Raw genomic sequence first — 115343 nt, 5'->3', positions numbered from 1 at the left:
TGAAGCCGGTTTTGTAAAAGCTAACCCTAAAAAACGCCGACTACCTTCAATCAGTTCTGAGTCATGATCTAACTCAACATTCAGTGCCGGAAACTGTTCACTATCTTTGAGTGCTGCGGTGACAATTGGTGCAAAGCTAGTAGGGGTAAGAGAAATCTGATTAACTTTATCTAAAGCAGAACGTTGTGTAGAGGGGTCAAATTCCCGAATTTGTTCGATGTCATCCCCAAACCATTCCAACCGCACTGGTAACTCAGAAGAAACGGGAAACACATCCACAATATCCCCCCGTCTACTCCATTGTCCTTCAGTTTCCACCAAAGGAACCCGTTCATAGCCCAGAGTTGTGATTTTTTCGCTGAACTCATCTAAATCGTATTCCATCCCCTTTTTTAAAGAGAGACAAAAAGATTTAAATACCTCTGGGGGAGGTAAATGTGGTTGTAGCGCCCCTACAGTAGCGATAACTGCTGTATTTTTCTGAGGTGACTGACCATTGATCAAATCGGCCAAAACCTGCATTTGACCCCAATTTAATTCGGTTTCGGGGTCAAAAGGTTCGTAGGGGGAAGCTTCCGAGGTGGGGTAAAAATGCACAGTTTTCCATCCCATCGCTTCCATTTGGGCATAAACCCGTCCGGCTTCTTCCAGAGTGGCACAGATCACGCACAAATCCCTACCCTCATTGTTGGCCAAAGCCGAAGCTATCAAACCCTTGGGTAAGCGGGAAATGCCATTTAACCGCAATTCTTGGTGTTTGTTGAGTTTGGTGTTGAGTTCTGCGGTGAGTGGCGATCGCGCCAAGGCACGTACAATAGAAGAAAAAGCCATAATTGTTACTAGAGTGAGAAGTCTTAAAAAGTGTGAAAATTTAGATTGTAGTTATATGTAAACTATTTTAGGTGCATTGGGCATTGGGCATGGGGCATTGGGAAAACATCCTATCCTCTATCCTGCCTCCTGCGTCCTGCGTCCTGCCTCCTGCGTCCTGCCTCCTGAATAAAATGTCCTCCATTACAGTTGAAATTTTCATCATTTTGGTGCTAATTCTGGCCAACGGTGTATTTTCCATGTCCGAGATGGCCATAGTTTCGGCACGAAAAGTCAGGTTACAGCAGTTAGCCAACCAAGGCAGCCTCAACGCCCAGGCTGCTTTAGAACTAGCAGAGTCTCCCAATCATTTCTTGTCTATTGTCCAGGTAGGGATTACACTCATCAATATTCTTAATGGTGTCTTTGGTGGTGCGACCCTTGCCCAAAGACTAGAAAAGTATGTTCAGCTAGTTCCGTTTTTGGCCAATTATAGCCAACCCATTGCTTTTAGTATCGTAGTTTTAGCGATCACCTATTTATCATTGATTGTTGGTGAACTTGTACCCAAGCGGTTAGCATTAAACAACCCAGAACGAATTGCTTCATCTGTGGCTGTTCCCATGCGGGCTTTAGCTGCTTTAGCTTCCCCAGTGGTACATCTTTTAAGTCTTTCGACAGAAACAGTCTTGCGACTTTTGGGAATTACACCTTCCGATGAACCCCAAGTTACAGAAGAAGAAATTAAAATTTTAATAGAACAAGGAACGGAAGCGGGAACTTTTGAAGAAGCAGAACAGGATATGGTAGAAAGGGTTTTTCGTTTAGGCGATCGCCCTGTTAGTTCCTTAATGACACCCCGCCCTGATATTGTTTGGTTAGACTTAGACGACTCTCCAGAAGAAAACCGCCAGAAAATGTCTGCAAGTGGTTATTCTCGTTATCCCGTATGTCAAGAGGGACTTGATAATGTTTTGGGTGTCATCCCTGTCACCGCTTTATTAGCCAGAAGTTTGCGTCATGAACCTTTTGATTTAACAATAGGATTACGTCAACCGATATTTGTACCAGAAAGTACCAGGGGTTTAAAAGTTTTAGAGTTATTCAAACAAACTATCACTCATATTGCGTTAGTAGTCGATGAATACGGAGTAATTCAAGGATTAGTAACTCTGAATGATATTATGAGTGAAATTGTTGGTGATGTTCCCGCAGAACCAGGACAGGAAGAACCCCAAGCCGTACAACGGGAAGATGGTTCTTGGTTAGTGGATGGAATGTTACCAGTAGAAGAGTTTTTGGAACTTTTTGCTATAGAAGAATTAGAAACCGAAGAAAGAGGTAACTATCAAACTTTGGGTGGTTTAGTCATTACCCATTTAGGACGTATTCCCTCAGCAGCAGATCATTTTGAATGGCAAGGTATGAGAATTGAAGTCATGGATATGGATGGTAATCGTGTTGATAAGGTGTTAGTTGTTCCCAGGTTAATTAATCATGGGTAATTAGGAATATTATTCTCGTTCTTATCTCTCGTTCCCATACTCTGTATGGGAATGAATTATAAAAGTTTCTGACTTCAATAATATTTGAGGCAGAGCCTCTATTATAGCATTTCCAGTCTGAGACTGGTAACGAGGTATTTTTGATTTTTTAATTTTTAATTTTTAATTTCTCAACCTTAAATTCCCCATTCACAGTAATAACTAAAGCTTGAATTAAAGCTTCTGCTTTTAACAACATTTCTGATAGTTCAGCTTCAGGGTTTGATAAAGCAACAATTCCCCCTCCTACCCCGATAGAAGTTTGTTTAGGAGTGAGTATAGCTGTGCGAATCACAATGTTTAAATCAGCTGCACCATTAAAAGCTAAAAAACCAATTGATCCTGAATATATACCTCTCGCTTTTGGTTCTAGTCGATCTATAATTTGCATAGTTCTGATTTTTGGCGCACCTGTCATTGAACCACCAGGAAAAGCCATTTTAATGCAGTCGGTAGCATCCATATCTGGACGTAATAAACCCCTAATTGTGGTTACTAATTGATGGACTGTACTATAGGTTTCTACATCCATTAATTTGGAAACATGAACGCTACCAATTTGACAAACTCTTCCTAAGTCATTACGTAATAAATCCACTATCATTAAATTTTCAGAACGGTCTTTTTCACTGTTGCGTAAACTTTCTTTTAAAATTACATCTTCTGCTGGTGTTTTTCCTCTTGCTAATGTTCCTTTAATGGGTTTTGTTTCTACCCAACCTTGAGTATCTATCCGCAAAAATCTTTCGGGGGAAGAACAAGCGATCGCAAAATCAGCAAATCTCAAAAAAGCTGAATAGGGTGCAGGATTAATTTTGCGTAATGTACAGTAAAATGCTAAAGCTTGAGGAGTTGTATCAGTATATAATTTATTGGTTAAACAAACTTGATAAGTTTCACCTTCATATATTTCTTTTAAAGATGTTTGAATATCATCCAAATAATCTTGATGTGACTGTTGTAAATGGAAAATTACAGGGTTTTGATTTGGGCAAGGGATAACTGGTAAAATGGGTGATAATGTTTGCAATTTTGACTCTACAGAGAAAAACCATTCTTCTGCTGTTGAGGTTTCTTCTGGAGTGGTCAAACATAATAAATAAGTGAGTTTTTCCTGATGATCAAAAGCTATAATTCTGTCAGCTAAGATAAAAACCGCATCTGGTAAATTGGAAGTATGTACTAACTCAGCACCACATTCAGCTTTTAATTCATAACCAAAATAACCCACAAAACCACAGTTAAAATCAAAGGGTAAATCATCATTTACACAATATCTATCTTTAATTTTTCGTTGTAAATAATCAAAGATACTTTCTTGATGATGAGTAATTTTACCTGATTGAGTAATTGTAATTTCTTGATTTTCTGTCCGATATTCAACTAATAAACTATGAACACCGCTATTATCTCCCATAAATGAAAAGCGAGATAACCCAGGTTCATATCTACTACTGTCTAACCAAAAGGTATTAACTTTGTCACCAAAAAGTTGGCTAAATACCTGTTCTGCATCAGGATATATATCTAGTTTTTTACTACAAACTTGATATTTTTGATGTTGATAATTTTGGCGTTTTTTCGGTAAAAATTTTATTCGATGATCTACATTTTCCCTAACTTGATAATTATAAAATCTGGCAGTTATATTTCTGAAATTTTCTAAAATCTGTCTACCATATTCAGTAGAAATTGATTCAGGATGAAACTGTACACCCCAAAAAGGTAAATGTCGATGACGTAAACCCATGACTACACCTTCTGGAGTCCAAGCAATTTTTTCTAAACAGTCGGGTATATCATCAGCGACAATTAAAGAATTATAACAAACAGCTAAAAAGGATTTGGGTAAACCTTGAAATAATTGACAATTATGATGATAAACTTCACTTAATCTACCATGTTTAATTTCTGGTGCATGGATAATTTTTCCCCCATAGAAATAACCTAATCCTTGATGTCCAAGACATACACCCAAAACAGGAACATTGATATTTTCTAAGACTTGACGACAAATACCAAAATCTTCTGGTTTTTCTGGTCTACCTGGGCCTGGAGAAATTACCACATTATCAAAATCAATCTTGGTCAATTCTTCCCATTCAACTTCATTATTACGGATAACAATGGGAATTTCTCCATTTACTTCCGCAATGATTTGATATAAATTAAAGGTGTAAGAATCATAATTATCTATAATTAGAGTTTTCACGATTTCTTTGCTTAACTTTGAGATAACCGTTTCACATCTTCAGCCTTTAACATTGCATTAGCTTTGGCTAACATTTGTGGTATTTTATCAGCATGAGGACTATTAACAAGACATTCTCTCAAATCTAATTCATCTAATTTATCGGCTCTATTACCAGGAAACCAGTGATTACCATTACCTAATAAATTGTAGCGCATTTTTCCATATTCCACCATGTCATAAGCCAAGGCTAAATTCAACAACCATAAAACTACTTTAATATTTATCTGTCCTGGTGTTTCTTCCCAAGTAGGTAAATTGTGTTCCCAGGTTTTTACCCAATTTTCACCTAAAGTTTCTATAGCTGCTTTTTCTAATCTTTCAATAATTGGAGGTAAGATTTCATCGGCATTATCTAATAATTTTAGTGTTTTTAAATGTTCATCAAAATCACTTGGTTTTGCAGCACCAATACTCAAAGTATGTACTTGGGGATGACTCAAACAAAATAAATCATTAAACACCATTGGACTCAATGGTTGACAAAGATTTACTAACTTTTCTGAAGGTTGATATAATAAACCGCCTTTATTAGCAGGACTGATAATAAAGACACCCATATCTAATTTATTAGCTGCTTCTATTGCTGACCAATTCCATTGATTTATATAGTACCAATGCAAGTTTACATAATCAAATTGATTTGTATTAATTGCCTGTACAATGATCTCCGTTGGGGCATGGGTGGAAAAACCAATAAATCTGACTTTTCCCTCAGCTTGTAGTTGCTTGGCTACTTCTAAACAACCACCTTCACAAATGCTATAATCTAAAATTTCAGCAGTATTAATACCATGCAAACCTAATAAATCAACATAATCTAACTGAAGATATGCCAAAGATTTTTCAAATGTCTGCCGAAACTCTTTTGCATCTGCTACAGGAGAAACTTTAGTCTGTACAATTAACTTTTCACGAGGAAACTTAGGTAATATTCTTCCTAACTGCATTTCCGAAGTTCCATAACCACGGGCAGTTTCAATATGATTAATACCTAACTCAACTGCACGATGAATAGTAGCTTCTAAATTTTCCTGATTATCTTGAGGAATTTCCGCTGGTGGAACATCCTGCCATTTAAATTGATAACGCATTCCCCCGCAGGAAAAAAAGGGCATTTGTAATTCTGTACGTCCAAATCTTCTATATAGCATCACGAAATTTTAGATTTTAGATTTTGGATGACGATAATGGAGGTTGAAAAATACAATTTCTTTGCGTCTTTGCGCCTTTGCGTGAGGTTATGAATAGGGTGAGCATTACCCACCTATTCATGTTAACGTAAACATTCAGTCAACAACCGAGAGAAGTCAGATTTTGAAGGCTTTTCATCAAACGGACTGTTTGATAAATTAGTCAATTATCAAACATTCTGACTCCTGACTCCTGACTCCTGAATTCTTACATTTTAACTACATTTGACGGACAACAGGTTTACCATCAATAACTTCACCAATCAAAACCAAATCAACACAGTTAACGAAGATGCCATTTTCCAAAACACCGGGAATATTATTCAGTGTTTTTTCTAAATTTACAGGATCGTCAATATTATCAAATGTAACATCTAGCACCATGTTACCTTGGTCAGTAATAACTGGTCCAGCTTTTTTAACACCCATCCGAAGTTCCGGTTGACCACCGAGTTTCTTAATCGCATTAATAACGGGGGTGATAGCCATAGGGATAACTTCCACTGGTACAGCAAAACTAGAACCCAAGCGGGTTACTAACTTACCACCATCAACCACAACTATAAATTGCTCTGCTAGGTAATCTACAACTTTTTCGCGGGTATGTGCTGCACCACCACCTTTAATCAAGTTTTTGTGGGGGTCAACTTCATCAGCACCATCAATAGCGATGTCGATGTGGTCAATAGCGTCTAAAGTGGTGAGAGGAACGCCGTACTGTTTTGCTAACACTTCTGACTGAAACGAGGTGGGGATACCGACAATATCTTTGAGTTCACCAGACTTGAGGCGATCGCCCAAAAACTGAATGGTGTAAGCTGTAGTTGACCCCGTACCCAACCCGACAATAGAACCTGATTTTACCAGGGCGGCGGCGGCTTTGCCAACTTCTTGCTTCATCAACTTCACGGGGTCTGCTGATACGGACATTCCTAAACTCCTGAAAATTTCATAAAATGGAATACTCTCTCTCAGCAGACTATACTACAAAATTGGTAATGGATAATTGGTAATGGGTAAGATATGAAATATAAAAATTTCCCAATTCCATCCTCAAAAAATACTAATAATTAATAACCTAGAAAATCAGCAACTTTAATAATTAAACCACCGTCACTACAACCGAACAACCAAGGCTGTTTGAAAATGATCATAGATATGAAAGAATTACTAGTACACAGCGGCGGAAATAGGTATCCAGTTAAAAAAAATGCCAAAAATCATCCAAAAACCTTTCTTTCCTTGTGCCTGCTGGCAATAGGTACATTAACTTCAGTAACCCTGCTAACAACTTACCCAGTCTTTGCCCAGGAACAAGCTACAGAAAAGCTACCTGTGACTAATTCCGATTATATCCAAAAAGTGTTAGAAGCCAAATTAATGGATAACTTACCCGATGGAAATTTTTACCCAGAAAGGTTAATTAGTCGGGCAGAATTAGCATCAATTTTAGTGAAAGCTTTTTACTTAGATAAACGCCAAGCTGCTAAACAGGAAAAAGCCATAGTTGTACCAGATGTCCCTAATTATTATTGGGCGTATCAAGATATTCAGACAGTGCTGAAAACCGATATTATGAAAGGTTATCGGGGGAATATGTTTTTTCCCAATCAAAAAGTTACCAGGGCAGAAGGTTTAGCTATTTTTGCCCAAGCTTATGGAGTTTTTCAGTTTCCTGATCAAACAATCAAAGAAATTTTAACACCCTACCCAGATGTAGCATATATACCTAATTGGGCTAGAAGAGCGATCGCTACAGTCATCAGTGAAGGATTTATCAACACAGATACTAACGGTAATATTAACCCATTAAGCCCCATGACCCGTGGTGATATGGCTTATTTGTTAAGTAAATATTTGCAACGTCAGCAAAAACAGGCAGAAACACCCATAGTTCCCACTATCCTGCAATTTTAACGGGGAGATGGGGAGAAAATTATTTACCAGTCCCCCAGTCCCCAGTCCCCAGTCCCCAGTCCCCAGTCACCTATTCTCATCTATTAACTGGTTTCACTGTGATGAATGACAATAGATAGCAATATTTGTCTATATATTGGGCGAAGTTTTACAATACAACAACATTAATCACAGTTAGATTTTTGTAGTCCCCTCAAGTGGGAAAATCAAATAATGCCAAAAAGTAGAGTTAGAGAGGAAAACCTTATAATATGCATCTGAGTGAAATCACCCATCCTAACCAGTTGCACGGTTTGTCTATTCGGCAGTTACAACAAATTGCCCATCAAATTCGAGATAAGCACTTACAAACCGTAGCAGCAACTGGAGGGCATTTGGGTCCTGGTTTGGGAGTTGTCGAATTAACCCTTGCACTTTACCAGACACTAGACTTGGATCGGGATAAAGTAATTTGGGATGTAGGACACCAAGCTTATCCCCATAAACTAATTACAGGACGTTACCACGACTTCCACACCCTCAGACAAAAAGACGGAGTTGCCGGTTATCTCAAACGCTGTGAAAACAAGTTTGATCACTTTGGCGCAGGACACGCTTCTACAAGTATTTCCGCAGCTTTGGGTATGGCTTTAGCCCGCGACTTGAAAGGGGAAAAATTCAAAGCTGTTGCTGTTATCGGCGATGGTGCTTTAACTGGAGGTATGGCCTTAGAAGCCATCAACCATGCTGGACACCTACCCAAAACTAACCTACTGGTGGTTCTCAATGACAATGAGATGTCCATCTCTCCCAACGTTGGGGCTATTCCCCGCTATCTGAACAAAATGCGCCTCAGCCCACCGGTGCAATTTCTCGCAGATAACTTTGAAGAACAGTTTAAGCATATTCCCTTTGTGGGTGAATCCCTTTCACCTGAACTGGAACGCATTAAAGAAGGAATGAAGCGGTTAGCGGTTTCTAAACTTGGTGCAGTTTTTGAAGAACTGGGTTTTACCTACATGGGTCCAGTTGATGGACATAATTTAGAAGAATTAATTGCCACTTTCCAACAAGCACATCAAATTACAGGTCCTGTGCTGGTTCATGTAGCCACCGTCAAGGGTAAAGGCTATGAAATGGCTGAAAAAGACCAAGTAGGCTATCATGCCCAAAACCCCTTTAATGTGACCACTGGTAAGGCTATTCCTTCCAGTAAACCCAAACCCCCTGCTTATGCGAAGGTCTTTTCTCACACCTTAGTAAAACTTGCAGAACAAAACCCGAAAATTGTCGGTATTACCGCAGCTATGGCCACGGGTACAGGTTTAGATAAACTACAAGCTAAATTACCAAATCAATATATTGATGTAGGTATTGCTGAACAACACGCTGTTACTGTGGCTGCGGGTTTAGCTTGTGAAGGTATGCGCCCCGTCGCTGCAATTTATTCTACCTTCTTACAACGTGCCTACGACCAAATTATCCATGATGTCTGCATTCAAAACCTGCCTGTCTTCTTCTGTTTAGATCGGGCGGGTATTGTTGGTGCTGACGGTCCAACTCACCAAGGTATGTATGATATTGCTTACCTGCGTTGTATTCCTAACATGGTGGTGATGGCTCCTAAGGACGAAGCGGAATTGCAACGGATGGTAGTGACTGGTATTGAATATACTGATGGACCTATTTCCATGCGTTTCCCCCGTGGTAATGGTCACGGTGTACCTTTGATGGAGGAAGGTTGGGAACCTTTGGAAATTGGTAAAGGGGAAATTCTCCGCCAAGGTGATGATGTGTTAATTCTGGGCTATGGTACGATGGTTTACCCAGGTATGCAAGCCGCAGAAATTCTCAGTGAACACGGCATTGAAGCTACTGTAATTAATGCCCGGTTTGTTAAACCTTTGGATACTGATTTAATATTACCTTTGGCGCAACAAATCGGCCGGGTTGTTACTTTGGAAGAAGGCTGTTTAATGGGTGGCTTTGGTTCTGCGGTAGCTGAGGCTTTACTTGATGCTGATATTGTTGTACCTGTGAAACGGATCGGTGTTCCTGATATTTTGGTAGATCATGCCACACCAGATCAATCTAAGGCTAGTTTAGGTTTAACCAGTCAGCAAATTGCAGATAATATTTTGCAAGCTTTCTTCAAAAAACAAGCCGCTGCTGTAGTTTAGTTAATTTTCTCGTTCCCATACTCTGTATGGGAATGGTCATTTTTGTCAGCATCAGAATATCCAGGATTTAAGGATTTACAGGATGAAATTGTCAAATCTCTCTAAAACCTCTTTCCTTCGTTTCTTCGTGTTCTTCGTGGTTCATTCTTTCATATCTTGTGCGTAACCAACCATCATTAAATAACATCCTGTAAATCCTCAAATCTTGGACATCCTGATTCTGACAAAAAAAATTTTAACTTTTGAATTTTGAATTCCCGCAGAGGCTGTCCTGATTTTGGCAAAATGCTATCATAAAGTAACATATTTACACCATAAATTATGAACGTCCAACTTGTTGATTATCTAGTAGAAATTGTTGCTAAACTCACACCGGAAGAACAACAGCTTTTTCAAGAAAAGTTAAATAGTCAGGATTATACCTTATACAATAAAAAGCCTTTACCAAACCAAGAAAAATTAAAAATTTGGCAAGAATGGATAGAAAAAGCTCCTGTACAAAACCCAAAAAAGCGGAAAGTTGATATTAATGCTGTGCGTAATATCTGTAATCAAATTAGAAATTTACCTATGCTTGATCCCAGAACACCTGATGAAATTATTGGTTATAACGAGTTTGGGATTTTTGAGTAATGGTGATTGACACTTCTGCTATCATGGCTATTATTTATGGTGAAACTGAAGAATTGATATTTATGGAACTTATTAGCGATACTGAAGAATGTTTACTTTCTTCACCCAGCTATGTTGAAGCATCTATAGTTTTAGGAACTAAACATGGACAACAGGGCATAGAAAATTTGAATTTATTAATTGCAGCATTGTCTATAACTATTGTACCTTTTACTGTAGAACAGGCACAATTGGCTAGTGAAGCGTTTTTGAAGTTTGGAAAAGGTCGTCATCCAGCAAAATTGAATATGGGTGATTGTTTTTCCTATGCTTTAGCAAAATCTACAAATCAACCTTTATTATTCAAAGGAAATGACTTTATTTATACGGATGTTGCTCAGGTTAGTTATTGATTAATGATGACAACACTATCAAAATTTGGCGGTTGGAATAGTCTGAATCAGGATGTCCAGGATTTTAGGATGTACAGGATATCTTCTTTGCGACTTTGCTTCTTTGTGCCTTTGCGCGAAATAGAGTTTTGTCAGAATCAGGATAACCAGGATTTTAGGATGTACAGGATGAAATTGTCAAATCTCTCTAAAACCTCTTTCCTTCGTTTCTTCGTGTTCTTCGTGGTTCATTCTTTCATATCTTGTGCGTAACCAACCATCATTAAATAACATCTTGTAAATCCTCAAATCTTGGACATCCCGATTCAGACAAAATCCCTATGCCCCCATTTCTTATTCTTCCACTCGATATCCTAACTCTGCTAATCTCACTCGTGAATGTCGCCATTTTGGTTGCACTTTCACAAATAATTCTAAATAAACTTTACCCGCAATTAGTTTTTGGATTTGTTCACGCGCAGCACTACCAATAGCTTTGAGCATTGTCCCACCTTTACCAATCAAAATCCCTTTTTGGGAATCTCTCTCCACGTGGATAGTTGCGAGTACACGGGTAATGCTTGGGGTTTCTTCTACTAAATCAATGGCGATCGCTACTGAATGAGGTACTTCTTCACGGGTTAACAACAAAATCTGTTCCCGAATTAATTCCCCCATAATAAACCGTTCTGGTTGATCAGTGACTAAATCTGGTGGATAGTAAAACGGACCTGTTTCTAAATGTTCAATTAATAATTCTTGCAGTTCTACTAATCCTACCCCAGTTACGGCAGAAAATTTAACAGTTTGCCATTGCTGTTCTTTAGCTAACTGAATATAACTATCATCTAACTTTTGAGCATCTGATGGTTGTTCATCAATCTTATTAATGCCCAAAATCACTGGTGTTTCACTACGACTGAGTAACTCAGCAATAAAGCGATCGCCTCCACCACAAGCCGCTGTTCCATCAACCACAAACAAAATTACATCTACCGACTCAATCGCAATTCGGGCATTTTTGACCAGCACTTCCCCCAATTGATGATGAGGTTTATGAATTCCTGGTGTATCTACAAAAATCAACTGAGCTTCTTCTGTAGTTAAAATACCCCGTAAGCGATTTCTTGTAGTTTGCGCTATCGGTGATGTAATAGCAATTTTTTGTCCTATTAATTGATTCATTAAAGTAGATTTACCGACATTGGGACGGCCAATAATGCCGATAAAACCAGATTTAAATTCAGGAGGAGCTTGGGGAATTCTTACTTCTTCTGACAACGAGAAGCTATAATTATCACTAATACTCACCTTTGGCTCCACCTTCATATTTTACAGTTGGGATAAATTTGTTTTTTCTCAAATCAAAAACAGACATAAAATCACCCTGATCTATGCGGGGATGTCCTTGTTTTTATTTTAATCCATTACTGAAACTATTTTCCTAATTCATAATTCTCAGATCCCCGACTTCTCCAAGCAGTAGGGGATCTCATTGTTCTATGTTCCTGGTAAATTTCGCAATCTCCCATCCAAATGACTCCGGTCTGCTAAAGTTTGCAGCATTGGACCATGTTCAGTAAATTCAATAATACTCACAGAACCAACTGGACAGCCCCAACGATAACGAAAGCGTCCGACATCAATTCCTAACAAACTACAAAGAATAATTCTGATAGTTGCTTTATGGGTGACAACTAAAACATTACCACTGCTGTAAAGCTGCTTAATTTCTTCAACTACCCGCATAGCACGAGAAGCAATTGTTACTGCTAATTCTCCACCATTGGGCGCATACCAAGCCGGGTCAGCAGACCAGCGGATATAATCATCATGATATTCACGGCTGATCACCTCCGGGGTTTTTCCTTCCCATGCACCATAGTTAATTTCCCTTAAACCATCCCGCAATTCTGGTTGCATTCCTATTGTCGTACACAAGGGTTTTGCTGTCTCCATAGTTCGACGCATAGGACTAGAAAAAATCGCTTGCCAAGGGGTAGAACAGTATGCAGCCGCAAAAGCCTTGGCCATTTCCACACCCTCAGCCGTCAATTCTGAATCTATCGCCCCACAAAAGGCGTGATTTCGACTGCATTCTGTTTCTCCATGACGGAGTAGGTAAAGAGTTAGGCTCATAACAATTTTAGATTTTAGATTTTGGATTTTCGAGTATGGCTATATTAGAGAGAGTACCTTCATAAAACTCAACAATAACAATGATAACAACCGTAGTAAATCCCTATTTAGATGGCAATTTTGCCCCAGTCCGCCAAGAAATCACCACAAACACCCTCAAAGTCATTGGTGAACTACCCCCCGACCTTTCCGGGATGTTTGTCCGCAATGGACCTAACCCCCAGCATCAACCCATCGGTCAGTATCACTGGTTTGATGGTGATGGAATGTTGCATGGTGTAGAAATTAGCAGCAAAAAAGCCACTTATCGCAACCGTTACGTCCGTACCAGAGGCTGGAACATCGAAAACGAAGTGGGTAAAGCTGTTTGGAGTGGACTTTTAGAACCACCGCAAATGGACAACCCCTATGGACCAGGTAAAAACACCGCCAATACTGCCCTAGTCTGGCACGCTGGACAATTTTTGGCATTGTGGGAAGGAGGTACGCCCCACAATATCCAACTTCCCGAATTAGAAACTACTAGTGAATACACTTACAACAATAAACTAACTTCCCCCTTTACTGCCCATCCGAAAGTAGACCCAGTTACCGGGGAAATGATGTTCTTTGGCTATTCGTTTGCACCCCCATACCTGCAATATGGCGTAGTTTCCCCCCAAGGTGAAATATTGCGGACAGTACCCATTGAACTACCAATGGGGGTAATGATGCACGATTTCGCCATTACCGAAAATTACACCATTTTTATGGATTTACCCCTCACATTCAGCCCAGAACGGATGCAAAGGGGAGAACCTATGATCATGTTTGAGAGTCAACGTCCCAGTCGTTTTGGTATTGTCCCCCGTCACGGAGACAACAGCAATATCCGCTGGTTTGAAAGTCCTTCCTGCTACGTCTTCCACACCCTTAACGCCTACGAAGCAGGAGACGAAATCATACTTATTGCTTGTCGCATGAGTTCTACCACTGTATTAGAGAGTGGGTCATCAACAGACCCCACAGCAAATATACCCCTATTACATCGTTGGCGGTTTAATCTCAGCACAGGTGCAGTCACAGAAGAAATGTTAGACGATGTACCAGCAGAATTTCCCCGCGTTAACGAAAACCTGCTGGGGAGAAAAACCCAATATGGCTACGCTGGCAAAATGGCCAATAGTCCTGAACCTTTATTTGAGGGGGTAATTAAGTATAATTTCCGTGATGGCAAATCCCAAACTCATGAATTTGGACAGGGACGCTATGGTGGTGAAGCCGTATTTGCACCTCGTCTAAATGCAACAGCAGAAGATGATGGCTGGTTGATCACTTTTGTTCATGATCAAAATTTAGAAACTTCCGAATTAGTAGTCATAAATGCTCAAGATGTTACCAGTGAACCAGTCGCACGAGTAATTATTCCCCAACGAGTACCTTATGGTTTCCACGGTGCTTGGGTAACAGCAGCGCAATTAAAGAATTCAATCTAAAATCAATTTTGTAGTAGAGACGTTGTATACAACTTCTCTACTCCATGATAAGTAATTAGCCACTCATGATATTATTTGTGGTTGGTGATTAGTAATTGCTGATTTGACATCTTGAATTTTCTCCATCAAAGTAGGGTGGAAAATGCCAACCAGCAGTATCCTATACACGAATAGTTATACCTCTGAAGATAGATTAAATTTATTTAATAGAATTACGTAGTAGAAAAATAGTAAAATAAAATATCAATTCACTAGATACACAAAATAATAGTAATTACTCACATCTCCATTAAGATATCTTGTAAACCTTAACCTTACTTACCTTTTCCATGCCTAGAAAAACCAAGTCTGCATCACCAACATCCCCAAGTCCAACACTAGCACTTTCTGATCTGCATATACATTTAGCGGCTTTAGAAAAAGAACACCAATCATTACTCAAACAGATTAAGAGAAAGCGGACAGAAATAAATAATTTCGTCGAACAAATGCGTTATTTAGCAACAGAAATATTTCAGAAAGCCAGTCCTTGCTTCAAAAAAATGGCAGACTTAGATCAGCAAATTCATGCGTTGTTTAAGGAAATTCTGACTACGAGAAAGTTTGGCAAACAAACCCAAAAAAATATAGAATACCTTTATATGAATCTGCAAATCTCAGGAATAATCACCCCAAAGTCTGGTAGCGATGAAGAAGAAGATCCAGAACTAGATGAATTGTTTGAAAAACCAGAAACAGAAGATAATCACAGTCGTCAAAACCGTCATCAATATTGGGATTCACAACAGGAAGTAGAATCAAGTTCGGCTAGTAGAACAGACGAATCCAGAAAAATTAGGCAGACATTTTTAAAATTAGCAGAAATCTTTCATCCAGATAAAGTAAAGGACAGTGAAACCCAAATGTCCCATACAGAAATCATGAAAGAAATCAATAAAGCCTACCAAGAAGGAGATTTAGCGCGACTTTTAGAAATTGAAATGCAACATCAGTTAGGAGAAACTATTGATAATAATAGCGAAGATGATTTAACCCGCAGATGTAAAAATCTAGAACAGCAAAATGAGATTCTTAAAACTCAATATGATAAATTAAAACAGGAGCTACGTCTAGCTAAAAATACTCCCGAAGGAGCAATGGTTTCTGATTCTCGTAAAGCTGCTAAACACGGAATAGATTCTATGGGGTTGATGTTGAAACAACTAGAGTCTCAAATTGATATTATTGTTGATATTCGTAATTTTCTTCAGGACTTTAGAGAAAAGAGAATTACAATCAAAGAATTTCTTCAAGGTCCCCCCAGTTTGCGTTCTCTCAGAGCAGAAATGATGGAAGAACTCCTCGAAGAAATGATGGAAGAATTAGAAGGAAGAATTGTTTTTTAATTGTAGGGTGCGTAACGAGGTTAAGATCCCCGACTTCTTGCTTTAACTTTCTCAACAATTTATGAATCATCATCAGAAGTCGGGAATCTGAATAAATGTTTCTCTCGTTTCTCTCGTTCCCATACTCTGTATGGGGATGAATTATAGAAGGCTCTGCCTTTAGTAAAAAGAGGTAGAACCTCTGTGATGGCATTCCCAGTCAGAGACTGGGAACGAGATAATCATATATTTAGGGGGATAAGTTTTTTGATACTAAATCAGCAAACTCGTGCAAAGTTTGACCATACTTTTCTCCCGCAACGTCGAAAAAATCATTATGATTTGCTGTTTCTAACCATAAATAACGCTTAGGTGTAGTTGCAGCAGCAAACAGCTTTTCACCATGCTCAAAAGGGATAACTTCATCTAACTTACCGTGCATCACCAAGACAGGAGATTTGACTTTTTTGATTTTATCAAAATTAGTAAATTTATCAAAAGGTAAAATCGGAAAAGGCACAACTACCCGAAAAGCAGAAGTAAATGTACTTTCAATAATTAAACCAGCTATCGGTTTTCGTGCTGCTAAATCTACTGCTGAACCTCCCCCTACTGAACGTCCAAAAACAATAATTTTATCGGGTTTAATTTTTAAATCTTCAGTTAAATAATTGTAAGCAGTATCAATATCTTCATAAGCAGAATTTTCGGTAGGTGTTCCCTCACTCGTACCATAACCTCGATAGTCGTAAGCAAAGACGCTAAAACCCAAATCGCGAATTTTTGCTAATATTTCCTGAATATCTCCCAAATCTTCCGCATTACCGTGAATATAAAGAATGGTGTACTTAGCTGTAGGATTAGGCAAATAAACTGCGGAAATTTGCTGATTTTCTCTAATTTTAAGCTTGAGAGTGTCTTTTGTATCTTCATAGCTAGAGGGTTGGGGCATAAAAATCATACTATCTGCCCGAAAATATACATAGACAGCAAACAAAGTGTAGATAAAAACTAAAGATTTGAGCATCCGTTTCCAAGTAAAATCGCCAATTAATAGTTTTCTGAGACGTTGTTTATCCATGATCTACAATAGGAAGGTTGTACTCAAATAGAAATTTGGAGATATTTAATGTCCCGTCGTTGTGAACTCACCGGTAAAAAAGCCAATAATGCAATGGCAGTTTCCCACTCCCATCGTCGCACCAAGCGTCTACAACAAGCTAATCTGCAAAGCAAGCGAGTTTGGTGGCCTGGTGGTAATCGTTGGGTAAAACTGAAACTCTCTACCAAAGCCATCAAAACCCTAGATAGCAAAGGTTTAGAAGCAATGGCTAAAGAAGCTGGTATCAATTTAAACCATTACTAATCTTTTGTATTTAAAGGAGGTATCGTTAGTTACCTCCTTTGTTAGTATATACTGTTTCCAACTGCCTCTGCATTGCACGCAAATTTAACAAAATATTTCATCTATCAGCAGACTTATTTAAGTAAAAATTCACAGAAAAAACATATCATAAAGTTTATTCTTTAAAAAATAAAAAAGCAATTAAAGAGGCAGAAAATAACTTTAACTGGATCGCAAATATAAGCATGGCAGGCAATACAGCCTTACTAAGCCCACAATTCTCTTGAATTTGCGTATTTCTTTCGAGGTAGAATCAATAATTTATTCTGTAAATTTTTCATGAAGTTGGGTCTTTTTCATGACTACATATTCCCAATTAGGTCTTTATTGTTTATACTGATGCTTGAATCGACAATTTTTAGTAGTTGTACGGACGCAAAAGCATAGTGCTAAGTGATTAAAATAATACTGATGCTAATCAAGTATGTCCAAATCACAGCGCATCCGTTGAACGAAAAGAACCCAACCATATAACCAAAAAGGATTCAGATGACTACATTAAAGAAGTTAGGTCAATTTTTCTCTCAAAAAGCTTTACGTTCTTTGAGTGCTGGTGTGGCGGTAAGTAGCATTATGTTGGGATTGGGTGCTTTTGCTAAACCAGCAAGTGCTGTCAACATAGCAGGGTATGATTTTAATGACGAAGACTTTGCCAATACCTTAGTAAACTTTGCTGGCAATTTCACTACACCAGGTGGATCTATACAAACTGTTCTAACAGATCAAGATTTGACTACCTATGCGTTCTCCTTTACTCCTGGCGCATTTGTTCAATTAGGATTTAATACTCCAGTAATAAATCTTTCAGGAAACGACTTAGCTTTTTTTGATCTAGGGATTCCTGATACATTTCAAGTAAGCATTGACGGAAACAATTACTTGCCTTATGACAGCTTATTTACTGGATTTTCTACTAGTAATCCAACCTTCAATGTCAATGTAGCTACCATAGACCTAAATGACTTTGGAGTTGCTTTAAACGATAGCATCAGTGAAATATACATTAAACTGGATACTTTGAGCGGAGACGATACCGTTCCCTCTCTTGCTTTAGTAGCAGCTATCAGGACTACTCCCGAACCTTCAGCTATGTTTGGTTTATTGGCAACTGTTGGGTTTTTAGCTTGCCAGCGCAAATTTAAAATGTTAAAAAAAGCATAAACTCATCACTTCAGATCATGGCTGAAAGATGACAACCAATGGATAGTTAGTATCACATTGTGGAAAAACAAAAGATATTTTCTTCTAAAAAACAGTAGAACATCCATTTTGCGTTCTACTGCTTTTTTGTGTACAGATGATCAAATGACATCAATTAACACATTTATTGCATTTGAACATATCCCACAATCTTCTAGTTGCTCCGTTTCAATACAAGATAGATGAACACAGTAAAACTATTTAACCCATCTCTTTACTAAAACTTTAATAATCCAGTACAGTTACTGAAACAAGTAACAATATAATAGAGTATGCTAGGAATAAATCAACACCTGCGCTTTGGTCTTATGATCACAGCTTTGTGTAGTCTGGAATCACTACAACTTTCTAAAAGACTGTCATAAGATGTTTTATGAAGCAATCAACCATCTTTAGTGGTCGTATTGAATCAGTATAAAAACATAGGCTAATTTATCAACAATCGGTCACTATTATCTATCTTTATCGGCAAATAATTAACCATACCCGGAAAAAATTATGAATACCAGATTAAAAATGGCTTTGCTACTCCACTCTGGCGAATCAGGATTCGCTATTGTCATTGCTGTATCACTAGGGTTAATTATGATCTTAGTGGGATTAACCATGACGATGAGATCCCAAGGAGACCAAATAGTGGCCTCAACCCAAAAAGCAACAGAACGATCCCTAGCAGTCGCCGAAAAAGGTGTTAGTTATTATCATCAATTTCTCAACACCAATCGATTATTAGCCACATATCCAGATTGTGCTAATAAAACGCGCACCGCTGTCAATGAATCTTGTGGCGATCCAACAACTACCACTAACACTGGTCAGATGAGTTGGTCTAATGCAAACGAAACAGGTGTAAAAATTCCAGGACTTGTAGCAGGTTGTAGCAGTGGTACAAGTACAAGTGATATACAAACCACATTTGCCAGCACAGACTGGAAACCAGTAGATTCAACTGACAGCACAAAGGGAGAATTTAGACTGGTTAGCTACAAATATACTGGTGATCCAGGAGGTTTTTCCGCTGACCCCAGTCTACAGGTGTTAGGAAGAGGTATCTTAACTGTTGAGGGGAGGATCACTAATCCATCAGCAAACAACGCCGCTAGTAAATCAATTAGCAGATTACAAGTAAATATTCCTGTTAGAAAACCTGATGTGAACAATATTCCCATACCGGGAGTGTGGGTTGGTGGTTCTTCTGCAGATGATCCTAGTGCTACAGGTGGCAACACAATTCAAGGTAATGTATTAGTCAATAATTGTGATATTAATCTTACTACAGTAAACGTCACTACTGGTTACACAAAGAACAAGACAGAAATGCAGATGCCAGGTGTACCATCAAGACCACCAACAGGTGTAATTAACTTACAAACAATAAATAGTTCAACACCAGGTGCAACTTCAGCACCTGGTGGTGCCACTCTTACTCTTCCACGTACATCCGGCGCAACAATTGATGCTACTACAAGTTTCAACGGCGCAACTTATGTATATTCAGTTGATGCTATTGCTCAGAATACAAAATTGAATATTACACCAGGGCAGAAAGTAGTTATATTTCTAACAGGCAGTATAAATGCCAATAATGTGACTATTACACACAACTGTACAGGAGTAACAGGTTGTAAAGCGACAAATTTTCAAATTTTTGGAGAAGCGACGACAGGAAACCCCAAAATATGTCTAAATGGCGGTAATTATTTTGATGCTTTTATCTTAGCACCTGAATATATGGTAGGCGTACAGGGTGGCGCTGGTGGTGCAGGAGGAGTCAATGGAGCAGTTTGGACAAAGGTATGGGGAAATCAAGGTAATAGCGCAAACGTAGCTACTGGTCAGGATGGGGGGGCTGGTTGTGGCTCCAACAGTAGTAATGTAGTCGTCAAACAAACTGGTGACTGGGATCAATTAGGCGGTTTAGCACCAAAATACATGAAACCCACACTTGATCCTATTAGTGGATGGCAACGCAAAACCATCAATTAAATCAATACCAAATTAATTATGAAAAAACCAAAATGCGATCCAGATGCAGGCTTTAGCTTACTCGAAGTTTTAGTTGCCATTTTAATTGTAACTTTTTTTACCGCAGTGGCAATGCAAATGGTAGTAATTTCTGCTGCTTTTAAAGCTAAGGCTAAAGTGTACACTACAGCAACTAATTTGATTCAGAAAGACCTAGAAAACATCAGGAATTTAGCTATTCAATATAAATTTCCGACACTATCTTCTGTTCCCAGTGCAGGAACCATAACCCTATCATCCACTGAAGGATTGCTAAATGGCGAAAAAATCCAATTTCAGGGAACACCTGATGTTTATACTCTAACTATTTCAGGTGCAACCACTACAATATCACCTGTTATTAACAAAGTACCAGCCTCTAATGCTACAACTGTAAGCAATACATCATGCAGTGCCACATCTGCAAATTCAGATAAAGGACTGGCTAACAGGTTAATGACTAGTCCCTCTTTAGTGGCTACTGTCAGCGGTTCGGCAACAACTATTTCTGGTATTGCTTATAAACCTGTGTTAGGTGCAAATCCTTACGTCATACCGACTACCCAGAAAAAACTGTGGCTAATGCGAAATGATAGTTATAACTTTACTGGTTCTGTTGCTCCTTATGATGTTTTGAGGGTAAATTATTTAGTTGTTAAAGATAACAACGGTTCTCCATCTACTAACATTATAGCCAAACTCTCTAGCGAGGTCATACCTTATGCGTCATTCCAATGTATTAAATGATCAGGGATTCACAATTCTAGAATTATTGGTAATAGTAGTCATGGTTGGTATACTGGCGGCTTTTTCTGCTCCCGGTTACTTAGCATGGTCTCAGAGAAAAAAAGTAGATTCTGCAATCACCAGCATCGAAGGAGCGATGAAAGAAGCTCAAAGACAAGCAATGGCTAAGTCACAAACCTGTAATGTGACATTGAATACAGCTACAAAAACAATTACAAGCTCGACCACCAGCAGTTGTCTTTTGACAGGCGATCGCACATTAAGCAATGTATCTTTGACAGCATCAGCTACATCTGTAAATTTTGATAATTTAGGAAATAGCTCAAGTGAGATCACAGTTGTTGTCACTCCTTCTACAAATCCTAACTTCAAAAAATGTTTAGTGTTATCTACACCACTAGGCTTAATTAGAAATGGCAAATACAGCGGTGCTGGTGCCAGTTCTGCTAACTGTCAATAGCAATATATTTTAGCAATAATTTATCTATTTTGCAGGTGAAAAAAAATGAACTTTTACATAAAAAATATCAAGTTTAATGATGATGTTAACAAAGGATTTACTTTAATAGAAGTCTTAGTAGCAACCATAATCATGGCAATTGTTGTTGCTCTAGCGGGAACAGCATTTGTAGGAATACTGAAACAAAACCGCAAAGCAGAATTGGAAAGTGAACGCCGTAGCAACTTAAATCGTGCCTTAAATTATGTAGCTAACGAAATTAGAATGGCAAAAACAGTGGTAGCCGCAGATTCTACTGCATCTCCACCCACAACCACAACTATAACTTCAGGTACAGGAGTTATGAGGTTAATAATTCCGGTTCCCAATCCCGCAAGTGGTGTAGATGCATCTGGTACTAAATTCTATAATAATAGATCATATACTGTTGTTTACTACACCTCTGGTAGCTGGACTGGCTGGGATTCGCCCAATTCAATTTGGCGTTATTCAAACGCTAGAAATCCTCTTCCTGATGCTACTGGTACTAATAATCCTAATCCTAGTAGTTCTTCGGCCGCTCTTACAGTTCCTTCCCCTAGTCCTACTTCTGGTACTGATGTTGATCATAACTTTTTAGTTGACGGGATTCAGGATCCAAGTTCAGGCGCTCCCACTTGTCCATCTGGTAGTACACTTAGAGGTGGCAGTGGTTTTTATGCTTGCATATATACAAATACAAAACAAGTGGATCTTTACTTATATGGCAACTTATCAAATACCACAAATGAGACAATAGAAGTCAAAACTACTGTATTTACTAGGTCTAATTAGTGGTATTTAAACATTTTTGAGGAAGAAACGAGCATCAAACCCTTGTGGAATCAGGAAAAAATACCCAATGCTCAAAAATTCCTGAAACCCGGATTTAGGAACAAATCAATCAAAACGATGCAAAAGCTCTTGTGGATCTGTGTACAGGACAAAAAATAGAGTAAAAGCTTACAAAGGTTACAGAGAAAAGGTTTCATAGAAAGTTACCACACAATCGACGAAACCCCTATGAACCAGATTAACCTATCATTTAAAGACTTATTAAACCTACCTTCCGCACCCTAAACTGACACACAACGAAAATTGGTCGTTTGGAGATTTGGAATTGGCGAACTGCTTGCAGCAGCGCTTCGCTATCTAAAACTTCTATGTTTTTGTATAGAATAGAGCTTTTAATGTGGTCAAAAAACCGAAATAACCGATTGTGACACTAGGGGGTGCGGAATGTGGAATTAAAGTAACCATTATTTAATAAAATTACCGTATATATACGGTATAAAAAATAGTGTCAAATATATCAAAATAAAAAACTATAAACCCCTGTAAAGACATTCATTCAAAGTCTCTACATGGGTAAATAAAAACATTATCCAGACCTGCCAATTACTTGACAGGGTAGCATCTATGCCCAGAAAATATCAGCCACTCAAGGCTAAAACAAGGATTTCTAAAAAGATAATCCTCAAATTTTTACGTGCAGTTAAAAAAACAATTATTTGGCTATTAAAAGCTATTTTCCGCAGCAAAAAAAAGCTAACATCAGCAAATGCAGGTTTTGTATTACCAACAGTAGCAATGGTTTCTATGGTAGTTGTTTTATTAACCCTTGCTATCATGTTTCGCTCATTTGAGAGGGCTAAACACGCCAGTAATGTCCGTGTTAATCAAATTGTTATTAACGCCGCTACACCAGCCCTAGATCGAGCTAGAGCGAAAATTAATAAGCTATTTCAAGACCAACGAATACCAAAAGCCTTACCATCAGAGCAAGATTTATATAACAACTTAGCCGAACATATTCATGAATATACCTTTGGTGATGAAACTACCCTAATACTAAATTTTCAAAGCCATGAACCCCTAAAAACAGCATGGAAATTTCCCATTGATACCGATAACAATGGGAAATTTGATAGTTATACCCTTTATGGAACTTACTTGAAAAATCCTCCTAAAAGTAATAATCAATATACTCGTGCCAGAACTCCTTTAGAAACTAGAACCACACCCATGAATCCTAGTAACTTCAGTGCAAAATGTCACGCTATATTTGGTACAAATGCCAGTTTAGTAGATATGAATGGCTGGTTTAGGATTGGCAGTAAAATGAAAAAAGCTTTTTTTGTTTATACCGCTACAGTTCCCATTACCACCACAAATACTATCCCTCCAGAAAATCAAGCTAATTATGAAATTTACACAGGCAATCAAGGCTTTTCTGCCTTAGAATATCAACAAGACAGGGCGCAAATTCCACCCACTAACCACGCCATTATTTATGAAGATGATTTAGAAATCACGACCGATACAGACTTCAAAATCAACGGGCGGATTTTTACTAATAGCAATTTACTAACTGCTGCCAATTCAGGCAGCATCAGACTTTATCAAGTTAGCAGTCCCAATTCCTGTTTTTATGAAGCAGAAAACTCTAAAATTATCGTTGGTGGTGACATAGGTGCGGGGAAATTTACAGATGCTTCTGATTTAGCAACAGCAACCATAATTGATTTATTTAAAGATAAAGAAATTAATCCTGAGAATGTTTCTGGCTATAACCCCGATGTCACATCAAACAAATCAGTAACAAACTCCCCCAGCAATTTAGCCTTCAATAGCCTAGCTTATGCCAAGCGCATCAATAAATTAGTTAATGCTCAATTTGCTAGTTCTCTAACTACAGATCCCCAAGAAGTTAAAGAGGGAATTATTCAACAGCAAAAACAACTTGATACAGGATACACAATTGATAAATATGACAACATTCGTCGTCATCAACTAGAACTTTATTTTAAAAGACGTACCCGCCACGTACCCTTTCAAGAAGTAGCTTTTGGTGATGAACAAACAGATGTGAATGGCATCAGTAACCCATTACAAGGTAGTGGTGATACACTGCGTCCTATAGATGCTTGGGTTTATCCTTATGCTAGTGATGGAACAACGGGAACTAACAATAGTAAATTATCATTAAACATCATTGGTAGCTTACTCAAACCTAGTGCAACAGAACCAATTGATAAACTACAAAAAGAGTTAGCTGGTGTAGAGCAATATTTAGGTGATAGAACTTTAGTTGGTAACAACTTACCTGAACTGTGGTGGGATAATAAACAAAATCGGTTTCTCAGTGCAAATTTAGACGATACCCAAAATATTACAAACATCAATTGGGATCTGAGCAATCAAACTACACCCCGAACCCGCCGCACCAGCGTACAAATACTAGCTGATTTAGCAGCAACTGAGAGAGATGGAGACTGGGAATATGCAGCCGCCCAAGTACCCAAAAACCCAGAACATCCCGTTGGTGGCTTGCGTGTGGTGACTGGAGCAGGAATTTATTTACCAAGAAATGATACTGCTGCTACCACAGATTTCACGGGCGCTTCTACACAAATCTGGTCTGATATGTTGCCAGTACCTCAAGTTCTCGCACCTGCACAGACAACAATTAACCCCTATAGTATGTATGATTCATCATTACAGTTTATTTTGCCTGGGTTGCTTGGAAGTGACATAACTACCCCTTATTTAAAAATGCGGGCTACAGTAGTTTATCACTACAAATCTGCTAATTACAATCAGAGCAATCCCATACCAATAGCCTGTATTAGTAGCTTTTACATTCCCACAAATAGCATCACAGCGAAAAATATGGATACATTACCCGATGCGGTAGGGATAGAAAAAGATGCTAATGGTTTATCTAACAACGGTATAGTCTATCCACCTCCAACCAAAACCGCCAGTAATTATGCAAATTTACTGAGTTATCAAGCATCTTTACAGTATCCCTCTCAACGCTGGGTAAATGAACCACTGAAAAATGCGTTAGGAAAAACAAACCGCACATTATCAGAAAAGTCTGCCATAGATGCAGCCCTATGCGCCTTGCAAATTATGGATGGTAGCATTACTCCCATTACTACTACTCCTCCTATTCCTCACGGTGCAATTAAAGAAATAGCTTTTTTAGATTCTAGACAGGTTAAAGCCAATCAAACTAATAATTTAGATTCTGACTTATCATACAATTTACCATTAAAAGACAGACAACCTTTAGAAATTCGTGCCACTGTATTAGACTTAAATCAACTACGCACAACTGCAATATCAGGAAATGAATATTTACTACCCAATAGCGGTATTATCTATGCTACTCGTGATGATGCCCTAGCCGATATCAGTGCAGGTACATCAGAAGCAGCAAAATTAGAAAATTCAGTAGATTTTAAACTAGATTCTACCCGTCGTCCCAACGGTATATTAATTACAAGTAACAATGGAACACCAACTAAACTTTTTCGTGGTACAAACAATACCTTCAAACCAGCAGAAAAGGGTTTAATTTTAGTCTCCAATTTACCTGTTTACATCAAAGGCGACTTTAATCAACATACCCAAGAAGAATTTACTACAGGACTAGCATCTAATTGGAGTAATTTCTACACTCGCAGTAACATTAACTCTAACTTTGCTTGTCGTCCAGGTGATCCACAACGACCAAATTGCAACACTGGTGATGAATGGCGGAATGCAGTTGTATTAGCAGACTCTATCACCTTACTTTCCAATAACTTCAGATTTGGTTTTCGCAAAGAGGGAGACTACGACTGGAACAATAACAGCGGGGATACTGCATCACTTAACAGCCGTCCAAGCAACTTCAAATATAATACCTACGCTCCCACAGTCGCCGCAAATTATGACAGTGATGGTATCCCCAAGGTAGACCTTGACCCAAATATAAATGGCATCCAAGGTAGTTCTTATTTTCACAACTTTGTTACACCTGTAGTCAAACAAGTACAAGCCAGAGAATTTGTCTTTGAAGTTTGTTCAGTACCAGATATTGCTGCGTGTAATAGTAACCCCAAAAACTGGGTAATTACCAACGTTCCTCACGACGCATACGACGCACAAGGACAGAATAATTGGCGAAATGGAGGAGGTAATATTGAAGGGCTATCAATGAGTGCTATCAAAACCGGATCGCTTGGGAGCGCCAACCCAGCAGCAAACGGTTGGAATAATGCAACTTTACCCAAAAGAATAGCTTTTAAACGAGATATTACCACTGGTGAATTAACAACACCCCTTGCTATTTACGGGGTAGATAATAACAATAAAATTCAAGCATTTCCAATATCAGGAACAACACTACCCAGATTAGCAAAAAACGAAAACTCTCAACCATTTCTCATTCCTTGGTTAGTACCTGACGAGAATGGAATTTGGCAACCAATTTTACAAATTCACAAACCCTTTGCCACGCCTGCTGACCCCAATAACACCGAAAGCATTACCAGTAGTTCACACAATTATTGGTTACAAATAGCAACAGAGACTACTTTTAACTTAATTGCCGCGACTGGAGATAACCCAGGTCGTTCCACCGAAGATAACGGAGGTCTACAAAACCTTGTCCGCTGCCTAGAAAACTGGAGTCCCAGCAGTAATGCTATTGCTACCAAAATGACTGGTGCTTTTATCCAAATGAAAAGAAGTGCTTACGCAACAGGAACATACAGCACATCTATAAATATTCAATCTAGTGATTTTCAGTACAAAATTGCCATTAACAATGGTAGAACTTCTGGCTACCTACCACCTACAAGACAATGGACTTATGATGTAGGACTTTTATCTCAGTCACCTGATTTATTTTCCCAAAAACTGGTAACAACATCTAATGAATTACCAAATGAATACTTTCGTGAAGTCAGTCGAGATGATGAATGGATAAAAACCCTGTTATGTGCCAAAACCACTGCAACCTACACCTATGCAATTGACCAAGATCAACGTCCTACTTGTCAATGAAACTATGATAAACCATTAAAAAAGAGACCAAAAGAGATGATGAAACATAGATATGAAAATACTTTTAAAACTGCCACCTTTCACTTTAAACAATTCTGGTTTTACCATTTTAGAGTCATTAGTGGGAATGCTTGTAGCTTCCTTATTACTAGCAGCGATCACACCAGTTTTAGTCATGTCCACAGCTATTCGTGTTCAAGCTCGACGGGTGGAACTGGCAACTCAAGCAGCAAGAACATTTATTGATGGAGTGAGAATTGGTTCAGTTACAGCACCAACTATAGTATCTCAAATTTCTGCTAATACAGATACACATAGAAATCTTACTATCAGTCCCAATGATTATTTAATCACTACCACAGAAATGCCAGCACCTACATCAGCAACTGACCTATATTGTTACAACCAAAATGGCATCATTAGTAGTACCGATTGCGTCAATAATTTGTTTTACATTCAAGCAGGGCGAATTGTCCAAAGTACCCAAAAAAATGACGGTTATCGTTTAGCAATTCGAGTTTATCGGGCAGACATTGATTTTAGCAAAACCATAAAAATCAATACTGGTGCAACAAGTAGACAAACTGCATCACCTGTAACTGCTGGACTGGGTGATAAACAAGCACCATTAATGGAAATGACAACTGAAATAGCCAATACTAGAACTACATTTCAGGCGTTATGTCAGCGTTTAGGTACTCCCCTAGCTGCACCCACACCAACAGCGACTCCAACCCCTGTAAGTTGTAGATAATTGGGGACTGGGGAGAATCAAGTCAAAACTCAAAACTCTGTTCCCTGTTCCCTTCTTTCCCAACTACCAATTACTACTAATCCTGATCTAAAGATGAATACTCTCAAGTTTATACTCACGAACAAAATAAAATACTTGAAGGTTGTTCAACCAATAAATGGTTTTACTTTAATTGAATTGCTTGTAGGTTTGGTAATGGCATTTATCATTATCACATCTTTGCTAGGATTCATGATTACTATCATGGAAACAGACCGTAAAGAACAAGCAAAAGCAACTTCTGAACAAGAAATTTAAGCTGCATTAGATTACATTTCCCGTGACTTACAACAGGCAGTTTATATATATGATGCCCAGGGTATAGATGCTATCAAAACACAACTGCCTTCAACTCCCAGTGGCATAAATAGAGTTCCTGTCCTCGTCTTTTGGCAGCGAGAATTAATAACAAATGTCCTGCCATCTTCAGGTACAGGCAAAGATGATACTTTTGTTTACGCACTAGTTGTTTATTACTTAATGCGAGATACTACAAGTTCTGGTTCTAATTGGTCTAAAATAGCTCGCATTGGCAGATGGAAAATTAGAGATGGCGTACTAGCTAATACTACAGATGGTAATAAGATAGTTTCATGTACTGGATATCCAGGAAAATATATTAAAGGCAGTTCTAGTAGTCCTGATGAATATTGCCCTAGTAATGGTTTTGCTCCTTTTGATCTCAATAAACCAGGTACTTTAGGACAAAGAATGAATGGATGGACAAAGGGTAATGCTGCCTATACTGTGAATACATTGGTACTTGTTGACTATATTGATCAAACTATCACTAATCCACCTCCAGCAACTTGCCCTCCTAACTCTACAAATCCTGCTATTACTTGGTCAAAAGTGACTTCAACAAGTTTTAATACGACCAATACTGGTAAAATGACCAGTTTCTATGCTTGTGTTGATAGACTTAACACAACAGCACAAGTATTTATTCGAGGTAATGCCCAGGCTCGTCTTAATAATAATGCAGGTATCAATTACAGTGCCAATCAAAAATCTTATTTCCCTACCGCAAACATCAGAATTCAGGGAAGAGGTCTTTTGTATAAATAAGTCGTAATTCATAATTCGTAAACTTCTGCCTTTTGCCTCCTAAATCCTGCGACTATCAAAAATATTGAGTTTTAAGCAATGAATAAAAGGTGCAAATTATCTTTTTATCAATCAAGTAGCGGCTTTACTTTACTGGAAAATTTAATTGTTCTTTTTCTGATTGGTATATTGGCAGCAATACTAGCACCAAGTTGGCTTTCTTTTGTGAATACTCGTCGTCTCAACATTGCTCAAAGTCAAGTTTACCAAGCGATTCGTCAAGCTCAAAGCCAAGCTAAAAAGGATAAATTGACTGTTCAGGCGAGTTTTCGGGAACAAAATGGTATACTTCAATGGGCAGTTCATCCAGCTAGTCTCACCCCAGCAAATGCTGTATGGAATAGTTTAGATTCTAATATTCAGTTAGATAATGAAACAACTTTACCAGAGTCTGATAATATAAAAAATATTCAGTTTGATGATTTAGGCAGTGTGAGAAAACCCCCTTTAGGTAGAATCACCCTATCCAGTAAGTCTGGTGGAAAAGCAAAGCGTTGTGTTTTTGTATCCACAATTTTAGGGACTCTGAGAACAGCAAAAGAAAATCCTACTGCTGAAAGTGGCAGGTATTGTTATTAAGAAGTCGGTAATAGGTAATAGGTAATTGGTAATTGGTAATAAATTCATTCTTCCTTCCCAGTCCCCAGTCCCCAATCCCCAGTCTCCTGTGCAGAAATCACTAACTAACTCCAAACAGCATCTAATTATTTTTACCCGTTATCCAGAACCAGGGACGACAAAAACCAGACTGACACCTGCTTTGGGAGATGTTGGTGCTGCTAATCTCCAGAAGCAAATGACTGAACATACTATATTGCAGGTAAAAGAATTACAAACCATATCTGCTATAACTGTGGAAGTGCGGTTTGCAGGGGGTAATTGGGAACTAATGCAAAATTGGTTGGGTCTTGGTTTTGTGTATCAAACTCAAGGTGAAGGCGATTTAGGTCAGCGGATGATGCGATCGCTTGCAGATGCTCTTGGTAGCCATGCAGAACGGGTAATCATCATTGGTACTGATTGCCCTGGTATCAATTGTCATATTTTAACATCAGCCTTTGAGAAACTGCAACTTTGTGACCTGGTGTTAGGACCTGCACTGGATGGTGGTTATTACTTGATCGGTTTACGCCGAGTCATCCCAGAGTTGTTTTCTCAAATCCCATGGGGAACGGCTCAAGTATTCCCAAAAACTGTAGAAATTGCCCAGCAACTTAATTTATCATCTATATACTTACCTACTTTAGCTGATGTTGACCGTCCCGAAGATTTACCTGTTTGGCAACACATATTTGTAGGTGACAACAATTCAAACAAGTTCTAAGCTTATATGATAGTTGAAAACACACAGGATTTTTTGAAGATAAAATACACTACAGTTATATGGTATAGTTTAAAACCAAAACTTTGACCAGATAAAATCTGTCTTGGCTTTCTATAGGAAGTTCGATCCTCACAGTGAGCTAATCTCCATCTGATGGGCTTTATGCTCTAAGAGTTGTAACTTGATAAATGGCAATCAGTTTTATTCACAACAAATTTACAAAAATATGGTTAACCGTGTTGCTTCCTCGAATACTTCGCTCGCACTCAAGGTAATTGGGATAGTTTGTATTTTGTCTTTTTTCGTTGATTTTGTGATTTTGTTGTTGGGTTTCAGTCCCACTGATAAGCAAGCACAAATCGGCTTATCAACAGCCTTGGTTGATAGGGGAATCGTGCCAATGGTGGGTTTAGGGATGATATTGGCTGCATATTGGTTTGACAGTGCGGAGACAGGTAGCGATCGCTCTGGTATGAATTTAAAATTTCCATCTTTGATCCTCTCCAGCATCTTGGGTTTGATGTTTTTGTTGATTTTTCCTCTCCACCTCAACAATGTCCGTCAAGCTAGTACACAAAGAGTCAATCAAATTTCTCAAGATGCCCAACAAGCAGAATCTCAACTTAACAACCAGCTGTCTCAATTTCTCACTCAGCTAAATAATGATCAGGCCAAAGCTCAGTTAGAACAAGCACGAAGCCAAGCTAAAGCCCAGTTTACTGAACTGATCAAGGACGAGCAGAGATACAAGCAAGCACTTGATAACCCTCAACTGCCCGCAGAGCAAAAGGAATTACTCAAGAAATTTAAAGCTAATCCCCAAGAATTGGACAAATTTATTGCCCAACAAACAGATCCTAATGAAGTAGCCAAACAAAGAATCAGCCAAATTCGCCAACGCAAAGAAGAAGCTGAAAAACAAGCCAAAGACAATGCTTGGAAGTCTGGACTACGGATAGGTATCAGCAGCTTATTGTTATCTATCGGTTATATGATCATCGGTTGGACAGGGTTAAAAGGTATGGGTGCTTTACAAGGCGGGAAACGGAAAGCTCCAGCGCGTTAGTTTATAGCAGCACTCAGCAGTCAGCAGTAAAACTCTCTTGCTTCATCGGTTTTTCCCTCTTATTTTGTACTTCATTTACCTGCAATTTGCTGTATCAATTGTTAACTAGTATGAGCCGTCAATTAGAGTTGGCGGCTTATTATCAATCACTGGGACAAAACATTTCAAATTTAGTCAAATCTATATACAACTAGAAATGTTATCAATTTACATACTTACCTATAACGAAGAGCTAGATATTGCCGCTTGTATTGAGTCAGCAATGCTGTCCGATGACATTATGGTTGTAGACTCTTGCAGTAGCGATCGCACTGTAGAAATCGCCAGTCGTTATCCTGTCCGCCTCGTCCAACACGCTTTTGAAAGCCACGGTAAACAACGCACCTGGATGTTAGAATCAGTTGCTCCCAAATATGAATGGGTGTACATTCTCGAAGCTGACGAACGAATGACACCTGAACTATTTGCTGAGTGCGTAGCCGCAACTAAAAATCCTGACTATATTGCCTACTATGTTGCGGAAAGGGTGATGTTTATGAATCGTTGGATTCGCTATAGTACCCAATATCCCCGTTATCAATTACGTCTTTTCCGTCACGGTAAAGTTTGGTTTACAGACTATGGCCATACAGAAAGAGAAGTTTGTGATGGTGCAACCGGCTTTCTCAAAGAAACCTATCCTCATTACACTTGCAGCAAAGGCTTAACTCGCTGGATTGAAAAACATAACCGTTATTCTACTGATGAAGCTAAGGAAACTTTGTATCAATTACAAAACGGAAAAGTTAACTGGCGAGGTTTATTTTTCGGAAAATCGGAAGTAGAAAGACGACGCGCCCTCAAAGATTTATCTTTGCGTACACCAGTCAGACCAATGATACGCTTTATTTATATGTACTTTTTCTTAGGTGGCTGCTTAGACGGACGACCTGGTTTAGCTTGGTGTACTTTACAAACATTCTACGAATACCTGATTTTACTGAAAGTCTGGGAAATGAAATATCTACCCACACCCAGCCTAGTTATTGACGAATCTAGCCAGGATGAGAGCCAAATCATAAATTAATTTTTTTAACAAAACTTAAATATAAACTTCACACCTGGGAATACGTAACTTACTAGATATAGCAGTTCCCATGCTCGTAAGGTACAAAGTTTTTTAGTTTTAGGGAACAGGGAACAGGGAACAGGAAATAAATTGGTGTGTACTTCAATTAAACTGGGAAACGCTCTATTCTCAGACTCTCCTATTTTGTTTAACAATTTTGAGCATCTGGTAAGATAGCACGTTAAGATTAGTAATATCTGAGAAACTTGCAACAATCATTTACAAGTATTACAAAGAAAAGTAACACTAGTGAAGTAACCAAGACATACGCTTGGCTTGGAAAGGTTATATCCCGGTTAAAAAGAAACTTAAGCGAAAAATCCCAGTTCTGAGGGACTTGGGAACACAATCACAAAAATTTTAGTAGCCTAAAAAAAGGAGAATCGGGGCTTGGTAATTGAACGCCTGAAACAGGACTTAAAAAATGACCTGATTGCTGGTTTGTTGGTGGTAATTCCCCTAGCAACTACCATCTGGCTGACCATTACTATTGCCAGTTGGGTAGTTAATTTTCTCACCCAAATCCCCAAACAGCTGAATCCCTTTGATGGTCTACACCCTATATTAGTAAATGTACTGAATTTTGTAGTCGGACTGGCTGTACCACTACTGAGCATCCTAGTGATTGGCTTGATGGCTCGGAATATAGTTGGTAAGTGGTTGCTAGATTTTGGGGAGAGGATATTGCAAGCTATTCCCTTAGCTGGTCAGGTATACAAAACCCTCAAGCAATTATTAGAAACAGTCCTCAAAGATTCCAACGGCAAATTTCGCCGTGTGGTTTTATTAGAGTATCCCAGACGGGGAATTTGGGCGATCGCCTTTGTCACTGGTGTAATTAGCAGTGATATCCAAGCGCAGATGAATCAACCTATGTTGAGCGTTTTTATCCCCACTACCCCCAACCCTACCACTGGATGGTATGCAGTAGTGCCAGAAGACGAAGTAGTAAACCTCTCGATGTCCATAGAAGACGCTTTTAAAATTGTAGTCTCAGGTGGTATCGTTGCCCCCAATACAGGCATATCTCCATTGGTTTTACCAGCCGCACTGTCAACAAGAGAAACCAAAAATCATGTTATTTCTGTAGAAGAAGCCTAACATCATCACAGATAAAGTTGATTGTGGAAATGTGTCAAACTTGATATATTGATAAGTTTGCTTCATTTACTTAATTCCTTCTTCCCCCATTACCACCACCATGCAACGTCGTAAACCCCAGCAAATAGCGCGCGAACTGGCACTGTTAAGCCTGAGCCAGCTGCCAGTAAACCCCAAGAAATTGGAGAAACTGCCTGACGAACAACTAGTAGCCAAATTAGTCCTGGGAGCAGTCCGCACTCTGACTACAGAAGTGCAAGACACCCTCAATAATGCAGCAGGAGAACTCCAACGCAGTAATGATCGCCTTTTAACTAGCCAAACGCGGGCTTCAGACCTGAATACAGCTAGAACCATGCTCCAAGAAGCGATCACATACACCCAAACAGCCATCAATCAATTGGGTACAGCCGTTGATTTCCCAGAATTAATTCAGTTAGCTAATCAAGATAGGGACGTTCGTAATTACGCTAAAGAACTAGTGATTACCGTTGATGAAAACCGCAATCTGATTGATAAGATAATTTCTGAAGCTTTAGTAGATTGGCAAGTAACACGTCTAGCCCAAATCGATAGGGATATCCTGCAAATCGCCGTAGCAGAAATGAACTTCATGGGAGTTCCTGCCAGTATTGCCATCAACGAAGCAGTAGAATTAGCCAAACGTTACAGTGGCGATGACGGGCATCGCTTTATTAATGGTGTCCTGCGCCGCGTCACAGAACAGAAACAGACCGCATAGAGTAATATCCTCACTTCCCCCCGGTCTTTAAGTGCGTTAAAAGTGAGGATATCTCGAAAACTTTCAGCCCCGGAAAACGTGGCAAATTAAATTAAACTGATAACTAACTGATAACTAATAACTAATAACTGATAATACTGCTGCAATGGTTTTTAATTGGTTCCGCCGTCAACATAACGATTCTTCTGAAACCCCCCAACCACCACAACCACAGGGGGAAACTCCACCTACACAAGAAACACAGCCAGAACCAGCCGCAGAAACCACACCAGACACGGCGGACTTGTTGGCTTATGCTAAAGCCGCCTATAAAAATATTCAGCAAAAACAACAATATCAGATTCCAGAAGCTGCACCAGCAGAAGCAGCTATTACTGAAGAAATCATAGAAACTCCCACAGAGGAAAGAACTTCACCAACACAGCCGACAGAAACATCTGTTAATGAACAAGCAGCACCAGCACCTATTACTGAAGAAACGCAAGAAACAGTAGCGGGGGAGGTCGCTGCACTAACACAGGCGGCAGAAACATCTGTTAATGAACAAGCAGCACCAGCAGCTATTACTGAAAAATCAGAAGTTACCAGCCCAGAAACTCCTGTCAGCGATATACAACCAGTAACTCTATCCTTTTTAGAACGGGCAGCCGCCGAAAGGCAAGCCAAGCAGGAAAGATTGATAGCCAGTGCCGTTGAAGTTGAAGAACCAGAAACAACCTCAACTCTGGCATCGACTACAACCACACCAGAGATAGAGGCAGACATTCCCGAACTAGAATTTGATGATGGGTTTGTGTGGTCGGTAGAAGTTTTGGCAGCCCAAGGCAGACGGGCAGAAGATGTTTCCATAGAAGAAATTACCTGGCTGAAAAAATTACGCCAAGGTTTAGATAAAACTCGGCGGAATATCCTCAACCAACTCAAATCAATTGTTGGTCAAGGACCTTTAAATCAAGCTGCTGTAGCTGAAATTGAAGCATTACTCTTGCAAGCAGATGTGGGTGTAGAAGCCACAGATTTTATTATTGATGCCCTACAGAAAAAACTGCGGGATGAAGTCACCCCACCAGAACAAGCGATCGCTTACCTGAAAAAAATCCTCCGGGATATGCTAGATGCACCAAATCAAGCAACTCCAAAATCTAGCTTTGCCCCAGAAAAAGACAACTTAACTATTTGGTTAATTACAGGAGTCAACGGCGCTGGTAAAACCACCACAATCGGGAAAATAGCTCATTTAGCCCAAAAATCAGATTATAAATGTTTAATAGGTGCTGCTGACACCTTCCGCGCAGCCGCCGTCGAACAAGTCAAAGTTTGGGGAACAAGAAGCGGTGTAGAAGTTATTGCTAATCCTGGGAAGAATACAGATCCAGCTGCAGTGGTATTTGATGCGATCGCTGCTGCCCAATCACGAGGAACCGAATTACTATTAATAGATACCGCTGGAAGACTGCAAAACAAGAAAAACCTCATGGACGAATTGAGTAAAATTCGCCGCATCATCGACAAAAAAGCCCCAAATGCCCATGTAGAATCACTTTTAGTTCTAGATTCTACCTTGGGACAAAATGGACTGCGACAAGCTGAAGTATTTTCCCAAGCTGCCCAACTCAGCGGTGTTGTCTTAACCAAGCTAGATGGTACAGCTAAAGGAGGGGTGGCCTTAGCTGTTGTCAAACAGTTAGGTTTACCGATTCGCTTTATTGGTGCTGGAGAAGGAATTGAAGATTTACGTCCATTCTCTAGTTATGAGTTTGTTGAAGCACTTTTAAATGGGTGATTGGTAATTGGTAATTGGTAATTGGTAATTGGAAAAAATATATTACCCACCCAGTCCCCAGTCCCCAGTCCCCAGTCTCATAAATTAAAATAATTCTTTTTTTTTACAAAAAATGGCTAACTTCTGGTAGAATTTCACACTAAAGCCATTTTACTTACTGCACAAGGGGTTTATCTAATGCAGCACCAAGCTTACTTGATTACTGCAAAAGGCATCCAGAAAAAAGTTGATTAGATAGATAAACTGGCTAATTACTCCCGACTTGCTTATCAGGTTCTACTGGCAAAATTACTCATAAATACTCTCTGTCAGCCATTTAGATATTTGAAGTATCATGGTTGAACCAAGACACCCTATTTATAACTTTTGGGTTAAAGATAGTAGGGGTATCCTGGGTCTAGTTTCTATTTACATAGGTTCTAGATACAGCAGATTGCAGATCAATGAGGCTTCGCCGTGAGCGTCAGCCGATAGCTTGCGTGGCGTAGCCATACGGTACAGAATCTAAATTGAAACCTATACACAAAGCCAGTTTTACTCCTGACTTCTGACTTCTGACTCCTGACTCCTGACTCCTGCTGTTAACTTTTGGGTTAAAGATAGTAGGGGTACCCTGGGTCTAGCTTCTATTTACATAGATTCTAGATACAGCAGATTGTAGATCAATGAGGCTTCGCCGTGAGCGTCAGCCGATAGCTTGCGTGGCGTAGCCATACGGTACAGAATCTAAATTGAAACCTATACACAAAGCCAGTTTTACTCCTGACTTCTGACTTCTGACTCCTGACTCCTGACTCCTGCTGTTAACTTTTGGGTTAAAGATAGTAGGGGTACCCTGGGTCTAGCTTCTATTTACATAGATTCTAGATACAGCAGATTGTAGATCAATGAGGCTTCGCCGTGAGCGTCAGCCGATAGCTTGCGTGGCGTAGCCATACGGTACAGAATCTAAATTGAAACCTATACACAAAGCCAGTTTTACTCCTGACTCCTGACTCCTGACTCCTGCTGTATTTTGGCTTGAACTAAATTGCATCTTCCGTGATTAAAAATCACCTAGCTCATAAACTGAATAGAGAAAATTTATATCTGAGTAAATATTCAAGAAATTTATGGTATACCAGTTAAATGTTTACAATTTATAATTTAGAACTTTGCTTTTACAGGTATGATGATAAATCTTTTTTCTCTCACTCTAGTAGCAGCTGATCAACAAACCAGTCTAAAATCCACTAATCAAAAACTCTAAAGACTTACGCTGTAGGTGTAAGGAATGACTCTAATAACGATAAAGCTTTATTTCCCAAGATATATGAATTACTAACTCAGTCATGAAAAAATTGTAAGCCGTCTGTAGCGTTAACAAAATTACTGATTTATCCTGGACAGGATTAATTAACGGTTTAATTGATAAATACATAACTGGAAACTCATAAATAAATGGCAAAAAATCCAACCAGCAAATCCAATACTGCTCAAAATTACATCATCAGTCTTTCTACTCTTGCTAAAATGGCTAATCTTGTCGAATATGATTGAGCAATACCAAATAAAAAGGATTGATCATAAATCATAAATCTGCCATCAGTTAATATCAAATGCAATAGTATATTTACCTGTGTCTCAAGTTCCTTCTCACTCCACTGAAATTAATACTAGTGCCACGACAGATGTCACTCCAGTTGTGGCACTGAAAGAACTTGTGGCCAGGCTGCATCGGGAACAGAACAAAATTCAAGATTTGCTCAGTTCTTTAGGATTTGCCCTGAGAAGCTTCAATAATTTGAATCAGTTTTTGGAACTGATTCCACTCATGGCTACCAGAGTTACCGATGCTGATGGTAGCGCCCTGTTTCTCTATAAACCTAATGGTCAAATCAGGTTAGAACAGTTACATTGGCAAGATAGCCAACAACGGAAAAATATTCGCAAAGCCCTAGAAAATGCCAGCAGTCAAATTACACTTTTACCCAATTCTGCGCCGCTAACCGCAACCACAGGGATTTTGGATGATCAGATGCATCGCTATTTGGGTCCAGATGTACAGATTTTTGGTACGGCGATTTTAGTTAAGCATACAGAACGGGGATGGCTTTATGTTTTAAGCCGTGATCCAGATTATAGTTGGACAGAAACTAGACAAAAATTAGTGAGGTTGGTTGCAGATCAAACAGCGGTAGCGATTGAAAATGATGAATTAGCGGTAGAACTGAGAAAAAAAGAACGCTTAGATCAAGAATTAGAAATTGGGGCAGAAATTCAACGCCGACTTTTACCGCGTCAATGTCCTAGTCTTCCTGGTGCAGTGTTGGCAGCACGTTGTAAACCGGCTAATCGTGTGGGTGGAGATTATTATGATTTTATTCCCACAAATAATAATCAGTTAAAGTCGAATAATAATAGTAGTGCTGAAGATGCTCGTTGGGCTTTGGTAATTGGCGATGTGATGGGTAAAGGTGTTCCTGCTGGTTTAATTATGACAATGTTGCGGGGAATGCTCAGAGGTGAAGTATTACATGGTAATTCTGCTGCGGGAATTCTGCAAAATTTGAATCGTGTGATGTATGCGGATTTGGAAAATTCCCACCGCTTTGTCACCATGTTTTATTCAGAATATGACCCAAAAACGCGGGTTTTATCTTATAGTAATGCTGCACATAATCCTCCTCTGTGGTGGCACGCAGCTACTAAAACCGTGAGCCGATTGGATACTTTGGGGATGCTGATTGGTTTGGATGCTAATAGTCAATATGAAGATGGGGAAGCACTATTAGAACCAGGTGACACTGTTATTTATTATACAGATGGGTTGACAGATGCGGCGGCAGCTAGTGGCGATCGCTTTGATGAAGATAATTTTGTTACTTCATTTAATGCAGCCTGTCGTTATTGCAACGGACCACAGGAAATAGTCGATTATTTGTTTGATAAAGTTCAGGAATTCATCGGTCCTGATAGGCAAAATACGGATGATATGACGTTGGTGATTTTACAAATTTGTGAATAGCTATAATTATTAATTCGGCAAGGTAAAAGCATGGCAAAAAGTGACAAAATTAATTTTTCTACCCCTAGCGGTTTTCCAGAATTTCTGCCCAGCGAAAAGCGTTTAGAAGTACATCTATTAGATATAATCCGTCGCGTCTTTGAAAGCTATGGTTTTACACCTATTGAAACCCCAGCAGTAGAAAGGTTAGAAGTGCTGCAAGCTAAGGGAAATCAAGGAGATAATATAATATATGGTATTGAGCCAATTTTACCACCAAATCGCCAAGCCGAAAAAGATAAATCTGGCGAAACTGGTTCAGAAGCAAGGGCTTTAAAATTTGATCAAACTGTTCCCTTTGCGGCTTATATTGCGCGTCATTTAAATGAATTAACCTTTCCCTTTGCTCGTTATCAAATGGATATGGTTTTTCGGGGAGAACGAGCTAAAGATGGACGTTTTCGGCAGTTTCGTCAATGTGATATTGATGTTGTTGCTCGTGGTAAACTCAGTTTACTATATGATGCCCAAATGCCAGCAATTATCACCGAAATATTTGAAGCAATTAATATTGGTGATTTTGTCATTCGCATCAATAACAGAAAAATTCTCACAGGTTTCTTTCAGTCTGTAGGAGTTGCAGAAAACCAAATTAAAGCTTGTATTGGCATAATTGATAATTTGGAAAAAATTGGGGAAGCGAAAGTTAAATTAGAGTTAGAGAAAGAAGGTATTTCTTCCGAACAAACTGAAAAAATTATTGAGTTTATTAAAATTGATGGTAGCAGAGATGATGTTTTAGATAAACTCAAATACCTAGCTGTAAATTTACCAGAAGCCGAGGAATTTAATCTAGGAGTTAGTGAATTAGAAACTGTAATTAATGGAGTAAGAGATTTAGGGGTTACTGATAAACGTTTCTGTATTGATTTATCTATTGCTCGTGGTTTAAATTACTATACTGGGACTGTTTACGAAACTACTTTAATAGGACATGAAGCCTTAGGTAGTATCTGTTCTGGTGGCAGATATGAAGAATTGGTGGGGATGTTTTTGGGTGAAAAAATGCCTGGTGTAGGCATTTCCATTGGTTTAACTCGGTTAATTAGTCGATTGTTAAAAGCGGGTATTCTTAATACCTTATCTGCGACACCTACCCAAGTTGTGGTAGTGAATATGCAAGAGGATTTAATGCCTGTTTATTTAAAGGTATCACAGCAATTGCGTCAAGCCGGAATTAATGTTGTGACTAACTTTGAAAAACGTCCTTTAGGTAAACAATTTCAAGCAGCAGATAAACAAGGAATTAGATTTTGTGTGATTATTGGTGCTGATGAAGCCGCAGCAGAAAAATCATCATTGAAGGATTTGAAATCAGGTGAACAAATAGAGGTAGCTTTAGCAGATTTAGCTGAGGAAGTTAAACGGAGGCTTGTGTAATCCAGAACCCCTCCCTGCAAGCGAGGAGGGGGCTATGATTTGCCTGATATAATTAGAAACCACTTGAAATAGTTTTTTTCAATCTATGGACAATCAACATTATTCTACAAATTCAGCAGAAACAGCAATATTATTAAATGTACCAATCATTAAAGAAGACTGGGGTGGAGATGGTAGAGGAAGAATGAATTTATCTGGCAGAAAAACCGCTATTTCTCCAGAATATGTACCGCGAAAATATCAATTTTTTGACACAAATAGTATAGCAGAAGAAAAAAAATGGCTCATCAAAGGAATGCCAAATAACGTAAAATCTGGAAGTCGAAAACTACTAACTTGGCATAATTGCGGTGCGTCTACTTCCAGAGTTATTTTACCATCCCAATTTCAAGCACCATCGGGTATATTTACAGCAGATTTAGAACTGTTTATTTTAAAAGGTACAATTCAAATAGGTGAATGGAAACTAACTAAACATTGCTATTCTTTTATTCCCGCAGGAGTGAAATTAGGAGATTGGCAAGTATTAGGTAATGAAGATGTAGAAATTCTGTGGATGGAAAACGGTTCAGCACAATACAAGAACCTAGAAAATAATCATCCAGATGCTAGGTTAAATGAATTTATTCCCATTTTGGATAGTAAATTATTACCTTGGGGCAAAACCGATACAGTTCAATTTGAAGTTGCAAAAAAGAAATATTTGCGAAGAGATGCTAACGGTGGAGGAGTGTGGTTACTGGCTATATTACCACATTATGATGGAATAAATCAAATGGTTCAAGCATACAATGAAGAAGATTACATTTTAGGTGGATATTTGGACATAGGAAATGATCATTTGATTCAGGATTACTATTGTTATTGTCCCAGTTTTAGCACTCTTCCTAGACATATCACAGATGATGGGGGCTTATTTTTTGTCAGAATTGATAGAGATTTATCAAAAGTAGGTACAGTTTTATCTTATGCAAATGGAAATTAATCTAACACCAATTCCTTTTAAATTTTCACTAAATCTCATTTAAACTCTCTGCAACTCTGCGCCTCTGCGTGAGATATAAAAAAGTAATTCATTTACCAGAAAATCTCTTTAAATAACGCCCATGAGGTGAACCCAAAACTTGTCCATTATTGTAGATAAGATTTCCTCGCAAAAACGTGCTTTTCACCCTTCCTGTTAACTCCATACCTTCAAAAGGTGTGTAACCTTGTTGAGATTCCGACTTAGCAGCACACACCACAAAATTTTCATCGGGGTCTACCAATACCAAATCAGCATCATAACCAATAGCAATATCGCCTTTTGTTAATAACCCAAAGCGTCGTGATGGGTTCCAAGATAGCAACTTAGCCATGAGATTGTAAGACATTCCCCGCTTACTACCTTCACTTAATACACCGGAAAGTAAATATTCTGTACCTCCAAAACCGGACTTTGCCAACCAAATATTATTAGGGTGTGTCGCACTTCTTTTTTGTTCCGCAGAACAGCAAGCATGGTCACTAACTATCCAATCTACTTGATTATTTAATACCGCTTGCCATAAATATTCCACATCAGCACGAGGACGAATAGGAGGGTTTACTTTTGCCCAAGTACCATTAGGAGTATCAACGTCTAATAATAAATGTCCCACGGTAACTTCTCGCCGAAAATTGATGTGAGGAAAAGCAGTTTGCATAGTTAAAGCTGCTTCCATTGCTTTACGCGAACTCAGATGTAATAAGTTGATATTTGCACAGTTAGTTTCATGTGCCAAATAAGAAGCAATACAAATTGCTAACCCTTCTGAATGAGGAGGACGTGCTGCACTATAAGCGTGTAGTCCGCTAAGGCTAGAATCGTTTTCAACGATTTTGGTATAGGCGTTGAGAATTTCTGCAATTTCGCAATGCAAACTTAAGCTAATAGTATCTCGTGCTTCTGGATGTTCTGCCATCAATTGAGTTAGACGGCGCATAATAAATTCAAAATGGGCGAAGTCGTACCGTTCCTCTTTATTTATCATCAAAAAGAGGTTTTGCTGGTCTGACAAACCATGCAACCCATAGCCGCCATAAAACATGAAAATTTTAAATGAAGTTACCCCATGTTCTGCAAACAGTAGAGGTATTTCGTCGATATGTTGACTAGCTATAGGTGCAACGTGATAACTGTAATCAACAAAAAAATTACCTGCGGATAACGCCAATACTTCTGGAAAAAAATCCCGGTAGGAACCGCCTTTGTTGAGATAATATTGTCCTGTCCGAATGTAATTGAGGCTAGTAGTTACTCCTCCCATCGCAGCTGCTTTGCTTTCAGTCACCGCATCTTGGTCTAGGGGTTGATAAATACCAATGTGCATATGGGCATCCACGACCCCAGGAAAGCCCAAAAGGTTTTTGGTATCAAATACCTCTATGCCTTGGTCTGGGCTAATATGAGGGGCAATCTGGGCAAATTTTCCATCTTTAATCCCTAAATCAAGTAGTTCCACAGCGTCATTATGGGGACGAACTACGCGCACATTTTTGATAATTTTATCTAATACAGGAGGTTCAGACACAGTAGACCTCACACTAAAATGAGTACAGAAGCTAAAGTTCTGGGTTATTCAGGTATTTCAACATTTTACCGGAAGCCAAGCTAAAATCCATGACTATGTAACAGTTTTTATTCATCTTCAGGAGAAAAGCTAATGGAAAGTTTTAATGAGTATCATCTGAATCCAGAGGATTTTCCTTTTCTCAAGCCTTTTCAAGATAACTGGCTAGGAATTAGAGATGAGTTTACCAGATTTATTAATCAGGCATCAGAGGATGAGTTGAAATTTACTTATGATGTATTAGGTCCTAAAAGCAAAACCATTAAAACCAAAGGTAATTCAAAATATAGTGCTTTTGGCATTCTATTCCAAGGTTTGTTTATTGAAGAATATATTCAATTACATCAAATAAAATATCCTAATTATGAGACAAATGAAGCATCCGAAAAAGCATTTATTTTAAGAGAAAAATATTTTACTAATTTGGCTCATGTAATAGCACAAATTAACTTAAATAATGATAACATATTCAGAAATGTGTATTTTGGAACATTCCTTCCAGGTTTGGATATCAAGCTTCATGTTAACTATAACCATCATACAAATCGTGGTTATTTAGGTTTAATTGTGCCAGAGGGTGATGTGGCTATGAAAATATGCCATGAAAAGCTTTGTTGGCATGAGGGAAAATTCATGGTTTTAGATCATAGCTATCCACATTGTCCACATAATTACACTAATTACGATAGAACGGTTTTAGTTGTAGACTTTTTTAAACCGGATCAACCTAGAGAGGAAGTGATCCAATTTGAACAAGAGCAAGTTGCACAACGTATGGAAGATAATCCTTACAGTTTAGGTGTTTTTGGTAAGAGCGATAAAGCTCAAGAAGAAGATTTTATTAAGTATGGTTTAGCTCATCAATTAGAGTGGGATAAATCCTTGTAAGCTTGATATATTTTCCATATCTTCCATATCTATCTATGATTTTTTTAACTAAGCCAAGAATGAATTAAAACAGGAATTACGCAAAATATCTCTCCAAACCTCTTTTCTCGGCTTTCTCTGCGCCTCTGCGGTTAGTTATTCCCTAACTTGTGCGTAAGTCTTATCAGATTAAAAGAAAAGTAAAATTCAAAAATGAACACAAAAACCTACAGAAAGTTAATAGCAAAACAACTGAATCAAGATTTTAAATCAGCCCTTGAAATTATCGAAGTTCCTATTGTTGAACCTGCTGTTAATCAACTTCTAATTAAAAACAAATTTGCTGGTGTTAATGGTGGTTTTGACACTTTATTGTGTCGGGGTGAAGTTCCTTATGTGAATTTAACTCCCCCGTTTGATTTGGGTGTGGAAGCGGTGGGGGAAGTTGTCGCAGTGGGAGACGATATCAAAGATTTCCAAGTTGGAGATGCTGTTGTTACGAATGTGCGTGGTGGTGGTTATCGAGAATATCAGGTTATTGATGCCAACTTAGCTATTAAAGTGCGGGAAGCAACACCAGAGATTTTAACATTAATGCCTACAGGTATATCAGCTTTAGTCGCTTTGGAACAAGCGGGAGAAATGACAACTGATGAAGTGGTTTTAGTGACAGCAGCAGCAGGGGGAACTGGTCATATTGCTGTACAGTTAGCAAAGTTAGCGAGTAATCGTGTCATTGGTGTTTGTGGTTCTGAAAAAAAAGCGCAATTATTAAAAGAATTGGGATGTAATCACATTATCAATTATCGTACAGAAAACCTCAACCAAGTCCTGAAGCAAGAATACCCCAAAGGAATAAATTTGATTTTTGATTGTGTGGGTAAAAAAGTTTTTGATACTTGCTTAGAAAATTTAGCAGTGCGGGGACGTTTGGTGGTGGTAGGTTTTATCTCTGAATATGGAAAAATTCCCGAAAAAATTACCACTACCCGCATCTATCATCAACTATTTTGGAAAGGTGCATCTGTGCGTGGTTTTTTGATGCCACATTATCAAGAATATATTCCAGAGGCACGCGATCGCTTACTCAATCTGTTCTACACTGGTAAAATTAAAGTTGTAGTTAACCCAACAGAATTTAACGGCTTAGAATCCATACCTGATGCCGTCCAACACCTGCTTAGTGGGAAAAATTGTGGCAAAGTAGTTGTTAAATTTTAAATGTGGGGTGACACACCTGATGGGTATAGCACTACATCCAATATTAGCAGGATCAGAAATATAATCTTTAAAATTGATTCCTTTGGCTAGGTGTCAATTAATTAGGGCGATCGCACAACTATCACGACGGAACTGCGATCGCTTCTTTTACCTCTTCAAAAATTGAATATACTGCTAAGTAGGTAAGCTCAAATAAATCTAACTATATAACGAAATGTAAAATGCTCGAAACCCTTGCGATCGCTAAAGCCTGTGGTTCCCGTCAGGGATACACTTCGTTAGCAATGACATAGTTATAAACTATCCTACCCACCTACTTACACAAGCTTTCTAACAGTATTTTTCCTAGTCGCCCTTCATGGTAATATCAGGTTCATAAGCTATTCTCTGCTTGAATACAGCTGTCCCCATTCTTCTCAATACTTTGAAAAATAAAATACATGACAAACACATTAGAAAACACTTTAAAAGTAGCTCAACTGGCATTTGAGTATTTTACAAATGGGTTAGAAACTGGTAACTGGCAAGATTTTTTAGATATGCTCACAGATGATTTTACCTTTTGGTTTCCCATGGGAAAATTTCACGGCTTAAATACAGGTAAAGAACGAGCAAAAGAGTTTTTTGAATATGTTTCTGAAGCTTTTAAAGCAGGAATCAAGCTCACTTCTGTAGATAGCATTACTAGCAACGAAAAAACCGTTATCTTTGAATTTCGGGATGAGGGAAAATTATTTGGAGAACTTTATAAAAATCGGGTTGCAGTTGCCTTTGACGTGCGCGGTGACAAAATTTGCAGCTACAGAGAATACTTTGGCAGCGATGGTAAATCTTATTAACCCAACAAGGTTAGTTATCAGTGGAAAAAGGCAAGAGGCAAGAGGTGGAAGGTTAACTTTTCCTAACTCCTGACTCCTGAATTCTTGAAAATTGCTATATTTAATCTTAATTTTTTTCAGCTTCTAAGCCATTAATTTCTCGACATTTAACTTCAGCCGCTTGATAAGCTGCTAAATATTCATGATCACCTAACATTAAATCCCCATAATAATCATAAGGTGCTTCACCGTAGATTGGTAGAGGATCATCTTCTGGATAATCTTCTTTTGATTCATCAATAATCGCTTTTAGCTTTTTGACAGTCAGACTTTGTGCGGGAAAATACCAAATGTTTCTATGGTTCTTTTGTAAATAAGGGAAGGTGGGATCAATAATCACATCATCCAATTCAATCCAACCATGTTCAACAGGTTTATAGGGCTGACCAGTAAACACTATAAAGCCTTGAACATACCTTGCACCTTCAGTAACTAAAGCTGCTTTGTAAGCATTTTCAAAAGGCTTTTTAGCTTTACTTTTGATGCTTTCTGCAACTTGTTGAGATAAGGTTTCATCTAATATTTTATTCATGGGTGAAATTATCATCCTCTAATAACTCTTAATTCTATCATCTCTTAATTTCTGCATTTTTCAAACATCCTCTTAGCAATTCATTAATAGGAGGGAATTATAAAAAATACTTATGTTGAGCTTTTATCTCGTCATACAGAGATTAGGACTAGGATTAATAGACAAAAACTTTACACCTAAGCTATACAAACCAATTTTGCGGAACAGACAGGTATGGGATTGAATCAAACCTTACATAAAAATCTTACACGATTTTCCTGGCTAAATGAAGATGATAGTAAAACCTAGATTTTGGCAAATTCTCACAGCAGCAACATTGACAGCATCAACTTTTTTCAATGCTGTTCCTCTACATCCTTCTATAGCTGAGAATAAAGTCAGCACTACCCAAGTTACTCAAGCTATTCTGACCCTATCTGGACACACTGCACCTCTCCGCACCATAGTTATTAGTCCCGATGGACAGACTTTAGCTAGTAGTGGTGATGATAAAACTATTAAACTCTGGAATCTCAAAACTGGGGAATTACTCCGCACTCTCTCAGGACATACAGAAAGGGTAACATCTCTGGTTTTTACTCCAGATGGTAGAACTTTAGCTAGTAGCAGTCTTGACAATACTATTAAACTTTGGAATGTAGAAACTGGAAAATTAAATCGTAATCTTACCGGACATTCCGCATCAGTAATTTCTATAGCTATTAGTCCAGATGGTAAAACTTTAGCTAGTGGCAGTTATGACAAAACTTTAAGATTATGGAATTTGAGTAATGGTAAATTGGTTCATAGTTTTAAGGTTTTTGCTACTGCTGTAGTCATTAGTCCAGATGGGAGAAATTTAATTAGTGGTAATGAAGATGGAACTATTAAACGCTGGAATCTTCGCACCAGAAAATTAATTGCTAATTTAGTACCACCAAAACCGAAAAATCCCATGTTTGATTCTCAACGAGCTTCCAGTGTGATATCTCTCGCTATTAGTGCCGATGGACAAACTTTAATTAATGGTGGTTATAACGATTTTCATCAGTCAATTCAGCAAACTGATGGCAAGAATGTAAAGGTTTGGAATCTCAAAACTGGGAAGGTTGTTCACAATTTTACTGCTGAACTTGGTAGCATTAATGCTGTTGCTCTCACTCCTGATGGAAAAAGTTTTATTACTGGTGGGTTAGGTCGAAAAATTAGTATTTTTGATTTAAAAACTGGGAAGTTAATCCGCACTATTGAAGGTCATGCTGGGGGTATTTATGCGTTGGCTGTGAGTAAAGATGGTAAAACTTTAATTAGTGGTAGTGGTGATAAGTCAATTAAGGTTTGGCAATTATAGTAGGTGACAGGTGACAGGTGACAGGTGACAGGTGAAATTATTTGAAGTTGTTTTCTTCTCGTTCCCATACTCTGTATGGGAATGCATTCTAGAAGGCTCTGCCTTCAATGATAGTAGAGGCAGAGCCTCTGTGATAGCATTCCCAGTCAGAGACTGGGAACGAGATAACTTTAAGTTTTACGTTTCCGATGTCTGAAACAGTCTTAGTTTCAATCCCTAATAGGGAGTAAAGGAAATTGCAATTTTATTGTGCAGCTTTCAATATTTAGATCAAGTTGTTTCAATCCCTAATAGGGAGTAAAGGAAATTGCAATTTTCGCGAATAGCGTCATCTTGATCACTCAGGTGGGTTTCAATCCCTAATAGGGAGTAAAGGAAATTGCAATTAATGAGTCTTACGGAAACCAAAGAGGATAAAGTTTCAATCCCTAATAGGGAGTAAAGGAAATTGCAATTTGAACTCAGAAGCCATATTAACGGCGATATCCCGGTTTCAATCCCTAATAGGGAGTAAAGGAAATTGCAATTCCAAGTCTGAATGTGGGGGCCCGATTATTACCCAGTTTCAATCCCTAATAGGGAGTAAAGGAAATTGCAATTTTTAAAAGCTTGGTTTTTCAATCCTTCTCACCACAGTTTCAATCCCTAATAGGGAGTAAAGGAAATTGCAATTGGAAATACCATACCCATCAAAAGATTCTTGCAATGTTTCAATCCCTAATAGGGAGTAAAGGAAATTGCAATTAGCGATCGCAGCATTGCTGCTAATTCATCAGAATTAAATGTTTCAATCCCTAATAGGGAGTAAAGGAAATTGCAATAAGTTTTATCAATATTTTTCAAATCATCCTTAGACCGTTTCAATCCCTAATAGGGAGTAAAGGAAATTGCAATTACCACGCCGTAGATTATTGGCACTCTCCCCCCTTCCTTGTTTCAATCCCTAATAGGGAGTAAAGGAAATTGCAATAGCGGCATCCCGAAAGCTTATCTGTATTTGGTTTTCAAGGTTCAGTTGCGCGAGCATCATGATCATAGTCCATTACAGAAATTGTGTCAACAGTGAAAATCGCTGAAACCCAGTCTGGGTAAGGTGCGCGGATGGGTGAATAACATTAACAGCCTCAAAACCAAGTCTATCAAGAGATACAGGCATTTTTTCAGCTTCTTGATTTTTAACACCCACCCATCCGCGCAAAAAGGCTGGTTGTCAACTATTCCCCATACTCACCACCAGTCACCTTACCCCGAAAGACAATATATTGATAAATATTGTAAAACAACATCACCGGAATTAGAAACCCAATAAAAATGATCATGATTACCAAAGAACTAGGATCAGCAGATGCTTCATAAATTGTAATTTGCCTGGGGATAATATAGGGGAAAACAATTAAACCCAAACCCAGAAATGTAAGCACAAACAATAAAATAGTCCAAACAAAAGGTGCGCGTTCTTCCTTGCGGTTTAAACTTTGTAAAAGTTGCCAAATTAACCACACTCCCAAAACAGGAATAACTGCAAAAATATAAACTAACGGCTGTTGAAACAACCGCATCCTTGCACCTTCATAAATTATCGGTGTGGTAATTGTAATCAAAACTGCACCGACTAAAGTTGTCCAAGCTGCAAGTTTCGCGGTTTTATAATGAGTCTCTTGTAATTCTCCCGTGGTTTTCCAAACTAAATATGTAGAACCAATTAAAACATAACCTTGAATTAAAGTTAATGCCACCAACACAGAAGGTAAACTTAACCAGTCCCAAGTGCTACCGATAAAATGCCCAGTTTCATCAACATTAATACCTTTTAAAACTGCACCCAAAGCAAAACCTTGACCGAGTGCAGCCGTAAAACTTCCCGCACCAAAAGCAAAATTCCAAAACAATTTACGTTGGGATAATTCCCGAAATTCAAAGGCTACACCCCGAAAGATAAAGCCAAATACCATTGTTAAAATCGGGATATACAAAGCATTTAAAATCGTACCATAAGCCAGAGGAAATGCACCAAATAAACCCCCAGCCATGAGAACTAACCAAGTTTCATTGGCATCCCAAATATTACTTAAACTTGTCATCAAAAGTCCGCGACGTTCTTCATCGGAAGATGTCAAAGATAATATTCCCACTCCCAAATCAAAACCATCTAACATGACGTAGAGAAAGAGAAATAAACCTAAAATCACAAACCAAACTTGAGGCAGAAAATATGTTAACGTCTCCATAGAATTTCCTACTGTTGTGCTTCTACAGGACGTTCATCGGGGACAAATTCCGCAGGTGTGGTATCTACTGCGGGTTTGGTAATTTCTACACCAGGAATTGGTAAATCAAGATTTGGCCCGGTGCGAATAATGCGACTACCAAAATACAAAGCAGCAATAAATAAAACGCTGTAAACTATAGCAAAAGCAGACAGGGAAACTAACACATTACTAGCAGGTAAATTAGAAGCTCCATCTGCTGTGCGTATTTGTCCATAAAGTACCCAAGGTTGTCTTCCCACACAGCGAACTATCCAACCTGACTCAACAGCAATATAGCCTAAAGGTGCAGCGAAAACCCAACCCCACATTAACCAACGTTGCTGACTAATATTGTCGGCTGAAAGTTTACCTCGTAACCATTGCAGGGTACTTAATAACATTAATCCAGCAAAGAAAAAACCAATGCCAATCATGATGCGGAAGGCATAATAAATTAAACCTACCATTTTTGGTCTATCTTCTGGTTTCCACTCTTTTAAACCTCGTAGCGGTTGAGAAAGATTTTGTTTAAATTCGAGAATGTAACCTAGTGCATTGGGAATGGTAATTTCCCAGTCGTTTTTCTCGGCTTTTGCGTTGGGAATAGCTAATAAACTCCAGTCAGCAGGTTTTCCCGCAGGTGAAGATTCCCATTGCGCTTCCATTGCGGCTAGTTTTGTGGGTTGATAGTGATAAACTTGTTCACCGCTGAGATGTCCAATGTATATTTGTAGTGGAGCAACAGCGATCGCAGCTGCTAAAGTTATTTTTAAAGACTTAGAAAAGAAAGCTGTATTTCGTCTTTGCAAAATATACCAAGCACTAATTCCCCCAATCACAAATAAAGATGTTTCCAGTGTGGCAAAAAACATATGCAGCACACTGTTAACCATGAAGGGATTTAAAATTGCTTGAAAATAATCATGAACCACAAATTTACCATTAACTAATTCTCCACCTGCGGGGGTTTGCATCCAAGAATTAGCAGTTAAAATCCACAATGTTGACAGGTTAGCACCAACAGCTACCAAAATTGTGGAAAGATAGTGAATTGCTGGGTTGACACGCTCCCAACCAAAAAGCATAATTCCCAAAAAGGCAGCTTCTAGCATAAATGCCCAGGACGCTTCAAAGCCGATAACACTGCCAAAAAAATTGCCTACCGCTTCTGAAAAAGGAGACCAATTTGTGCCAAATTGAAATTCCATGGGGATACCAGTGGCTACACCAATACCAAAATTGAGAACATAGAATTTAGACCAAAAACGAGCGTGTAAGTAATAATCTGGGTTACGAGTTCTTAGCCACACGCCCTCAATTATAACTAAGTAAATGCCCATCCCCGTAGTCAGGACAGGCCAAAGGATATGAAAAATTGCAGTGAATGCGAATTGCATCCGTGATAACACAACAGAATCGGATAAAAATTCCACGAATTTTCTCCATAAGTCAACCACCCTTTCTAGGATATAGGGTGAATAGAAATAAGTGTTTATTGAATTAAAAATATTAAATTCAATACTATATGCAACTTGTATGCAACAAAGAAGGATAAGACGCGAAAATATCTTCTCTTTAACCCCCTGCACTCTGCTTCAACTTCCTGCCAACTGAGCAACAGCAGCTGCTAAAGTATCCGGGTTTACTGGTTTGGGAATGTGCATTTGAAAGCCAGCAGCGATCGCCTGTTTTTGGTCATACTCCCCAGCAAATGCAGTCAGCGCAACTGCCGGAATTTTTCCACCCATTTCTGGCGACAAAAGCCGAATTTGGCGTAATAATTCATAACCATCCATCTCCGGCATTCCAATATCACTCACCAAAACATCAGGCTTTGACTGCACCCAAATTTGCAATGCTTCTAACGCTGATACTGCCGTTGTCACTGTTGCTTCATACAATTCCAGCACAAATTTCACTAAATCCAGCGAATCAGCATCATCATCCACAACTAAAATTTTCATCCCCCTTAAATTTAAAGTTACATGATCACAATCACATTCAGCATCTTGAACTATCACTGGTTGAGAACATATCAACGGTAGTTTCACTGTCAAAGTTGCCCCCTTTCCTTCTCCTGGACTATCGGCCTCAACAGTGCCACCGTGTAACTCTACCAAATGGCGGACTATTGCCAGTCCCAACCCTAGACCGCCAAATTTTCTCGTCGTTGAGCTATCCTCTTGCCGAAAGTGTTCAAATACATAAGGTAGAAAATCACGGCTAATACCTTTACCCTGATCACTAACTGTAATTTGAGCCATTGAACCAAATTGCTCTAGCCGTACTTCCACCCGTCCGCCTTGAGGTGTAAACTTAATCGCATTAGACAAAAGATTCCAGCAAATTTGTTGCAAGCGAGCCGGATCACCTCTAACCTTCCCTATGTTCTGCTTAAATTGGGTTTGAACAATAATTCCTTTAGCAGAAGCAGCTAAACTCACAGTTTCTAATACTGCATAAATTACATCTGCCAGATCAACTGTAGTCACATTCAGAGTCAGCTTACCACGCAAAATGCGGGACACATCCAGCAAATCTTCAATCAAATCAATCTGTAATTTTGCATTGCGCTCAATAGTTTTTAAGGCTTCCTGGGTCTGAGCTTTGCTGAGTTTTCCTGTTTTCAAAAGTTGAGACCACCCCAGGATCGGATTAAGCGGGGTACGGAGTTCGTGGGAAAGGACAGCTAGAAACTCATCTTTCACGCGATTTGCTGTTTCAGCTGCTTCACAAGCCGCTTGTTTTTCTTGTAGAGCCTTCTGCAAATCTTGCACTGCCCGCTTTTGGTCGTCAATATCAGTACAGGAACCAAACCATTTGATAATCTTCCCCTGCTCATTACGTAGAGGAAAAGCTCGACCCAGATGCCAGCGATATTGCCCATCACTAGCGCGACGAAAGCGATACTCAACTTGATAATCTTTACCTGTGCGAACCGACTCACTCCAAATATCCACACACAACTGCACATCATCGGGATGCAGTACAGCTGGCCAACCCCAACCTTGAGTTTCCTCCAAAGTCATATCTATATACTCGAACCAGCGTTGGTTGTAGTAGTCTACCCAACCATCTGGTTGAGCAGTCCAGACTATTTGCGGCATAGTATCTGCCAAAGTGCGGAAGTTTAACTCGCTTTTTATTAAAGCTTCCCTGGCTTGAATATGCTCTGTGATATCAGTATTAGTACCATACCACTTAATAATCTGTCCTTGTTGATTACGCAAAGGACGTGCCTGTCCCAAAATCCAACGGTACTCCCCACTTCCAGAGATGATCCGAGTCTCTACCTCATATTCGCAGCCGGTTTGTACCGATTTAGCCCACCTTTCTTGTACCCGTGGCAAATCTTCAGGATGAACTATTTTATCCCAGCCCTGAATTTGAATTTCTTCAACCATTTTGCCTGTGAAATCGTACCACCGCTGGTTATAATAATCAACCTGACCATCAGGCTCTGCTGTCCATATCTGCTGGGGTATAGTTTCTGTTAGCAACCGCAATTGATATTCACTTTGTTGTAAAGCCCGTTGCGATCTTTGACGCTCAATTGCTACACCTGCTAAGTGAGATGCTCTTTCAATCAGTTGCTGCTCAAATTCTTCAGGACTACGAAGTTTGGGATAGTACAGCGCAAAGGTTCCCAAAACATTACCCTGACTGTCAACAATCGGCGTAGACCAACAAGCTTTCAGGTTGTTAGCCAGTGCCAAATCACGATATTTTACCCATTTAACATCGTTGGCAATGTCTGAGACAATTACTGTTTGTTTGGTATACGCAGATGTACCACAACTACCTATTTCTGCACCTACAGGAACGCCTTGCTCTATTCCCTGAGTATATTGTTTTGGTAGGCTAGAAGTTACAGCAGGATACAACTTTGTGCCTGAATCATCTAGTAACATGATAGAACAACAAACTTCTCCTAACTGTGCCTCTATTGACTGAGCTAAAGTTTCTAGCACCTCAGACTGAGATTTGCCTGTAGCAATCAGTTCTAAAATATAGTTTTGCTTGGATAATAAGACTTGAGTTTCAGGGCAAACTGTGCATTCTAAAGCTTGCGCCTCTAGCTCCTGTTTTTTATAATTACTAATATCTCTTCCTACAAGATAGACCAATTCTGTTTCCACAATCAGCGTTGCCGTCCAAGATAACCATTTGTAAGAGCCATCTTTACACCGAAAGCGATTTTCAAAGTCAGTGCTAGGTATACCTATGTTTAGTTTATTGATTTCTGCGTTGGTCGCAGTTTGGTCATCTGGATGAATAAAATCAATCAACGGGCAAGTGATAAGTTCTTTGCTTGAGTAACCCAAGGTTCTACTAAAAGCGGGGTTCACTTGTTTAAAGTAACTATCTAAGCCCGTAAAACACAGTAGGTCACAGGAATTATAAAATATCGCTTCAGAAATGGACACAATTGGCAAAATATTGTTGATCATTTAAAACATTCACAAAAACCCATGTTTCAGGGAAATGTAGAATGTATTGTATATATTCAAATGAGAAAGGCTAAATATAGCGTTTTTTATGTTTGCCGATGCACAGACGAATGTAAAGCAATACAACCTCTCCTCTTCCTATATTAAAAGCTATCGGCATGACTTTACAGAAAAAATTTATCAATTCCATTTTTTTGATAAGTAGCTCAATGTCAAAAAAACGACAGCAGCTTTCATCTGTGTATCCGTCAGATGTTACACCGATACAAATCTCTCCCCGTGGGGGAGAGAGGCTTTAAAACCCGCATTTACTAATATAATTATTTTGAGTTGTCTGATAGCGTAGCGTGGCGTTAGCCATATCAGGATTTCCAGGATTCAAGGATTTCCAGGATTATAAATGAAATTTCCTCATAGATTATTTTTATTTGTCTGAATCAGGATTTCCAGGATTTAAGGATTTACAGGATTATAATTAAAGCTTTTCAGTTTCAATCCCTCATAGAGATTATTGTTAATTGCAATCCAATGCGGCTGCGGCTGCAACAAGTCTTACAGTGTTTCAATCCCTCATAGGGATTATTGTTAATTGCAATAGATTAGGTAATCGGGGGATTTACTACCAATCCTGGTTTCAATCCCTCATAGGGATTATTGTTAATTGCAATTTGCCTAGAATCTGCGATCGCTTCCATCAGATTGAGTTTCAATCCCTCATAGGGATTATTGTTAATTGCAATCCCCGGCAGTGCTACCCGGCAAAGTTCCGGTAAAAGTTTCAATCCCTCATAGGGATTATTGTTAATTGCAATTTTTATGAGGTAGATGAGGAAGGTTCTGATCAAGGTGGTTTCAATCCCTCATAGGGATTATTGTTAATTGCAATGGATCTATAAAAGTAGCTCAATTGAAATTCAATGCAGTTTCAATCCCTCATAGGGATTATTGTTAATTGCAATCCTGCTTCAGATAGAAGAAGCAAACGCACCATCTATCTTCTTGGGTTTCAATCCCTCATAGGGATTATTGTTAATTGCAATCTCAACTAGCGATCGCATTGGGTAAAACAGAAAAGTTTCAATCCCTCATAGGGATTATTGTTAATTGCAATCCTCTGCTAACCTTAGTTGTTGCTCTACATCATCCGTTTCAATCCCTCATAGGGATTATTGTTAATTGCAATTCCATGGCCCAGTAGCAGTGGTGGAAGTTTGAGGTTTCAATCCCTCATAGGGATTATTGTTAATTGCAATTTCCAAGGCAAAGGAGAGCCAGGAGAATAGTCCTTAGGGTTTCAATCCCTCATAGGGATTATTGTTAATTGCAATATAAATCCTACTGTAGTAATGCCAAGCCATTCCTGAGCCTGTTTCAATCCCTCATAGGGATTATTGTTAATTGCAATATTATAGTCTTCAAGAATATCGGAAATATTTGAAAAGTTTCAATCCCTCATAGGGATTATTGTTAATTGCAATTTGTCTCTGCAAATTGGGATTAATTTATTCTCCTGTTTCAATCCCTCATAGGGATTATTGTTAATTGCAATTCCCTCAGTTGAGTATTATCGCTTCCTTTGCAATTGCCATGTTTCAATCCCTCATAGGGATTATTGTTAATTGCAATTCGCTAAAGGTCGTTTCCAATTGGTCAGCATATTCTTGATAGTTTCAATCCCTCATAGGGATTATTGTTAATTGCAATTCTATCTGTTCGATGGGGCAGAGGAATTAAGCCGTGGTTTCAATCCCTCATAGGGATTATTGTTAATTGCAATTTTTCTTCGGTAATATTTGATTTTACGATTTGGAAGTTTCAATCCCTCATAGGGATTATTGTTAATTGCAATAGCGGAAGGCTGAAACCCTTAGTATATTTAGTTTTCAAGGTTCGATTGCGCGAGCGACTTCATCATAGTCCATTTCAGAGATCGTGTCAAGAGCAAAAAACGCTGAAACCCAGTCTGTGTAAGGTGCGCGAGGGGTTGGAAAATATGAATAGCCCCAAAGTCAAGCCTATCAAGGGATACCGCCATTTTTTGACAACACCCATTTTTTACACCCACCCCCTCGCGCTATCAAGGCAACTTACCTATTTACCCAAGTCAGGAAAAACTTCTAGTACAGCCGGATGTACTAAACGATGATTTTTGACATTCAAACCTTTACCTAAAGCTGGGTTAGCATCTAAGGCTTTAATTCCCAAATTAGCTAACTGCACAACATAGGGTAATGTACTGTTATTAAGTGCTTGAGTTGATGTCCAAGGTACTGCCCCTGGCATATTGGGAACGCCATAATGTACTACTCCCTCATCAATATATACTGGACTCGTGTGGGATGTGGGGTGTAATGTTTCTACACATCCACCTTGGTCAACAGCAACATCCACAATTACAGAACCGGGACGCATTTGTTTAACCAATTCACGAGATACTAAAATAGGCGCTTTCTTGCCGGGTATTAAAACTGCACCGATGAGTAAGTCAGCTTCTTTAACTGCGGCTTCAATATGGGCAGAATTACTGTAAAGTAGTTCCACTCTAGAACCAAATAGGGTTTCTAAATAAGATAGGCGTTCAACGTTGACATCTAAAATTTGTACCCCTGCGCCCATGCCCACAGCAATTTTAGCCGCTTCAGTCCCCACAACGCCACCGCCTAAGATGACCACTTTACCAGGTTTAACTCCAGGTACACCCCCTAAAAGTACGCCTCTACCACCTTGCTGACGTTCCAGGAATCTTGCACCAAACTGCACTGCTAACCGACCTGCGATAATGCTCATGGGGGTAAGCAAGGGGAGTCTGTTTGCACCTGGCTGTTCTACGGTTTCGTAAGCGATCGCACAAGTGCCAGAATCAATCAAATGTTCTGTTAATTGCCGATCAGCGGCTAAGTGCAAATAAGTAAATAATAACTGGTTTTTCTGCAATAACTTATACTCTGTTTTCAAGGGTTCTTTAACCTTGACAACCATCTCCCGATTCCAAGCCGCTTCTGCTGTGTCAACAATTTCTGCGCCCGCACTAGAGTAATCATTATCCGTAAATCCAGCACCAGTACCCGCCTGTGTTTCCACAAAGACAGTATGACCACTTTCCGATAGTACCCGCACACTAGAAGGACTCAAACCAACCCGAAATTCTTGATCTTTAGTTTCTTTAGGAACGCCGATTTCCATTTATTTATAGCCTCTAATAATTTTGGATTCACCCTAGACTGCCAGTATTTATCCCACTACGTCCGTATTCAGTAATTCAAAATTGCAAATTTAGCGATTGCGCGTAGCGCAGTGCCAAAGGCAATCACTGATCTCTTGACTAATATGAAACTATTCCTACAATAGATAAAGAAAGATTAAAAATTGTAAAGAAAGAGTTTACATCGCTCTCTGCAAGAGACTGCTGTGGGAATCTCAAGCTCAATCTCCATCAATATTTATTTCACAAAAAACTGTTAAGTTTTGTTTGCTGACCACCATCATGAGAGAGAGGAATTTTTGATTATGACACAACCACAACCAACTGTTACCCCCAAACTAGAAGAACCCAAGTTTGGTTTTAACGAATATGCCGAACGTTTAAACGGACGTGCGGCTATGATTGGCTTTATCTTAATGGTGGTGATTGAATATGTCACTAATCAAGGTGTACTTGCCTGGTTGGGTTTGAAGTAGTTACCACCGCAAGCCTACAGTTTCAGCTGTAAGCTATTGACATCCTCTCCCGCTGCACTGTTAGGTTAGCGGGAGATTGCCAAAATCACTAAATTAACCAAATTCTCATCACAGCCATCAACCAAATTATTGAAATAGAGCCAGAAACAATATATTGGTTATTAAAAAATCTAGCTTATTTACAACCGGAAATTGATATGAAAGTTATTTTTACTCAAAAACTAAATGAGAAACTACTAACTTGGGTATTTACATCGGAAGATAAGATATCCACTTTAATGAGCATGGGAATCTAGAAGTTAACGCAGCAACTAAAGACGGTTTAGTAATGGCGGATTACTCTTCAGATGATGTGCAGAACTTACATTAATTCAATTCTTTTTAACTGGATGAATTTAAACTTTTTCTTTAAACACTAAGATCAGGATCGCCAAATTCTTTGAGAATAGGACTTACGCACTAACTCTCTGAAACTCTTATTTCTTCGCGTCCTTTGCGTCCTTTGCGTCCTTTGCGGTAAGCCTGCAGCACGCCCTTTGGTCTACATTTTTTCATGATTTTGCGTAAGTCCTGGAGAAGTTAGGAATATATCTCCTAGAGATTCTTAACTGAATTGGTCTGACTTCTGAATTCTACGATTTCTTAAATCTACCAATGGATTTATGTCTGACTATAGATACTCTATTGATGATTTAGAGTATACATTAACCAGTAATAGCACATTGGGAGAGTAAAAAATCTTATGCCTGAACAACCAAAGTTTGAAGAGAAATTCTTATCTCAGGCAGCGGAAAGAAGGTTATCTGAAGAGTTAGATGAAGCAGAACAAATAGATGTAGAGGTACAAACAGATATTGGTAAAATAATTCAGGGACAACTAGATGGTGTTTCTTTTGCTGGTCAAGGATTAGTGATTAAAGAAAAAATCCGTATCCAAGAAATTAAAGTACAAACAGATAGCATTGCTGTCAATCCTTTAAGTGCGATATTGGGGCAGATTCAACTCGATGAACCAGTAAATGCTATTGCTCGTGTTGTCATGGAAGAAGCAGATATTAACTCAGCTTTAAGTTCAGACATGATTCGTAGCTTAGTACATAAATTCAAGTTAAATGTAGATGGAAAAAGTGTCAGGTTTGAACCACAAGAAATGCAGGTATATTTACCCGCTGAGGACATACTAGAATTTAAAGGCAAAATTCTGCTTAAAGAGGAGGGGAATAGTCACATCTTAGGTTATCATGCGATCGCTCATCCCCGCACTCGAATAAAACCTCCCATGCTGGAGAGTTTTCGCTGTACCGAAGGAGAAGGACTCAGAGTAGAATTAATTGCAGCTGCTATGCAAAAAGTTAAAGAAATTATCAATTTACCATACTTGGAGTGGGAAGATATGGTATTTTCTATCAACGAGATGCAAGTCCAAAAGGGTAAGTTGATCCTGATACTTGAAGCTCAGGTCAAGCAAATTCCCTCAGCGGAAACATTACTTTCTGCTTATGAAGATTCACACTCTAGCAATTTGATTTGATTTTTACTACTCATTTAGGCAGGGAATAGGGAAGAAAGAAGGTAGATGTATATCTATTGTGTGTGTTCAAAAATGAAACAGGAGTCCTATAGTAATTTATAATCAATAAAAATTCTTGTCAAACCAATAAAAAATTATGGAAATTTATTATAGTTATTATAGTTGATTGCCAGTTAAGGAGGTACAAAGTTGAAGATAAAAATATGGCTCTAGCGAAGCGTGGATTATGGCTTACGCCATGCTGTACTATCAAAGAGCAAGCGGCTTTCACTCCTGAGTTCTAAATTCTGCTGTAAATCTTTTCTCAACTTAGAAACCTAGTTTAGTTGAAAATAAAAAACATGAAAGAATATGATGTTGTAATTATTGGCGCAGGACACAATGGGTTAGTGTGTGCTGCTTATTTACTCAAAGCAGGCTATAGCGTCCTGCTACTAGAAAAGCGTTCCGTTCCCGGTGGTGCTGCCACAACAGAAGAATGTATACCAGACAAAGCACCAGGGTTTAAATTTAATCTCTGTGCGATTGACCATGAATTTATTCACTTGGGTCCAGTCGTTGCAGAATTAGAACTGGAAAAATACGGCTTAGAATATCTCGAATGTGATCCTGTTGTTTTTTGTCCCCATCCTGATGGTAAGTATTTCTTAGCCCATAAATCCCTAGAAAAGACTTGTGCAGAAATAGCTCGTTACAATGAACGCGATGCCAAAAAATACGCTGAATTCACACACTATTGGCAACGGGCAATTAGTGCCATGATTCCCATATTCAACGCCCCACCCAAATCAATTGTAGATATTTTTGGTAACTACAACATTCAAAAATTCAAAGATTTATTTTCTGTAGTTGGTTCTACGCAAAAAAGCCTAGATTTTGTCCGTACCATGCTCACCAGTGCCGAAGATATTCTTAACGAATGGTTTGATGAAGAATTTCTGAAAGCACCCCTTTCGAGACTAGCATCAGAACTAGGTGCGCCACCATCTCAAAAAAACCTGGCAATCGGTGTCATGATGATGTCTATGCGTCATAATCCCGGAATGAGTAGACCACGTGGTGGAACTGGTGCATTGGTGAAAGCATTGGTGAATTTAGTTACTAGTAAAGGAGGTGAAATTCTCACAGATCAGCAAGTAGAAAAGGTCTTAATTGATGATGGTGCAGCAGTGGGTGTTCGGGTTGCTGGTGGTGAGGAATATCGGGCAAAATATGGAGTAATTTCTAATATTGATGCCAGGCGATTATTTTTGCAATTGATAGATACTCAAGAAGTTGATGATGCAGATCCAGAGTTACGAGAAAGATTAGAACGCCGCATTGTTAATAATAATGAAACTATCTTAAAGATAGATTTAGCATTAAATGAACCCTTGCATTTTCCCTACCATGAGCATAAAGACGAATATCTGATTGGTTCTATTTTAATTGCTGATTCAATGAATCATGTAGAACAGGCTCATAGTAAATGTACATTAGGAGAAATTCCTGATTCAGACCCATCAATGTATGTGGTTATGCCTAGCTTCCTTGATCCTACTTTAGCTCCAGCAGGCAAGCATACTGTCTGGATTGAATTTTTCGCTCCTTATCAAATTGCTGGTGCAGAAGGTACAGGTTTAAAAGGCACTGGTTGGACTGATGAATTAAAAAATAAAGTTGCAGATCGGGTAGTTGATAAACTAGCAACTTATTCGCCAAATTTGAAAACCTCAATTATCGCTAGAAGGGTAGAAAGTCCAGCAGAATTAGGAGAAAGATTAGGAGCATATAAGGGTAATTATTACCATATTGATATGACTATGGATCAAATGGTATTTTTCCGACCTTTGCCAGAATTAGCAAATTATAAAACCCCAATTGATAATCTATTTTTAACTGGTGCGGGGACTCATCCCGGTGGTTCAATTTCGGGAATGCCAGGACGTAATTGTGCTAGAGTGTTTTTGCAGTCCAAGCACCCAATTACTCAGACTTTAAAGGATGCAGGAAATTCAATTAAGTCCACTGTTGAATCTGTATTTGGAATTGGTTAAGTAGTTGGTTGAAATCAATATAATAACCAAATAATAAGCAGATACCCGACTTCTTTGAGAAGTCGGGTATTTGTCTTTTGATCTACTTAACTGATATGATTGAGCTTGTCATCATCAAGAGTCGATGTAGATTCACCAAATAACTAAATTTAGGAAATTTGTATGGAAAACAAAAAGTTCCAATGGTTTAAAATAGCTTTACAGATTAAAGGTTCTGTAATTACAGCAATTTATCTACGAGTTATTGGGTGCGGAATATTTGGCGTTTTAGTTTCGGTACTTTACTATTTTAAATTACCAGTTTCTCAACCAATTTTAGGGAGTGTTATTCCCAGTATTGTTTTAGGTTTATTACTAGTATTTCGGACAAATACAGCTTATGAACGTTTTTGGGAAGGCAGAAAACTTTGGGGTTCTATAGTTAATACAGTCCGCAATCTAGCACGACAAATTTGGGTATCTGTCGATGAAATTGCTATAGAAGATAAAGACCATAAAATTGACACTTTAAATTTATTAGTAGCTTTTGCAGTAGCGACTAAACTGCATTTACGAAGCAAACCTATAAATAGTGAATTAGAAGAATTAATGCCAACGTCTCGGTATATCAAGCTAAAACTAATGAATAATCCTCCTCTAGAGATAGCTTTCTGGATTAGTGATTACTTACAACAGCAATATAACCGCAATTGCTTAAATAGCTATCAATTAAACTCTCTGCAACAATTATTAAATATATTGGTTGATAATTTAGGGTCTTGTGAACGCATTTTAAAAACACCGATTCCTCTAGCTTACGCTATTCATCTCAAGCAATTATTATTACTATATTGCCTCTTATTACCATTTCAAATAGTAGAGAATCTTGGTTGGTGGACAGGGTTTATTTCGGCTTTAGTCAGCTTTACTTTATTGGGTATTGAAGCCATTGGTTTAGAAATCGAAAATCCCTTTGGTTATGATCCTAATGATTTACCCTTAGATGCTATTTGTCAAACCATGAAACTGAATATTGATGATTTAATTAGTTTAACTCCTAGCGTGCATTCAAGTCACAAAGATATATGATTTAAATATTATCTTGATCCCAGTTATTTATCTATAACTAAAAATACTTCTTGAACAAATTGATCATATATTCGTGATTCTTCGCTCAATATTTCTGTCAAGTTGAAATAGACAAAAATTATTGGATCATTTTGAATACGATTATTTACTTCAGGTGTAATACAACTAGCAATGAGAATAGTTTTAACTTCAGGATTTATACGCAATGCTTCTTCAAAAGATTTTTTAGCAGCACCATAACGTTCTAGTGCGCCAGCAGGATCAGTTCCTCCTTTCACTTCAATCACACCAACCGTTGTACCCTGATTATTCAGAAGTGAAATATCTGGCTCGCTGGAAAAAAGTATAGAAGTCTGGTTAACCAACATTACACCCCGATAATCTTCTATATTACCTACCTGTTCATCAATTTTATCAGGATTATATCCTTCAACTTTAATACCTTTCCGTGGAATAAAAGCAGCAAGTAAATTACGTTCTTTTGCCTCTTTAATCAGAAGTCTTTGAACAATTTTTTCGGCTTCTTCTCCAATGGCATTACGCCATGAACCATCAATTTTCGCTCCTGTTGAAGCTAGTAGTATGCCATATAATTCTTCTGCTGTCAGGCTTTCTATAGAACTATCAATAATCAGCGATATATGTTCATTAAATAGCCGACAAAGTGCTAAAGCTTTCTCTTCTGTTAGAGTGTATTTATTTTCTTCATCAGCTTCAATCTTCTTTAAATTAACTTTAGCTAAATACTGAACGGCTTTTTGAGGGAGTGCAGCTATATTACGATAGTAGGCTAATAACGAAGAGTATTCCCGAATTAATCGAGGATGGCAAAATACTTGAATGAGTTGTAATTCTGGATGGTTGCTGATATAAGCAAAAGCATCTTCTCCAATACCCCAGTTTTTCCAGTTGTCCCAACTATATAAATGCTTGACTGGTAATAATGCAGCAACTTTGGATTGGAAAGATAGTGTTTTGTATTCTTTGATTTTACGATAAAAGAATGTTGAACGTAAACGATAGTTTATCCGATTTACCTCATCTGTCATGATATTTATTTTTCCCAAATATAAACACATTTACGTAATTCTGTACGTCCATAACTTCCCATTTGTTGACTGCTATTTCCTTTACCTCTTCCTAGTGTCCAAATATATTTTGTCCTTAGTCCAAAAGATTCTGCGATATCTGATAGAATGAGGTCTACCGGAATCTCTTCACCTGCATATTTGACATTATCGTTGACTATTGTAATTATGCCACCAGATTTGAGAATACGACTTAATTCATAGATTACAAAACACATTTCATAAAAGTAATTGTGTACCATCCGGGCAATATTTTTATTATTTAAATTTCTTTCTTTTTTATATTCTTCTAAAATCATTAATACTTCTTGTAATGCAGCCTGTTGTTTAAAAACAGCATCTATTTTTAAAAATTCATCATAACGTTCTTTACTAGTATAGTATTCTTCTAGATATTTATGTTTATCACGATTTTCAACTGTACATGACAGCATTTGTTGACGCAGATTTTTTACTTTATCTTCACTACATCCCAAAAATGCAAGTTCTAGTGCATAGGTACGAGTGTAATCATATCGGTTAAGATATGGTGGTGATGTAATAACAACATCAATACTATTATCTGGGAAAGTAGGCAGAATTTCTAAACATGATCCTTCATAAAGCTGAGGTTCTAAAATTTCAAAATTACCTGATTTATTAACTGATTTGATGGTTGTAAATGTTGATAATTCAGTATTACTAAATAAATCTAGTTGGATATAATCTAGCTCTAAGTCTGATATAATTTGCTTTAATTTTCGTCTAATTGCATCTTCAAAAGATAAAATTTCACCCTTATTAAATTCAGTTTTACCTTTTGAACGACCTGAACGAAAATCCCAGCGCAGATACTGTCCATCTTTCCTAGTGTAACTAATATCTTCAAGAATACACAAAGCAGTATACATCAGTAATTGTTGTATATTCTTATCTCTAATAAAATCATGACAATAAGATAGATAACCGACTAATTGCTTTTCATTAATTTCGGAAAATGCACCACGAGTAATTGCTAAATGCTTAAATGCTAAAGAGTCTTTATAGTAATCTTTATAATCTATTTTTTCCAATTTGTAAATTACCGATTTTAATAATTCTATATTTATCTTCTGAGCTATTATTCTAGCTTCTGTAGCAAAAATACCGACTGGTAAAAGTTCAATTCCCGTGGTTTGCCATCCTAATTCACTTGCAGTAAATAATGATGTCCCACTTCCTGAAAATGGATCTAGTAATAGACCTGGCTTTGGCTGTAATGTTTTCAGAATATAAGTAACTAGACGTTCTGAAAATCCTTCTCTGTATTTGAACCAAGCAGAAAATGGAGCTTGTTTGTTACCTTGATAACTAACCAAATTTCTATCTAAAATAGGATTATTAATAATTTTTGATTTAAATTTTTCATAAAGAGCATTTCTAGCAGTTAAAGAAGAAAATATAGGCATAAATTGATGGGTTATTAAATGTTTTGCGCCAGTGAGTTTAATCGTTAGAGATTTTTGAATAGTTTATTTTTAACTTCCACTTCCTTACAACCGCCTAATCCCCCTTTCCAAACCCTCACAAACACCAGTCAGAAAATCTAAATCCAAACTAGCAATAGTATCACTCGGTTTGTGATAATTGGGATTTCGCAAAAATGCCGTATCTGTCACCATCATTGCTGGATAACCTTGATCCCAAAATGGTGCATGATCACTAAGTCGGGTTTGGGGAACCAGTAAACCCCGATTTGGCACTGGTAGCCATTGACTAGGTACACCCACTTGGTGAATACTGCGACTCAAACTTATTAAATCCCCCAAAGTCCGCAAATTACCAATTAAAGCAATAAAATCTCCAGTATTTGGGTAAAATTTATCTAAAAAAGCGGGATATCTTTGCGAACCTGGAATAGAATCACGATAGCCTAACATTTCTAAAGATATCATTAAGCGTAAAGGCTGTCCTTGTTGGCGCAACAAAGCTGCATAGTCAGCACTACCCAATAAACCATATTCCTCCATATCAAAAGCAACCAGTCGCAAAGGATATCTAGCGGGTGCTTGGGCGAAATTTTTGGCAAATTCTAATAAAACTGCCACCCCAGTAGCATTATCATCAGCAGCGACTGTACCGGGTATACCATCATAATGAGCGCCAATTAAAATAGGTGGTAAATTTGTCTTCTCTTTTTTCGGTTGGGCAGGTAAATTTAAAATCAGGTTATTACAGCTTTTACTCCCCACTAGAAAGGTGTGGATTTCCACACTTCCCCACTGGGCAAATTGTTGGCGAATGTATTCTTGGACAAAGAAATGTCCCGCACTCGCCATATAAGGATCACGTTCCCGTGCTATCTCTTGCAGATGATTTTGTAATCTTTGTTTTAAAGTCAAATTAGGAATTGGGGAGATGGGTCAGTTATTAGTTATCGCGGTTTATTTTTCACAGCCTCTTGCAAGAGTGCCTTTTGCCTATTCCCTCTCTTCAAATGCTATCCTAGTTTGGCAAGTAGCACCTTAAGCTAAAATTTCTCTAAATTATGGAATTAATGATGATAATTATACCATTGGGCGGTTTTCATCATTGAGCAGCAAGCTAGAGGCAATGCTACCCAATCATAATGTATAGATGTAGTAATACACGCACCAGGAGAAGAGGAACGCATGGGCAAGGTAGTCGGCATCGACTTGGGTACAACCAACTCAGTAGTCGCCGTGATGGAGGGTGGCAAGCCGGTGGTAATTGCCAATGCTGAAGGTATGCGAACCACCCCCTCTGTTGTCGGGTTCAGCAAAGAAGGCGAAAGGGTGGTTGGGCAGATGGCAAGACGGCAAACGGTTCTTAATCCCCAAAATACCTTTTTTGCAGTTAAACGTTTCATTGGGCGTAGGTATGGTGAATTAAACCCCGATTCCAAGCGTGTACCCTACACTATTCGTAAGGATGAAATGGGCAGTATTAAAGTTGCCTGTCCTCGGTTAAATAAAGAATTTGCCCCCGAAGAAATTTCAGCTATGGTGCTGAAGAAATTGGCAGATGACGCTAGTCGTTATTTGGGAGAACCTGTCACCGGGGCTGTAATTACTGTTCCTGCTTATTTTAATGATTCTCAACGCCAAGCCACTCGCGATGCTGGCAGAATAGCCGGTTTAGAAGTGCTACGCATTCTCAATGAACCAACAGCGGCTTCTTTGGCTTACGGATTAGATCGAGGTGATCTAGAAACCATCTTAGTTTTTGACTTGGGTGGTGGTACTTTTGATGTGTCGATTCTGGAAGTAGGTGACGGCATATTTGAAGTTAAAGCCACTAGTGGAGATACGCAATTAGGTGGTAATGATTTTGACAGAAAAATAGTTGATTGGTTAGCGGAGCAATTTTTAGAGACAGAAGGGGTAGATTTAAGACGCGATCGCCAAGCTTTGCAACGTTTAATGGAAGCAGCAGAAAAAGCCAAAATTGAACTTTCTGCCGTCAGCGTCACTGATATTAACTTACCCTTCATCACCGCTACAGAGGATGGTCCAAAACATTTAGAAACACGTCTGACGCGATCGCAGTTTGAAGGTTTATGTACTGACTTAATCAGTCGGATACGCACACCAGTAAAACGGGCGCTAAAAGATGCCGGACTCTCCCCTGTAGATATCGAAGAAGTTGTACTAGTAGGTGGTTCAACCAGAATGCCAATGGTGAAACAGCTAGTACAGGACTTAATTGGCATTGAAGCCAGCGAAAATGTCAACCCTGATGAAGTGGTAGCTGTGGGTGCAGCTATTCAAGCAGGCATTCTCGCTGGGGAAATGAAGGATGTACTACTCTTGGATGTCACACCCTTATCGTTGGGATTAGAAACCATCGGTGGCGTAATGAAAAAACTCATTCCCCGGAACACGACTATACCAGTACGGCGCTCGGATATCTTTTCTACCTCTGAAAATAACCAAAACAGTGTAGAAATTCACGTTGTCCAGGGGGAAAGGGAAATGGCAGCAGATAACAAATCCTTGGGAAGGTTCAAGCTGTATGGTATCCCACCTGCACCCAGAGGTATACCCCAAGTTCAAGTATCTTTTGATATTGATGCCAACGGTATTTTACAGGTAACGGCTTTAGATCGCACCACTGGCAGAGAGCAGAGTATCACAATTCAAGGCGCTTCTACCTTGAGTGAATCGGAAGTTAAGAGAATGATTCAGGATGCTCAGAAATATGCTGATATCGACCGGGAACGGAAAGAACGGGTAGAAAAGCGGACTCGTTCCGAAGCGTTGATTTTACAAGCGGAAAGGCAACTGCGGGAAGTAGCCTTAGAAATGGGAATGCAGTTTGCCCGCAACCGTCGTCAACGCATTGACAATATTTGCCGCGAACTGCGAGATAGTTTAAAAGATGATGATGATCGTGGCATTGATCAGGCTTACTCTGACTTGCAAGATGCTCTCTATGAGCTAAATCGAGAAGTCCGTGAGTATTATGCTGAAGATGAAGACGAAGACTTATTTGGTGCTATCCGTGACATCTTCACTGGTGATAAAGAACGGGAACGAGATTATTCTCCCAGAGAAACTTATCGGCAAAGAGATTCTAATAACAGAGACTATAACCGGGACTCTGGTAAAGACTATGGTAGAGACTATGGTCGAGAAAATCGTTCTTCTCCCTATGATAGTCCGCCACCACGCAGAAGCCGTCCCAGCTACCAGGATAACTGGGATGATGATGATGATTGGTTGTAAAGGAATTTGGGATTTTAGATTTTAGGGAGGATTTATTAACAGTTTAATTTCTTTCTAAAATCTAATTTCAACGTTATGCAGGGTCAGAGATCAGTAGAAGCACAACTGACCACTAACCACTGACCACTGACCACTGACCACTGACATTTAAATAAACCACTATGCAAAATTTACAGAATTTCCGCGATTATTACGAGATTTTGGGAGTAAATAAAGAAGCATCTAGCGAAGAAATTAAAAAGGTTTATCGCAGGTTAGCAAGGCAATATCACCCTGATCTCAATCCTGGTAACAAGGAAGCAGAAGAAAAATTTAAGACTATCGGTGAGGCTTATGAAATCCTTTCCGATCCGAGTCGGCGATCGCAATACGATCAGTTTAGCCGCTACTGGAAACAAAAAGGCTTTGCTGGTGGTAAACAGTCACCAAAACCGAAAGGATGGGGAGATAATCGCCCTAACAACGGTCGTAGTAATCAAGAAGTAGATCCGAGCGAGTTTCCTGATTTTGAAAGTTTTATTAATCAAGTCATAGGTGTTAGCAGTCGCAAAGATACCAGAACTACCCCAGGTAGTACAACGACTAGTGACCCGTTTCGGACTCCCAGAACCAAAGTTGCTTATACAGTTAGCACCCCACCTCGTACCAATCGCCGAGATATAGAAGCTAGATTAACCCTACCACTAGAAAAAGCATATCAAGGTGGTAATGAAAGAATACGCTTAGAAGATGGGCGATCGCTCGAAGTAACCATGCCCCCTGCTATGGTAACCGGTCAAACCATCCGCTTGCGAAATCAAGGCATTGGTGGTGGAGATTTATACTTAAAAATTACCGTTGACCCTCATCCGTTATTTAAACTAGAAGGTGCAAATATCTTCTGTCAAGTGCCTGTGACTCCCAGTGAAGCAGTCTTAGGAGGACAAGTTGAAGCACCAACCCTAGATGGTCCAGTGAAAATGACCATTCCTCCAGCAGTTAGATCAGGACAAAGATTTCGGTTGGCGAATAAAGGCTATCCTGGTGAAAACGGTAAACGTGGTGATCAATTAGTAGAAATTCAAATAGTTACACCTAAAAATATTACAGAGGAAGAAAGACAGCTTTACGAAAAATTGCGGGACATTGAAACCTTTAAACCGCGGGCTGATTTAATTTAATTGTCAGGCTCTATTCTCACGACCAAATTGATATAGCATGGTAGCGAGATCAAAGCCTGATTTTTCATTTAGTCTTAATTAAATCTGTTCTAAATTTAGTTCTTGTGTGCTATCGCTGTTCGTTTCGCGTATGAAAGTTGCAAGGCAGAAGGCGCTGATATCGAAACGACGTGAAAAGCAAAAGAAAGCATAAAAATTGTATAATTTGTATTTACAAATATTGTTTTTCCTAATATGCTAAACAAAGAGGGGTTAACAATATCTTATAGCAGGGAACAGGTAACTCTTAACAGGGAACAGAGTTGAAAGTCCTTTGGCGTATGGTTTTTTAGGTAAATTCTGTATCTCATTCAAGTGCATACTGCTATATATGATATCAAGGTTATAAATATTGAGCGTATTTCCTAAACACCCACTTTTAGGAGAAAATCAGATGGCCATGACGCTAGAAAAAGCTCTGCTAAACAACCAAAGCATCTTACAAAATTTTGCTTTGGGTGAAGAAATTGACGAACAAGCTGCGGAAATAATTTCTGGTGGGTACGTTACCATTAAAAATACAACAAATCAGCCGGTTACTTACTCAATCGATGGCGTATCAACTGTAATAAAAGCCGGAGCAACACAAAGAATAGTAACCCAACTGGATGGGGAGCTTAGATTTGATAGAGATATTCGAGACGAACGAGTAAGAGTGAGAGATTATGACCTGGAAGATGGTCACACATATGAATTTAAACGCGATCCACAAAATAGCAGTGGCAATTGGATTGATATCTATGATCAAGATTGGGATTGACATCAATCTGGGATTTTAAATTAACTACCAATGAACCAATACTGCTCGGTTAATAATTTTTCTAGCGATAGCTTGAGATTCAAGACAGTCGCTACGTAATTTCATTTTTTGTTTTGCGTTGAACCGATAAGTATTGAGCAATGAACTAAACTCAATTTCAGGAGAAACTTAAATGGCTATTACCATCGCAAAAACCTTGTTAAGCAACCAAAGTATTTTAGAAAATATTGCTTTGGTAGAAGAAATTGACGAACAAGCCGCAGAAATAATTTCTGGTGGTCAATCTGTCAATTTGTTGAATACAGGAATATCTAGTTTTGAAGATGACGAAAACGACATCACTCCAGTCGACGATGAAGATCTACCAGACCCTATAATTACACATCCAGAATCTGTCTCTGATTCTAACCCCCTTTTACCAGCCCCTAACCAACCTTTACCTATTAATCAGGGTAATTTTGTATTTGGCTAAGGTATTGTCAAAAGTATCAAGTTTAATTCAGATCCCCTCATCCCCCTGTGAAAAGGGGGATAAATTACTCAACGTCACCCTTTTAAGGAGAACCACTGCGGTTGAGGGGTTTCTCCAAGTCTTAGATTACCACACAAAAAAGTTTCCAAACATCCTCTAATGTGTCGGAGTTTAGAAATATTTAGCGTATTTCCTAAACACAAACTTTCAGGAGAAAATCAAATGTCTATGACAGCAGTAAAAGCTCTAGTAAACAACCAAAACATCTTGGAAAATTTTGGTTTGGTGGAAGAAATTGATGAACAAGCTGCGGAAATAATTTCTGGAGGATCTGTTACGATCAGAAATAGAATAGGACGTTTCGTTCTTTACAGATTAGATGGTTCTACAAATACAATGCGTCTGGAACCAGGTCAAGAAATCAATCTTCCTGCCGACGGTGGAAGAAGAATTGAGTTCGATATGTACGCTGGAAGTCCCAATTTACTAATTTATAGACCATACACTTTGTCCAATGGGCAAACATATGAATTTCAAAGCAACTCTGATACTGCTCGTCCCGACGATATTGATATGTATCCGGTAAACTCCTAATCAAATTGCTAGTTAAGAATAGGAGTCAGGAGTCTTCAAATTCCAGCCTTGATTAGATAACGAGTAAATCATGAAGTCATTTTAGCCACTTCAATAAATAGTTTTTCTTCGTAAATCCTCACTCAATATAGTCAATTTCTTTCACTGTAATTTTCGCCCCAACAATTGCGCCAGAAAATGAAATACAAAATAGTCCTTCAACACAGTGAAGAAGATTGTGGTGCAGCCGCTTTAGCCACTATTTCCCAACACTACGGACGCACATTTACCCTCAACCGGGTGCGCGAAGCTGTTGGTACTGGGTCTAGAGGGACTACTTTATTGGGGTTAAGACGGGGCGCAGAAGCCTTGGGATTCCATGCTAGACAAGTTAAAGCCTCTCCTCAACTCATTAACCAATTGAATCAAACTCCTCTACCTGCCATTATTCACTGGAAAGGCTACCACTGGGTAGTATTATACGGGCAAAAAGGCAAACAATATGTAATTGCTGACCCTGGTGTGGGTATTCGTTACCTGACTCATCAAGAGTTAATCACAGGTTGGAATAATGGCGTAATGTTGCTATTGCTTCCTGATGAAACCCGCTTTTATGAACAGGAATCAGATAAAATTGCTGGTTTTGGGCGTTATTTACAACGAGTTTACCCCTATCGCTTGATTATAGCCCAAGCCATTTCCCTCAACATGGCTATTGGTCTACTTTCCCTCGCATCTCCCTTCATGATGCAATTACTCACCGATGATGTTCTAGTGCGTGGTGATACCCAACTATTAACCACTGTCGCTATTGGCGTTGTCGTCATGAACTTAATTAGAAGTTCCATTAATTTAGTACAATCTCACCTCATCGGTCATTTTAGTCAAAGATTGCAATTAGGACTAATCCTAGAATACGGACGCAAACTCTTACATTTACCCCTATCTTATTTTGAAGGACGACGTAGCGGGGAAGTTGTCAGTCGTATTGCAGATGTTCACGCTATCAATAACTTAGTTTCGCAGATTGTCCTGGGATTACCCAGTCAATTTTTTATTGCGGTAGTCTCCTTGGGTTTTATGCTTTTTTACACTTGGGAGTTAACCTTAGCATCTATATTGGCATTTATCATAATTACAGCTGTGAACTTGCTTTTTTTACCAGCACTGCGACAGAAAACCCGCAAAATGATTGTTTCTGGTACAGAAAACCAAGGCTTTTTGGTAGAAACATTTCGGGGAGTACAAGTCTTAAAAACTACCCAAGCTACACCCCAAGCCTGGGAAGAATATCAAGGAAATTTTGGTCGTTTGGCCAACCTGTCCTGGACTAATATGCAACTAAGACTTTACAGCAGTACAGTTACAAGTATTCTTTCGACATTTATTAATATTGGCATTCTTTGGATTGGTAGTTATTTAGTAATTAATCGGACTTTAACAATCGGACAATTGATGGCTTATAACGGTATGAGTGGCAATCTTTTCGGTTTTTTGAGTTCTGCTATCGGTTTAATAGATGAATTAATCACTTCTCAAATAGTTATTCAACGACTAACAGAAGTTATTGATGCGACTCCAGAAGATGAAAATGATTTAAAAAAACAGTGGGTAGAAATTCCTGAAAATACAGATATTATTTGCCATAAAATTAATTTTCACCACACAGGTAGAGTTGATTTATTACAAGATTTTTCTGTAACTATTCCTGGAGGTAAAGTCATTGCTTTAATTGGTAAATCTGGCTGTGGTAAAAGTACCTTATCAAAATTAATGACTGGTTTATATAAATCACAATCAGGAAATATTCGTTATGGTATTTATAATCAACAAGATATCTCTTTAGAATGTCTAAGACAACAGGTAATTTTAATTCCCCAAGAGCCACATTTTTGGAGTCGTTCTATTATTGATAATTTCCATTTTAGTTATCCTCATATTAGTTTTGAGGACATTGTAAAAGCTTGTCAAATTACTGGTGCAGATGAATTTATCAGTGAATTGCCTGATAAATATCACACTGTTTTAGGAGAATTTGGAGCTAATCTTTCTGGAGGACAAAAACAGCGATTAGCCATTGCTAGAGCAATTGTTACTGATCCTCCTATGCTGATTTTAGATGAATCTACCAGCGCACTTGATCCAGTAAGTGAAGCCCAAATATTAAATAAGCTCTTAGAATATCGCCATGGTAAAAATACTATTTTAATTAGTCATCGTTCTCAGGTAATTAAACGTGCAAATTGGATTGTGTTTTTAGAAAAAGGAAGTTTAAAAATTCAAGGTACAGCAGAAAATTTATATAAGGTCGATGGTGAACATTTAGACTTTTTAGATCATGTTCTTTAGAAAAGAGGTTGGTGGTGATATTTTGATCTGCGGCTCTTCATTAATTGTGAATTTTTAACTAACTATGCCTAAGGACACAGATTTTCTACGCCCAATTAAAGTAGATGAATTTCTCCCACCAATTAGTCGTTGGACTACCTATGGTGGACTGTTTATTCTTTGTGTTCTGGGATTAGCTATTCCAGTGGCAGGAGTAGCAAAATATAAGGTGACAGTTAAAGGACAAGCAGTAGTTCGTCCCTCTGGGGAATTGCGAATTGTGCAAGCGTCCACTGAAGGTCAAGTTATGCAGATTTATGCCAAAGAAAATCAAATTGTTAAAACCGGAGATGCGATCGCTATTATTGACGACTCCCGCTTACAAACTAAAAAAAGTCAACTGCAAACTAATATTCAGCAAGCGAATTTGCAACTAGTACAAATCAACGCTCAAATTCAAAATCTGAATATTCAAATTAACGCCGAAGCTGATAAAATTAATCGTATTATTGCTGCTGCTGAAGCTGAACTAAGCGATCGCATCCGACAATATCAGGATAAAAAAATTACCACTGTAGCTGAACTCCAAGAAGCTCAAGCCAATGTCCAAATTGCTCAAGAAGAATTAAAAATTGGCATAGCCAGATTAAAAACAGAACAAGCAAATCTACAGTCAGGTGAAGCAGCTTGGAATACAGCCAAATCAAAGCAAGAGCGATATGAGAGTGTAGCTCAAGCCGGAGCATTGTCTAAAAATCAAGTGGAAGAAGCACAACTATCTACTAAACAACAGGAACAAGCAGTAAAAGCCCAAAAATCAGTTATTGAGGCGCAAAAACAAACAATTGAAAAGTTACACCAAGCTGTATATGTTGCTATAACTAGAAAGCAACGTACCAAAGCTGCTATCAATCCCAGTCATGCAGAAGTAAAAATTGCTATTGAGCGTATAGCCCAAGAAAAGGCAGCAGGTGAAAGTAACAAGGCAGCTTTAGAAAAAGAACGTCAATTAACGATTAAGCAACGAATTGAAGTTGAAAAACAGCTAGAGCGTGATACTAGCGAACTCAGACAAGTGGAAATTGAACTAAATCAGACCACTATTGCTGCCACGGCTGATGGTATTATTTCTCAGATCAACTTGCGTAACCCTGGTCAAACTGTGCGTGCTGGTGAGGAAATTTTGCAGATCGTCCCCAGTAATGCTAAACAGATTGTCAAAGCAGCAGTAGCATCTGAAGATAAAAATAAGCTCAAAATTGGGCAAAAAACTCAAATGCGGGTTAGTGCTTGCCCATACCCAGATTATGGTACTCTCAACGGTAAGGTCGAGGGGATTTCTCCAGATGCCATTACACCCCCAACAAATGGCACAAATGGATCTACTCCTCATGCCAATACAAGTCCGAAAGCAGCTGTACCAGGTGCTTTTTATGAGGTGACAATTGAACCAGAAAGCCTGGTTTTAGGTAAAGGGAAAAATCTGTGTCGCATTCAATTGGGAATGGCAGGTAGAGTAGACATCATTTCCCGTGAAGAAACAGTACTACAATTTTTCTTGAGAAAAGCTAGATTAATTGCAGATGTGTAATGTGTAATTCACATCCTCATAATCAAGTATAAGTAGAAAGGCACAAAAAAACCGTAGACGCGCAGCGGCTTCTCGGAGATATGTAATGGTTCCAAACCAAACTATGGGTTGGTTCACTACCCAAGGGATCTAAAATATAAAAAACGTTTTTGAGCAAAGTGAATCAAAGCCGTGAGTCAAAACGGGACACAGCTAAAGCCAGAAAATACATATTACGCCCTGCTAGGACTACACCCTTCCGCATCGGTGATTGATATCCGTCGCGCTTATCGAGAACTGAGTAAACAGTATCATCCAGATACAACAGAATTACCTGCTACAGTTGCTACTACCAAATTTCAGGAAATTAACGAAGCTTACGCCACCCTCAGTCATCCAGAACGGCGTTTAAGCTATGATTTAAAGATTGGCTATTCTCGCTTTGGGGTAATTCAAGCACCAACGGATTTAAATCATCCTGTGAATAAACCCTATGATTTCTCAAGGTCAATGTATCTGGATGCGAGCGATCGCCCCCTTTCCTCTGGAGAAATCTTTGTATTATTTGTGTTAGGCTTAACCCTCGTGGGTTGTTTACTACTAGCGATCGCTGTCGCCGTTCTTCGTGGTGAACCCAGTTTACAAACTCAACTTTCCCCACATCTGAATACACAACAACAAATAACCCATATTTCCCAACATCTACACCCGATACAAACTCATAATTTTGAATTTTGAATTTTGAATTTATTATGTCTATTCTGCCCTCCGACACACCGCTGTATAACCATCCACTACCACAAATTGAACAATGGCTAAAAGATCAAGGTTGTCAACAAGATGACACTGAGCTACATTGTTGGCGATTGCAAAGAGCAAGTTGGCAAGCAGAACTGTGGTTAGATACCGAGCAAATTACAGTCCGATATATTCAAGCGGGAGAAAAAGGTCAAGATATCCAACGTTCTTTTAAATATTCTCTCAGTCGGGAAGACATAGAACAAGCGGTTTTTGCGGGTCCTTAGTCATTAGTTATTAGTCATTAGTTATTAGGTTATAAGAAAAAAGGCTGAAAACCCTTGAGGCTTCCGTGAGCGTCAGCCGAACGGTTGAGTTTTGGAGCGTGGCGGAAAAACTTGACCGTCCTTGAGGCAAGGGATGAAAGCCAATTAAGGCGTTTACGCCTGAGGGACACATTCTTTGGATTGACAGATTATCTAACTTACTCTAACATAAGAATGTGGTTGTTGAGTCGTAGCCATGATTAAGCTGTTGTGCAGCTAAATCGAATAAACAGCATTACCTTTATTTTCGACTTTGCGCTCCCATTTAATAATAAGACCTCCTAAACGATGACAAACTAGGAAGAGAACTAGACAAATATCATCAAATAGGAACAACCAGAATATTTACAACAATAGCCATAAAAGCAGCCAATAAATTCCAAATAGAAATGGATAGTATTCATTTAGATGGGACTTCAATGAGTGTAGAAGGAGAGTATAAAAAAGAAATCGAAGAAATAGCGCAAACAAAACCAGAAACAGAAGAGAATAAATTAGAAAGAGAACCAGAGATGAAAGCAATAGAAAGGCTATCAAAGTCCTGGAAATATCACCAAATCAAAGAAATTGAATACATAGAAAACTCTTAGAGGGTGTTAAAAAGTTTTAGGGTATCAACCAGAACCCATATTTGTACTCATTGCGGGTTTGTAGAAGATAGAGATGTGAACGCCAGTATCAATATCCTGAAATTAGGATTAAGTACCGTAGGGCATACGGGAACTGACGCTTGGGGAGATTTGCCCTCTTGGACGATTGGTGAGGCAGCGACGGGTACGTAGGGGGTCTCCCCCATGAGCGACTGCCGTTCGCGTCAGCGTGCTGGAGGCATCACCCGTAACGGTGTAAACCTGTCCTCTAATGGCGAGTCTGTGAACCAAGAATCCCCGCACCTTTAGGTCGGGGAGTGTCAATAGAAACTAATAACTATCAGCTATCAACTAAACCTTCCCAAATCGACGTTCCCGTTGTTGGTAGGCACATAAAGCCCGGTAAAACTCCCTGCGGTCAAAATCTGGCCAAAGAGTATCAGTAATATAAATTTCTCCATAGGCCATTTGCCAGAGGAGAAAATTAGAAAGTCGCATTTCCCCACTAGTGCGGATGAGTAAATCTGGGTCTGCTGTACCTGCTGTATATAAATGATTTTCAAATAATTCTTCAGAAATTTCATCTGGTCTCAATATACCTTCTTGTACCTTTTGAGCGATCACTCGACAAGCTTGTAAAATTTCTTGTCTACCGCCATAATTTGTAGCTACTGTAAACTTAATACTACGATTATTTTTAGTTGCTGCCATAGAGCGAGAAATTTCCTCTTGCACTGCTGTTGGTAAAGCTTGTAAATTACCCACAAACTGAATCTGTACATTTTTCTCTAACATTTCCCGGAGTTCTTGACGTAGAAAACCCTGGATCAGACTCATTACAAAATCCACTTCTTTCTGTGGTCTTTTCCAATTCTCCGTAGAAAAAGCGTAAACAGTCAGGGCTTTAATGCCCCAATCCTTACAACAGCGCAGCAAATCTTTGAGGGCATCAACTCCCCGCTGATGCCCCATAATTCTGGGTAGACCTTGACGTTTAGCCCATCGACCATTGCCATCCATAATCACCGCAACGTGCTGGGGAAGTAATTCTCGTTTTAAATCAGAAGGCAAATATTGCAGTTCAGTAGATTGTGTAGTCATTTTTCGGTCTTATTTTTTTGGCGAGAAGCGATCAATGGTAATCTGAGTAAACGCAAAACAAATGCTAGTGTCTGACCACCTAGTTGACGACCTAAACTGAAAAGACCAGGTGCTACAGCTTCCCTATCTACAGTTGGCGAAAATCGAGCCTCTAAAGACTCTTTTAACTTTCTAATCGTCAGTGGTCTATATAGAGTTCCTCGTTCCGCTAAGGAAATAGAACCCGTTTCTTCTGATACAACGACGCAGATACAATTTTCGACCCGCTCAGTAATTCCCATTGCTGCCCGATGGCGTGTACCCAACTGGCGCGAGGCTGTGCGTCCCGATAGTGGTAAAATTATACCTGATGAGACAATCCGCGAACCACGGATCAAAGTTGCCCCATCATGCAATAAAGTTTTGGGCTGAAAAATGGTCTGTATCAGTTCCTTAGATACCTCTGCATTTAACTTTACACCAGGTACAGAAAAATCCCGCTCATCAATTGGACCGGAAGTTTCCAAAATCAGCAAAGCACCAATCCGATTTTTTGACAGTTCTTTCACAGCATCGACAATTTCATCAATCACGCTATCAGATTTAGGAACTGCCAAGCGGTTGGGTTGAAATAACTGCCGGAACTCTCCCCGTCCCAGTTGTTCCAAGAATCGGCGAAACTCTGATTGGAGTGCTACAGCCATTGCTACAGCACAACCAATTACCAGCTTTTCCAGAACGAAATTGAGTAGAGGTAGCCCTAAAGTGCCACTGAATGCTGAAGCCAGCATCAACAGTATAAAGCCTCGTACCATCCACAGCGTTCGGCGTTCACTAATAATCACCAGGATCATGTATGTCAACGCCAGCACTAACAGAATATCCAGAGTCCCAAGCAGCAAGGACTGTGACCATCCCATGTTTGTCGTCAGCCATTGCTTCCACCAATCTCTCATGACATCTGGATTCTAATAGTCATTTGTCATTTGTCATTTGTCATTAGTCATTGGTTCTTAGCTGATGACTAATGACCAAAGACTAAGGACTACTAACTATTTAAGTCTTTCTGGTAGGCAATCTTGTCGAATTATGTCTTGATAAGTTTCGCGTTGCAAAATTAAATTTGCTTCGCTATTCGCCACTAAAACTGCTGCCGGTCGGGGCAAGCGGTTGTAGTTAGATGCCATACTGTAATTGTATGCACCAGTTCCCATAACTACGAGAATATCGCCTGGTTCAGTTTTTGGCAGTTGGGCATTTTTAATCAGAATATCTCCTGATTCACAATGTTTACCCGCCAATGTGACTGTTTGGGTTAAGGAAGCGGACATTTTATTAGCAACTACCGCACGATAAACCGATTGGTAGGTGATGGGGCGGGGATTATCAGACATTCCCCCATCAATTGTGACATAAGTACGAATATCGGGAATGACTTTAGCTGAACCAATAGTGTAGGCGGTAACGCAAGCAGTCGCAATTAGCGATCGCCCGGGTTCACACAGTAATTTAGGTAAGGGCAAATTTTCAGCCGTACAAGCTTCTTGTACTACTTCACAAATCGCCTTTGACCATTCTTCAATGCTTGGGGGATCGTCTGATTCGGTGTACTTAATTCCTAAACCACCACCAACATTTAACTCGGTCAATTCCAAATTATATTTTGCCGCATCTCGCAACCACTGTACCATCACAGCAGCCAAATCACGATGGGGTTGACGTTCAAAAATTTGCGAACCAATATGAGCGTGTAAACCGACACAGTTTAAACCTGGTTGTTTGCTGACAAAAGCAAACACCTCATCTAAATCATTGGGGTCAAAACCAAATTTACTATCTAAATGTCCGGTGCGGATATATTCATGGGTATGGCATTCGATCCCCGGAGTTAACCGCAGCATAATCCGGATTTTTTGTAGAGACGTTCCATGGAATGTCTCTACAATGTTCACCAAAGTTTGTAATTCGTACCAGTTGTCCACGACTATGGTACAACCTGACTCAATAGCTAAAATTAGCTCCTCACGAGATTTATTATTCCCGTGCAGGTATATCTTATCTGGACTAACACCCGCATTGATGGCTGTGTAAAGTTCACCACCCGATACTACATCTATTCCTAAACCTTCTGAGGCAACAACCGCACAAACTGCTAAACAATTCCATGCCTTAGAAGCGTACAATACTTGAGATTCACCTTTGTAGTATTGTTTGAATGTATCCCGGTATTGTTGGCAAGCTGTCCGCAGAGTTTCTTCATCTAAGATATATAAGGGTGAACCAAACTGCTGAACCAGCGTTGTGACATCACACCCACCGATTTCCAGGAAATCATGACGATTAACTCTGGCACTCAAAGGTAAGAGTTCTTGATTAGGAGAAACAGTTGTACCACTGCCTCTGGGAGATAAATATTGATTGCCAGAAGGTTGAACCCCGACAGGGTGAGTCGATACCATAGCTAATAAAATCTGTCCTTGTTAAAATTACGGGCGTGAGTTAAGCTCCCGATTCTCAGTTTACAGCTTTGCTGTTAATTGGTAATTGGGAAAGAAGGGAACAGGGAACAGGGAACAGGCAAAAGATAAATATATTCTTCCTCTGCTCCCCTGCTCCCCCTGCTCTCTTCCCAGTCCCCAGTCCCTAGTCCCTAGTCCTGTGAAATTATTAGACTTAAAAATTCAATCCTTGACTGTAGAGCATTTAAGTGAGTTGCTGGAACTTGATAAAGCCTGTTTCGATGGTTGGTGGACTATGGAAGGCTACCTTCGAGAGTTGGAAAGTCCCAATAGTCATTTTCTAGGTTTATTTTCTCCCTTTTCTAGCTCCGGGTTGCTGGGAATGGGTTGTTTTTGGTCAATTTTAGAGGAAGCACATATTACAATTTTGGCGGTTCATCCTCAATATCACCGTCAAGGTTTGGGACAGGCTTTGTTGTATTCTGTACTCAAGACAGCTGGCGATCGCGGTTTGGAGCGAGCTACCCTCGAAGTTCGAGCTTCTAACCAGGGGGCAATCTCTCTATATCAAAAATTTGGCTTTAAAACTGCTGGCAGACGACCGCATTATTACAAAGATAATGATGAAGATGCTCTGATTCTGTGGCTTTCTGACTTACAACAGCCAAATTTTCTCAAAAATTTAGATGATTGGCATAGTATTATTAGCGATCGCCTGCAACAATCTTCTTGGTCGTTAATAATTAATAATTCATAAACTCTTGTCCCCAGTCCCCAGACTGTTGACAAAAAATACAATCTTCATAGATTTCCTATTTCATTTATATCAAAATTTTAAAATTATTTCCTAGAATTTATTGAGATTTCTTATACAAAGTTATCTTTGCTTGACAGTGTAGTGGTATTTGTGATATTCATATCTATTTGGGATTGGATCAACAAAATCTCAACATTAGCGGTCTCTTGTTTGTGATTAGTCCCAGAAAAGCTGGTAAATTCGACCTCCTCAGTACACTAGCTACACAAAAAGTAATAAAAATTTAGCAATTAACCCATCAAAGAGTCTGATGGCTGAAGGATATCTATTTTCTTGATACAGATATCCAAAATTTTAGCCTGTGCTAAAATCAGCATACCGGCACGACGCAGGTGATGGGAAAAATGCCATGTTTGAACGCTTCACAGAAAAAGCCATTAAGGTAATCATGCTGGCCCAAGAAGAGGCCCGCCGTTTAGGTCACAACTTTGTTGGAACCGAGCAGATCCTCCTGGGTCTGATTGGGGAAGGCACAGGAGTAGCCGCCAAGGTTCTAAAGTCAATGGGTGTCAATCTTAAAGATGCCCGAATTGAAGTTGAAAAGATCATAGGCCGAGGTTCCGGCTTTGTGGCCGTGGAAATTCCGTTTACGCCACGGGCAAAGCGGGTTTTAGAACTATCCTTGGAAGAAGCACGCCAACTAGGGCATAACTACATTGGCACCGAGCATCTGCTGTTGGGCCTCATCCGCGAAGGGGAAGGTGTAGCAGCCAGGGTGCTAGAAAACCTGGGTGTAGATTTGTCTAAGGTGAGAACCCAAGTGATTCGGATGTTGGGAGAAACTGCGGAAGTTACTCCTGGCGGTCCTTCGGGTCGCACTAAAACCCCAACTTTGGATGAATTTGGCTCTAACTTGACCCAAATGGCCGTTGATAACAAGCTCGATCCTGTGGTGGGACGCGCCAAGGAAATTGAGCGTGTGATTCAAATTTTGGGTCGCCGGACTAAAAATAATCCAGTGCTGATTGGTGAACCTGGGGTTGGTAAAACAGCCATTGCTGAAGGTTTAGCCAGCCGCATCGCTAACAAAGATGTCCCCGACATCCTGGAAGATAAGCGTGTTGTCACTCTCGATATTGGGTTGCTGGTAGCAGGAACCAAGTATCGGGGTGAATTTGAAGAACGCCTAAAAAAAATCATGGATGAGATCCGCTCGGCGGGTAATGTCATCCTGGTAATTGACGAAGTTCACACCTTAATCGGTGCAGGTGCGGCTGAAGGGGCTATTGATGCGGCGAATATCCTCAAGCCAGCTTTGGCGCGGGGTGAGTTGCAGTGTATCGGCGCAACCACTTTGGATGAGTACCGCAAGCACATTGAACGGGATGCAGCGTTGGAAAGACGCTTCCAGCCTGTGATGGTGGGTGAACCTTCTGTTGATGAAACAATAGAAATTTTATATGGTTTGCGCGATCGCTACGAGCAACACCACAAGTTAAAAATCTCCGATGAAGCTTTAGTCGCGGCTGCAAAATTGTCTGATCGATATATTAGCGATCGCTATTTACCAGATAAAGCCATCGACTTGATCGACGAAGCCGGTTCTCGCGTCCGCTTGATTAACTCCCAGCTACCCCCAGCAGCAAAAGAGTTAGACAAGGAACTGCGGCAAATCTTAAAAGAAAAAGATGATGCTGTTCGTTCTCAGGACTTTGACAGAGCCGGTGAACTGCGGGACAGAGAAATGGAAATCAAAGCGGAAATCCGCACCATTGCTCAAACTAAAACCAACGCAGCTGGTGGTGATGGTCTAGAACCTGTAGTTACAGAAGAAGATATCGCTCACATTGTCGCTTCTTGGACTGGTGTACCAGTGAACAAACTCACTGAGTCCGAATCTGAGAAGTTGCTGCACATGGAAGACACCTTGCATCAGCGCCTCATCGGTCAAGATGATGCTGTGAAGGCTGTTTCCCGCGCTATTCGTCGCGCTCGTGTTGGTTTGAAGAATCCCAATCGACCAATTGCGAGTTTTGTCTTCTCAGGTCCAACTGGGGTTGGTAAAACTGAGTTGGCAAAATCCTTGGCTTCTTACTTCTTCGGTTCTGAAGAAGCAATGATTCGCTTGGATATGTCCGAGTACATGGAGCGTCACACCGTCAGTAAGTTGATTGGTTCACCTCCAGGTTATGTCGGTTACAACGAAGGTGGTCAGTTAACAGAAGCTGTACGCCGTCGTCCTTACACCGTGGTGCTGTTTGACGAAATCGAAAAAGCACACCCCGATGTGTTCAATATGCTGCTGCAAATTTTGGAAGATGGTCGGTTAACTGACGCGAAAGGTCGCACGGTGGACTTTAAGAACACCTTGCTGATTTTGACTTCCAACATTGGTTCTAAGGTAATTGAAAAAGGCGGTAGCGGTATTGGTTTCGAGTTTGCTGAAGATCAAACAGAATCTCAATACAACCGGATTCGTTCTTTGGTGAATGAGGAACTGAAGCAATACTTCCGTCCTGAGTTCTTGAACCGTCTGGATGAGATTATCGTCTTCCGTCAGTTGAATAAGGCTGAAGTTACCCAAATCGCCGAAATCATGCTGAGGGAAGTGTTTGGTCGCTTGACAGAAAAAGGCATTACTTTAGAAGTGAGCGATCGCTTCAAGGACCGCCTCATTACTGAGGGTTACAGTCCTAGTTACGGTGCAAGGCCATTACGTCGGGCAATTATGCGCTTGTTAGAAGATAGTTTGGCTGAAGAAATTCTGTCTGGACGTATCAAAGACGGTGATATTGCTTTTGTTGATGTTGATGAAAATGGTGTTGTCCAAGTTACTGCTCAACAGCGTCGGGAGTTATTACCCCAGGTTATTGAGTCGTAGTTAGGATTTTTTAATTGTTAATTAAGCGGTGGAGGATTTCGGTTCTCTACCGTTTTTTTTGTTTTTTTCTCACGCAGAGGCGCAGAGAGGAGGAAGGGAAAAAATCAAAGTTGAAATAAACTGAGTAATGATATGGTCTGAGATTTGTATAATAAATTTTCGAGCAAAGACTATGAATTGTTACCCGAAACTAGCGAGTCTATGATCTATACAGTGATGATTCGGCTCATGTTAAGAAGGTTAACAAAACCTCAATCTCTTGCTTTATAGTCCTTTACAAACAGTCTCTTAGAAATAAACCTTGCAGAAAGTCCAATAGCTTCGAGAGGAGAAATTGAGATAATAATACGAACAATTCCTAGAGAAGACTTTAATCAGCCAGTAAATAATACTCAAACAGAAATAGGTACTAATTTGTTTAATCAAATAAGAGAATCTATTGTATTAGATGTAGATAATGAATTCCGAGTTCCTTGTTATTATGCAACAAAATAATAAATTACTTGGTGGAGATTTTGCGTTAGCGTACCTTACCAAAGGGATCGCTCTTTTTTGGTTAATGGTGGAGGTAGTGCGATAGCGAAGCACTCCGTAGGAATCGCTCTTAGTTAATGTGGAAGAAGTGCGGTTGCTTAGAAAAGGACAGAGATAGCTTACCAGAGGTATCGCTCATGAAAAATTAACAGATACTATGATTCAAAAAGGTGTAGAATTTATATACATAATACTTATCTACTCAGTCAAAATTTTGTCTACTCATTAAAAATAATGATTGAACGCTATGAAAATAAACAACACACCATTTTTCACGGTGATGCTATTAGCATTTTATCAAATCATATTGCTTCAGAATCAGTAGACTTAATTTTTATTGATCCTCCCTATAACATAGGTAAGAAATTTGGTAATTTCCATGATAAATGGGAATCGGAAGAACAATATATAAATTGGTCATATCAATGGCTTGATGAGTGTATTCGCATTGTCAAACCAAATGGCACAATTTATGTGATGACAAGTACCCAAGCAATGCCTTATTTTGACATTTACTTGAGAAAAAAATTAACTATTCTCAGTCGCATAATATGGCATTATGATAGTTCTGGAGTACAGGCCACAAAATACTTTGGTTCAATGTATGAACCTATTCTTCATTGTGTGAAAGATAAAAACAATTATATATTTAATGCTGATGATATCAAAGTTGAAGCAAAAACGGGCGCACAACGTAAATTAATAGATTACAGAAAATCTGTCCCAACTCCCTACAATACGGAAAAAGTACCCGGTAATGCTTGGTATTTTCCCCGTGTGAGATATCGCATGGAAGAATATGAAAACCATCCTTCCCAAAAACCAGAGTCATTACTAGAGAGAATTATTTTAGCAAGTAGTAATGAAGGAAGTTTAATACTTGATCCCTTTGCTGGAACTTTTACAACTGCTGCGGTTGCTAAACGTTTAGGCAGAAAATCTATCAGTATTGAAATGCAAGAAGAATATCTAAAAATCGGTTTAAGGCGAGTTTTAGAATTACAAGAATATAAAGGAGAAAAACTTTCATCACTTCAGAAAAACCATAATATCACCAATAAAAATGGTAAAAAAATAGATTTGGATTTTATACAAGGAAGTATTTTTGATGCAAATACCACAGCATGATTTTACGCAAACAATAATAACTATCCTTAATAAGTATTTTCCTGATTATGGAGATAATATTCTGAGTAACAGTCAATTATTACAGTATATCAATATTAAAACCAAGGCTGCAAATCGTGGATCAAAATCAAGAGCTAGTTTTGCTAATCATTATGCTATCTATGTTTTAATAGAAGATTATTTGCAAAAAGAATTTCATATTAAGAATGGATATGAAGATTATGAAGGCGCACAATATACTGCGCTTTTAATGAGACAGAGAGAACTACCTTTTGGAAGTAAACTTCAAAATCATGCTTTGAATCATCGTTTAAATGAAGAATTTAAAAGATATTTCCGTACATCACCTTATTTACCAATAATAAGAAATTCAGCAACAAATAGATATTGGATTAATGAAAATCTTTTAAAAATTCAAATTGATAATCAAATCATCAATATTGCTGAATCTGTTAGAGATATTATTGATGGTTATATTCTAGCAAGAATGAACTCATTCAATGAATTTATGATTTATTGTCAGAAACTGATAGAAATTCAAGATCAATCATCTGAAACAGCGATTGAATTCATTAGAAGTTTATTAAAGCCAAATATAGATGCTAGAGTATTTGAGATTGTTAGTTATGCAATTTTAAAACAGTATTATGCTGAACAAAAAATATACTGGGGTTGGTCGCGGGATGAATTAAATATTGAGCATTTGATTTTATATAAAACTGGACGCACAAATGCAAATGATGGTGGTATAGATTTTGTGATGAAGCCTTTAGGTCGGTTTTTTCAAGTAACAGAAACTATAGATGCTGGAAAATACTTTTTAGATATTGATAAAGTACAAAAATATCCAGTTACTTTTGTGATTAAAACTGAGCAAGAAGTTGAATATTTGCTCAATAAAATTGAGGAACAAGCACGGACAAGATATCAAATCAAGGCTATTATTAAGAAATATATGGAATGTGTAGAAGAAGTGATAAATATTCCCGAATTAATACTTCGTTTTAATAAAGTCTTGGAATCTCAGAGGGGTATTCAAGTAATTGAAGACATAGTTTTGCAAAGTCGAGTTGAGTTCAATATGGAAGAGGAATTAGCTGATGATTTAATTAGCTAATAGTGGAGATAGTGCGATAGCGAAGCACTCCGTAGGAATCGCTCCTAGTTAATGGTGAAGATGTGCGTTAGCGGTAGCTTACCGAAGGTATCGCTTTTAGTTAGCTGATGGTGCGATCGCATTATTAATTCAAATATTATTCGTATATAATAAACATAATCACAACAAAAGGATGAAATAAAATGCAACCCATTCTCCTCAGCAGAGAAGAAGTTGCCAAACGTACCAAAGAATTATATTAAAATAGCATTCGCCAACAAATCGAAACCTAAGAAAATATCGGTAAAATGCTCATTATTGATATAGAAACAGGTGAATATGCTATTAATAAAACAGGAATAGAATCAGCGCATTATTTACGGAATAAAAACCCATTAGCCAGACTATATGGACTTCGCATTGGCTACAAAGTTGCTGTTTCTTTCTGTGGTGATATGGAGCGTGATTATCGGTGTTAACTGGTATTATTAGTGGTAGAGAATTAATTCTTCCCTACCGTTTTTCATGTATGTTAAATGCGGTTATTGCTTTCCTGTTAAGGTGAATTTTGATTATTTATTTCTCCACAGATGCAAGTTTCAAGGGATACAATGGCTCAGATCCGTTTAACTGCCAAATTCTGAACACCAATACAGAAGCTACTGTTAACCACACACAAGAAAAAGATAAAATCATTCCCGCTAAAGGAACAGTTTGCCAATAAATTACTGTGACAATAATTGCCGATAACCAAGGACCTAAAATCACCACAGGAACAGCAGCACCTAATCTTCGTTCTACGGTAAAAATTGTATTCCAAGTATCACCTAAAGCCAGATGTACCACAAATAGAATTAAAGGCAGCACTAAAAATTGGTGATTCATTTCTTGCCACACTAATACAGAAGAAATAACCCGCAAAACGGCAATTATCATCCAAACTATGGGAAATGCTAAAGGTGGTGGCGACCATCTAGGTCTAATTACCTGATCATAAGTTGTTCGAGAACGGGTATTATCTAAAAGCGAAAAAATGCGGGAACGAATACTTAATAAACCAAAAAATAATGCCGTCACTAAAGTGCTGAACCAACTGGGAAAAGAAGAATTATTATCAATCAACATTACTAATTTTTCCATTCCTAGCAACACAAGAATCATCACTCCTATTTGCAGAATAGTCCCTAGTTTATAAACTAAAACTGCCTTGATATCTAGTTCTTGTGTAGTAGCTATTGATGTACTTAGAGACTGTTGTTGATTCCCCGTTTTGACCACCATCACTGTGTTGACAAACTGTTCAAGTATTCCACTATCATTTGACTGATTCATAATTAAGAGATTGCAGTAGTTTGTAATTACTAATCATAAGTCATTATATAGGACTCCTATGTGATTTTTGATAGCTGACGCGGCGTAGCCATACAAAAATCGGTATACCTTAATTTCCTAAAATCCTTTTGCCTCTTGCCTGCCTACACAGGTATTTTCAGTAATCAAATCGGATTCCTATATGATAGATACTGATTGAGTTTCTTGTTGTATTGATTGCAATAAAGTTGCTATCCATTACCACCGTTGACTCATTGGTAATTTCAATACTTGTTTTTGCCATTCTTGTAATGTCATTAGAAGATATGAAAATTTATTCCATCTCAATTATAAATCTAATATTGTCAATCTTCCCAGCATATTTAATCTAAATGAGGTATATTTGGGATGTCACTCTTTGGTCAGACATAAACTTGCGTCTGAATACCTAAATTTTCCATCAATGGATTCAATCTTTACCAGATAAAAACCGACCTAATAAAGCAGCAATACCCAAAGCTTTTGCCATTGATTTAGGATGAGAATTTTCGTTATGTTGGATTTTCAGTTTTTCCACATATTTCAGAGCTAGTGGGTGCTTAGGGTTCAGTTTTAATGCTTGACGGATATAAACTTTAGCCATTCCGGGGAAGTTCTGTTGAAAATGTACAATTCCTAGTAAAGCGTAATGGTCACTGTTATTTGGCTCTAGCTTGATGGCATCACGCAGTTCTTTTACGGCTAATGCCCATTGCGCTTGTTGGTGATACTGAACGGCTCGCTCATAGTGACGTTGAGCGTAGTTTATCAGCGTAGATTGAGAATTGTTTTCTTCAGATAATTTTAGTTCAGTTACTGGAACTTCTGGAACAGGGACAATGGAAGTAGATTCATCTGTCAATGTTTGTGTTTCAAATAAATCATTTTTCTGCAAGGATAAGTAAAGCAAATTGAGTTTACTCATCCGTTTAGTCACATGATGAAATTGCGTGAGTGACTTATATTGGGCTGATGCGTAAGAAGCAGTAGCTTTTTCATAAAACAACTCCGCTTCTTGTGCAGAAATTGACATGATATCCAGATTAAGGGCATTTTGAAGACTCAAAACTGCTTGATTATTCAAGCCTGATGCTTTTGAGCGGAGCATTCCTACTACGTTGTTTCGTTTTTTCTCCTGCTTTAATTCCTGGTAGGCTGGATTAATCAAACGAGTTAATATTACTCCTGCTAACTCTTTATCTGGCTTATCTATATTTATATAATTATCTGGATGGAGGAGCTTGGCTAGAGCATGATAGCGTTTAAGAATCTGACGCTCATCAGCATTCACAGAAACTCCCAAAACAGCATAAGGGTCAACAAGTAAATCAAGTATTTCCGATGGTAGGGAGTTTTGTGACATATTTGTACTATTTGCCAATAAAAGCCTGAGGATAGCATCAAAGTGAAATGCGGATTTTTTCTTTTCGTTAACTTAGCCGAATCAATGCAGTACCAAGACAAGAGTTAAATTATCCTATCTGTAGTTAGTTAGGTTTTGGGAAATTATCTAGCTGATCAAGGGTGGCTGATCGCTAGGAGCTAAATTCATACAATAGATTAATACAATAGATTAAGATATGTGTTTTTGGAGCTATATTTTACCATGCTGAATTGATCTAAGTAATTTCCTATTATAGCTGTTTGATTGTGGGAATTGTAGTATTTGGAGATTTAGAAGGATGATGTTAACCAAACGGAAAAGTCGAAGCATTGCTGCTATTTTAGCCCTTTCTGGCACACTAACAATTTCAGGATTACATAAATTTTACTTAGGACAGCCATTATGGGGAATTTTGTATGTATTGTTATCTTGGACACCAATTCCTAAAGTAGCTAGTGCTATAGAAGGGGTTTGGTATTTAGCGCAAGATGAAGAGGCTTTTGACCGAAACTTTAATTTTGGTAAGTCAACAGTGAAGGTTTCAGCACAGGTAAGTAATCAAGTAGAATCTGTAGCTAATGCCCTGCGTGAGTTAGATGCTCTGCGCCAAGATGGCTTAATTTCTGAGTATGAATTTGAGCAAAAGCGCCGTCAGATGTTAGACCAGATTTCTTGATGTAATTAATACCATGACAAACTGGCTACCTTTAAATCTCAGATTGCAAAAACTCCGAGCCAAGCTGCTAAATGATCCCTACTATCGTCTACAATCTGGGGAAGAAATTCAGATGGCGACACAACTGGGTATGCGTATTGATGCCAATCAAGCAACTGTGGATGATTGGCTGCGTTTACCGGGGTTGTCTATTCACCAAGGGCGATCGCTAGTCGAACTATCACGCTCAGGTGTTAAATTTTACTGTATCGAGGATATTGCAGCGGCTTTGAGTGTTCCTGTACAGCGATTGGAACCACTGAAGTCACTGCTAAATTTTAGTTACTATGATGACGAATCTCTAGCTAATACCACGCAAGTAAATCCAAATACAGCGACAGTAGAGACTCTGGCAAAAATTCCTTGTATAGATTTATCTCTAGCCGAGGCAGTGGTGCAGAATCGCCTCACTGCTGGTTCTTACCATAACTTGGTTGAATTTCAGCAACGGCTGGGATTGTCTGGTGAGGCGATCGCTCAGTTAATGTATTATCTGCGGTTTTAGTAATTGGTAATTGGTAATTGGTTATTAGACATCTCCGGTAATTAAATGTGCGTGGTTTGAAACCCTTGTAGAGACGTTCCGGCGGAACGTCTCTACCATATTTCCGGAGAGGTCTATTGGTAATTGGGAAAAATACAAATAACTTCCCCCTGCTCCCTGTTCCCTGCTCCCCTGCTTCTTCCCCTTCCCCAGTCCCCAATCCCCAATCCCCAATCCCCAATCCCCAATCCCTAGTCCCCAGTCCCCAATCCCCAGTCCCCAGTCCTCAATCACTAAATTAACCCAATACGGTCTAAAGGCCAGAAGCGAAAAGTAGCATGACCGATGAGATTTTTGCGGGGTAAAAAGCCCCAGTATCGGGAGTCATTACTATCGTTGCGGTTGTCTCCCATCACGAAAAATACATCTTCTGGGATTTTTACGGGTGGAAATGGCTGATTTGGTGGTTCGGCGATGTAGTCTTCTTGTATAGATTGGCCGTTGAGGTAAACTTTACCATTAGCTACACTAATTACTTCACCTGGCCGACCAATAACGCGCTTGATAAAGGCTTGATTTTTGTCATATCCACGACGTTGTAATTCTGGTGGTGTTTGAAAAACGACGATATCGCCAGTTTTGGGAGGGTGAAAACGGTAGGAGACTTTTTCTACTACCAAGCGATCGCCTGTGTGTAAGGTAGGGTACATCGATTCTGATGGTATCAAGCGAGGTTCGGCGATAAATGTTCTGATCAGCAATGCTAAAGTCAGTGCGATCGCTATTAAAGTCAGATTTTCTTGCCAACCACGCCATGTTTTTGAAGATGTGGAAGTTTCTTTAATATCACTTTCGTGAGGATTCATACAATTTTTCAGCCAGTTTAAAATTGGAACTATCTTGACTATTGTGACTCAATTTCTCCCAAGGTAGAATTATTAGTAATTTGGGTTTTGTACTAACACATACAAATAATCTAAAGATTAATTTATAGTTTCTTCGTAAGGATTCAGAATTGAGAATCCAGACTTCATAATAAACTTTCCGGTAGGCTATTGGGGTGATGACTGAAACAAAATATAATATTCGCGAAATTCTTGACTGGCAAATATTCTGACTCCTAACTTCTGAATTCTTACGTTTCGTCAATATTACCATCTAAAGTTGATTTTGCTTTAGCGGTAATTACTTCTGTGGGACGCAGAATTTTCTCCCCCCACCGAAAACCACGACGGACTACTTTAGTAATTGTTTGGTCTGGTACATCAGTTCTTTCTTCCCGATCAATTACACGACACAAGTTAAAATCTGGTTCTGTACTTACCAATTCTATAGGTATAACTTGACGTTTTCCTAATACGCTGAGAAATTTACGATTCACTGCGGCTACAGAACGAGGTAAGCGTTCTATAAATTCTGGGCTGGGGTTAGGGTTGTTTTTCAGATAGTCTAGTAAGGCTTCTAGCGCATCAGTTACTTCCAAAAGTTCTAAAAATAAATCTTCGGTTTGTGCTGTGCTTTGAATTTCCTGTTCTCTTAAAGATTGCTGTAAGACAACATTTTCTTTTTCGAGAATACCAAGTTTTTGGATGAGTAAATCGCGTAACTCTTGGTTGATAAAATAGTTTTGGGGTAAGTCAGACACGGGAATTCTCTTTAGATAATATTGCTAAGATTTTCTTAGCCCAAGTGTTGACTTGGGGATGATTGTGATTAATCAAGGACTGACAAAGGGCTATGGCTCTGTGTAATTGTCCACCCATTTGATAAGCTTTAATCAAACAGATTGTAGCTTTTAGATAATTTTGGCTATTGCGTTCTTTACAGCTGTGGCAGTAGTCTTCTAGGTATTTTATTGCTTTGGGATAACGTCCCTCTTTACAAGCCGTTACCCCTTCGGTAAATAATTGTGATAAAGGGATGGGTAAAGGTACTCGTTCTAACGTTGCTTGTTGGGTAGCTTGTGCCATCGCATCATCTAAGCCGTCAAATTCTGATAATAAACTTAGGGTAGGTGCTAGTTCACTCAAAGCTGATAAATCACTATACTTGAATTGCTTAATAGTTGGCAATATCGGACGCAAATAGTCAGCAATAATCCTTTCATCTGACTTCATTAAGCTTTTCTGCGCTTTAGCAATAACATCTACTGGGTATTGTTTGCACTTCATAGCTACAGCCACAGCTTTGGTAATCTCTGCTTTCGATGCCGCTTGAGATATACCTAAAATATCGTAAGGGTTCTTTTCCATAATATAAAGATATAGCAGTTACCATGCTCGTGAGGTACAAAGTTGTTTAGTTTTAGGCAACAGGGAACAGGGAACAGGGAACAGGGAACAAATTGGCGTGTACTTCATTAGACTGGGAAACGCTATAATGAGCCAAAAGTTAAAATGTTTGCCATATCAACATAATTTTAGACTCCGGTAAATTTCTTGAAATGCCGGTTCATGAGGGCAGATTTCATAAGCCCAACGTCCTAGTTGTAACATTAATTGTGGGTCATGCAAACGCTCTTCTTTAATACCCTTAACTAACATATCTAGAAAAAAATCAGCTACAATATAGCGAATTCTATCACGCGTAGAAAGTTTAGCTTTACTAAGCATTTCCTCATACTTTTGAGTTTGGAACAGCCGATTAATCTCTTTTAGTTCCTGGGAAAGCTCAACGTTTTCTATCATATCAATGACAATAGGATTACTACTATCAATATTTTTAAGTTCTTGGAGTTTTCCTAAAGCTTGGATTAAGGAAATTTGCTCATCAAGAAGTTGTTGTCTGATGTCTTCTGATTTGTACTCAGCAAAATAACTTCTAGCCGATTTACTATCTACAATATCATACCAAAACTCAGCAAATTCTAAATTTTCTTTAAATTCTGATATGGCTTGACGCTGCAAACCACAAAGTCTGTCAATTTCTTGTTGCCAATTCTGATTATATTTAATTTCTGCCTTTGCTGACTGCAAGGTAATAATTGCTTTGCGCCATTCTTGTTGTTGTAGCTGATAACAACCTTCATGATAAGCGACAAAATTCTGAGCAAATTTTTCAATTTCAAGAGTTGGGTTGGTTACGGGTTTTATTTGAATCGCTCTGGGGCTATCTCCTTCTAAACAAGCGGCTACAGCTAATCCCCAAGAAGTATAAAGGGAACTGAGGATTTTTTGACTAGAATGTATTTTATCTCCTAGATTATTTTGCCATTGTGAAAGAAATTGACGATAACAACCAGGAGTGATAAATACATCATTGATTTGCATTCCTGAGTTGGCTGGTTCTCCCATAAACCTGAGAGAGACTAATTCCCATCGATAGAGATCGCGCAAATTTAAATAATCTTCAAGATTGATATTTTTTATATTCTCAATTGCTGCTTCTAAACGCCGTTTTAATTCTAAAGATACAGAATTAAAATCGACAGCTTTATTTACCAGCCAAGGAACATCTTTCAGGCTAGAATCTGCGGTTAAATTTGCTAAGGATGTAGATAAAGCAATAATTAAATCAAACAGTTGCTCAGGATTACTTTGAGTATGATAATATGTTGCTATTGTCCAATTATGTAATGTGGTCATGTTAGGATTAAGAATCCAGCTATTTTTAGTGTGATTGGCAATATTTGTCCAGTCTGAATTTTCCCAAACTGCGGCTTCTATACTGGGTTCAATATATTCCGTCAGATTGCCTTCTACCAAAGCATTAGCACCAAATTTTTGAATAAATTTTCTACTTGCTGTTTGAGCTTGTTCTAAATTTTTTGCATTCACTAATTGTTCAATATTTTGCAAAGATAGTAAACGTTGATGTTGAGAAATACGTTTAAGAATTTCTCGCTGTTCAGTGATAGCTAAGGCAGATACTACTTGCCATTCCCGATATGCTGACTGTAAATTTCCTTGTTGAGCTAATGCAAACCCCCGGAGATAAGCTGCTTGTTCTCCTGATAAATTCTGTAAATGAGATAGTGCATTTGCCCAATCTTGCATTTTAATAGCTACCAAACCTAAGCGAATTTGGCAATCTGTAGGATTTTGTAACAGGGATTTTGCACTTTCATATAAAGATTGAGCTACTGGGAAATCACCAGCTTTTTCGGCTGCTAAACCTTGAAAAAATAATTCTTGGGCTTTAACTTTTGATTTGAGTTTTTGGAGTAAATCAAATCCGTCAGTGCGAGGAAAATTACTCAAAGCAGAATCTAAGAGAGCGATCGCTACCCGTAACTTACCTTTAGATTCAGCTTGCTGTGCTTTTTGGAGGGCAGAGTTATAAATTTCTTCCTGGAAAACTTGGGTTTGAGCATCGGAAATAGCTTGTTTTATAGTTCCAGTAGGGTATAATGTTTCCGCATATTTGTAAATAGCGATCGCATTTTTAAAAAAAAGATTCTCGGCTTGGGATTTTGCCTGTGTTAATAATAATTGAAATTGTTGTCGCTGTTTTAAGACCTGTTTGCATTCTTCAATTACTTGTGATATTGACTCATCAGAGATGATTTGGGTATGGAGACGATAAAGAGCGATCGCACTGGTGAGAAATCGAGTTTCTAAAGGATCACCAGGATCATCTTTTAGAATTACTTGGGCTTGAGCAGCAAGTTTATCTGCTTGGGCAACTTTTTTACGCCATTCTACTAGTTGTTGTTCCAGCGTGTCTACCAGATTACCAATTAATAATTTACCAAGTAAACGTTCCCAAAGACTGGTTTTTTTTGCCCAAAGATTCAATGCCGTTTCCGCAGTGGTGACAGCTTCTCGTAGTTGCTTTTTTTGGGCTTGTTGTGCGGCTTTCTGACTTGCTTCCTTTAGGCTATCAAGGATACTCATAAATTCTTCTCCTGACACTTGGGAACCTTTAACTTTTCTCCCACATCGATAAAGTAGTTTCGCCGATTTGCTAGGCGGGGATTAGCTTGTGCTATGCTTCTCCAAGCACTGGCCTTTCCGCAAATTTTTTCAGCAATTAAACCCAAGTTATCTCCCGGTTGAACAATATATATATTTGCCTCTTGGGTATTTGTTTCAGTGCTATTAACTATTGTTGAATTAGGAGCATAAATAGCTGCATTATATTGACCTTTGATGAGGATAAAACTGCCTACTGCTCCCAAGCCAATGCCGATAATTAGCATCAACAAAGCTACTAACAAACTCCAATTACTAATTTTTTTTTGGATTGATGTTTTTTCTACCGGGGCTAACTCTTGGAGTGTGCGAATCAGAGAAAGGTCAGTATCACAATTAGGGCAAGTTTTACCCTCAATTTCTTTATATCCACATACAGGACAGTTAAGTTTCATATTCATCGTGTTAGTCCTGTAACAATACTATTACTGGGTAAGTTTTGAGTGAGCCAATGTTGTACCTCTGGTTGCAGTTCAATTAACAAACGTTCGGCTTCACTGATATCACCATGTTTTATTGCCATCAACAGCCGAGAGAGTTTATCAGACAACGCATTTGCTGCGGTAGGTGCTATTACTCTGGCTTGTTGAATTGCCAGAATACAAGCTTGAATTACCTGTACTTCTTCAGGTAGTTTATTCAGTTCCCGTCTAGCTTCTTCAGCATGATACTGCATCCCAGAAAAGTTATTAGTGTCAATCGCAGATTGCAATTCTTCACTTAGATTTTGCAATCGTTCTTGCTGTGGCTTGAGAAGCATAAAATCACAAAGTTTCAGAATGCGATCGCATTCAGTTACTAAAGATTCAGCTTCTAGCCGTTCTGAAGACATATTGATTTGAAATTTTTTCAAGTTTTCTCCAGCAATATCCCGTAAATCGCTGCGTTCTTCTCCTGTGATAGGATTAATAATTTGGTTGGCTGACTGCACAACTGGTACTGCTAATTTGAGGGCTTCTTCCACACCAAATGCAGTTAAATTTTGATGATTGATTTCTTCTATTGCTGCCTCTAATTCCTGATATATTTTCTCATCCGCACGACCACGAGAAAAAATACAACTCACCCTGACATAAGGGTCATTTTTCAAAGTTGCTGTCATTCGCAAATCGTTGTTTTGTTCATCCAACTCTAAATTCACTTGAATTTCCGTTCCCGCTGGATACTTTTCATCTAAACCTAACCACATTTCCCCAATTCTTTCATCATCTTTGACACCATCTAATTGTTCTTTAACTTTATCCGGACTGAAGAACTGAAAATGAATCAGCCTTTGTCCTTCAGCCACTGTTTTAAAAGTGTAAAATGGTGTCGTTACTGGCAAAATATCACCCTGGCTAATTACTTTATATTTGCCATCAGCTAATTGAATAAAATAATCACGGGATACCGTTGTGACTTTATCTGTTTGTCCAGCTGCCACAATAGCTGCACCTTCAGCCACTGCATACATCGGCCTCTGATGCACCACAACTTTATTAGCACCAAAAGCCTGTTTAAGTTTGCTTTGTACCAGAGGAATTTGGGAAGAACCGCCCACCAACAGGACCACATCTACCATTTCTGGTTGATATTCAGCATATTCTAAAGCTTGGCGGCAAATTTGCAGCGATCGCTCTACAAAATCATTAATCATCCCTTCAAATTGTTCGCGGGTGATTTCTACCTCAATGGGAATAGCTATTCCCAACTCATCTAGTAATTGAGTAACAGGAATAATCCGCGCCACTGTAGAACTACTTAATTCAACCTTTGCCCTTTCTACCGCAATCTTCAAATCAGCATGAAAGCGCACCCGTTGATAATAGGGCATTTTGGCAATTAAGCCTTCAATATCACTGATTTTTTCTTGCTGTGCCACTTGCTCTTTTACAAACTTAATCAGCCGTGAGTCGATGTCATCCCCTCCCAGCCACAAATCTCCCGCTTTCCCCTGTTCAATAAATGAAGTTCCACCTGCGGTAATTACTGAAGCGTCAAAAGTGCCACCGCCAAAGTCATAGACTAAAATCGTCTTCACATCGTCGCTATTAGGTGAAAACCCGTAGGATATAGCTGCGGCCGTTGGTTCTGGCAACAGTTCCAAGGGTGTAATTCCGGCTTTCAGCGCCGCAGTGCGGGTGGCGTAGCGTTGTTTATCATTAAAATAGGCAGGAATGGTAATTACAGCTTGGTCTATTATCTCCCCAGCCTTACCAATCGCTTGAAAATACGCCTGGGCATTCTGCACCACTTTTTTGAGAATTTCCGCCGAAATATCCTCTGGTTGGTATTCTTGACCTCCTACCCACACCGCAATACTGTTGTTTGTTCCCTGAGTCGGTTGGGCAATTTTATAACCAAATTCCGATTTTTGTTTCTGCACCGCTGAGTCACCAAAACCCCTACCCATCAGGCGTTTGATGGAAATAATTACATTTTCTGGGTCATGGCGTAGCTGGTTGTAAGCTTGATCTCCTACCAAAAATTTACCTTGGTCTTCAGCAACCACAGAACGAGTGAGTTTCCGTTCTGGGGGCGTATTATCGTTGGCTGTCACTACTTCTACTTCTACCAATTTAAAAGCAGCGACCGAGTTAGTCGTTCCTAAATCAATACCAATTGCCTTGACCATTGCTGAAATTTTAACCTGTGATGTAAATTTTTTGACGATTTAGGTAGACTGCCACTTGATAACCCGAAATTTGAGAGGAGGAGCTAATTACCAATTATGATTAATACATATCACTTGAGAATATACTACCGAAAATTTACGGAAATTACGTAAGTAGTTACAAAATTTAATCTTCCTAAAATTATACTTGCAATTTTCAGAATTACCCAGGTTTCCAACTTCTTAAAGAATTCGGAGGTCTATCTCTTGACAAATGGCAATTTCCATAAATTAATAAAATTAAAATCTCTATTTTCTTGTGGTAATCCCAGTTGTATAGCTCCTGGAAATCGCGGATAATAACGAGTTTGGAAAAGCATATCCCATATAGTCAAAAGACTGGAATAATTACTATTAGTAGCTTGGATAAGTTGCGAATGATGGGCGCGATGGTAATTTGGTGTGACAATCACATAGCTGAGAAATTTATCCCATTTTAAAGGCAACGCCAAATTACTATGATGAAATACTAATGATATTGCAAATAGAGATTCATAAATTAATAAATAACTGGTTTGAATCCCAAAAATGTAAATTAAAAGAAATTTTGGAAAATTAGATACAATAACTTCAATTGTATGAAAGCGGTATGCTGTTGATATATTTATCCAACAGTCTGTGTGATGCACCAAATGGAAGCGCCAGCCTAACTGCCAATTATGTAAAAATCGATGCCAAGCATACATATATAAATCAAGTAAGAGAAAAGATAAAATCAAGCTTACCCAGGGTAAATTTATGTCATGAAAAAATCCTAGCCATAGCTTCTGTTGCCAAACCCATTTTAAAAACCATGCTATAGTCAAATTCACCGCTAAAGCATTGATTAAACCTAAAATCAAATTAGTAGAAAATATTTTTAGCCCACTTTGTCGATATTGAAAAAATGGGAAAACAGTTTCTAATATCCCAAATAAAGCTATGCTGAAAAAAATAACAAGTGATTTATATTCCATTTTTATATTTAACCTTATATTTCTGGCATTGACGGATCAATTTTTTCTCTCCATTCATGAATCCCACCCTTAACATTTGTACCTTCAATTCCTGCCTTTTTTAACAATTCTAGAGCTTTGTTAGACCTTTTACCAACAGCACAATAAGTAATTAATCTATTTCCTGTTATCAGTGCTTGAATTTTATTAATTCCCCTACCCTGTTCAATCTCTGTTAGCGGTACAAATATTGCTCCTGGTATGTGGGTATATTCATATTCTTCAAGACTACGAACATCAATCAATAGCAACTTAGGGTCTTTATTATCTATTAATTGCCTCAGTTCTTGGACAGTAATTTGTGGTGTATTAGCAGCCCGAACTGCATCACCTAAAACGGGTATCCCACACAAGTTTGTTAAGGGAATACCAGCTTGAATCAACGGTTTAAGTAGATGAGGATTGTAGATAACAACAGCCATCAAGATACCATTTGTAATTCCTAACCATAGCAATAAGCGAGGGATTAATTTTAAATTCAATATCGGTTTGTTAGTTTTCAACATATCATTAATTTACAGTAGAATTCAGGAGTCAGGAGTAAAACTGGATTTGTGTATAATTTTCAATTTAGATTTTGTACATCATTGATCTGCAATCTGGCGTATCTTATTAGCAATTTACTTAACTTCTGTAGTTCCTGCGCGACATATAGGAAAACCTTTTTTTAAAATAGATTGTGGGGGAATAATATTACCAGATTGTTCGTTCTTACATAAAATGGCAATGGTTGTAATTTCTGATTTATTAGCAGCAGGAATCTTAAAAACTGCCCCAATAAAACTTCTACTATCTTGTTTCTTTGTAATTCCATAACTATAAGATACACCATTTGTAGCTGTAGTTGAATAGTCATAATCAGGATTCTCAAATTGTATCCCACTTTTTAATTCTTCTATGGAATTAGCAAATTTTTTGTGCTTTAAAAAATATTCTTCTTGAATACGGTTGATAACATAAACATGATATTTTGCCATGAAGGATATTGCTAGTCTTGTACGACCCTGACTTACAGTATATTGTAACGCTATCATAGATAAAACACTAATAACAATCATGACTATTAGGCTTTGAATTAGATATTGAATTAATTTTGTTGAATATTTTATTTTCATAGTTGTTGTTGTTTGATTTTACAAGATAATTTTACAAGATAACTTTACTTAACTTCCATAGTTCCCATAGCACAGGTAGGAACACCATTTTTTAAAATAGGTTGCGGGGGAATAATATTACCAGGTTTATCGTTAATACATAAAATTGATACTGTGGTAATTTCTTCTTGTTGGGAAGCAGGAACAACAAACACACCACCAACAACACTTTTTACAGGCTTTTTATCAAACCAATTATTCTCTATATATTCTATTTTGGCAATTCCATAACTAAACGCAGTATTTGTAGAAGCTTTTGTAGAATAACGATAATAATTGGTTTCTTCCCTAATACCAATACCTAATTGATTTACAGAATTAGAAAATTTACTGTCTTCTGATTCCAAAAAATAAGCTTGTTGTCCACGGTTCATAGAACCGACATAAGTCTTTACTTCTGATGTTTTGGATTTATTCGCACAATTTACAAAAGATGGTAAGGCTATAGCAGATAAAATTCCAATAACAATCATTACTACCAAGAGTTCAATTATCGTAAACCCATGATCATGATTCTTTTTGATGAGATGTGGGATTAATTTGGTCGAATATTGTACTTTCATAATTCTCTTACTATTATGTTAGGTGGATTTATCTTTTAACTTGTGTCGTTCCTGCACCACAGGTAGCAATACCATTTTTAAAACTTGGTTGAGAGGGAATAAAATTACCCGGTTGATCCTTGACACATAAAATTGAGATAGTTTTAATTTCTGGTTTTTCCAAAATGGGGTTTGGGGAGATAGTAATAATTCCTGTAGTTGTGACAATTTTGGTATTTAAATCTTTCGCATCAGGGAGAATAAATACACCACCAATATAACTTTTAAAAGTTTCCGTTCTAGCAATTCCATAATGATATGCAGAATCTTTAGCTAATTTAATTGAATAGTTATATTTATCAGTCTGAGTCGCAATACCTAAACCCAGTTCTTCTACTGAGGCGGAAAATTTTTTCTTTTCAAAAAAGTATGCTTCTTGTCCACGATTGATAGAATTAACATATATTTTACCTTCTAATAATTTTACTCCTGGGCTAGTTTGGACAATAAATGATGGTAATGCCATAGCAGCCAAAATGGTAATTACTATTAAAACTAATATCAGTTCTAACGCAGTCATTCCTTGATCGTTGTTCTTGAAGATGTAATGTTGTATCATATTATTTGAATATTGTAATTTCATAATTTTTGCTATTTGTTGGTAGATTTATTTAATAGTAGTCCCGATAGCACAGGTAGGAACGCCATTTTTTAAAATGGGTTGAGGAGGAATAATCATACCGATTTTTTCACTTACACATACAACTGATAAAGTTGTTTTTTCTGATTTTTTGGCATTAGAAATGACAAACACACCCCCAATAACACTCTTTAATGGTTTTTTATTAAACCAACCATCCTCTACATATTCTCTTCTGGCTATGCCATAATTAAACACAGCATTTGTTGTTACTTTCGTATAATAACTGTAATTTGTTGTTTTCTCTGGAATCCCAACACCTAATTTACTCCATGAGTTAGAAAACTTACCATCAGATTCTATAAAGTATGATTGTTGAGCGCGGTTCATTGCACTTAAATAGCTTTTTGCTTCTGATACTATAGCCCTTGGACTTCTGCAAATAAAAGATGGTATTGCTATTGCTGATAAAATGCCAATAATGGTGATAATAACGAGTATTTCTACTAAAGTAATTCCCTGATTTTTATTTTTTAGCACCAGATAATTAAATAATTGATTGTTCATAATTTTTTACCCTAGAGATATTTTCCTAGTTCTGTTGTACCTGCACCACAACTTATTATTCCCTGTTGAAAAATTGGATCTTTGGGTTTTATGTTTCCAGGGGCAATATTTTTACATATAATTGCTATGCTTGTGGCTTTGTTAGTGGTTGATTTGGGTATTAAAAATACACCACCTACATAACTATGTATATTTGGATGATTGTTATTTAATGAACCTTCTTTGGTTTCATGCGGTATCGCATAACTGAAAGCATAATTTGTATTTTTTTTGATAGAGAATGTATAATTATTGGTTTTTTTGCTGGTAGGTAAATTTATTTGCAGTTGATTTAATGATTCGGCAAATTTACTTTGATAAGTAAAGTATTCTATCTGTTTTGTATTAATTTGTAAGATAAATTTTTTTACATCATTTTTTGGATTTATTTTTGCAAATAAAGTAGGCATTCCACATACCAAAGTTGATAAAATCAATATGAATACTAAACCTATAGTGTCCCAGTAAGTCCAGCCTTGATTTTTATTTTTGATAAGTAGATTGTTGAAAAAAATAGTTAGTTTTTTATTCATATAAATTATAAATGTGAGTGAATATTACTGAATAATTCTAGTTGCAGAAGGACAACTAGCAACACCATTTTTATAAACTGGATCTGGTGGTTGAATATGACCCTTAATGTTATTTCGACATAAAATAGATATGCTTTGTATTTCTTGATTATTCCCAGATTTAACTAAAAAAACAGCACCTACAAAACTGGTTACTGGTGGTTTATCAAACCAACCTCTAGGGTTAGCGATCGCATACTGAAAGCTTGCTTTTTGCGTTGCTTTGATAGAGTATGTATATACTTGAGTTTTTTCTGGAATACCTGTTTCTAATGGTGAGATAGATTGGGCAAATTTACCATGATCATCATAAAAGTAAGTTTGCGCTTTGTTCAAGGAACTAACATAAACTTTTCCTTCTGCTGTTCTAGCTTTGCTGCTACTATCTAACAGATAGGGAAGATTGAATGCAATTAGGCAAAGAACACCGACAAAAAATAATACTAGCAGTCCTGTCCAACCGTGATGATGACGTTGTTGTAGCAGATGTTGATACAACTTAACCTTGTAAGATAATTGCATATATTTTCTTGGCTATGCAAACAGAGTTTTCTTTCTTCTACAACACGGCTTGCAAGATTTTCGGAAAGTTCTCTTAGAGGTTGTTTTAAAAGTATTACAGCACTTTCCGGTGTAATGAGGTACACTATTGGCGGGCAAGACTTGTACTGAGCTTGTCGAAGTATGCCCACCCCACAAGATTTTCGACATCCTCTTATATAGATCCCCAATTTCTTCGAGATTCTTGGACAAGTGGGGGATCTATCCCAACTTCTCAAATAAATCTGCCAACACCACATTAGAAAACAAAAACCCATCGGGATCAGTTAAACGCAACCTTCCCCCCCCAACTTCCACCCAACCTTGATGAAAATAAGGGTGCAAACATTGTTGAATTTCCTCTACCTTTGCTGATCCAAACTTCTGGGATAACACCGTTAAACTCAAACCTTCAGCTAAACGCAACCCCAACATTAAAGTTTCTAACAATTCTTCTTCCAAGGGTGTGATTTCACAATCAATCATTGCGCCATTTTCCAACCATTCGTAATATTCGTGAGTTTTCCGGGGACGGGTAAAGCGTTTACCTTGCACATAACTGGCCGCACCCATACCGAAACCGTAATAAGATAGATTTTGCCAATAAACTCGATTATGTCTACACTGATGTCCGCTTTTGGCATAGTTGGAAATTTCATAATGTTCATAACCTGCACGAGTTAAGACTTTTTGCCCTAGTCGGTACATTTTGACAGTGGTTTCATCTGTCGGTAGGGGATTATCTCCTGGTTTGTAATAACGACCAAAAGCTGTACCTGGTTCTATGGTTAAATCATAAATAGAGATATGAGTGGGGGCTATTTCTACCGCTTTAGTTAGGGAATCTTGCCACTGATCTAAAGACTGATGTGGCAACCCGGAAATTAGGTCTAAGCTAAATTCGGGTATCTCGACTTGGTGAATTAAATCAATAGCTGCAAAAATATCTTCAACTGAGTGCGATCGCCCGGCAATTTTTAGTAATTCATCTTGAAAAGCTTGTACACCCAAACTCACCCGGTTCACACCTGCACTGCGATAACCTGCGATATGTGCCAAGTCAAATGTACCGGGGTCCATTTCCATTGAAATTTCTGCCCCCTTAGCAATGCCAAAACGCCTCTCTAGAGATGTTAATAAACATTGCAACTGTTCTGTAGATAGCAGCGAAGGTGTACCACCACCAAAGAAAATGGTTTTTAGGGGTTGACTAAATGCTGGTGAAATGCTGATTTCGTGACAAAGTGCCTCAACATATTGGGAAATCGTACCAGAAGTTCCACCCCGCAAGCGGTAGCTTGGCTCGCCGTAGGCATCGCCCACCACAAACACAGGAAAATCACAATAAAAACAACGCCGCCGACAAAAGGGAATATGCACATAAGCAGCACTGGGAACTTGAATAGCAATATGGTGGTTACTCATTTTGACCAAGAATTAAATTAATTTCATGTTTCATGAACAATTAGAAATAATTAAAATGCGTAGATTCTTTACAAGTTTTGATCTTTTGATAACAAAAATAAGAATAATTTGGCGGGGAAAACACTTTGGTTATAATGTTTGCATATATTGTCTTAACTGCCGAAACCCTTAGCGTAAGTCTATATTTATGAATCAATCTAACCGTTGAAAGAAAAAATACCTTACTTTACTGGGTAAACACAGTTGTAGGAAAACAACACTATCATGCTTGATTTCATTATCATCCTCTCATTTATTTTGGCAGCATCGGGAATAGGTTACTTTAGCACCGATTTACTCCCCCCCGGAAGTCTCAACGGTGTCACCAACCTAGACGCATTGCGGTTAGTCGTTGCTGTCTTTGCTGCGATCATCGGTGGTGCAATTGGTTTAAGCTTTCAAACCACCTACCGCCGCTTAGAAGCACAAGTTAAAGAAATGCCTCTAGAAGTCATTTTAACTCGTGCTATTGGCTTAGTAATTGGGCTATTACTCGCCAATTTAATGTTAGCCCCGCTATTTTTACTACCCATTCCCCCAGATTTCAGCTTTATTAAACCTCTAGTGGCAGTTGTCGGTAGTATCATACTTTCCGTGACCGGCATGAATTTGGCCGATACTCACGGACGGGGTTTATTACGGTTAATTAACCCCAACACTGTGGAAACTTTGGTAGTGGAAGGAACTCTCAAACCTGCTAACACCAAAGTTTTAGACACCAGCTGCATTATTGATGGTCGCATTGAAGCACTGCTAGAAACTGGATTTCTCGAAGGAGTAATACTTGTCCCGCAGTTTGTTTTACAGGAACTCCAACAGGTAGCAGACGCGAGTAAGGATATCAAGCGAGTTAGGGGAAGACGCGGTTTAGAAATTCTCAACCGCATTAAGGAAACTTACCCGGAACGGATTTTAATTAATCCAGCAGACTACGAAGATATTACCACAGTTGATGCGAAATTGGTAAAGTTTGCCCAAGAAATTAATGGTACGCTGTTAACTAATGACTACAATTTATCCAAAGTTGCTAGTGTGCAGAAAGTGCCGGTTTTGAATGTCAATGATTTGGTAAATGCGGTTCGTCCTAGTTATTTACCTGGGGATAATATTGATTTAAAAATTCTCAAGGAAGGTAAAGAACCAACTCAAGGTATTGGTTATCTTGATGATGGAACTATGGTTGTTGTTGAGGAAGGTAGCGGTTTTGTTGGTGCTGAATTGCGGGTCATCGTCACCAGTGCTTTACAAACCTCAGCAGGTAGAATGATTTTTGCTAAACCTCAAGCTTCCGCATTAGCATAAGGTCAATGGTGGGAAAAATAGCTGTTTCCAAATCCCTGATTTATTGATGAAGTCGGGGATTTTGTTGTTTTTACAAGACTTTTAGATCCCCCTAAATCCCCCTTCAAAAGGGGGACTTTGAGGAATTTAGCACCTCTTGTTTTGACAATGACAATACTTATAGTTCCCCCTAAATCACTCTTAAAAAGGGGTAATTTGAGGAATTTAGCCCCCCTTTTTAAGAAGATGTTTTAAAAGTTTTGAATGTATAAATAAACCCCTCTCCAAACCTCTCCCCGACGCGGGGAGAGGCTTTGAAACCCCCATTCCCTCGTAGGGAAGGGGGGAAGGGGGGTTAGGTTGCTGAAGATTATTGGTTTCATCTAATACTTTTCAAACAACCTCTAAGGGGGGTTGGGGGGATCAGTGTGATATAGCAATTACCATTCAAATGAGGTACAAGCTGTAATAATTAAACGCAGATGATTTTGTACTTCACCAGACTAGGAAACGCTATACTACAAGCAAAAACTTTTGAAATAACTTCTTATATCTGTACTCCTGGTAAGTTGAGTTGTAATGAGTCTGCGTTTTTTTGTTTGGTTGTTTTTTTTCGGGTTGCTGTTTTTTGATTTACGGTTTTTGCGTTATTTTCTCTGATGCGTTCTAATAGCACTGCTGCGGGTTCGTCGTTGGGGTTCTGGGGTACGAGTTCTCCTTTAAATGCTTTTGATAATATTGCTTGGTTGAGTTGTTCAAGTTGGGTTTTTGCTTGTTCAGTTTGGCTAATAGTTGTTCAACAATAGTTTTAGTTGCTGTTTCATCTGTCACTGTTTCCAACTCATTGAATAATTGTTTAAAAGTGATATTCGGTGAAACAACTACAGGTTTCATCGTTGAAACTGGCGCTATAGCTGCATACAAATTCACCGCATCAAATATTTGAAATACTTCTTTTTCAATTTCATCACAACGTCGGGTAGCCCTTCCTAACATTTGTTCGTATAAAATACGAGAATTAACCCGACGAATAAAGACTAAATTAGAAATTTTGGGAACATCAATTCCCGTTGTTAATAAATCTACAGTTACCGCAATTTTTGGGTTTACTTCGTTTCTGAATTTGCGAATTAGTTCTAATGGTTTATCAGATTTTCCAGTAATTTTGATAATCGCATCATCATCAATACTATCATATTTTTCAGCAAAAGCTTGTTTAAGTTTATCAACAACCATATCCGCATGATCATCTTTCACACAGAAAATCAAAGTTTTTGCATCTAAATAAGGATCGATATTCTCCGCTAAATATTCACACACCACCCGGTTAAAATCTTCAGTGATAACTTGACGGTTAAACTGTTCTATCTCAATTTTCACCTCATCGGGTGCGTTTGTTAAATCTACTGTTCCGGTTTTCGGGTCAAAATATTCTATCTCTTCCCCAGCATTCCAAACAATTCCATCTTCTGCTAAAGCTGTAATAATAGAATGGGGCGGTTCATGGTCTATTAACCAACCATCAATTACTGCTTCTCGATAACCATAAGTATATACTGGTTGTCCGAAAATCTCCGTTGTATGTAAAGCCGGAGTTGCAGTTAAACCGATTTTCACCGCATCAAAATGATCCAAAACACGGCGATATTTTGAGATATAATCATTATAGTCTCTAAAGGTCAATTCCGAATCACTTAATTCTCGGTCTAATAAATAGCCGCGATGACATTCATCGACAATAATACAATCATATTGATCTGCGGTGGGAATTGATGTATTATCACCAGGATAAAGGATACGTTTCACAAAAGCTTGCACCGTAGCAATTTGAACTTTAGTATCCCTATCCGGGGTCGAATCTCCTAATTCTTTAATATCAAAAATATCGGCAAATGTTTGTAAATTCTCCATCCGAGACTCTTTGAAAGCATTTGTCGTTTGTTCTCCCAAAGCAGTGCGGTCTACTAAAAACAAAACCCGACGAAAACGTTTAGTTTTCAAAAGTCGATAAACCAAAGCAATACAGGTTTTAGTTTTCCCTGTTCCCGTCGCCATTGCAATTAATATTTCTCGGACATCTGCTGATAATAAACGAGATTCAACGGCTTGAATAGCTTGAATTTGATAATCACGCAATTTTAAGTTATAGTTAAATCCTGATGTTGCTAATTTCTGATTTGCTGCATCTATATCTAGGTTGAAAATATCAATTAAACCCGCAGGACTTAACCAAGTATTTAAAGGACGACGCAAATTATCAGGACGACGTAAATCACAAAACCAAATTCCGCTTTTAGTTCGCAGTTGTTGTAAAAAATCTCGCCCATTAGTTGCAAACACAAACGGGACTTTATACTCACCCCAATTACCTGCTAAAACTTCATCACTTTGAATTTTATAACTCCGACTATAACGTTTTGCTTGGTCAACTGCACTATAAACATCTTGACTCTGGCGTTTAGCTTCAACAACTGCAACTATTTGCAGTCCAATAAATAAAGCATAGTCCGCCCTACCATCTATCGTTGGCCATTCAGAAATAGCTAAATTTTTACCTTTTTGGGGACGAGTTCCATTGTGATAAGTCAGTTGTTCTGAGTCCACCTCCCAACCAGCATTTCGCAACTGACTATCTATCAAACGTCGCGTTTCTCGTTCATCTAAATCAATTTTTTCAGCGGCTTGTTGTGCTTGTTGAATAGTAGCTTGAATAGTTTGTGCAGACTGGTTAACAGCTTTAACTTGCCTCTCTAATAGCCTCTCTAATGCTGCTTTTTGGGCTTGTGCTTCCTCTGCTTTCCCTGCAAGTTGCCGCCCCTGTGCTGCTTGTTCTGCGGTTATTTGTGCCATTTCTGCCGCTGTTCGAGTTGCTGCTAATTCTTCCCGCAACTTCGCTAGTTCGGTTTTCAAAGCTTGAGTTTCAACTTTTGGGTCTGGAGGTGGGACAAAAACACCAGGATGAAAGTCTTTATTTTTAGTCCTGACTCGATGAAACCAAATACCCAAATGATAAGCATATTTAAGATGACTCAAAGCTGTACGTTGGTCATTTATTAATGCGTGAGTTGCATCATTTCCAGCTAACCGCAATTTATCAAACAATTCAAAAACTTTACCTTGCAAAATACCCCTATCTCGCAACCGTCGCAGTAAGTCTATTTGTCGTTCGTCATCTATATATAGACCCAAATTAGCAGCAATAATTTGCGCTAAAAGTTCGCCAAACTGTCGCAATTTTATTAAACACGTGTTGGGGTCATCAGTAAAATAACGTTCTGCTAATTCACCTAGTCTAGCCAGTTGGGGGTCATGAACTGCTAGAAATGCGAAGTTTGGCGATGCTGTCACGAGTTTTTTTATTACTTAGGCTGTAAGTAATTTTAGCTTTTATGGTAGTCTTTAGTCAATTAATGCCAAATTGATAAGTAAGTGGGCGTTAAAAAATATAATATAAACCTAACCCCCCAACCCCCTTCCCTGCTAGGGAAGGGGGAGTCAAAGCCTCTCTCCTGGTAGGGGAGAGGTTTGGAGAGAGGTTTTATATTTAATTGTGCCAAATTGATATAAGACGCAGGAAACATAACAATACTTGTCGGTTAAGCTCAAAAAAGTGAAATCACGTAGGTTGGGTTGAGGAACGTTCACGCAGTGTGCCGAAGGCATAACCCAACATTTACAAGGATTTGTTGGGTTTCACTATCGTTCAACCCAACCTACAAAAATTCTTAACCGAACAGTATTGGGAAACATAAGGATTTTATTTAAAAATAATCAAACCGCAAATCACAAGTATTTCTCCATTACATAGTTTGTAAATAACACCCCTCTTCTTTCTACCTGTTGTTCCCTCACTACAGTAAAATCATGCTTTTGAAAAAATGGTTTTGCAGTAATACTAACCTCAGCATAGAGATGTTGATTATTTCGTGCTTTAGCAATATTTTCTATATGTTTTAACAGTTTTGAACCAATACCCTGATTTTGATATTTGCTATGACAATAAAAACAATCAATATGACCATCATTTTCTAATTCTGCAAACCCAACTATTTCATTATTGATTTCAGCAATATAAGGTAATTTGCTTTGTAACCTTGTATGCCAAAATTCATAATCCATCGTTTCCGAAGCCCAAGCTTTGACTTGTTCTTGACTGTAATCACGAATATTGATTTGATGAACTGTATCATAAAACAATTTCATGATCATTTTAGTGTCCGATAATCTATATTCTCTAATTATCATATTCACTTAAGCCTCGTAAATTTCTAATGGTAAATTATCAGGGTCTGGAAAAAAGGTAAACTTCTTACCTGTAATTTCATCAACTCTGATATTTTCAACTTCGATATGATGAGATTTTAAGTAATTCACACTTTCTTGTATATCTTCAACTGCAAAAGCAAGATGTCTTAAACCGCAAGCTTCCGGTTTACTCACTCTTTGGGGAGGGTTGGGAAAGGAGAATAATTCAATTTGCGTATTTCCTACTTTTAAATCTAGTTTATAGGAATTTCTTTCCCTGCGGAATGTTTCGTGAATAATTCCAAAACCGAGAATATCAACATAAAAATGTTTTGATTTTTGGTAATCTGAACAAATAATAGCAACATGATGAACACGGGAAATTTTCATATAGGACTCCTATTTGATTTTTGATAGCTTGCGTGGCGTAGCCATACAAACTCAGTACACCTTATATTCCTTCTTTTCTGTTCCCTGTTCCCTACCTCTACGAGTAAATTCAGGAATCAAACCGGATTCCTATATATAGTAGGTGACAGTTTTTCCGAATTATTTTTAATAAATATCGCCATTAACAAGAGTATTGGGGGTTGACAACTGCTTGAAAATTTGTTATGCTTAAATCGATAAGGAAGAACTATCGCCAAATAAATATAGTCAATAATGACCAGCGAGGGGTCTAGCATTGCTAAACCCCTACTAAATTATTCCCTTAAAATAGTCTTTGACACAATCCTGGTTTTCTTGCGATCGCTCTCCGAGAGTTCTTCCCCGGCTTGCAGACGAGTAGCGGAAGATTGCAACACAGTTGCTGCACCAGTATCACCAATTTGCAAAGCAGTTTTCGCAGCTGTTTGCAACATAGTAACAGCACCAGCGCGATCGCCCTGTTCTAATTTTGCCTCTGCAACCTGAGTTTGGCGATACTTGGCTAATACCAAAATCGACTTTAACACCTGGGGATTGAGGGCAGGTTGGTAAGTCTGAGTAATATTGGCATATATCGGCATCAGGGGAGAAAGCAGCCCTTCTTGGTTGATAGCAGGGTCATCGTATCGGATTTGGATATGTCCAATTACTTGTTTGCCTTCTGGCATCTGTCCCAAGTATATATTTGCCAAAACTACCCGTTCTGCACCTCTCATCAAATCTCCCAAGCGAAAAATAAAGCTACCATTAGCTTCTGTTGCCACTGGTAGCTCAATAGTTTCAGGGGCAACTTGAGCAATAGGTTTGAGTTCTGCTAGTCGCACACCAGGGACTAGAGACAGCAACAAGTGGGCATTAGTTAACCCCACAGACTGAATCCGCTTAAACAAGCGGCTAAATTGGTCTACAGCTTGTTTTGGACTCTCAATATAAGCCAGAGTACCACCACCAGCATCGGCAATTTTTTCCAGTAGGTCTTGGTTCCAGTCATTGCCAAAACCGAAAGTGTTGAGAGTGAGATTTACTCTAGTGGCTTTTTGTGCAAGTTCCAGACAACGTTTGTTGTCATTAGGTCCAATCTCCCACTTCCAAATTTTTAACCCGTTATCACCATGCCCATCTGTAAGTAGAAATGCTTGGGAAACAGCGCCTTTTGTACCTTTGAGTAATTCTGTAATACCCAAAGATAAACCTTCAGCAATGACTGTACCACCACCAGCTTTCAGCTTTTTGTGCAACTGGGTTTTGATGGTTTCCGGGTCTTGAACGATTTGGTTAGGGATAATGACCTCAGAAGTACCCGCAAAAGCCACAATTGAGATGCGGTCGCCAGGCTTGAGTTGATCTAATAATTGTTCTACTGCCTGAATCACCGTGTTCATCGGTTCGCCGTGCATAGAACCGCTTTTATCGAGAATCAGGCACAAATTCAAGGGTAAACTGGGGTCAAGCTCATCGGCAATAGCCGAAATGGAAATTTCTAGCTGACGCTGGTTACTCAATTGAGCCGCGTCAACGTTAGTATCATTTAATGCCGATAGTAATTGAACTTTCATTGAACTTTCATTTAGGAGGAGCATCCTGCAACACAGTTTTTGAGACAATCCTGGTTTTCTTGCGATCGCTTTCGGATAACTCTTCCCCAGCTTGTAAACGAGTGGCCGAAGTTTGCAACACTGTCGCTGCACTTGCATCTCCCATTTGCAAAGCCGTTTTCGCTGCCGTTTGTAGCATTGTTGCCGCCCCAGCGCGATCACCCTGTTGTAATTTCGCTTCGGCTAACTGGGTTTGGCGATACTTGGCTAAAGCTAAAATCGACTGTTGCACTTCGGGATGAGAACTCGGTTGGTAAATGCGCTCCACATTCGTATAAACTGGCATATTCAGGGAAAATAACCCAGTCTGGTTAAGTGCGGGGTCATCGTAGCGGACTTGCACATTAGCGATCGCCTGTTTACCTTCTGGCAACTGTCCCAAATAAATATTAGCCAAAATCACCCGTTCTACATCTTTCATTAAATCTCCCAGCCGTACAGCCAAGCGTCCATCAGCTTCTGCTTGCACTGGTAACTCAATCGTATCCGGGGCAACTTGAGCAATAGGTTTAAGTTCCGCCAAACGCACATTTGGCATCAGTGAAAATAACAGATAAGCGTTAGTCAATCCCACTGTTTGCATCCGAGTAAACAAGCGATTGAACTTATCCACAGCTTGATCAGGCTGTTCAATATGAGACAAATTCCCCAGCCCCGCATCAGCTATTTTTTCTAAAATATCCTGATTCCAATTGTCACCAAATCCTAAACTATTGAGAGTTAAATTATAACTGGCTGCTAATTGGGCGAATTTCAAACAGCGATTGTTATCACCATGTTCATTTTCCCCATCTGTGAGTAGAAATGCTTGAGAAATAGTGTCTTTTTTGCCCTTAGCTAACTCCTCAATCCCCAACCTCAAACCCTCATCAATAGCAGTTCCTCCATCCGCTGTAAGACGATTAATTTGCTGTTTAATGTATTCTCGATCTGCAATCACCTGATTAGGAACCAAGACCTTAGCACGGTGGTCAAAAACCACAATACTCAGCCGATCCTCAGAACTGAGACGGTCAACCAGCAAAGAAGCCGCTCTTTTCACAGTTTCCAGCGATCGGCCATTCATCGAACCACTATGATCGAGAATTAAGCATAAATTTAATGGCACACTGCGATCTAGAGTTTCGCCAATCGCCGAAATCGAAATTGCCAACTGACGTTGACTGCTTGGCTGATGCGCGTCTAAATTAGAATCATTTAGAGTAGGCTGCAAATTAACTTTCATAAGCCGATTTTCCTAAAGAGAATATCTATTTTATAGATAACTCCAAAAGGTAGCATTTGGGCTACGGAAAACAGGAACATCCCAAATATGAAAATTGTCCTCAAACTGGAAATCTGGGACATTAATCCGCGTAGGCAAATTTTGCTTGTGCTGTCATAAAAATGCTCGTCATTAATAATAATATGATTATATTATCATAATAAAATTATATAGGACTTACGCACTGTACAAATTGACCGTCATGTGTTTGAACGAAATTAGGTTGTTTCAGGCTTTGGAGGATGAAATTCAGATCAATAGCGATCGCTAAAAAATTGTCAAAAACCCAGGTTTAAATCCCTGAAACCCATACCCCTTATTTGTTCCTTCCTGTCAATGCGTAAGTCCTATTATATTATTAAGAATTTTGGTTCTTCAGTACCTAATATGCTCTCATCAAGTCCAAAAAATCTCGGAAAGCTTGCTATACATAAGAAACAAGCCATAATTTTGAACATTATTACAAAATATTGCTTCTTGACCCTGTTCCCTCTTTTAGACTTGTGATTTAGCATAACAAGTACGGTAGAACCAGAATTTTAATATTTCAGTTTGTCATGGTGCTGAAATTAAACTTAAATTATAGTTACTGAATGTAATGGTTGTTAACTTGACATTTGCAAAATACACCTGTACAGTTAAAACCATCATAGTGATGCAAAATAATTTGTTTATATGCCAGATCAAGAAATGTTAATAACAATCAACCTTTTATAGATGTTTGTACCATGGAACTGTTCTTGATCAAGCATATATTTATTAAATAAAGGTAATAAATTTTTATGCATTCTTTTCAGGAAATATCGAGTCTAGAATCTG

The 115343-nt window shown here is 38.6% G+C and carries 93 protein-coding genes, 4 pseudogenes and 2 CRISPR repeat arrays (2 of these 99 only partly in view); of the genes and pseudogenes, 55 read left to right on the top strand and 42 right to left on the bottom strand.

The genetic code is table 11. The features are described from left to right. Nucleotides 1-831 carry the beginning of a transcription-repair coupling factor gene (gene mfd, locus H6G06_RS08745; RefSeq protein WP_190559096.1) on the bottom strand. 2634 nt of this gene lie to the left of the window's left edge, so only the first 831 of its 3465 coding nucleotides appear in the window; the start codon lies at nucleotides 829-831; the stop codon falls past the left edge of the window. Nucleotides 832-1004: 173 nt separating this feature from the next. Here mfd and H6G06_RS08740 point away from each other — a divergent pair, with 173 nt between their 5' ends. Next, nucleotides 1005-2315 (top strand): hemolysin family protein, encoded by a 1311-nt coding sequence (locus tag H6G06_RS08740; RefSeq protein WP_190559094.1) that lies wholly within the window; start codon nucleotides 1005-1007, stop codon nucleotides 2313-2315. A 148-nt stretch (nucleotides 2316-2463) separates the two neighbouring features. Here the strand turns inward: H6G06_RS08740 and pabB are convergent, their stop codons facing one another. The 3 genes from pabB to rpiA form a co-directional block, all read right to left on the bottom strand. Beyond that, a complete protein-coding gene (pabB, locus tag H6G06_RS08735; protein ID WP_190559092.1) occupies nucleotides 2464-4566 on the bottom strand; it encodes an aminodeoxychorismate synthase component I in 2103 nt (700 codons plus the stop codon). An 11-nt stretch (nucleotides 4567-4577) separates the two neighbouring features. Further along, nucleotides 4578-5759, bottom strand: coding sequence for an aldo/keto reductase (locus tag H6G06_RS08730; RefSeq protein ID WP_190559164.1), 1182 nt, complete (start codon nucleotides 5757-5759; stop codon nucleotides 4578-4580). A gap of 258 nt (nucleotides 5760-6017) precedes the next feature. Beyond that, a complete protein-coding gene (gene rpiA / locus H6G06_RS08725) occupies nucleotides 6018-6728 on the bottom strand; it encodes a ribose-5-phosphate isomerase RpiA (protein ID WP_190559090.1) in 711 nt (236 codons plus the stop codon). Nucleotides 6729-6944: 216 nt separating this feature from the next. Here rpiA and H6G06_RS08720 point away from each other — a divergent pair, with 216 nt between their 5' ends. From H6G06_RS08720 to H6G06_RS08705, 4 genes are all read left to right on the top strand, one after another. Continuing rightward, nucleotides 6945-7715, top strand: a complete 771-nt coding sequence (locus tag H6G06_RS08720) for an S-layer homology domain-containing protein (protein ID WP_242039636.1) — start codon at nucleotides 6945-6947, stop codon at nucleotides 7713-7715. Between the two features lie 251 nt (nucleotides 7716-7966). Further along, nucleotides 7967-9874 carry a 1-deoxy-D-xylulose-5-phosphate synthase gene (gene dxs / locus H6G06_RS08715; RefSeq protein ID WP_190559088.1) on the top strand — a complete coding sequence of 636 codons (1908 nt, stop codon included), beginning with the start codon at nucleotides 7967-7969 and terminating at the stop codon, nucleotides 9872-9874. 321 nt (nucleotides 9875-10195) lie between these two features. After that, a complete protein-coding gene (locus H6G06_RS08710) occupies nucleotides 10196-10507 on the top strand; it encodes a hypothetical protein (protein WP_190559086.1) in 312 nt (103 codons plus the stop codon). Then, on the top strand, nucleotides 10507-10899 hold the full coding sequence (locus tag H6G06_RS08705; protein ID WP_190559085.1) for a type II toxin-antitoxin system VapC family toxin: 393 nt from the start codon (nucleotides 10507-10509) through the stop codon (nucleotides 10897-10899). Before H6G06_RS08710 ends, H6G06_RS08705 begins: the two co-directional genes overlap by 1 nt. 333 nt (nucleotides 10900-11232) lie before the next feature. Here H6G06_RS08705 and era read toward each other — a convergent pair whose 3' ends face one another. Both era and H6G06_RS08695 read right to left on the bottom strand, forming a co-directional pair. Further along, nucleotides 11233-12207: a GTPase Era gene (gene era / locus H6G06_RS08700; protein WP_190559083.1), complete on the bottom strand. Its 975-nt coding sequence runs from the start codon at nucleotides 12205-12207 to the stop codon at nucleotides 11233-11235. 171 nt (nucleotides 12208-12378) lie between these two features. Further along, a complete protein-coding gene (locus H6G06_RS08695; protein ID WP_190559080.1) occupies nucleotides 12379-13017 on the bottom strand; it encodes a histidine phosphatase family protein in 639 nt (212 codons plus the stop codon). An 80-nt stretch (nucleotides 13018-13097) separates the two neighbouring features. On the opposite strand from H6G06_RS08695, the gene H6G06_RS08690 reads away from it, so the two are divergent. Further along, nucleotides 13098-14492, top strand: a complete 1395-nt coding sequence (locus H6G06_RS08690) for a carotenoid oxygenase family protein (protein ID WP_190559078.1) — start codon at nucleotides 13098-13100, stop codon at nucleotides 14490-14492. 329 nt (nucleotides 14493-14821) lie between these two features. Then, nucleotides 14822-15877: a J domain-containing protein gene (locus tag H6G06_RS08685; RefSeq protein WP_190559076.1), complete on the top strand. Its 1056-nt coding sequence runs from the start codon at nucleotides 14822-14824 to the stop codon at nucleotides 15875-15877. 229 nt (nucleotides 15878-16106) lie between these two features. On the opposite strand, the gene H6G06_RS08680 is transcribed toward H6G06_RS08685, so the two are convergent. After that, on the bottom strand, nucleotides 16107-16937 hold the full coding sequence (locus H6G06_RS08680; RefSeq protein ID WP_190559074.1) for an alpha/beta hydrolase: 831 nt from the start codon (nucleotides 16935-16937) through the stop codon (nucleotides 16107-16109). 48 nt (nucleotides 16938-16985) lie between these two features. Here H6G06_RS08680 and rpmB point away from each other — a divergent pair, with 48 nt between their 5' ends. The 17 genes and pseudogenes from rpmB to ftsY all read left to right on the top strand — a co-directional run bounded on the left by rpmB (nucleotide 16986) and on the right by ftsY (nucleotide 36555). Beyond that, the gene (gene rpmB / locus H6G06_RS08675; RefSeq protein WP_190559072.1) at nucleotides 16986-17222 is read left to right on the top strand and encodes a 50S ribosomal protein L28; all 237 of its coding nucleotides are present in this window, start codon (nucleotides 16986-16988) and stop codon (nucleotides 17220-17222) included. A gap of 528 nt (nucleotides 17223-17750) precedes the next feature. Then, the gene (locus H6G06_RS08670) at nucleotides 17751-18422 is read left to right on the top strand and encodes a hypothetical protein (protein ID WP_190559070.1); all 672 of its coding nucleotides are present in this window, start codon (nucleotides 17751-17753) and stop codon (nucleotides 18420-18422) included. A 537-nt stretch (nucleotides 18423-18959) separates the two neighbouring features. Next, nucleotides 18960-20447: a DUF7305 domain-containing protein gene (locus H6G06_RS08665; RefSeq protein WP_190559068.1), complete on the top strand. Its 1488-nt coding sequence runs from the start codon at nucleotides 18960-18962 to the stop codon at nucleotides 20445-20447. Nucleotides 20448-20465: 18 nt separating this feature from the next. Next, nucleotides 20466-21212, top strand: a complete 747-nt coding sequence (locus H6G06_RS08660; protein ID WP_190559066.1) for a type II secretion system protein — start codon at nucleotides 20466-20468, stop codon at nucleotides 21210-21212. Beyond that, nucleotides 21187-21672: a pilus assembly FimT family protein gene (locus H6G06_RS08655; RefSeq protein WP_190559064.1), complete on the top strand. Its 486-nt coding sequence runs from the start codon at nucleotides 21187-21189 to the stop codon at nucleotides 21670-21672. Before H6G06_RS08660 ends, H6G06_RS08655 begins: the two co-directional genes overlap by 26 nt. A gap of 45 nt (nucleotides 21673-21717) precedes the next feature. Beyond that, on the top strand, nucleotides 21718-22485 hold the full coding sequence (locus H6G06_RS08650) for a prepilin-type N-terminal cleavage/methylation domain-containing protein (protein ID WP_190559062.1): 768 nt from the start codon (nucleotides 21718-21720) through the stop codon (nucleotides 22483-22485). 624 nt (nucleotides 22486-23109) lie between these two features. After that, on the top strand, nucleotides 23110-27531 hold the full coding sequence (hpsA, locus tag H6G06_RS08645; RefSeq protein WP_190559060.1) for a hormogonium polysaccharide biosynthesis protein HpsA: 4422 nt from the start codon (nucleotides 23110-23112) through the stop codon (nucleotides 27529-27531). A 52-nt stretch (nucleotides 27532-27583) separates the two neighbouring features. After that, a complete protein-coding gene (hpsB, locus tag H6G06_RS08640; protein WP_190559058.1) occupies nucleotides 27584-28285 on the top strand; it encodes a hormogonium polysaccharide secretion pseudopilin HpsB in 702 nt (233 codons plus the stop codon). 93 nt (nucleotides 28286-28378) lie between these two features. Next, nucleotides 28379-28582, top strand: a complete 204-nt coding sequence (locus tag H6G06_RS27975; RefSeq protein WP_338422923.1) for a hypothetical protein — start codon at nucleotides 28379-28381, stop codon at nucleotides 28580-28582. Between the two features lie 12 nt (nucleotides 28583-28594). Continuing rightward, nucleotides 28595-29392 (top strand): annotated as a pseudogene (gene hpsC / locus H6G06_RS08635) (hormogonium polysaccharide secretion pseudopilin HpsC); the annotation flags it as partial. A 78-nt stretch (nucleotides 29393-29470) separates the two neighbouring features. Next, a complete protein-coding gene (locus H6G06_RS08630) occupies nucleotides 29471-30010 on the top strand; it encodes a pilus assembly FimT family protein (RefSeq protein ID WP_190559056.1) in 540 nt (179 codons plus the stop codon). An 88-nt stretch (nucleotides 30011-30098) separates the two neighbouring features. After that, complete coding sequence (locus H6G06_RS08625) at nucleotides 30099-30755, top strand: TIGR04282 family arsenosugar biosynthesis glycosyltransferase (protein WP_190559054.1); 657 nt, start codon at nucleotides 30099-30101, stop codon at nucleotides 30753-30755. A gap of 226 nt (nucleotides 30756-30981) precedes the next feature. Then, entirely contained in the window at nucleotides 30982-31821 is an 840-nt protein-coding gene (gene hpsJ-B, locus H6G06_RS08620) for a hormogonium polysaccharide biosynthesis protein HpsJ (RefSeq protein ID WP_190559052.1), read from the top strand. A gap of 196 nt (nucleotides 31822-32017) precedes the next feature. Continuing rightward, nucleotides 32018-32887 (top strand): glycosyltransferase family 2 protein, encoded by an 870-nt coding sequence (locus tag H6G06_RS08615; protein ID WP_190559050.1) that lies wholly within the window; start codon nucleotides 32018-32020, stop codon nucleotides 32885-32887. 432 nt (nucleotides 32888-33319) lie between these two features. Next, nucleotides 33320-34030 (top strand): DUF502 domain-containing protein, encoded by a 711-nt coding sequence (locus H6G06_RS08610; protein WP_190559048.1) that lies wholly within the window; start codon nucleotides 33320-33322, stop codon nucleotides 34028-34030. A 100-nt stretch (nucleotides 34031-34130) separates the two neighbouring features. Continuing rightward, nucleotides 34131-34772: a transcription antitermination factor NusB gene (nusB, locus tag H6G06_RS08605; protein WP_190559046.1), complete on the top strand. Its 642-nt coding sequence runs from the start codon at nucleotides 34131-34133 to the stop codon at nucleotides 34770-34772. Nucleotides 34773-34917: 145 nt separating this feature from the next. Next, a complete protein-coding gene (gene ftsY / locus H6G06_RS08600) occupies nucleotides 34918-36555 on the top strand; it encodes a signal recognition particle-docking protein FtsY (RefSeq protein ID WP_190559044.1) in 1638 nt (545 codons plus the stop codon). Nucleotides 36556-37462: 907 nt separating this feature from the next. On the opposite strand, the gene H6G06_RS27770 is transcribed toward ftsY, so the two are convergent. After that, nucleotides 37463-37591 carry a hypothetical protein gene (locus H6G06_RS27770; RefSeq protein ID WP_277875182.1) on the bottom strand — a complete coding sequence of 43 codons (129 nt, stop codon included), beginning with the start codon at nucleotides 37589-37591 and terminating at the stop codon, nucleotides 37463-37465. A 582-nt stretch (nucleotides 37592-38173) separates the two neighbouring features. On the opposite strand from H6G06_RS27770, the gene H6G06_RS08595 reads away from it, so the two are divergent. The 3 genes from H6G06_RS08595 (at nucleotide 38174) to H6G06_RS08585 (ending at nucleotide 41966) form a co-directional block, all read left to right on the top strand. Next, nucleotides 38174-39562 (top strand): SpoIIE family protein phosphatase, encoded by a 1389-nt coding sequence (locus H6G06_RS08595; protein ID WP_190559043.1) that lies wholly within the window; start codon nucleotides 38174-38176, stop codon nucleotides 39560-39562. A gap of 30 nt (nucleotides 39563-39592) precedes the next feature. Beyond that, nucleotides 39593-40981, top strand: a complete 1389-nt coding sequence (gene hisS, locus H6G06_RS08590) for a histidine--tRNA ligase (RefSeq protein WP_190559041.1) — start codon at nucleotides 39593-39595, stop codon at nucleotides 40979-40981. A gap of 85 nt (nucleotides 40982-41066) precedes the next feature. Then, on the top strand, nucleotides 41067-41966 hold the full coding sequence (locus tag H6G06_RS08585; RefSeq protein ID WP_190559039.1) for a DUF4437 domain-containing protein: 900 nt from the start codon (nucleotides 41067-41069) through the stop codon (nucleotides 41964-41966). An 88-nt stretch (nucleotides 41967-42054) separates the two neighbouring features. Here H6G06_RS08585 and H6G06_RS08580 read toward each other — a convergent pair whose 3' ends face one another. Next, a complete protein-coding gene (locus H6G06_RS08580) occupies nucleotides 42055-43533 on the bottom strand; it encodes an amidohydrolase family protein (RefSeq protein WP_190559037.1) in 1479 nt (492 codons plus the stop codon). A gap of 132 nt (nucleotides 43534-43665) precedes the next feature. Between H6G06_RS08580 and H6G06_RS08575 the strand changes: the two genes are divergently transcribed. The 3 genes from H6G06_RS08575 (at nucleotide 43666) to H6G06_RS08565 (ending at nucleotide 46499) form a co-directional block, all read left to right on the top strand. Beyond that, entirely contained in the window at nucleotides 43666-44460 is a 795-nt protein-coding gene (locus tag H6G06_RS08575) for an aspartyl/asparaginyl beta-hydroxylase domain-containing protein (RefSeq protein WP_190559035.1), read from the top strand. A 192-nt stretch (nucleotides 44461-44652) separates the two neighbouring features. Next, the gene (locus tag H6G06_RS08570; RefSeq protein ID WP_190559033.1) at nucleotides 44653-45660 is read left to right on the top strand and encodes a zinc-binding dehydrogenase; all 1008 of its coding nucleotides are present in this window, start codon (nucleotides 44653-44655) and stop codon (nucleotides 45658-45660) included. A 440-nt stretch (nucleotides 45661-46100) separates the two neighbouring features. Next, nucleotides 46101-46499: a nuclear transport factor 2 family protein gene (locus H6G06_RS08565; protein ID WP_190559031.1), complete on the top strand. Its 399-nt coding sequence runs from the start codon at nucleotides 46101-46103 to the stop codon at nucleotides 46497-46499. Between the two features lie 106 nt (nucleotides 46500-46605). Here the strand turns inward: H6G06_RS08565 and H6G06_RS08560 are convergent, their stop codons facing one another. Then, nucleotides 46606-47070, bottom strand: a complete 465-nt coding sequence (locus H6G06_RS08560; RefSeq protein WP_190559029.1) for a hypothetical protein — start codon at nucleotides 47068-47070, stop codon at nucleotides 46606-46608. 271 nt (nucleotides 47071-47341) lie between these two features. On the opposite strand from H6G06_RS08560, the gene H6G06_RS08555 reads away from it, so the two are divergent. Next, on the top strand, nucleotides 47342-48400 hold the full coding sequence (locus tag H6G06_RS08555) for a WD40 repeat domain-containing protein (protein ID WP_190559027.1): 1059 nt from the start codon (nucleotides 47342-47344) through the stop codon (nucleotides 48398-48400). A gap of 206 nt (nucleotides 48401-48606) precedes the next feature. Continuing rightward, a CRISPR array of direct repeats spans nucleotides 48607-49371; the repeat unit is 38 nt; unit sequence GTTTCAATCCCTAATAGGGAGTAAAGGAAATTGCAATT. A gap of 243 nt (nucleotides 49372-49614) precedes the next feature. Here the strand turns inward: H6G06_RS08555 and cydB are convergent. The 4 genes from cydB to ald all read right to left on the bottom strand — a co-directional run bounded on the left by cydB (nucleotide 49615) and on the right by ald (nucleotide 58283). Further along, nucleotides 49615-50628, bottom strand: coding sequence for a cytochrome d ubiquinol oxidase subunit II (gene cydB, locus H6G06_RS08550; RefSeq protein ID WP_190559025.1), 1014 nt, complete (start codon nucleotides 50626-50628; stop codon nucleotides 49615-49617). 8 nt (nucleotides 50629-50636) lie between these two features. Further along, a complete protein-coding gene (locus H6G06_RS08545) occupies nucleotides 50637-52082 on the bottom strand; it encodes a cytochrome ubiquinol oxidase subunit I (protein ID WP_190559024.1) in 1446 nt (481 codons plus the stop codon). Between the two features lie 162 nt (nucleotides 52083-52244). Further along, nucleotides 52245-55100, bottom strand: coding sequence for a PAS domain-containing protein (locus H6G06_RS08540; protein ID WP_242039635.1), 2856 nt, complete (start codon nucleotides 55098-55100; stop codon nucleotides 52245-52247). A 488-nt stretch (nucleotides 55101-55588) separates the two neighbouring features. Further along, nucleotides 55589-56949: direct repeats of the CRISPR family, unit length 37 nt; unit sequence GTTTCAATCCCTCATAGGGATTATTGTTAATTGCAAT. A 242-nt stretch (nucleotides 56950-57191) separates the two neighbouring features. Further along, nucleotides 57192-58283 (bottom strand): alanine dehydrogenase, encoded by a 1092-nt coding sequence (gene ald / locus H6G06_RS08535; protein WP_190559022.1) that lies wholly within the window; start codon nucleotides 58281-58283, stop codon nucleotides 57192-57194. Between the two features lie 324 nt (nucleotides 58284-58607). Here ald and H6G06_RS08530 point away from each other — a divergent pair, with 324 nt between their 5' ends. From H6G06_RS08530 to H6G06_RS08515, 4 genes are all read left to right on the top strand, one after another. Beyond that, the gene (locus H6G06_RS08530; protein WP_096569692.1) at nucleotides 58608-58778 is read left to right on the top strand and encodes a chlorophyll a/b-binding protein; all 171 of its coding nucleotides are present in this window, start codon (nucleotides 58608-58610) and stop codon (nucleotides 58776-58778) included. 742 nt (nucleotides 58779-59520) lie between these two features. Continuing rightward, a complete protein-coding gene (locus tag H6G06_RS08525) occupies nucleotides 59521-60309 on the top strand; it encodes an LmeA family phospholipid-binding protein (protein ID WP_190559020.1) in 789 nt (262 codons plus the stop codon). 341 nt (nucleotides 60310-60650) lie between these two features. Continuing rightward, complete coding sequence (gene crtO / locus H6G06_RS08520; protein WP_190559018.1) at nucleotides 60651-62345, top strand: beta-carotene ketolase CrtO; 1695 nt, start codon at nucleotides 60651-60653, stop codon at nucleotides 62343-62345. 162 nt (nucleotides 62346-62507) lie between these two features. After that, complete coding sequence (locus tag H6G06_RS08515) at nucleotides 62508-63413, top strand: bestrophin family protein (protein ID WP_190559016.1); 906 nt, start codon at nucleotides 62508-62510, stop codon at nucleotides 63411-63413. A 23-nt stretch (nucleotides 63414-63436) separates the two neighbouring features. Here the strand turns inward: H6G06_RS08515 and H6G06_RS08510 are convergent, their stop codons facing one another. From H6G06_RS08510 to H6G06_RS08500, 3 genes are all read right to left on the bottom strand, one after another. Next, entirely contained in the window at nucleotides 63437-64462 is a 1026-nt protein-coding gene (locus H6G06_RS08510; RefSeq protein WP_190559014.1) for an XcyI family restriction endonuclease, read from the bottom strand. A gap of 5 nt (nucleotides 64463-64467) precedes the next feature. Continuing rightward, entirely contained in the window at nucleotides 64468-65928 is a 1461-nt protein-coding gene (locus H6G06_RS27300; RefSeq protein WP_190559012.1) for a class I SAM-dependent methyltransferase, read from the bottom strand. 84 nt (nucleotides 65929-66012) lie between these two features. Then, complete coding sequence (locus H6G06_RS08500) at nucleotides 66013-66861, bottom strand: M28 family peptidase (protein ID WP_190559010.1); 849 nt, start codon at nucleotides 66859-66861, stop codon at nucleotides 66013-66015. A gap of 270 nt (nucleotides 66862-67131) precedes the next feature. Here H6G06_RS08500 and dnaK point away from each other — a divergent pair, with 270 nt between their 5' ends. From dnaK to H6G06_RS08445, 11 genes and pseudogenes are all read left to right on the top strand, one after another. After that, nucleotides 67132-69207 carry a molecular chaperone DnaK gene (gene dnaK, locus H6G06_RS08495; protein WP_190559008.1) on the top strand — a complete coding sequence of 692 codons (2076 nt, stop codon included), beginning with the start codon at nucleotides 67132-67134 and terminating at the stop codon, nucleotides 69205-69207. Nucleotides 69208-69368: 161 nt separating this feature from the next. Further along, nucleotides 69369-70367, top strand: a complete 999-nt coding sequence (locus tag H6G06_RS08490; protein WP_190559007.1) for a DnaJ C-terminal domain-containing protein — start codon at nucleotides 69369-69371, stop codon at nucleotides 70365-70367. A 391-nt stretch (nucleotides 70368-70758) separates the two neighbouring features. Next, nucleotides 70759-71166 (top strand): hypothetical protein, encoded by a 408-nt coding sequence (locus H6G06_RS08485; RefSeq protein WP_242039634.1) that lies wholly within the window; start codon nucleotides 70759-70761, stop codon nucleotides 71164-71166. A 172-nt stretch (nucleotides 71167-71338) separates the two neighbouring features. After that, complete coding sequence (locus tag H6G06_RS08480) at nucleotides 71339-71638, top strand: hypothetical protein (protein ID WP_190559005.1); 300 nt, start codon at nucleotides 71339-71341, stop codon at nucleotides 71636-71638. Between the two features lie 222 nt (nucleotides 71639-71860). Continuing rightward, the gene (locus H6G06_RS08475) at nucleotides 71861-72232 is read left to right on the top strand and encodes a hypothetical protein (protein WP_242039633.1); all 372 of its coding nucleotides are present in this window, start codon (nucleotides 71861-71863) and stop codon (nucleotides 72230-72232) included. A 177-nt stretch (nucleotides 72233-72409) separates the two neighbouring features. After that, nucleotides 72410-74560, top strand: a complete 2151-nt coding sequence (locus tag H6G06_RS08470) for a peptidase domain-containing ABC transporter (RefSeq protein WP_190559001.1) — start codon at nucleotides 72410-72412, stop codon at nucleotides 74558-74560. A gap of 64 nt (nucleotides 74561-74624) precedes the next feature. Beyond that, nucleotides 74625-76130 carry a beta-barrel domain-containing protein gene (locus H6G06_RS08465; protein ID WP_190558999.1) on the top strand — a complete coding sequence of 502 codons (1506 nt, stop codon included), beginning with the start codon at nucleotides 74625-74627 and terminating at the stop codon, nucleotides 76128-76130. 171 nt (nucleotides 76131-76301) lie between these two features. Next, entirely contained in the window at nucleotides 76302-76847 is a 546-nt protein-coding gene (locus H6G06_RS08460) for a DnaJ domain-containing protein (protein ID WP_190558997.1), read from the top strand. A gap of 14 nt (nucleotides 76848-76861) precedes the next feature. Beyond that, on the top strand, nucleotides 76862-77134 hold the full coding sequence (locus H6G06_RS08455; RefSeq protein WP_190558995.1) for a DUF3143 domain-containing protein: 273 nt from the start codon (nucleotides 76862-76864) through the stop codon (nucleotides 77132-77134). Nucleotides 77135-77454: 320 nt separating this feature from the next. Beyond that, nucleotides 77455-77700 (top strand): annotated as a pseudogene (locus H6G06_RS28110) (IS1634 family transposase); the annotation flags it as partial. Between the two features lie 84 nt (nucleotides 77701-77784). Beyond that, nucleotides 77785-77955: pseudogene (locus H6G06_RS08445) on the top strand (zinc ribbon domain-containing protein); the annotation flags it as partial. Between the two features lie 159 nt (nucleotides 77956-78114). Here H6G06_RS08445 and H6G06_RS08440 read toward each other — a convergent pair. From H6G06_RS08440 to lysA, 3 genes are all read right to left on the bottom strand, one after another. Beyond that, nucleotides 78115-78864, bottom strand: coding sequence for an isoprenyl transferase (locus H6G06_RS08440; RefSeq protein ID WP_190558993.1), 750 nt, complete (start codon nucleotides 78862-78864; stop codon nucleotides 78115-78117). Continuing rightward, the gene (gene cdaA, locus H6G06_RS08435) at nucleotides 78861-79799 is read right to left on the bottom strand and encodes a diadenylate cyclase CdaA (protein ID WP_190558991.1); all 939 of its coding nucleotides are present in this window, start codon (nucleotides 79797-79799) and stop codon (nucleotides 78861-78863) included. The genes H6G06_RS08440 and cdaA overlap by 4 nt, the downstream gene beginning before the upstream one ends. A gap of 96 nt (nucleotides 79800-79895) precedes the next feature. Further along, the gene (gene lysA / locus H6G06_RS08430) at nucleotides 79896-81302 is read right to left on the bottom strand and encodes a diaminopimelate decarboxylase (RefSeq protein ID WP_190558989.1); all 1407 of its coding nucleotides are present in this window, start codon (nucleotides 81300-81302) and stop codon (nucleotides 79896-79898) included. Between the two features lie 199 nt (nucleotides 81303-81501). Between lysA and rimI the strand changes: the two genes are divergently transcribed. The 5 genes and pseudogenes from rimI (at nucleotide 81502) to H6G06_RS08405 (ending at nucleotide 88177) form a co-directional block, all read left to right on the top strand. Beyond that, the gene (rimI, locus tag H6G06_RS08425; protein WP_190558987.1) at nucleotides 81502-82059 is read left to right on the top strand and encodes a ribosomal protein S18-alanine N-acetyltransferase; all 558 of its coding nucleotides are present in this window, start codon (nucleotides 81502-81504) and stop codon (nucleotides 82057-82059) included. 409 nt (nucleotides 82060-82468) lie between these two features. Then, nucleotides 82469-84940 (top strand): ATP-dependent Clp protease ATP-binding subunit, encoded by a 2472-nt coding sequence (locus H6G06_RS08420; protein ID WP_190559156.1) that lies wholly within the window; start codon nucleotides 82469-82471, stop codon nucleotides 84938-84940. Nucleotides 84941-85708: 768 nt separating this feature from the next. Then, nucleotides 85709-86602 carry an adenine-specific DNA-methyltransferase gene (yhdJ, locus tag H6G06_RS08415; RefSeq protein WP_190558985.1) on the top strand — a complete coding sequence of 298 codons (894 nt, stop codon included), beginning with the start codon at nucleotides 85709-85711 and terminating at the stop codon, nucleotides 86600-86602. Beyond that, the gene (locus tag H6G06_RS08410) at nucleotides 86583-87719 is read left to right on the top strand and encodes a restriction endonuclease (protein WP_190558983.1); all 1137 of its coding nucleotides are present in this window, start codon (nucleotides 86583-86585) and stop codon (nucleotides 87717-87719) included. The genes yhdJ and H6G06_RS08410 overlap by 20 nt, the downstream gene beginning before the upstream one ends. A gap of 182 nt (nucleotides 87720-87901) precedes the next feature. After that, nucleotides 87902-88177: pseudogene (locus H6G06_RS08405) on the top strand (hypothetical protein). Nucleotides 88178-88274: 97 nt separating this feature from the next. Here H6G06_RS08405 and H6G06_RS08400 read toward each other — a convergent pair. Continuing rightward, nucleotides 88275-89030, bottom strand: coding sequence for a TspO/MBR family protein (locus tag H6G06_RS08400; protein ID WP_190558981.1), 756 nt, complete (start codon nucleotides 89028-89030; stop codon nucleotides 88275-88277). A gap of 448 nt (nucleotides 89031-89478) precedes the next feature. After that, entirely contained in the window at nucleotides 89479-90411 is a 933-nt protein-coding gene (locus H6G06_RS08395) for a J domain-containing protein (protein ID WP_190558979.1), read from the bottom strand. Between the two features lie 322 nt (nucleotides 90412-90733). On the opposite strand from H6G06_RS08395, the gene H6G06_RS08390 reads away from it, so the two are divergent. Both H6G06_RS08390 and H6G06_RS08385 read left to right on the top strand, forming a co-directional pair. After that, complete coding sequence (locus tag H6G06_RS08390) at nucleotides 90734-91108, top strand: NINE protein (protein WP_190559154.1); 375 nt, start codon at nucleotides 90734-90736, stop codon at nucleotides 91106-91108. A gap of 13 nt (nucleotides 91109-91121) precedes the next feature. Next, nucleotides 91122-91652, top strand: coding sequence for a ComEA family DNA-binding protein (locus tag H6G06_RS08385; RefSeq protein ID WP_190558977.1), 531 nt, complete (start codon nucleotides 91122-91124; stop codon nucleotides 91650-91652). A 272-nt stretch (nucleotides 91653-91924) separates the two neighbouring features. Here H6G06_RS08385 and lepB read toward each other — a convergent pair whose 3' ends face one another. The 15 genes from lepB to hemW all read right to left on the bottom strand — a co-directional run bounded on the left by lepB (nucleotide 91925) and on the right by hemW (nucleotide 105671). Beyond that, nucleotides 91925-92497 carry a signal peptidase I gene (lepB, locus tag H6G06_RS08380; protein ID WP_190558975.1) on the bottom strand — a complete coding sequence of 191 codons (573 nt, stop codon included), beginning with the start codon at nucleotides 92495-92497 and terminating at the stop codon, nucleotides 91925-91927. A gap of 269 nt (nucleotides 92498-92766) precedes the next feature. Continuing rightward, nucleotides 92767-93276, bottom strand: coding sequence for a nucleotide exchange factor GrpE (locus tag H6G06_RS08375; RefSeq protein ID WP_190558973.1), 510 nt, complete (start codon nucleotides 93274-93276; stop codon nucleotides 92767-92769). Beyond that, nucleotides 93269-93883 (bottom strand): molecular chaperone DnaJ, encoded by a 615-nt coding sequence (locus H6G06_RS08370; protein WP_190558971.1) that lies wholly within the window; start codon nucleotides 93881-93883, stop codon nucleotides 93269-93271. The genes H6G06_RS08375 and H6G06_RS08370 overlap by 8 nt, the downstream gene beginning before the upstream one ends. A 156-nt stretch (nucleotides 93884-94039) precedes the next feature. After that, nucleotides 94040-96466, bottom strand: coding sequence for a peptidase M, neutral zinc metallopeptidase site (locus H6G06_RS08365; protein WP_190558969.1), 2427 nt, complete (start codon nucleotides 96464-96466; stop codon nucleotides 94040-94042). After that, entirely contained in the window at nucleotides 96463-96945 is a 483-nt protein-coding gene (locus H6G06_RS08360; RefSeq protein WP_190558967.1) for a LysM peptidoglycan-binding domain-containing protein, read from the bottom strand. The genes H6G06_RS08365 and H6G06_RS08360 overlap by 4 nt, the downstream gene beginning before the upstream one ends. After that, a complete protein-coding gene (locus H6G06_RS08355) occupies nucleotides 96942-99158 on the bottom strand; it encodes an Hsp70 family protein (RefSeq protein ID WP_190558965.1) in 2217 nt (738 codons plus the stop codon). The genes H6G06_RS08360 and H6G06_RS08355 overlap by 4 nt, the downstream gene beginning before the upstream one ends. Before the next feature lie 239 nt (nucleotides 99159-99397). Then, nucleotides 99398-100153, bottom strand: a complete 756-nt coding sequence (locus H6G06_RS08350) for a sterol desaturase family protein (RefSeq protein WP_190558963.1) — start codon at nucleotides 100151-100153, stop codon at nucleotides 99398-99400. Nucleotides 100154-100167: 14 nt separating this feature from the next. Further along, complete coding sequence (locus H6G06_RS08345; RefSeq protein WP_190558961.1) at nucleotides 100168-100698, bottom strand: rhodanese-like domain-containing protein; 531 nt, start codon at nucleotides 100696-100698, stop codon at nucleotides 100168-100170. Nucleotides 100699-100812: 114 nt separating this feature from the next. Then, complete coding sequence (locus tag H6G06_RS08340; protein ID WP_190558959.1) at nucleotides 100813-101307, bottom strand: type IV pilin-like G/H family protein; 495 nt, start codon at nucleotides 101305-101307, stop codon at nucleotides 100813-100815. Between the two features lie 44 nt (nucleotides 101308-101351). Further along, on the bottom strand, nucleotides 101352-101909 hold the full coding sequence (locus H6G06_RS08335; protein WP_190558957.1) for a type IV pilin-like G/H family protein: 558 nt from the start codon (nucleotides 101907-101909) through the stop codon (nucleotides 101352-101354). 28 nt (nucleotides 101910-101937) lie between these two features. Beyond that, the gene (locus H6G06_RS08330; protein ID WP_190558955.1) at nucleotides 101938-102507 is read right to left on the bottom strand and encodes a type IV pilin-like G/H family protein; all 570 of its coding nucleotides are present in this window, start codon (nucleotides 102505-102507) and stop codon (nucleotides 101938-101940) included. 48 nt (nucleotides 102508-102555) lie between these two features. Beyond that, nucleotides 102556-103095: a type IV pilin-like G/H family protein gene (locus H6G06_RS08325; protein WP_190558953.1), complete on the bottom strand. Its 540-nt coding sequence runs from the start codon at nucleotides 103093-103095 to the stop codon at nucleotides 102556-102558. An 11-nt stretch (nucleotides 103096-103106) separates the two neighbouring features. Next, nucleotides 103107-103667 carry a type IV pilin-like G/H family protein gene (locus tag H6G06_RS08320; protein ID WP_190558951.1) on the bottom strand — a complete coding sequence of 187 codons (561 nt, stop codon included), beginning with the start codon at nucleotides 103665-103667 and terminating at the stop codon, nucleotides 103107-103109. A gap of 24 nt (nucleotides 103668-103691) precedes the next feature. Continuing rightward, complete coding sequence (locus H6G06_RS08315; RefSeq protein WP_190558949.1) at nucleotides 103692-104228, bottom strand: type IV pilin-like G/H family protein; 537 nt, start codon at nucleotides 104226-104228, stop codon at nucleotides 103692-103694. Nucleotides 104229-104468: 240 nt separating this feature from the next. Beyond that, complete coding sequence (gene hemW, locus H6G06_RS08310) at nucleotides 104469-105671, bottom strand: radical SAM family heme chaperone HemW (RefSeq protein WP_190558947.1); 1203 nt, start codon at nucleotides 105669-105671, stop codon at nucleotides 104469-104471. 264 nt (nucleotides 105672-105935) lie between these two features. Between hemW and H6G06_RS08305 the strand changes: the two genes are divergently transcribed. Continuing rightward, nucleotides 105936-107012 (top strand): PIN/TRAM domain-containing protein, encoded by a 1077-nt coding sequence (locus H6G06_RS08305; protein WP_190558945.1) that lies wholly within the window; start codon nucleotides 105936-105938, stop codon nucleotides 107010-107012. Between the two features lie 645 nt (nucleotides 107013-107657). Here the strand turns inward: H6G06_RS08305 and hsdR are convergent. The 5 genes from hsdR to H6G06_RS08280 all read right to left on the bottom strand — a co-directional run bounded on the left by hsdR (nucleotide 107658) and on the right by H6G06_RS08280 (nucleotide 114485). Continuing rightward, on the bottom strand, nucleotides 107658-110339 hold the full coding sequence (hsdR, locus tag H6G06_RS08300) for a type I restriction-modification system endonuclease (protein WP_190558943.1): 2682 nt from the start codon (nucleotides 110337-110339) through the stop codon (nucleotides 107658-107660). A gap of 435 nt (nucleotides 110340-110774) precedes the next feature. Next, entirely contained in the window at nucleotides 110775-111194 is a 420-nt protein-coding gene (locus tag H6G06_RS08295; protein ID WP_242039631.1) for a GNAT family N-acetyltransferase, read from the bottom strand. 48 nt (nucleotides 111195-111242) lie between these two features. Then, nucleotides 111243-111626, bottom strand: coding sequence for an SMU1112c/YaeR family gloxylase I-like metalloprotein (gene gloA2 / locus H6G06_RS08290; protein WP_190558939.1), 384 nt, complete (start codon nucleotides 111624-111626; stop codon nucleotides 111243-111245). Between the two features lie 314 nt (nucleotides 111627-111940). Then, nucleotides 111941-113221 (bottom strand): vWA domain-containing protein, encoded by a 1281-nt coding sequence (locus H6G06_RS08285; RefSeq protein ID WP_190558937.1) that lies wholly within the window; start codon nucleotides 113219-113221, stop codon nucleotides 111941-111943. A gap of 7 nt (nucleotides 113222-113228) precedes the next feature. Continuing rightward, nucleotides 113229-114485 (bottom strand): vWA domain-containing protein, encoded by a 1257-nt coding sequence (locus tag H6G06_RS08280; protein ID WP_190558935.1) that lies wholly within the window; start codon nucleotides 114483-114485, stop codon nucleotides 113229-113231. Between the two features lie 821 nt (nucleotides 114486-115306). Here H6G06_RS08280 and H6G06_RS08275 point away from each other — a divergent pair. Beyond that, on the top strand, nucleotides 115307-115343 hold the beginning of the coding sequence (locus H6G06_RS08275) for a hypothetical protein (RefSeq protein WP_190558933.1). Its footprint extends 182 nt past the window's final position; the window shows 37 of its 219 coding nt (coding positions 1-37); it begins with the start codon at nucleotides 115307-115309; its stop codon lies beyond the right edge, outside the window.

The sequence above is a fragment of the Anabaena sphaerica FACHB-251 genome, from assembly GCF_014696825.1.
Lineage (GTDB): Bacteria > Cyanobacteriota > Cyanobacteriia > Cyanobacteriales > Nostocaceae > RDYJ01.
The sequence above is the reverse complement of the archived record's forward strand: the minus strand, read 5'-3'. Positions and strand labels throughout refer to the sequence as shown.

Excerpts from the sequence above, each read along its gene's own strand:
- H6G06_RS08740 (WP_190559094.1), top strand. The coding sequence starts at position 1,005 with ATGTCCTCCATTACAGTTGAAATTTTCATCATTTTGGTGCTAATTCTG.
- H6G06_RS08730 (WP_190559164.1), bottom strand. The coding sequence starts at position 5,759 with ATGCTATATAGAAGATTTGGACGTACAGAATTACAAATGCCCTTTTTT.
- rpiA (WP_190559090.1), bottom strand. The coding sequence starts at position 6,728 with ATGTCCGTATCAGCAGACCCCGTGAAGTTGATGAAGCAAGAAGTTGGC.
- H6G06_RS08720 (WP_242039636.1), top strand. The coding sequence starts at position 6,945 with ATGATCATAGATATGAAAGAATTACTAGTACACAGCGGCGGAAATAGG.
- dxs (WP_190559088.1), top strand. The coding sequence starts at position 7,967 with ATGCATCTGAGTGAAATCACCCATCCTAACCAGTTGCACGGTTTGTCT.
- H6G06_RS08710 (WP_190559086.1), top strand. The coding sequence starts at position 10,196 with ATGAACGTCCAACTTGTTGATTATCTAGTAGAAATTGTTGCTAAACTC.
- H6G06_RS08705 (WP_190559085.1), top strand. The coding sequence starts at position 10,507 with ATGGTGATTGACACTTCTGCTATCATGGCTATTATTTATGGTGAAACT.
- era (WP_190559083.1), bottom strand. The coding sequence starts at position 12,207 with ATGAAGGTGGAGCCAAAGGTGAGTATTAGTGATAATTATAGCTTCTCG.
- H6G06_RS08695 (WP_190559080.1), bottom strand. The coding sequence starts at position 13,017 with ATGAGCCTAACTCTTTACCTACTCCGTCATGGAGAAACAGAATGCAGT.
- H6G06_RS08690 (WP_190559078.1), top strand. The coding sequence starts at position 13,098 with ATGATAACAACCGTAGTAAATCCCTATTTAGATGGCAATTTTGCCCCA.
- H6G06_RS08685 (WP_190559076.1), top strand. The coding sequence starts at position 14,822 with ATGCCTAGAAAAACCAAGTCTGCATCACCAACATCCCCAAGTCCAACA.
- H6G06_RS08680 (WP_190559074.1), bottom strand. The coding sequence starts at position 16,937 with ATGGATAAACAACGTCTCAGAAAACTATTAATTGGCGATTTTACTTGG.
- rpmB (WP_190559072.1), top strand. The coding sequence starts at position 16,986 with ATGTCCCGTCGTTGTGAACTCACCGGTAAAAAAGCCAATAATGCAATG.
- H6G06_RS08670 (WP_190559070.1), top strand. The coding sequence starts at position 17,751 with ATGACTACATTAAAGAAGTTAGGTCAATTTTTCTCTCAAAAAGCTTTA.
- H6G06_RS08665 (WP_190559068.1), top strand. The coding sequence starts at position 18,960 with ATGAATACCAGATTAAAAATGGCTTTGCTACTCCACTCTGGCGAATCA.
- H6G06_RS08660 (WP_190559066.1), top strand. The coding sequence starts at position 20,466 with ATGAAAAAACCAAAATGCGATCCAGATGCAGGCTTTAGCTTACTCGAA.
- H6G06_RS08655 (WP_190559064.1), top strand. The coding sequence starts at position 21,187 with ATGCGTCATTCCAATGTATTAAATGATCAGGGATTCACAATTCTAGAA.
- H6G06_RS08650 (WP_190559062.1), top strand. The coding sequence starts at position 21,718 with ATGAACTTTTACATAAAAAATATCAAGTTTAATGATGATGTTAACAAA.
- hpsA (WP_190559060.1), top strand. The coding sequence starts at position 23,110 with ATGCCCAGAAAATATCAGCCACTCAAGGCTAAAACAAGGATTTCTAAA.
- hpsB (WP_190559058.1), top strand. The coding sequence starts at position 27,584 with ATGAAAATACTTTTAAAACTGCCACCTTTCACTTTAAACAATTCTGGT.
- H6G06_RS27975 (WP_338422923.1), top strand. The coding sequence starts at position 28,379 with ATGAATACTCTCAAGTTTATACTCACGAACAAAATAAAATACTTGAAG.
- H6G06_RS08630 (WP_190559056.1), top strand. The coding sequence starts at position 29,471 with ATGAATAAAAGGTGCAAATTATCTTTTTATCAATCAAGTAGCGGCTTT.
- hpsJ-B (WP_190559052.1), top strand. The coding sequence starts at position 30,982 with ATGGTTAACCGTGTTGCTTCCTCGAATACTTCGCTCGCACTCAAGGTA.
- H6G06_RS08615 (WP_190559050.1), top strand. The coding sequence starts at position 32,018 with ATGTTATCAATTTACATACTTACCTATAACGAAGAGCTAGATATTGCC.
- nusB (WP_190559046.1), top strand. The coding sequence starts at position 34,131 with ATGCAACGTCGTAAACCCCAGCAAATAGCGCGCGAACTGGCACTGTTA.
- ftsY (WP_190559044.1), top strand. The coding sequence starts at position 34,918 with ATGGTTTTTAATTGGTTCCGCCGTCAACATAACGATTCTTCTGAAACC.
- H6G06_RS27770 (WP_277875182.1), bottom strand. The coding sequence starts at position 37,591 with ATGCAATTTAGTTCAAGCCAAAATACAGCAGGAGTCAGGAGTCAGGAG.
- hisS (WP_190559041.1), top strand. The coding sequence starts at position 39,593 with ATGGCAAAAAGTGACAAAATTAATTTTTCTACCCCTAGCGGTTTTCCA.
- H6G06_RS08585 (WP_190559039.1), top strand. The coding sequence starts at position 41,067 with ATGGACAATCAACATTATTCTACAAATTCAGCAGAAACAGCAATATTA.
- H6G06_RS08575 (WP_190559035.1), top strand. The coding sequence starts at position 43,666 with ATGGAAAGTTTTAATGAGTATCATCTGAATCCAGAGGATTTTCCTTTT.
- H6G06_RS08570 (WP_190559033.1), top strand. The coding sequence starts at position 44,653 with ATGAACACAAAAACCTACAGAAAGTTAATAGCAAAACAACTGAATCAA.
- H6G06_RS08565 (WP_190559031.1), top strand. The coding sequence starts at position 46,101 with ATGACAAACACATTAGAAAACACTTTAAAAGTAGCTCAACTGGCATTT.
- H6G06_RS08560 (WP_190559029.1), bottom strand. The coding sequence starts at position 47,070 with ATGAATAAAATATTAGATGAAACCTTATCTCAACAAGTTGCAGAAAGC.
- H6G06_RS08555 (WP_190559027.1), top strand. The coding sequence starts at position 47,342 with ATGATAGTAAAACCTAGATTTTGGCAAATTCTCACAGCAGCAACATTG.
- cydB (WP_190559025.1), bottom strand. The coding sequence starts at position 50,628 with ATGGAGACGTTAACATATTTTCTGCCTCAAGTTTGGTTTGTGATTTTA.
- H6G06_RS08540 (WP_242039635.1), bottom strand. The coding sequence starts at position 55,100 with ATGATCAACAATATTTTGCCAATTGTGTCCATTTCTGAAGCGATATTT.
- ald (WP_190559022.1), bottom strand. The coding sequence starts at position 58,283 with ATGGAAATCGGCGTTCCTAAAGAAACTAAAGATCAAGAATTTCGGGTT.
- H6G06_RS08530 (WP_096569692.1), top strand. The coding sequence starts at position 58,608 with ATGACACAACCACAACCAACTGTTACCCCCAAACTAGAAGAACCCAAG.
- H6G06_RS08525 (WP_190559020.1), top strand. The coding sequence starts at position 59,521 with ATGCCTGAACAACCAAAGTTTGAAGAGAAATTCTTATCTCAGGCAGCG.
- crtO (WP_190559018.1), top strand. The coding sequence starts at position 60,651 with ATGAAAGAATATGATGTTGTAATTATTGGCGCAGGACACAATGGGTTA.
- H6G06_RS08515 (WP_190559016.1), top strand. The coding sequence starts at position 62,508 with ATGGAAAACAAAAAGTTCCAATGGTTTAAAATAGCTTTACAGATTAAA.
- H6G06_RS08510 (WP_190559014.1), bottom strand. The coding sequence starts at position 64,462 with ATGACAGATGAGGTAAATCGGATAAACTATCGTTTACGTTCAACATTC.
- H6G06_RS27300 (WP_190559012.1), bottom strand. The coding sequence starts at position 65,928 with ATGCCTATATTTTCTTCTTTAACTGCTAGAAATGCTCTTTATGAAAAA.
- dnaK (WP_190559008.1), top strand. The coding sequence starts at position 67,132 with ATGGGCAAGGTAGTCGGCATCGACTTGGGTACAACCAACTCAGTAGTC.
- H6G06_RS08490 (WP_190559007.1), top strand. The coding sequence starts at position 69,369 with ATGCAAAATTTACAGAATTTCCGCGATTATTACGAGATTTTGGGAGTA.
- H6G06_RS08480 (WP_190559005.1), top strand. The coding sequence starts at position 71,339 with ATGGCTATTACCATCGCAAAAACCTTGTTAAGCAACCAAAGTATTTTA.
- H6G06_RS08475 (WP_242039633.1), top strand. The coding sequence starts at position 71,861 with ATGTCTATGACAGCAGTAAAAGCTCTAGTAAACAACCAAAACATCTTG.
- H6G06_RS08470 (WP_190559001.1), top strand. The coding sequence starts at position 72,410 with ATGAAATACAAAATAGTCCTTCAACACAGTGAAGAAGATTGTGGTGCA.
- H6G06_RS08465 (WP_190558999.1), top strand. The coding sequence starts at position 74,625 with ATGCCTAAGGACACAGATTTTCTACGCCCAATTAAAGTAGATGAATTT.
- H6G06_RS08455 (WP_190558995.1), top strand. The coding sequence starts at position 76,862 with ATGTCTATTCTGCCCTCCGACACACCGCTGTATAACCATCCACTACCA.
- H6G06_RS08440 (WP_190558993.1), bottom strand. The coding sequence starts at position 78,864 with ATGACTACACAATCTACTGAACTGCAATATTTGCCTTCTGATTTAAAA.
- cdaA (WP_190558991.1), bottom strand. The coding sequence starts at position 79,799 with ATGAGAGATTGGTGGAAGCAATGGCTGACGACAAACATGGGATGGTCA.
- lysA (WP_190558989.1), bottom strand. The coding sequence starts at position 81,302 with ATGGTATCGACTCACCCTGTCGGGGTTCAACCTTCTGGCAATCAATAT.
- H6G06_RS08420 (WP_190559156.1), top strand. The coding sequence starts at position 82,469 with ATGTTTGAACGCTTCACAGAAAAAGCCATTAAGGTAATCATGCTGGCC.
- yhdJ (WP_190558985.1), top strand. The coding sequence starts at position 85,709 with ATGATTGAACGCTATGAAAATAAACAACACACCATTTTTCACGGTGAT.
- H6G06_RS08410 (WP_190558983.1), top strand. The coding sequence starts at position 86,583 with ATGCAAATACCACAGCATGATTTTACGCAAACAATAATAACTATCCTT.
- H6G06_RS08400 (WP_190558981.1), bottom strand. The coding sequence starts at position 89,030 with ATGAATCAGTCAAATGATAGTGGAATACTTGAACAGTTTGTCAACACA.
- H6G06_RS08395 (WP_190558979.1), bottom strand. The coding sequence starts at position 90,411 with ATGTCACAAAACTCCCTACCATCGGAAATACTTGATTTACTTGTTGAC.
- H6G06_RS08390 (WP_190559154.1), top strand. The coding sequence starts at position 90,734 with ATGTTAACCAAACGGAAAAGTCGAAGCATTGCTGCTATTTTAGCCCTT.
- H6G06_RS08385 (WP_190558977.1), top strand. The coding sequence starts at position 91,122 with ATGACAAACTGGCTACCTTTAAATCTCAGATTGCAAAAACTCCGAGCC.
- lepB (WP_190558975.1), bottom strand. The coding sequence starts at position 92,497 with ATGAATCCTCACGAAAGTGATATTAAAGAAACTTCCACATCTTCAAAA.
- H6G06_RS08370 (WP_190558971.1), bottom strand. The coding sequence starts at position 93,883 with ATGGAAAAGAACCCTTACGATATTTTAGGTATATCTCAAGCGGCATCG.
- H6G06_RS08365 (WP_190558969.1), bottom strand. The coding sequence starts at position 96,466 with ATGAGTATCCTTGATAGCCTAAAGGAAGCAAGTCAGAAAGCCGCACAA.
- H6G06_RS08360 (WP_190558967.1), bottom strand. The coding sequence starts at position 96,945 with ATGAATATGAAACTTAACTGTCCTGTATGTGGATATAAAGAAATTGAG.
- H6G06_RS08355 (WP_190558965.1), bottom strand. The coding sequence starts at position 99,158 with ATGGTCAAGGCAATTGGTATTGATTTAGGAACGACTAACTCGGTCGCT.
- H6G06_RS08350 (WP_190558963.1), bottom strand. The coding sequence starts at position 100,153 with ATGGAATATAAATCACTTGTTATTTTTTTCAGCATAGCTTTATTTGGG.
- H6G06_RS08345 (WP_190558961.1), bottom strand. The coding sequence starts at position 100,698 with ATGTTGAAAACTAACAAACCGATATTGAATTTAAAATTAATCCCTCGC.
- H6G06_RS08340 (WP_190558959.1), bottom strand. The coding sequence starts at position 101,307 with ATGAAAATAAAATATTCAACAAAATTAATTCAATATCTAATTCAAAGC.
- H6G06_RS08335 (WP_190558957.1), bottom strand. The coding sequence starts at position 101,909 with ATGAAAGTACAATATTCGACCAAATTAATCCCACATCTCATCAAAAAG.
- H6G06_RS08330 (WP_190558955.1), bottom strand. The coding sequence starts at position 102,507 with ATGATACAACATTACATCTTCAAGAACAACGATCAAGGAATGACTGCG.
- H6G06_RS08325 (WP_190558953.1), bottom strand. The coding sequence starts at position 103,095 with ATGAACAATCAATTATTTAATTATCTGGTGCTAAAAAATAAAAATCAG.
- H6G06_RS08320 (WP_190558951.1), bottom strand. The coding sequence starts at position 103,667 with ATGAATAAAAAACTAACTATTTTTTTCAACAATCTACTTATCAAAAAT.
- H6G06_RS08315 (WP_190558949.1), bottom strand. The coding sequence starts at position 104,228 with ATGCAATTATCTTACAAGGTTAAGTTGTATCAACATCTGCTACAACAA.
- hemW (WP_190558947.1), bottom strand. The coding sequence starts at position 105,671 with ATGAGTAACCACCATATTGCTATTCAAGTTCCCAGTGCTGCTTATGTG.
- H6G06_RS08305 (WP_190558945.1), top strand. The coding sequence starts at position 105,936 with ATGCTTGATTTCATTATCATCCTCTCATTTATTTTGGCAGCATCGGGA.
- H6G06_RS08295 (WP_242039631.1), bottom strand. The coding sequence starts at position 111,194 with ATGAAATTGTTTTATGATACAGTTCATCAAATCAATATTCGTGATTAC.
- gloA2 (WP_190558939.1), bottom strand. The coding sequence starts at position 111,626 with ATGAAAATTTCCCGTGTTCATCATGTTGCTATTATTTGTTCAGATTAC.
- H6G06_RS08285 (WP_190558937.1), bottom strand. The coding sequence starts at position 113,221 with ATGAAAGTTCAATTACTATCGGCATTAAATGATACTAACGTTGACGCG.
- H6G06_RS08280 (WP_190558935.1), bottom strand. The coding sequence starts at position 114,485 with ATGAAAGTTAATTTGCAGCCTACTCTAAATGATTCTAATTTAGACGCG.